Annotated in this window: 84 protein-coding genes and 2 pseudogenes (2 of these 86 cut by a window edge); 63 read left to right on the top strand and 23 right to left on the bottom strand. The window is 36.9% G+C overall.

The features are described from left to right. The 17 genes from JOE23_RS07435 to JOE23_RS07355 form a co-directional block, all read left to right on the top strand. Positions 1-300 carry the end of an ABC transporter permease gene (locus tag JOE23_RS07435; protein ID WP_017471502.1) on the top strand. 654 nt of this gene lie to the left of the window's left edge, so 300 of the gene's 954 nt are visible here — the last part of the coding sequence; the start codon falls outside the window, past its left edge; it ends in the stop codon at positions 298-300. Between the two features lie 13 nt (positions 301-313). After that, positions 314-1,222 carry a carbohydrate ABC transporter permease gene (locus JOE23_RS07430; RefSeq protein WP_338021905.1) on the top strand — a complete coding sequence of 303 codons (909 nt, stop codon included), beginning with the start codon at positions 314-316 and terminating at the stop codon, positions 1,220-1,222. Positions 1,223-1,326: 104 nt separating this feature from the next. Beyond that, complete coding sequence (locus JOE23_RS07425; protein WP_204437142.1) at positions 1,327-2,937, top strand: extracellular solute-binding protein; 1,611 nt, start codon at positions 1,327-1,329, stop codon at positions 2,935-2,937. Positions 2,938-3,012: 75 nt separating this feature from the next. Then, entirely contained in the window at positions 3,013-6,132 is a 3,120-nt protein-coding gene (locus JOE23_RS07420) for an alpha-mannosidase (RefSeq protein WP_204437137.1), read from the top strand. Between the two features lie 63 nt (positions 6,133-6,195). Next, positions 6,196-8,883, top strand: a complete 2,688-nt coding sequence (locus tag JOE23_RS07415) for an alpha-mannosidase (protein ID WP_204437136.1) — start codon at positions 6,196-6,198, stop codon at positions 8,881-8,883. A gap of 26 nt (positions 8,884-8,909) precedes the next feature. Continuing rightward, complete coding sequence (locus JOE23_RS07410) at positions 8,910-10,223, top strand: glycoside hydrolase family 125 protein (RefSeq protein ID WP_204437135.1); 1,314 nt, start codon at positions 8,910-8,912, stop codon at positions 10,221-10,223. Continuing rightward, positions 10,220-10,405, top strand: coding sequence for a hypothetical protein (locus JOE23_RS07405; RefSeq protein WP_204437128.1), 186 nt, complete (start codon positions 10,220-10,222; stop codon positions 10,403-10,405). Before JOE23_RS07410 ends, JOE23_RS07405 begins: the two co-directional genes overlap by 4 nt. Positions 10,406-10,455: 50 nt before the next feature. Beyond that, the gene (locus JOE23_RS07400) at positions 10,456-11,331 is read left to right on the top strand and encodes a TIM barrel protein (RefSeq protein WP_204437127.1); all 876 of its coding nucleotides are present in this window, start codon (positions 10,456-10,458) and stop codon (positions 11,329-11,331) included. A 10-nt stretch (positions 11,332-11,341) separates the two neighbouring features. Further along, positions 11,342-12,202, top strand: coding sequence for a hypothetical protein (locus tag JOE23_RS07395; RefSeq protein WP_204437126.1), 861 nt, complete (start codon positions 11,342-11,344; stop codon positions 12,200-12,202). Beyond that, complete coding sequence (locus JOE23_RS07390; protein ID WP_204437125.1) at positions 12,199-13,188, top strand: Gfo/Idh/MocA family protein; 990 nt, start codon at positions 12,199-12,201, stop codon at positions 13,186-13,188. Before JOE23_RS07395 ends, JOE23_RS07390 begins: the two co-directional genes overlap by 4 nt. A 1-nt stretch (position 13,189) precedes the next feature. Then, positions 13,190-14,050 (top strand): sugar phosphate isomerase/epimerase family protein, encoded by an 861-nt coding sequence (locus tag JOE23_RS07385; RefSeq protein WP_204437124.1) that lies wholly within the window; start codon positions 13,190-13,192, stop codon positions 14,048-14,050. An 11-nt stretch (positions 14,051-14,061) separates the two neighbouring features. Then, the gene (locus tag JOE23_RS07380; protein ID WP_204437123.1) at positions 14,062-15,123 is read left to right on the top strand and encodes a Gfo/Idh/MocA family protein; all 1,062 of its coding nucleotides are present in this window, start codon (positions 14,062-14,064) and stop codon (positions 15,121-15,123) included. 16 nt (positions 15,124-15,139) lie between these two features. Then, positions 15,140-16,453 carry an alpha-L-fucosidase gene (locus JOE23_RS07375; protein WP_204437121.1) on the top strand — a complete coding sequence of 438 codons (1,314 nt, stop codon included), beginning with the start codon at positions 15,140-15,142 and terminating at the stop codon, positions 16,451-16,453. A 100-nt stretch (positions 16,454-16,553) separates the two neighbouring features. Then, positions 16,554-17,171: a YesL family protein gene (locus tag JOE23_RS07370; protein ID WP_204437118.1), complete on the top strand. Its 618-nt coding sequence runs from the start codon at positions 16,554-16,556 to the stop codon at positions 17,169-17,171. A gap of 690 nt (positions 17,172-17,861) precedes the next feature. Continuing rightward, positions 17,862-20,060, top strand: coding sequence for a helix-turn-helix domain-containing protein (locus JOE23_RS07365; protein ID WP_204437116.1), 2,199 nt, complete (start codon positions 17,862-17,864; stop codon positions 20,058-20,060). Between the two features lie 12 nt (positions 20,061-20,072). Next, positions 20,073-21,107 (top strand): Gfo/Idh/MocA family protein, encoded by a 1,035-nt coding sequence (locus tag JOE23_RS07360; RefSeq protein WP_204437114.1) that lies wholly within the window; start codon positions 20,073-20,075, stop codon positions 21,105-21,107. A gap of 15 nt (positions 21,108-21,122) precedes the next feature. Next, positions 21,123-23,630: a beta-mannosidase gene (locus tag JOE23_RS07355; RefSeq protein WP_239585326.1), complete on the top strand. Its 2,508-nt coding sequence runs from the start codon at positions 21,123-21,125 to the stop codon at positions 23,628-23,630. Positions 23,631-24,087: 457 nt separating this feature from the next. On the opposite strand, the gene JOE23_RS07350 is transcribed toward JOE23_RS07355, so the two are convergent. The 3 genes from JOE23_RS07350 to JOE23_RS07340 form a co-directional block, all read right to left on the bottom strand. Further along, positions 24,088-25,965 (bottom strand): glycoside hydrolase family 15 protein, encoded by a 1,878-nt coding sequence (locus tag JOE23_RS07350; protein ID WP_204437109.1) that lies wholly within the window; start codon positions 25,963-25,965, stop codon positions 24,088-24,090. A gap of 869 nt (positions 25,966-26,834) precedes the next feature. Next, the gene (locus tag JOE23_RS07345; protein WP_204437108.1) at positions 26,835-29,888 is read right to left on the bottom strand and encodes a hybrid sensor histidine kinase/response regulator; all 3,054 of its coding nucleotides are present in this window, start codon (positions 29,886-29,888) and stop codon (positions 26,835-26,837) included. 23 nt (positions 29,889-29,911) lie between these two features. Next, positions 29,912-30,469: a GGDEF domain-containing protein gene (locus JOE23_RS07340; protein WP_204437107.1), complete on the bottom strand. Its 558-nt coding sequence runs from the start codon at positions 30,467-30,469 to the stop codon at positions 29,912-29,914. Positions 30,470-30,612: 143 nt separating this feature from the next. On the opposite strand from JOE23_RS07340, the gene JOE23_RS07335 reads away from it, so the two are divergent. Further along, a complete protein-coding gene (locus tag JOE23_RS07335; protein WP_204437106.1) occupies positions 30,613-31,743 on the top strand; it encodes a response regulator in 1,131 nt (376 codons plus the stop codon). 48 nt (positions 31,744-31,791) lie between these two features. On the opposite strand, the gene JOE23_RS07330 is transcribed toward JOE23_RS07335, so the two are convergent. Then, positions 31,792-39,849: a Cna B-type domain-containing protein gene (locus JOE23_RS07330; protein ID WP_204437105.1), complete on the bottom strand. Its 8,058-nt coding sequence runs from the start codon at positions 39,847-39,849 to the stop codon at positions 31,792-31,794. 720 nt (positions 39,850-40,569) lie between these two features. Between JOE23_RS07330 and JOE23_RS07325 the strand changes: the two genes are divergently transcribed. Further along, entirely contained in the window at positions 40,570-43,491 is a 2,922-nt protein-coding gene (locus JOE23_RS07325; RefSeq protein WP_239585319.1) for an AAA domain-containing protein, read from the top strand. A 417-nt stretch (positions 43,492-43,908) separates the two neighbouring features. Here JOE23_RS07325 and JOE23_RS07320 read toward each other — a convergent pair whose 3' ends face one another. Both JOE23_RS07320 and JOE23_RS07315 read right to left on the bottom strand, forming a co-directional pair. Then, entirely contained in the window at positions 43,909-44,526 is a 618-nt protein-coding gene (locus tag JOE23_RS07320) for a DUF421 domain-containing protein (protein WP_239585318.1), read from the bottom strand. A 267-nt stretch (positions 44,527-44,793) separates the two neighbouring features. Continuing rightward, complete coding sequence (locus JOE23_RS07315) at positions 44,794-46,095, bottom strand: chloride channel protein (protein WP_204437101.1); 1,302 nt, start codon at positions 46,093-46,095, stop codon at positions 44,794-44,796. 570 nt (positions 46,096-46,665) lie between these two features. On the opposite strand from JOE23_RS07315, the gene JOE23_RS07310 reads away from it, so the two are divergent. Beyond that, positions 46,666-48,684 (top strand): methyl-accepting chemotaxis protein, encoded by a 2,019-nt coding sequence (locus JOE23_RS07310; protein WP_204437097.1) that lies wholly within the window; start codon positions 46,666-46,668, stop codon positions 48,682-48,684. Between the two features lie 73 nt (positions 48,685-48,757). Here the strand turns inward: JOE23_RS07310 and JOE23_RS07305 are convergent, their stop codons facing one another. Beyond that, positions 48,758-49,270 carry a GNAT family N-acetyltransferase gene (locus JOE23_RS07305; protein ID WP_204437096.1) on the bottom strand — a complete coding sequence of 171 codons (513 nt, stop codon included), beginning with the start codon at positions 49,268-49,270 and terminating at the stop codon, positions 48,758-48,760. A 110-nt stretch (positions 49,271-49,380) separates the two neighbouring features. Then, the gene (locus JOE23_RS07300) at positions 49,381-49,779 is read right to left on the bottom strand and encodes a VOC family protein (RefSeq protein ID WP_204437419.1); all 399 of its coding nucleotides are present in this window, start codon (positions 49,777-49,779) and stop codon (positions 49,381-49,383) included. Between the two features lie 393 nt (positions 49,780-50,172). Here JOE23_RS07300 and JOE23_RS18070 point away from each other — a divergent pair, with 393 nt between their 5' ends. The 4 genes from JOE23_RS18070 to JOE23_RS07285 all read left to right on the top strand — a co-directional run bounded on the left by JOE23_RS18070 (position 50,173) and on the right by JOE23_RS07285 (position 53,080). Next, entirely contained in the window at positions 50,173-50,307 is a 135-nt protein-coding gene (locus tag JOE23_RS18070) for a hypothetical protein (RefSeq protein WP_275581460.1), read from the top strand. Positions 50,308-50,372: 65 nt separating this feature from the next. Then, entirely contained in the window at positions 50,373-51,095 is a 723-nt protein-coding gene (locus JOE23_RS07295; RefSeq protein WP_204437089.1) for a ThuA domain-containing protein, read from the top strand. A 25-nt stretch (positions 51,096-51,120) separates the two neighbouring features. Continuing rightward, a complete protein-coding gene (locus JOE23_RS07290; protein ID WP_204437087.1) occupies positions 51,121-51,261 on the top strand; it encodes a hypothetical protein in 141 nt (46 codons plus the stop codon). Between the two features lie 304 nt (positions 51,262-51,565). After that, positions 51,566-53,080 (top strand): response regulator transcription factor, encoded by a 1,515-nt coding sequence (locus JOE23_RS07285; RefSeq protein ID WP_204437085.1) that lies wholly within the window; start codon positions 51,566-51,568, stop codon positions 53,078-53,080. A 171-nt stretch (positions 53,081-53,251) separates the two neighbouring features. Here the strand turns inward: JOE23_RS07285 and JOE23_RS07280 are convergent, their stop codons facing one another. Next, positions 53,252-54,967 (bottom strand): sensor histidine kinase, encoded by a 1,716-nt coding sequence (locus JOE23_RS07280; protein ID WP_204437079.1) that lies wholly within the window; start codon positions 54,965-54,967, stop codon positions 53,252-53,254. Positions 54,968-55,196: 229 nt separating this feature from the next. Here JOE23_RS07280 and JOE23_RS07275 point away from each other — a divergent pair, with 229 nt between their 5' ends. From JOE23_RS07275 to JOE23_RS07245, 7 genes are all read left to right on the top strand, one after another. Beyond that, on the top strand, positions 55,197-56,843 hold the full coding sequence (locus JOE23_RS07275) for an extracellular solute-binding protein (protein ID WP_204437077.1): 1,647 nt from the start codon (positions 55,197-55,199) through the stop codon (positions 56,841-56,843). Positions 56,844-57,110: 267 nt separating this feature from the next. Beyond that, complete coding sequence (locus JOE23_RS07270; protein WP_204437076.1) at positions 57,111-58,028, top strand: ABC transporter permease; 918 nt, start codon at positions 57,111-57,113, stop codon at positions 58,026-58,028. A gap of 14 nt (positions 58,029-58,042) precedes the next feature. Continuing rightward, positions 58,043-58,939 (top strand): carbohydrate ABC transporter permease, encoded by an 897-nt coding sequence (locus tag JOE23_RS07265; RefSeq protein WP_204437075.1) that lies wholly within the window; start codon positions 58,043-58,045, stop codon positions 58,937-58,939. Positions 58,940-58,975: 36 nt separating this feature from the next. Further along, positions 58,976-59,608, top strand: a complete 633-nt coding sequence (locus JOE23_RS07260; RefSeq protein WP_204437074.1) for a DUF624 domain-containing protein — start codon at positions 58,976-58,978, stop codon at positions 59,606-59,608. A gap of 508 nt (positions 59,609-60,116) precedes the next feature. Continuing rightward, complete coding sequence (locus JOE23_RS07255) at positions 60,117-60,683, top strand: LemA family protein (protein WP_204437073.1); 567 nt, start codon at positions 60,117-60,119, stop codon at positions 60,681-60,683. 4 nt (positions 60,684-60,687) lie between these two features. After that, positions 60,688-62,391 (top strand): DUF2207 family protein, encoded by a 1,704-nt coding sequence (locus JOE23_RS07250; RefSeq protein WP_204437071.1) that lies wholly within the window; start codon positions 60,688-60,690, stop codon positions 62,389-62,391. 562 nt (positions 62,392-62,953) lie between these two features. Next, entirely contained in the window at positions 62,954-63,406 is a 453-nt protein-coding gene (locus JOE23_RS07245; RefSeq protein WP_204437070.1) for a hypothetical protein, read from the top strand. A 66-nt stretch (positions 63,407-63,472) separates the two neighbouring features. Here the strand turns inward: JOE23_RS07245 and JOE23_RS07240 are convergent, their stop codons facing one another. Beyond that, positions 63,473-64,315 (bottom strand): AraC family transcriptional regulator, encoded by an 843-nt coding sequence (locus tag JOE23_RS07240; RefSeq protein ID WP_204437068.1) that lies wholly within the window; start codon positions 64,313-64,315, stop codon positions 63,473-63,475. Positions 64,316-64,477: 162 nt separating this feature from the next. Here JOE23_RS07240 and JOE23_RS07235 point away from each other — a divergent pair, with 162 nt between their 5' ends. Together JOE23_RS07235 and JOE23_RS07230 are read left to right on the top strand one after the other, a co-directional pair. After that, the gene (locus tag JOE23_RS07235) at positions 64,478-65,335 is read left to right on the top strand and encodes a sugar phosphate isomerase/epimerase family protein (protein WP_204437066.1); all 858 of its coding nucleotides are present in this window, start codon (positions 64,478-64,480) and stop codon (positions 65,333-65,335) included. Positions 65,336-65,350: 15 nt separating this feature from the next. After that, positions 65,351-66,508, top strand: coding sequence for a Gfo/Idh/MocA family protein (locus tag JOE23_RS07230; RefSeq protein WP_204437064.1), 1,158 nt, complete (start codon positions 65,351-65,353; stop codon positions 66,506-66,508). A gap of 342 nt (positions 66,509-66,850) precedes the next feature. Here the strand turns inward: JOE23_RS07230 and JOE23_RS07225 are convergent, their stop codons facing one another. Then, complete coding sequence (locus JOE23_RS07225; protein ID WP_204437062.1) at positions 66,851-67,576, bottom strand: DUF421 domain-containing protein; 726 nt, start codon at positions 67,574-67,576, stop codon at positions 66,851-66,853. Between the two features lie 234 nt (positions 67,577-67,810). Here JOE23_RS07225 and JOE23_RS07220 point away from each other — a divergent pair, with 234 nt between their 5' ends. From JOE23_RS07220 to JOE23_RS07205, 4 genes are all read left to right on the top strand, one after another. After that, positions 67,811-68,290, top strand: a complete 480-nt coding sequence (locus JOE23_RS07220; protein WP_204437416.1) for a sigma-70 family RNA polymerase sigma factor — start codon at positions 67,811-67,813, stop codon at positions 68,288-68,290. Next, positions 68,277-68,936 carry a zf-HC2 domain-containing protein gene (locus JOE23_RS07215; RefSeq protein WP_204437060.1) on the top strand — a complete coding sequence of 220 codons (660 nt, stop codon included), beginning with the start codon at positions 68,277-68,279 and terminating at the stop codon, positions 68,934-68,936. The genes JOE23_RS07220 and JOE23_RS07215 overlap by 14 nt, the downstream gene beginning before the upstream one ends. A 423-nt stretch (positions 68,937-69,359) precedes the next feature. Further along, entirely contained in the window at positions 69,360-70,985 is a 1,626-nt protein-coding gene (locus JOE23_RS07210; protein WP_204437058.1) for a ribonuclease YeeF family protein, read from the top strand. A gap of 24 nt (positions 70,986-71,009) precedes the next feature. Beyond that, on the top strand, positions 71,010-71,342 hold the full coding sequence (locus JOE23_RS07205) for a hypothetical protein (protein WP_204437056.1): 333 nt from the start codon (positions 71,010-71,012) through the stop codon (positions 71,340-71,342). 133 nt (positions 71,343-71,475) lie between these two features. Here the strand turns inward: JOE23_RS07205 and JOE23_RS07200 are convergent, their stop codons facing one another. Continuing rightward, positions 71,476-71,619, bottom strand: a complete 144-nt coding sequence (locus tag JOE23_RS07200) for a hypothetical protein (protein ID WP_204437054.1) — start codon at positions 71,617-71,619, stop codon at positions 71,476-71,478. 603 nt (positions 71,620-72,222) lie between these two features. Between JOE23_RS07200 and bglS the strand changes: the two are divergent. The 3 genes and pseudogenes from bglS to JOE23_RS07190 all read left to right on the top strand — a co-directional run. Beyond that, positions 72,223-72,963, top strand: a pseudogene (gene bglS, locus JOE23_RS18170) (beta-glucanase); the annotation flags it as partial. 45 nt (positions 72,964-73,008) lie between these two features. Then, entirely contained in the window at positions 73,009-73,362 is a 354-nt protein-coding gene (locus JOE23_RS18165) for a carbohydrate-binding protein (protein ID WP_239585325.1), read from the top strand. A gap of 874 nt (positions 73,363-74,236) precedes the next feature. Beyond that, positions 74,237-75,646 (top strand): family 43 glycosylhydrolase, encoded by a 1,410-nt coding sequence (locus tag JOE23_RS07190; RefSeq protein ID WP_204437051.1) that lies wholly within the window; start codon positions 74,237-74,239, stop codon positions 75,644-75,646. A 479-nt stretch (positions 75,647-76,125) separates the two neighbouring features. On the opposite strand, the gene JOE23_RS07185 is transcribed toward JOE23_RS07190, so the two are convergent. Beyond that, positions 76,126-76,410, bottom strand: a complete 285-nt coding sequence (locus JOE23_RS07185; protein WP_204437050.1) for a hypothetical protein — start codon at positions 76,408-76,410, stop codon at positions 76,126-76,128. 70 nt (positions 76,411-76,480) lie between these two features. On the opposite strand from JOE23_RS07185, the gene JOE23_RS07180 reads away from it, so the two are divergent. The 7 genes from JOE23_RS07180 to JOE23_RS07150 all read left to right on the top strand — a co-directional run bounded on the left by JOE23_RS07180 (position 76,481) and on the right by JOE23_RS07150 (position 84,902). Continuing rightward, positions 76,481-76,837 (top strand): DUF3139 domain-containing protein, encoded by a 357-nt coding sequence (locus JOE23_RS07180; protein WP_204437048.1) that lies wholly within the window; start codon positions 76,481-76,483, stop codon positions 76,835-76,837. 527 nt (positions 76,838-77,364) lie between these two features. Further along, entirely contained in the window at positions 77,365-78,981 is a 1,617-nt protein-coding gene (locus tag JOE23_RS07175) for a FapA family protein (RefSeq protein ID WP_204437046.1), read from the top strand. A gap of 43 nt (positions 78,982-79,024) precedes the next feature. Next, positions 79,025-80,845: a GAF domain-containing protein gene (locus JOE23_RS07170; RefSeq protein ID WP_204437044.1), complete on the top strand. Its 1,821-nt coding sequence runs from the start codon at positions 79,025-79,027 to the stop codon at positions 80,843-80,845. A 489-nt stretch (positions 80,846-81,334) separates the two neighbouring features. After that, entirely contained in the window at positions 81,335-81,793 is a 459-nt protein-coding gene (locus JOE23_RS07165) for a PTS sugar transporter subunit IIA (RefSeq protein ID WP_204437042.1), read from the top strand. Position 81,794: 1 nt separating this feature from the next. Continuing rightward, positions 81,795-83,192, top strand: a complete 1,398-nt coding sequence (locus tag JOE23_RS07160; RefSeq protein WP_204437040.1) for a PTS fructose transporter subunit IIC — start codon at positions 81,795-81,797, stop codon at positions 83,190-83,192. A 16-nt stretch (positions 83,193-83,208) separates the two neighbouring features. After that, positions 83,209-84,072 (top strand): ketose-bisphosphate aldolase, encoded by an 864-nt coding sequence (locus JOE23_RS07155; protein ID WP_204437038.1) that lies wholly within the window; start codon positions 83,209-83,211, stop codon positions 84,070-84,072. 56 nt (positions 84,073-84,128) lie between these two features. Beyond that, the gene (locus JOE23_RS07150) at positions 84,129-84,902 is read left to right on the top strand and encodes a DeoR/GlpR family DNA-binding transcription regulator (RefSeq protein ID WP_204437036.1); all 774 of its coding nucleotides are present in this window, start codon (positions 84,129-84,131) and stop codon (positions 84,900-84,902) included. 723 nt (positions 84,903-85,625) lie between these two features. On the opposite strand, the gene JOE23_RS07145 is transcribed toward JOE23_RS07150, so the two are convergent. The 5 genes from JOE23_RS07145 to JOE23_RS07125 form a co-directional block, all read right to left on the bottom strand. Beyond that, positions 85,626-86,291, bottom strand: coding sequence for an ABC transporter ATP-binding protein (locus tag JOE23_RS07145; protein WP_204437035.1), 666 nt, complete (start codon positions 86,289-86,291; stop codon positions 85,626-85,628). Positions 86,292-86,307: 16 nt separating this feature from the next. Beyond that, entirely contained in the window at positions 86,308-87,099 is a 792-nt protein-coding gene (locus JOE23_RS07140; protein WP_204437032.1) for a hypothetical protein, read from the bottom strand. After that, on the bottom strand, positions 87,086-87,895 hold the full coding sequence (locus JOE23_RS07135) for a hypothetical protein (RefSeq protein WP_204437031.1): 810 nt from the start codon (positions 87,893-87,895) through the stop codon (positions 87,086-87,088). Before JOE23_RS07135 ends, JOE23_RS07140 begins: the two co-directional genes overlap by 14 nt. Continuing rightward, positions 87,879-88,655 (bottom strand): hypothetical protein, encoded by a 777-nt coding sequence (locus tag JOE23_RS07130; protein WP_204437030.1) that lies wholly within the window; start codon positions 88,653-88,655, stop codon positions 87,879-87,881. Before JOE23_RS07130 ends, JOE23_RS07135 begins: the two co-directional genes overlap by 17 nt. A gap of 749 nt (positions 88,656-89,404) precedes the next feature. Beyond that, entirely contained in the window at positions 89,405-90,850 is a 1,446-nt protein-coding gene (locus JOE23_RS07125) for a DEAD/DEAH box helicase (RefSeq protein WP_204437028.1), read from the bottom strand. A 573-nt stretch (positions 90,851-91,423) separates the two neighbouring features. Between JOE23_RS07125 and JOE23_RS07120 the strand changes: the two genes are divergently transcribed. From JOE23_RS07120 to JOE23_RS07085, 8 genes are all read left to right on the top strand, one after another. Then, the gene (locus tag JOE23_RS07120; protein WP_204437026.1) at positions 91,424-92,758 is read left to right on the top strand and encodes an ABC transporter substrate-binding protein; all 1,335 of its coding nucleotides are present in this window, start codon (positions 91,424-91,426) and stop codon (positions 92,756-92,758) included. A gap of 196 nt (positions 92,759-92,954) precedes the next feature. Next, complete coding sequence (locus tag JOE23_RS07115) at positions 92,955-93,842, top strand: carbohydrate ABC transporter permease (RefSeq protein ID WP_204437024.1); 888 nt, start codon at positions 92,955-92,957, stop codon at positions 93,840-93,842. Beyond that, a complete protein-coding gene (locus JOE23_RS07110) occupies positions 93,842-94,666 on the top strand; it encodes a carbohydrate ABC transporter permease (RefSeq protein ID WP_204437022.1) in 825 nt (274 codons plus the stop codon). Before JOE23_RS07115 ends, JOE23_RS07110 begins: the two co-directional genes overlap by 1 nt. Before the next feature lie 360 nt (positions 94,667-95,026). After that, positions 95,027-96,025, top strand: coding sequence for a LacI family DNA-binding transcriptional regulator (locus tag JOE23_RS07105; RefSeq protein ID WP_204437019.1), 999 nt, complete (start codon positions 95,027-95,029; stop codon positions 96,023-96,025). A gap of 371 nt (positions 96,026-96,396) precedes the next feature. Continuing rightward, complete coding sequence (locus JOE23_RS07100; RefSeq protein ID WP_204437017.1) at positions 96,397-97,353, top strand: carbohydrate kinase family protein; 957 nt, start codon at positions 96,397-96,399, stop codon at positions 97,351-97,353. Positions 97,354-97,368: 15 nt separating this feature from the next. Next, positions 97,369-98,838 (top strand): sucrose phosphorylase, encoded by a 1,470-nt coding sequence (gene gtfA / locus JOE23_RS07095; RefSeq protein WP_204437016.1) that lies wholly within the window; start codon positions 97,369-97,371, stop codon positions 98,836-98,838. Between the two features lie 52 nt (positions 98,839-98,890). Beyond that, the gene (locus JOE23_RS07090) at positions 98,891-99,682 is read left to right on the top strand and encodes an alpha/beta hydrolase (RefSeq protein ID WP_204437015.1); all 792 of its coding nucleotides are present in this window, start codon (positions 98,891-98,893) and stop codon (positions 99,680-99,682) included. Positions 99,683-100,193: 511 nt separating this feature from the next. Then, the gene (locus tag JOE23_RS07085) at positions 100,194-101,195 is read left to right on the top strand and encodes a GTPase (RefSeq protein ID WP_204437413.1); all 1,002 of its coding nucleotides are present in this window, start codon (positions 100,194-100,196) and stop codon (positions 101,193-101,195) included. A 56-nt stretch (positions 101,196-101,251) separates the two neighbouring features. Here the strand turns inward: JOE23_RS07085 and JOE23_RS07080 are convergent, their stop codons facing one another. Then, on the bottom strand, positions 101,252-101,482 hold the full coding sequence (locus tag JOE23_RS07080; RefSeq protein WP_204437014.1) for a hypothetical protein: 231 nt from the start codon (positions 101,480-101,482) through the stop codon (positions 101,252-101,254). 433 nt (positions 101,483-101,915) lie between these two features. Here JOE23_RS07080 and JOE23_RS07075 point away from each other — a divergent pair, with 433 nt between their 5' ends. The 4 genes from JOE23_RS07075 (at position 101,916) to JOE23_RS07060 (ending at position 106,503) form a co-directional block, all read left to right on the top strand. Further along, positions 101,916-102,971, top strand: a complete 1,056-nt coding sequence (locus tag JOE23_RS07075; protein WP_204437012.1) for an ABC transporter ATP-binding protein — start codon at positions 101,916-101,918, stop codon at positions 102,969-102,971. A gap of 214 nt (positions 102,972-103,185) precedes the next feature. After that, entirely contained in the window at positions 103,186-104,214 is a 1,029-nt protein-coding gene (locus tag JOE23_RS07070; protein WP_204437009.1) for an extracellular solute-binding protein, read from the top strand. Between the two features lie 37 nt (positions 104,215-104,251). Then, positions 104,252-105,937, top strand: coding sequence for an ABC transporter permease (locus JOE23_RS07065; RefSeq protein ID WP_204437007.1), 1,686 nt, complete (start codon positions 104,252-104,254; stop codon positions 105,935-105,937). Positions 105,938-106,038: 101 nt separating this feature from the next. Continuing rightward, complete coding sequence (locus JOE23_RS07060; protein ID WP_204437005.1) at positions 106,039-106,503, top strand: HAD family hydrolase; 465 nt, start codon at positions 106,039-106,041, stop codon at positions 106,501-106,503. Between the two features lie 195 nt (positions 106,504-106,698). On the opposite strand, the gene JOE23_RS07055 is transcribed toward JOE23_RS07060, so the two are convergent. From JOE23_RS07055 to JOE23_RS07040, 4 genes and pseudogenes are all read right to left on the bottom strand, one after another. Next, positions 106,699-107,409 carry an HAD family hydrolase gene (locus tag JOE23_RS07055; protein ID WP_204437004.1) on the bottom strand — a complete coding sequence of 237 codons (711 nt, stop codon included), beginning with the start codon at positions 107,407-107,409 and terminating at the stop codon, positions 106,699-106,701. 18 nt (positions 107,410-107,427) lie between these two features. Then, positions 107,428-107,730 (bottom strand): annotated as a pseudogene (locus tag JOE23_RS07050) (nucleotide pyrophosphohydrolase); the annotation flags it as partial. Positions 107,731-108,410: 680 nt separating this feature from the next. Next, entirely contained in the window at positions 108,411-108,752 is a 342-nt protein-coding gene (locus JOE23_RS07045) for a nucleotide pyrophosphohydrolase (RefSeq protein ID WP_204437003.1), read from the bottom strand. Continuing rightward, on the bottom strand, positions 108,745-110,394 hold the full coding sequence (locus JOE23_RS07040; protein WP_204437002.1) for a DUF2075 domain-containing protein: 1,650 nt from the start codon (positions 110,392-110,394) through the stop codon (positions 108,745-108,747). Before JOE23_RS07040 ends, JOE23_RS07045 begins: the two co-directional genes overlap by 8 nt. A gap of 459 nt (positions 110,395-110,853) precedes the next feature. On the opposite strand from JOE23_RS07040, the gene JOE23_RS07035 reads away from it, so the two are divergent. The 4 genes from JOE23_RS07035 to JOE23_RS07020 all read left to right on the top strand — a co-directional run. Further along, positions 110,854-111,246: a (deoxy)nucleoside triphosphate pyrophosphohydrolase gene (locus JOE23_RS07035; protein WP_204437001.1), complete on the top strand. Its 393-nt coding sequence runs from the start codon at positions 110,854-110,856 to the stop codon at positions 111,244-111,246. 25 nt (positions 111,247-111,271) lie between these two features. Next, positions 111,272-114,169: a DEAD/DEAH box helicase gene (locus JOE23_RS07030; protein ID WP_204437000.1), complete on the top strand. Its 2,898-nt coding sequence runs from the start codon at positions 111,272-111,274 to the stop codon at positions 114,167-114,169. A 235-nt stretch (positions 114,170-114,404) separates the two neighbouring features. Continuing rightward, a complete protein-coding gene (locus tag JOE23_RS07025) occupies positions 114,405-114,998 on the top strand; it encodes an ABC transporter ATP-binding protein (RefSeq protein WP_204436999.1) in 594 nt (197 codons plus the stop codon). Positions 114,999-115,051: 53 nt separating this feature from the next. Beyond that, positions 115,052-115,343, top strand: the 5' portion of a protein-coding gene (locus JOE23_RS07020) for an NUDIX hydrolase (protein ID WP_204436998.1). Its footprint extends 125 nt past the window's final position; only the first 292 of its 417 coding nucleotides appear in the window; its start codon is at positions 115,052-115,054; its stop codon lies beyond the right edge, outside the window.

Here is a 115,343-nt window from a genome sequence, read left to right as displayed (position 1 = left end):
CGTTTACAACGTATTTTCTACATTAATATACCGACTATTATTCCAACCATGACGATCCTTTTAATTATGAACCTAGGTAATATTATGGCAATGGGTTTTGAAAAGATTTTACTTCTACAGAATCCTTTAAATAAATCTGCATCTAATGTGATTGCAACATTCGTTTATGAAACGGGTTTATTAGACACTCAATACAGCTTTGCGGCAGCAGTTGGTCTATTTAATGCTGTAATTAATGCGGCACTTCTAATTACAGTTAACTATATTGCTAAGAAAACAAGCGAGACAAGCTTATGGTAAGGGGGGCGTTATAGTGGATATTAATAAAATTAACGAAACGAAAGCAGATAAAATGTTTATGGGTTTTGTTTACTTTGCTTTAACCTTTGCATTAATCGTTGTACTTTACCCGTTAATATACATCATAAGCGCATCAATTAGTGACCCTGCAGCTGTTAACTCAGGAGAGATGTGGTTGTGGCCGAAAAATGTTACTTTAGAAGGTTACCGAATTATATTGCAAAATGATGCTATTTGGCGGGGCTACATCATGACTATATTTTATACGGTGTTCGGTACAATGATTAACTTAGTCTTTACGATTCCTACAGCATATGCATTATCAAGGAAAGACTTTTATGGTCGTCGTATCTTTACGATCATGTTTGTTTTAACTATGTTTATTGACGGTGGTCTTATTCCGACATATTTAGTTGTTAGGAATTTAGGGTTAATTGATACAGTGTGGGCAATGGTGTTACCAAATGCTGTAGCATTATGGAACATTATTATTACACGTGTTTATTTCCAGTCAACCATTCCTAGAGGGCTCGAAGAGGCAGCGACAATTGATGGAGCCTCAAACTTTAAATTATTCATCAAAATTATTCTTCCACTATCAGCTCCAATAATTGCTGTTATGGCTTTGTTCTATGGTGTAGGCCATTGGAACAGCTACTTTAATGCTTTGATTTATTTATCCGATCGAAGCTTATATCCGCTTCAATTAGTTTTAAGAGAAATTTTAGTATTACAAGAGATGTCATCCAACAATCTGAACATGTCGGGTCAAGTGGCTGAGTTCCTTCACAGTCAGCAGCAACTAGCTGCCATTATTAAATATGGTGTCATGATTGTATCAACATTACCCATTATCGCTGTTTATCCATTCTTGCAAAAGTACTTTGTTAAAGGGGTAATGATTGGTTCGATTAAAGAATAAAACAAAAAATGTATGTGGTTAAGGAGGTGATTATTACATATTCAAGTAAGACCTTTTTACAAATAGTGAAATGCACTTTAAAGCAGATTGAGAGGGGTAAAAAGATGAAGAAATTAATGCTGTTTTTCGTACTCGTTTTTATAGGATTGACCATTGTTGCATGTGGTTCTGATGACGAATCAGGAAATGGAAATGATGCGTCAAGCAATGAAGAAACAGGTAGTGAAGGTGTAAATAAAGAAGGCTTTCCGATTGTTGATGAAGAAATTACGCTATCTTTAATGGCCCCAGGTACAGGTATTGAAGAGTGGGATAATATGGTTACTTTACAGCAATACTCAGAAATGACAAATATTAATTTTGACTATATTACACCACCAATGAGTGATTTTCAGACGCGTTTAAACTTAGCGTTTGCTAGTCAGGATCTTTCTGATATTATCTTTGCGGCAGGTACAGGTAATTTAACGCCTGGTATGGAAGTGGACTACGGACGCCAAGGTGTATTAATACCATTAAACGATCTCATTGATGAATATGCACCAAACTTACGTGCATTAATGGATGAAAACCCAGAGATTGAGCGTTCAATAACCACACCAGATGGTAACATCTACTCACTACCATTTATCAATAATCACCCAACTGCCGTCTGGCCACGTGGTCCATTATGGTATAAAGGAGATTGGCTACAAAATCTAGGTGTTGAAGAATTGCCGAAAACGGTTGATGAGTTCTATGATCTACTTGTTCGTTTCAGGGATGAAGATCCAAATAATACAGGACAAGATGACACCATTCCTCTAACGGATGTTCAAATGAATAGTAGTCGTGCTTGGTTGATGGCTGCTTTTGGTATGAAAGAGTGGGGTATTGAGGAACATGATGGTGAAGTAAGGTATGCACCATCATCCGAAAACTATAAAGCATATTTAGAATTTATGAATCGATTATATGAAGAAGAATTACTTGATCCAGAGACATTCTCTCAAGCAGATGAACAAAAGAAAGCAAAAGGGCAAGAAAACCGTATTGGTCTATTCCCCGACTGGTTCTCATTCTTTACAACAGGTCAAAGTGAAGAAGAAGCAATTGAAAATCCAATGTTCCAACCATTAACAAGCGATGTATCACCCGAACTTATTGTACCAGGTAACCCAGGGATTTCACGTGGTACTTTCTCAATTACAAGTTTAAATGAACATCCAGAAGCAACGATGCGTTGGATTGATTACTGGTATTCAACAGAAGGGCGCGACTTCTTTGATAAAGGGCCAGAAGGTTATATTTGGGAATTGGGAGAAGATGGCATGCGCGTTCCATTAGATCCGCCAGAAGGCTATGACTCTTCTGAAGACTACCGGGCGACATTGACACCAGCTTATGGTATTACAGCACCAATGTTAGGAGATTTAGTTGAAAATGAACCGCGCTCTGACTTTGAACTGTTTATATTTTCAGAAACTGAAGCAAAAATCACGCCATATGCTGAAACACCATTCCCACTGGTTTATTTAACTGATGACGAGCAAAGTACTGTCAATACAATTCAACAAGATTTAAACTCATATGTTGAACAAATGGAAGCACGCTTCATTACCGGTGTTGAGCCCTTATCAAATTGGGATGATTATGTACAAACAATTGAAAGTATGAATCTTGAAGAATACGTTCAAATTCATCAAGAGGCATATGATCGCTGGGCACAAAATTAATTAATAATAGTCAAGTTAATCAAGGCTCGGAAGTGTATATTCGAGCCTTGATCCTTAAGTAAAGGAGGATGTCTGTTGTTTTTTACAATTGATAAATTAAATAATCGGATTCAAGAGATAAATACATACCGTTATCGGAACATAAAACCTATTGAAAGCTGGCGATTTACTGAAGATAGGGAAGCAAATATTGGACAATATCCGATCGGTGAAACAGCTGAGACTGTTACGGTAAAGCTTGGTGATCACTGGAAAGGACGCGACTTATATGCTTGGTTATCCCAGACTGTAAGTGTTCCAAAGGCGTGGGAAAACCAGCGCATTGTTGGTTTATTTGATTTTGGACAAACCGGTGGAGGAAACAATTCTGGATTTGAATCTTTGTTATTTGTCAATGATCAGCTTTATCAAGGTGTTGATTCAAATCACAAAGAAATTTTCTTTAAAGACGTGGCTGGTGAAGTGTTAAAGCTTGATTTTCGTTTGTGGAGTGGTCTAGAGGGTGGCGGTGCACCACGCGAGCAAGAATATCAGTTCAAACAGGCAGCAATAGCATACCTAGACCATCAGGTTGACCAACTTTATTTTGATGCTTGGACAGCTATTGAAACGATAAAAACCTTAGATGACCATGTCCCTGTTAAACAACAATTAACCCAAGCATTAGATGATGCATTGAAACAAGTTAATTGGCTAAATAAAGGGTCAGATGCATTTTATGATTCGCTATACGATGCTCAAGGATTATTAGAAAAAAGGCTTCAAGACATCGGCAAACAGAGTGATGTTATTTACCGTAGTGTAGGTCATACACACATAGATGTGGCGTGGTTATGGCAACTAAAACATACGCGCGAGAAATCAGCCCGTTCTTTTTCAACTGTATTAAGGTTGATGGAAGCGTATCCCGAATATTTATTCTTACAAAGTCAACCGCAATTATATGAGTACATCAAAGAGGATTACCCCGAACTTTACCAAGAAATCAGAGAACGGATTGAAGAAGGACGCTGGGAAGCTGATGGTGGAATGTGGCTTGAGTCTGACTGTAATATTCCTTCTGGAGAATCACTCGTTCGTCAAATAATGCTTGGGAAACGCTTCTTAAAAAATGAGTTTGGTAAGGACAGTACGTTCCTATGGTTACCAGACGTGTTTGGTTATAGCTGGGCCCTGCCACAGATTCTGAAAAAATCAGGTATTGATTCCTTTATGACAACGAAAATTAGTTGGAGTCAGTATAACAGAATGCCTCACGATACCTTTAAGTGGCGAGGTATTGATGGAAGTGAAATTTTGACACACTTTATTACGACAATTGAGCCCTGGCCTGAATCTCGATACTACACGTACAATGGCTACTTGGAGCCAAAGGTATTACAAGAAACGTGGAAAGAATATAAAGATAAGCCACTGAATAACGAGTTGTTACTATCATATGGTTATGGCGATGGTGGCGGTGGTGTAAACCGTGCGATGTTGGAGATTCAGCGTAGTATGGGTAAAATGCCAGGGTTACCACATATTAAGCCTTCGCGTGCTAAGGACTTCTTTGACCAATTGCACAAGACTGTAGATGAAAGCGATGCGTATGTGCACACCTGGGATGGTGAGCTTTATTTAGAATTTCACCGAGGGACATATACCTCTCAAGCTTACATGAAAAAAATGAACCGTAAGCTTGAACTACTTTACCGTGATACAGAGTGGTTAAATGTTTGGCGAATGATTGAGCGTAATCAGTACGATCGGTATCCGAACGCACAGTTAACGAAAGGATGGAAAACCATTTTACGCAATCAATTCCATGATATTATTCCAGGCTCTTCAATTAAAGAAGTATATCAAGACGCAAAGGCCGAATATGAAGAAGCAGAAATAATTGCACTTACTTCATTAAAAGATGCACAAAACGATCTTCTTGAAAAAAATGCACAAGCCTATACTATCTATAATAGTTCATCATTTGTAAGAGATGCACTTGTTGATATTTATGATGAACATGAACCTTCTGGTTACTGGACAGATCAGAATAATGCCTTACTTGATGCACAGTATTCAGAAGGTAAATGGGTGGTACATGCGGAAGATATTCCGATTTTCGGTACAAAAACGATTGCTTTTCATAAAGGCAAATCACCAATAGATGAAGCTGCTACCTTTGATGTTGATAAACAGAGCTTATCAACGCCGTTTTATGATATTGCTTGGGATGAAACAGGTCAGTTAATAAAGATTTTTGATAAGATGGCTAATCGTTCCGTATTAAAGGAAAATGAAAAAGGTAATACATTACAAATATTTGAAGATAAGCCGTTGATGTTTGATGCTTGGGATATTGATATTTTTTATCAAGAAAAAGGTGAAGTCGTTACTGATCTTCGTTCAGTTGAGGTCGTTGAGTCTACCGACTTACGCATCATTATTTCTTTCACTTGGCATTATAACAAGTCTGTGATTACACAACGTATGGTTGCTTACAAGCATGATCGACGCCTTGATTTTGAAACAGACGTAGATTGGCAAGAGCGCCAACGCTTCCTAAAAGTAGCTTTTCCAGTTAATGTTCGTCACAGGGAGGCAACATATGACATCCAATTTGGAAATGTTACGCGACCAACACATTGGAATACAAGTTGGGACTGGGCCCGCTTTGAAACAGTAGGACATCAATGGGCTGATTTATCAGATGCCGGCTATGGTGTAAGCTTAATCAATGATTCGAAATACGGTTACGACATTAAAGATCATGTGATGCGTTTATCACTACTTAAAGGCGCCACATACCCAGATCCAGATAGTGATCTTGGCGAGCATACCTTTACTTACTCACTTTACCCACATGAAGGAGATTGGCGCCAAGGACAGACTGTATTTACAGCGTGGGAACTAAATAATCCATTGGTGGCTACTAAAGGATTAGCATCCGCAAAATGCAATCAATTATTTGAAGTCGCCAATGACCATATTATGGTTGATGCAGTTAAAAAAGCAGAAGATAGAGCTGCCATTATTATTCGTATCCATGAATTTGAAGGGAAATGTGGACCTATAGCAATAAAGTCACCTTATGTATTCAAATCTTATCAAGAAGTGAATTTAATGGAAGAACCGATTGGCGAATGGCATGAAGAAGAAAGTATTAAAGATGTGATAAACCCATATGAAATAAAAACATATCAAGTCTTTTTCTAGAAAATAACGATAGAGTACGTGCGTACTCTATCTCTTACATAACTGAAAAGCGAGGGAATCGATATGTCAAAAAAGAAAACGATCCATATCATCTCACATACTCACTGGGATCGCGAGTGGTATTTACCTTATGAAAAACATCATTATTTATTAGTTCAAACGATCGATCAATTGTTAGACACTTTAGCAACTGATCCTAACTTTAAAAGCTTTCATTTAGATGGTCAAACAATTATTCTGGAAGACTATTTACAAGTTCGTCCAGAGAAAAGAGAACAAATTAAAACGTTTATTGAGGAAGGACGGATTCAAGTTGGACCATGGTACATTCTTCAAGATGAATTTTTAACAAGTAGTGAAGCGAATGTTCGCAACCTACAATACGGCATGAGAGACGCTCGGAAATGGGGTGGGTTAAGCAAAATAGGATATTTTCCTGACTCTTTTGGAAATATCGGTCAAGCACCACAAATTTTGAAGCAAGCAGGTATTAGAACAGCCGCATTTGGACGTGGTGTGAAGCCGACCGGATTTAACAATGCGGTCATTGATGCAGATGAATATGAATCGCCTTATTCAGAAATGAAGTGGCAATCGCCAGATGGAACAGAAGTGACAGGTATATTGTTTGCAAATTGGTACTGCAATGGTAATGAAATTCCGGTAGATGAGGAGAAGGCTCGTAAATACTGGAAGCAACACATTAAAAATTTAGAGAAGTTTGCTTCGACTAGTCAGATGTTGATGCTCAACGGTTGTGATCATCAACCGATTCAGACAAACTTATCTGAAGCTATTGAAGTCGCCAATCAGCTTTATCCAGATTATCAATTTATCCATTCGTCATTTAACGAATATGTTGAATCGCTTGAAAAAGAATCAAGTAGTGAACTGAAAGTAGTCAAAGGCGAATTACGCTCACAAAAAACGGATGGTTGGGGAACCTTAGTTAACACGGCTTCATCGCGTGTTTATCTAAAACAGATGAATCAAAAGGTACAGACGCTACTAGAAAAAATAGCAGAACCACTAGCAACTTTTTGTTACTTACATGATGAGCATTATGACCACGATTTATTTAGCTATGCATGGAAAACATTGATGCAAAATCATCCGCATGACAGTATTTGCGGGTGTAGTGTGGATGAAGTACATGATGAAATGGTCACACGCTTTAAAAAGAGTGAGCATTTCACTGAGATGATGATTAATCAGAGCGTAGAGCATTTAGTTTCAGCAATTGACACAAGTGTATTTAAACATGATGAGCCTGTATATCCTTTTGTTGTTTTTAATACGACAGCAACAAACAAAACAGAAGTCACAGAGGTCATAATTGATCTCGCTAGACAGTACTATCGCGATGGTGTCAATAAGAAGGCGTTACAAGCAATCGATTGTGAGGGCTATATCGTTATTGATGAAGCAAATAATAAATATCCAGTTGCCATTAAAGATCATGGCTTAGTTTTTGATTATGACTTGCCCCTCAATCAGTTTAGACAACCTTATATGGCACGACGAGTAACGGTTCGTTTTGAGACGAGAGACTTACCTGAGTTAGGCTATAAGACTTTTGCTTTAATTAAAGGTGAAACGTCAAACAACACGTTAGTTATAGGGAAACAAAGGATGGAAAATAAACACCTTATTGTAGACATTTTAGATAATGGTTCCTTTAATTTAACGGACAAGCAAAGTGGTCATTGCCATGAAGGCTTAAATGTTTATGAAGATACAGGTGATATTGGAAATGAGTATATGTATAAAGCAACAAGTGACTGTATTGCATGTACTACAGAAAACGAAACAGCAACAATTGAACTAATTGATGATACACCTGTTTCAGCAACTTATAAAGTGACACATCATTGGTCATTACCAGAAGGTGCAGCAGATACGTTAGATCACGAACAACGAGAATGGGTTTGGTTTACAAATCGCGATTCAGACCGTGCCTTAAAAGAAGTTGCTTTTACGATAGAAACCATGATTACGTTAACATCAACAAGCAAGTATGTCGATGTTAAAACAAACTATAATAACACGGTAAAAGATCATCGTCTTCGTGTTCTTTTTCCGACAAAGGTCAAAGCTAATTATCATTACTCAGATAGTGTATTTGAAATAGCTAAACGCTCAAATAAACCGAGTGAGCAATGGGAAAATCCAGATCATTCACAACACCAGCAAGTATTTGTCGACTTAAGTGATGAAAACCAAGGACTTTGTATTGCCAACAAAGGGTTAAATGAGTATGAAATCTTGCAGGAAGAACAACAAAAAATTGCGATTACGTTACTTCGTGCTGTTGGTGAAATGGGCGATTGGGGCTATTTCCCAACACCGAAAGCGCAGTGTTTAGATGAGCAAATGGTTGAATATCGGATTATCCCACATGGCGGGGGAAAGGAGCGCTTTAAAGCCTATCAAACAGCATACCAATTCCAAGTACCATCCGTAGCAAAAGAAACGAAAATACAGACGGGTACATTGCCAACGTCACATTCATTTATTCAATTGAGACAGAATGAAGCACTCAGCTACTCATCATTAAAAGTTTCAGAAGAAACGGGTGATGTGATGTTGCGATTTGCAAATTTGGATGAAAAATCTAATAAACTAACACTTAATACGGCACTTGATTGTTATCGAAGTGATGTCATTGAACGTCAACATGATCTGCTAGTTACAAAACAAGTTGAGTTAGTTGGTTTTGAGATTCTTACTGTGGGTATAAGACCTAAATAACAAGACAAGAAATGAGGGGGAAAAACATGAATGAGGGCATACCGGAATCGATGCAATCGTTGATCGAAAAAGTGAAAGCGCATTATCAAGATAACCCGAAAATTGGACGGATGTTTGAGAAAGCTTTTAAGAATACGTATGAGACAACAATTCGAGAAGATGGAGATAAAACGTTTGTTATTACAGGAGATATCCCTGCGATGTGGCTAAGGGATTCTGCTGCGCAAGTACGTCCTTATTTAGTTTTGGCTGAAAAAGATCTTACGTTTGCAAGGCTTGTTGCGGGTGTAGTTCGACAACAATTTGAATTCATTAAGCATGATGTATATGCAAATGCATTTAACCAAGAGCCAAATGGAGAGCGATATCATGATGATGAAACGGAAATGACAGATTGGATGTGGGAGCGAAAATATGAAATTGATTCACTTTGCTACCCTATTCAATTAGCTTATCTCTATTGGAAATCAACAACAAAGACAGATGTATTTAATGATGTATTTGTAGAAGCAGTGAGAAAAATTATTAAGACGTGGAAAGTTGAACAACATCATGAAGAACAGTCAGCTTATTACTTTAGGCGAGATAATTGTCCAGAACAGGATACGCTATCTCATGAAGGTAAAGGGGCATCTGTGCAATATACAGGTATGACTTGGAGCGGTTTCCGACCAAGTGATGATGCTTGTCAATATGGCTATTTAATTCCGTCAAATATGTTTGCAGTTGTTGTGTTGGGTTATTTAGCCGAAATTGCAGAAGCGGTCTTAAGCGATTCTGAGTTAAAAGAGGAAGCCTTAAACCTAGCCCACGAAATAGATGAGGGTATAAAAAAATTTGGCGTTGTGCATCACCCTAAGCATGGTGTTATTTACGCTTATGAAACCGATGGTTATGGTCGGCATGTGTTGATGGATGATGCAAATGTGCCCAGTTTGCTATCAATACCTTACTTAGGCTATACAGATATAACTGATCCCATTTATCAAAATACGAGGCGCTTCTTATTAAGTAAGGACAATCCTTATTACTATGAAGGGACAATTGCTAAAGGTATTGGTAGTCCACATACACCATCTTCTTATATTTGGCATATGGCATTAGCGGTTCAAGGTATGACAGCAATTGATGAAATAGAACGCGAACGATTACTTGAGGTATTTAAAGAAACAGATGCAGGTACAGAGTTAATGCATGAAGGATTTCATGTAGATAACCCATCCCAATTTACGCGCCCTTGGTTTTCTTGGGCAAACATGATGTTTAGTGAATTTCTGTTAATGAAAATGGGCGTAATCGTAAAAGACAGCCCATTGGCAAAACAGAAATGGGCGATGTGAGGGATCAAATCTTAGTTGAAGATTATCGAAATAATGGGTTGGAAAATAAGGATCTTGGTCACATTTGTGCTATTGCAGATCAATTTTTAAGAGATATCTATTATGAAAACGAAGTGACACTTCAACGGTTGGATCGTAATAGCAAAGTATCATTATTGAATGATAATGATGAAGTAGTGTAGAAAAACGTGTATGCTTTCATTTACAACATATTAAATAAAGGAGTGAAAATGTGAAAATTGGATTAAGCACATACAGTTTGCTGGACGCAATGAATGCAGGTGAGATGGATATTCTTGATGTGGTTACATGGATTAAAGAAACTGGATTTGATCATATGGAAATCGTACCCTATGGCTTTAGCTTAGTAGATAATTTACAGCTTGCTGACCGAGTGCGTGACAAAGCCAAAGAGCTTGGCCTTGACTTATCTAATTATGCATTACCAGCTAACTTTGTTCACGACACGCGTGAAGCGTTCTTGGCAGAAGTAGACAGGTTAAAGCAACATGTTGATCTACTTCATCGCATGGGCATTAAACATATGCGTCATGATGTCACCTTATTCACCTTACCGAAAGAGAAGCGAACAATAAGCTATTTCGAAGCTAATTTAGATCAAATTATTGAAGGTAGTCAGTTGTTAGCTGATTATGCTAAACAATTTGGTATCACGACGACAATCGAAAATCATGGTATGGCTGTTCAACATAGTGATCGTGTTCTCCGTGTCCTTGAGAAAGTAAATCGAGAGAACTTTAAAGCGACATTAGATGTCGGTAACTTTCTTTGTGTTGATGAAGATCCACTTGTCGGTATTAAAAAATTATTACCTCATGCTTCGTTAATTCACTATAAAGATTTTTATCGCAAACCATACTATGAACCACCGGTAAATGGGAAGTGGTATGACACAGCAAGTGGAAATTATATTAGGGGAGCCATTGTTGGACAAGGTGACTTAAATTTAGTTGAGGCGACAAAGCTAATTAAACAATCAGAATATGATGGTTATATTACGTTAGAGTTTGAAGGCATGGAAGAATGTCGAATGGCGAGTCGACTAGGACTGGAGTACCTAAACCATCTATGCGAGATAATAGAATAGGAGGGAGTCAATGTATCATATTCATGTAATTGGAGAAAACAGCAATACAATCAAAGATGCTACAGCACGCTTAATAAAAGAAGTAAATCATTATCCGTCGTTAGCAATATGGAACAGTTCAGAACAAGAAGAGACAATACCTGTATATTATCTTGCTGATTATATGCCAAGTATGGATTTCATCAAGCAAACTTTAGATGAAGATATACAGCTAGTTTTACCACTTACCGCTTTACAGTCTCGCGCGCATTATCAAGAAATAAAAGACAGAGCTAATCAATTAAATGCAAGGCTTTTTTGGATTAACCCATATGCTATTAACCCGCATTTTCAAGCAATTAAGCAGCAGTTAAGTAAAGTGGATTTCGGTAAGGTTGCTACGAATCGAATTTTAGTTAAAGCACCTCATCAAGGGCACAGTTTATTTTATCAAGACGTGTTGGGTCTTTTCATCTGGCTTGAGGAAGTATTTACACCAATTTCAAGGGTTACAACGTTAACGAAAAAGTCAGCAGGAGTAGAAGCGCTTCTCATGTCTGTTTTACATGCACAAGGCACACTATCAAACCTTCAATTTGTAAGTACAAGTCAAGGGTCGAATATAGAGATTGAAGTTTGCGGACAACACGCTATGTTAGTCCAAAAAAGCAGTACGGCAAATGGTGCTATTCTTTATAAGAATGGAAAAGCGTCTATCGATTCTCTAGAAATAAGAACACAAACACGAAATGAGTTGGATTTTATTCTGTATATGTTAGAAGAGGGCACAGAAGCGGACATAATTGAGCGAGCTTTGTTAGTAACAGAAGCAGCTGAAAAATCAAGTATACAAAAGAAACCTCTTCAATTGAAAGGTGGCAGTTCCGTATGAAGTTAGCGATTTTGAGCTTTGCTCATATGCATGCACATAGTTATGCTCAGGCAATTACCCGACAACAAGGCGTCGAACTTCTTGGGATTTGGGATGATGATCATTCAAGGGGAAAGGAGGCTGCAAACACTTACAGAACCGTATTTTATGAAAACCTGGATTCACTATTAAAGACGAATATTGATGCCGTAATTATTTGTAGTGAAAATGTGAATCATAAACCATTAGTTGTTCAAGCAGCTGAACATAAAAAGCATATTCTTTGTGAAAAGCCTATCTCTACAGAAATTGATGATGCCAAGGTAATGATTGAAGCATGTAAAATCAATAATGTAATATTACAAATGGCATATCCTGTACGATTTATACCAGCAGTCGAAGCGGCTATTGAAAAAGTTCAAGCAGGTGAGATTGGCGATATTATTGCGATTAATGCTTCAAATCACGGACAAATGCCAGGTAGCTGGTTTGTTGAGAAAGAAAAGTCAGGCGGCGGGGCAGCAACCGATCACATCGTTCATATTATGGATGTTGTAAGAGTGATGTTACAAGCTGAAGCTGAAGCTGTTTATGCTTATTTAGATACACTATTCTATCCAATTGATGTTGAAGATGCTGGTCAAGTAATGATTGAAATGGGGAAAGGGACTATTTTAAATATTGATCCCAGCTGGTCTCGTCCTAGAACATTCCCAACGTGGGGTGATGTTTTAATGGAGATTGTTGGTACAAAAGGTACCATATCTGTCGATGGTTTTAAAGATGCAACGATTTACTACAATGATGCTGACTGTCAAGTGAGTCACTTACCATGGGGAATTGATATGGATGAAGCATTAATAAGAGACTTTATTGATTGTTTAAAAACTAAACGCGAACCGACAATTAGTGGTGAAGATGGATTACGCACATTAGAAGTCGTTAAAGCCGCTTACCAAGCAAATGATGAAAGCGCTTTCGTTAAAGTTTTAAAAGAGGAGGTTTAATATGAAGTTCGGCATTAGCTCATATAGTTTACACCAAGCCATGAATGAGGGTAAGATGACCATTTTAGATATGATTGCTTGGGCTAAGAAACAAGGGGCAGAGCACGTTGAAATTGTACCACTAGGATTTGACTTAATTAATCAACCGGACTTAATTAATCAAATTAAAGAAAAAGCAGAAATTGAAGCTATTTGTTTATCAAATTATGCTATCGGTGCAGATTTTCTGAAGTCAGGTCAAGCGTTAAAAGACGAAATTGAACGGGTCAAAACGCATGTTGATATTATGCATCAGTTGGGGATTAAACATATGCGTCATGATGTAGGTTTTCTTGAACCTGAAGAGGCAACTACTGAGCGCTTTCAGGCTGACTTAGAGCGCATTGTATTAGGGTGTCGAGAGGTTGCAGATTATGCTCAAGAATATCAAATTACAACGAGTCTTGAAAATCATGGATACTATATTCAGCATAGCGATCGTGTACGGACAATCATTGAGTCTGTAAACCGTCCAAACTTTAAGTTGACTTTAGATGTAGGTAATTTCCTCTGTGTTGATGAGGACCCTGTTGTTGCTGTTAAAAACAGTCTACCTTATATGTCTATGTTACACTTGAAAGATTTTTATTATCGCAAAACAGATCAATCACTAGGATTAGGCTTTTTCCCGACAAAGTTCGGTCATCAACTTCGGGGTGCGATTACCGGGCAAGGTGATGTTGATTTGTGTAAGATACTAAAACTAGTGAAACAGGTAGAGTATGACGGATTTGTGTCGATTGAGTTTGAAGGTATTGAAGACTGTCAAATGGGAACTAAGCAAGGATTAGATTTAATGAAATCACTATACAAAGTCATTTAGGGAGTGGAAATATGGAAAAGGTGAGAGTAGGTATTATTGGAGCAGGTTCTATTTCAGATATGCATTTTCAATCTTATATCCATCACGAAGCTGTAGAACTGGTAGCGGTGTGTGATTTAAATGAAGCTCGTGCAATGGCGAAAGCGGAGCAATATAAAATTGAAAAGATTTATACAGATTACCATGAATTATTGAAGAATGAAGATGTTGATGCGGTGAGTATTTGTACTTGGAACAACTCGCATGCTGAGATAGCAATCGCTGCACTGGAACATAATAAACATGTTTTAGTGGAAAAGCCATTAAGCAAGACAACAGAAGAAGCAGAAAAGATTCGAGAAGTAAGTCGAAAATCAGATAAAACATTGCAAGTAGGTTTTGTTCGCCGATTCGCTACAAACACAGAAGTGTTGAAAAAGTTTATTGATGCGGGTGATTTAGGTGAGATTTACTATGCAAAAGCATCATCTCTTCGCGTGTTAGGAAATCCAGGCGGATGGTTTAGTGATGTCGAACGTTCTGGTGGCGGTCCACTCATAGATATTGGCGTTCATGTGATTGATATCTGTTGGTACTTAATGGGGAAACCCAAAGTAAAATCTGTGAGTGGTACAGTATATCATAAGCTCGGTAATCGTTCGAATATTGAGCATAAGTCATTTTATCAAGCCGCTGACTATGATCCAAAGCAAAACAGTGTAGAAGATTTAGCAAATGCGCTTATTAAATTTGAAAATGGTGCGACGCTCATGTTAGATGCAAGCTTCGCATTACATGCTAAAGAAGATAAAACAGAAGTGCACCTGTTTGGCGATAAAGGTGGTGCTATGATTGAGCCGGAATTAAATATCTTTACAGAAAAACATAACATTTTATTAGACCTTACACCTAAAATTGATGCCCGTACCTTTGACTTTGAAAAAGGATTCCAGAATGAAATTGATCATTTTGTTGCTTGTTGTTTAGAAAAAGAGACAACGATTTCGCCAGTTGAAGATGGTATAGAGATCATGAAGATATTGGAGGCGATTTATGAATCAAGCAGAAGAGGAAGAGAAGTGCGTTTCAACTAGTTAATGGAGGGATAAGATGACAAAAAAACACTATGCGAATTGGCCTAAGGACTATCAAGATCCGAGTTGGTTCACACATGATCGTTTTGGTATGTTTATTCACTTCGGCTTATTTTCATTAGCTGCTCGTCATGAGTGGATAATGACAACGGAACAAATAACACCCGCTGATTATAAGCGGTACTTTGACCACTTTGATCCCGATCAATTAGACATTGCAGGTTGGCTTGATCAAGCTGTTGAGGCAGGAATGAAATATGTGGTGCTTACAACAAAGCATCATGAAGGCTTTGCTTTGTGGAATAGTCAATTAACGTCTTATAAAGTAACGGAAACACCATTTGAAAAAGACATTGTCCAGATTTTCGTTGATGAAGCCCGTAAACGCCAGCTGAAAATTGGTTTTTATTATTCGCTAATTGACTGGCATCATAAAGATTTTACGTTAGATGGCTTACACCCACTACGTGAGAATCAATTCGCACGTGACACAAAGGGTCAACGTCAGATGAGGAATTATCGCGAATATTTAAAGGGTCAAATCACCGAACTACTTACGAATTACGGACCCATTGATTATATGTGGTATGACTTCTCATATCCACACCGTGATTGGGGTTGGTCAAAAGGTAAAGGAAATCCTGACTGGGACGGAGAAGGCATTGAAAATCTTACGCGTTCTTTGCAACCACATATTTTAATTAACGATCGTTTAGATTTAAATAGAGGCGTAAAAACACCTGAACAATATCAACCGCATCATCCAATCGTCGAGGATGGTAAGCCTGTTTTATGGGAGGCTTGTCAGACAATGAATGAAAGTTGGGGCTATGATAAATACAATGCAAATTGGAAAAGTGTTGACCAAATCTTAAAAATGTTAGTGGATACCGTTAGTAAGAACGGAAATTTCTTGCTTAATATTGGGCCAACGGCAAGAGGTGCGATTGATGATTTAACCAAAGAGCGGTTAGATGGGATTAAAGTCTGGATGAAAAAACATGAACGGTCGATTGTTGGTTGTGAGCCAAGTGATTTTATTTCCCCCCTTGATTGCCGCTTGACACAAAAGGATGACCGGCTATATGTACACATCTTTTCTTGGCCATACCGTCATATTCACTTAAAAGATCTTCAAGGAAAAGTGTGTTATGCTCAATTCTTACATGATGGATCAGAAGTCTTCATTGAAGAATTTGATCGAAACCAAGTCATTACAAGTACAGAAACACATATTGAGGCAGGTGATATCGTACTTAAATTACCGGTCATCAAACCGGACGTCGCTATACCGGTCATTGAATTATTTATCACAGATAACCGTCCGTAAAGCGCCCGCCACGTCCTGTAGCCCTCCACCCACTAATTGAAGGTTCGTTTTATAGATTGAGCTATACTAGACGGATGAAATGAAAGGGGATGCACAAGCGATGAAAGGATTTATGAGCGTGTTTTATACGTGGGGGTTATGGTTAAGTAAAATGATGTTAATTCATTTTATCTGGTTGCTTTTAACTTTATTAGGTTTTGGTGTGTTTGGTGTATTCCCTGCAACATTTGCAGCAGCAAAAGCAATCTATCAAATAATCAAGCAAGAAGATGACCAAAACCTATATAAGGGGATCTGGAGAGACTACCGAACACATTTTATAAAGGCAAACAGTTCTGGTTTCATCTGGTTGTTTATTTCGGTATTTTTATATTTTGATTTCCGAGTTTCGGAGATCTTTATCCAATCAACAGTTATTCACTTTTTCCTTGTTATGGTTGGCTTTGTCGCAGTGAGTAGCTTTCTCATGTTTATAACTATCTTTGTTCGTTATGAATTGACTGTATTTCAATACTTTAAACAAGCATTATTTATAGCGATCGCCCAACCGCTTGAAGCCATTGCTTTAGTGATAAGTAGTATTCTCTTAATCTATTTATTTCTCTATTTGCCCGCATTAAGCGCAATGATGGGTATTTCAGTTATTTTATACCCTATCATCTGGTTTGGTCATCGTGCTTGTGTTAGCGTTGAAGAAAAAAATTTAGCTGCAAATTAACTAACTCAACTTTCTCATCTAACTTTCGTTTTAGACGCGCAGGTGAGCTATGTTCCGCTTTCCGTGGGCGTGGCTTGAGCTAACTTTGCCCAGTCAAAACCACTTGGCAAAGTGGATCTCAAGCTCACGCTACTCCCACAGGAGTCTACACATAGCTCACCTGCTAAATAGTAACATCTATCTTCATAATGGTTATCTTTCAAGATCTCATCAAACGCCATTTCAATCCGTGGACGTTAGATTTACACCATGTAGATCATGAAGACATCGGAATGGCGTCTCAAAATAAGAAACTTCTTAATTCTAGTCGTGTCACATCTTCTTCGCTTTATTTCGTGCGGTTGGGCTTATGCATTCAGTATGAACCACCCGTCTAAGTGGAGATAAGCAAGGGGTGAGACTTCTGCGGGAATAGGATGAGCTGAAGATCCACTTGAGGCGTGAGCTTTGCGACTCAAGTTAGCTGAAGCCATCCCCGCGAAAAGCGAATCCCTTGCTTTTCGGAACGAAATAACATGCTAAACGTATGAGAAGGTCGCATGCCGCACATCCATGCAGAAGTAAAGTCAACAAGCCTATTGAATACCGCGTCTATTGAAAACGATCAAGGTTGAATGACTATTTTCAGTATGCGAGAGTTGAGTAACTAATTAATTTAATATTGGAATAATGAATTTGGGGGGAAGTAACATGATTAATATATTTAAGCAAAAACTATTTTATCGTTATTTATTATCATACTTTGTTGCATTCATTATTCCTTTTATTATTCTAGGTGTGCTGATTTATGTAAACTTTATTGCCGATCTTCAAAAAGAATTAGAACAATCAAGCTTGAATAATCTAAACCAATTTAGTGAGCTAATGGATGAGCGTAAAAAAGAGTTTACGAATATAGCAACACGTATTTCCAATGATTCGCGGTTAAATGCTTATCATCTGAATCATCCCTATTATGGTTATGAAGCCGTTCAAGAACTAGCTAAATACCGTGCCAATAGTGTATTAGTTGATGAAATCGCTATCATTCATCATCAAAACCCAGATAAAATTTTTACCAGTGGTGGCTATCATATGCCAACAACCTTTATTGGTCGATATAATATTGAAAACCTATCAAGAGATGAATTGATCGATTTTATCAGCCAAGAACATCCACAAACAAAAGTGATTGAAACAGGAGATGATTTACAGTACTTAGCTTTTATACAACCTATCGTACCTAATAGCCTTTATCCCTATGGTGCTATTATGTATATGGTTAATAATCAGCAGTTTGACTCAATCATTCGAAATGCTTTGTCAGAATTAAGTGGTCATATATATGTTTTGAATGATCAACTGGATATATTAGTCTCACATGAGAACGATCCCAATTTATCAAAAGAACATTTAGATTTTGAAATGATTCTTGAAAGGGCTACTGCTGGAGAAGATATAGATATTGAAGGCAAGAAATATTCAGTATCATTAGTCCAAAGTGATGATGAATGGTCTTATTTAAGCATTGTTCAAGCAAAGCAATTCTTGGATTACTTTAAAGGAACGTTAACGACGTATCTTCTCGTGTTATTGGCTGTCTTCTTTATTGGTATTATTATGACTTATATTTTGAGCAAATACCAATATAAGCCCATTGATTTATTATTACGCAAAGTTAAACAGACACAAGCATCTGTTAAAACTGATCAAGTAAATGAGCTGAATCAAGTTTTAGTCGCATTTGATCAATTAAATCAAGATAAAGTCTCATTGTCTGAAACGGTCTTTAAACAACGTCCATTTGCAAAACAACAATTTTGGATGAATATGTTAAAAGGGGATTATCCTGATGAAAGTCTGATGAATGATATGGCTCGCTCGCTCCAATTACAAATTGACAAAGCCTTTTACTTTGTATTTATCATTCATTTTAAAGGCAAACAAGTGCAACCCTCTACTAATCAATTGATGAGTGAAATCACTTTTAATGAGATGATAGGCTATGGTATTGATCTATTAAACATAAATGATAAGGCGATGATCGTAGGAATGGATCAAAAGCATAAATCAGATCAATCGACATTTATAGATTATGTAAACGAAACATTAAAAACTGAATCGATAATCGTTGTAGGATCAATGGTTGAAGGCGTAAGAAACATACATGATTCTTATATTGAAGCGATGGTTGCTTATGATTATATTCACTATCATTCAGAAGGTAGTACGATTTTTTTTGACTCGATTACAACACCAACAGAACAGAGCTTGGGTTATTTAAAAGAAGAGCAACTTAAATTATTACAAGCATTAAAACAAGGGCAAACAATAATTGCTAAAGAAACCTTAGCTGAAATTTTTCAAAATTTACGTGTGCGCGATCGTTCATTAAATGCTTTAAAAGCGATTTGCTTTGATGTGATTAATTCCGTAGTGAGGTCGTTATCTGAAATGGGCGTGTGCTTAAGAGAAGAGACCTTCAGTAAGATGGTTGATTTTGTGACTTTAGATCAACTCGAGCAACAGTTAGATTTAATAATTGAGACGACATGTGCTTCCATTCAAGAAAAGATGCAGAATGAAAATAATCGTATTGTACAGGAAATCATTAATTATGTAAATAAGCACTTTACCGATTATGATTTATCACTGGAACAAATTGCTGAGAAACATCATTTATCTGCATCGTATGCTTCAAAATTAATCAAAGAGCATTATGGTGTTAGCTTTAAGCATTATGTACAAGAGCTAAGAATGACATATGTTAAAGAAAATTTAAGAATGACATCTAAGCCTATCAAAGCGATTGTCCATGAAGTAGGTTATATGGATGTGGCTAACTTCACACGTAAGTTTAAAAAAGAAGTAGGTGTAACACCTGGACAGTATCGTAATCTAAATAAATAAGGAAGTGAAGTCATGGATACGGTTAAAGTAGCTATCATTGGCTGCGGAAATATATTCCCAATGCACGCTCAATCGGTTAAAGAGAATCCGAATACAGAACTAGTTGCTGTTTGTGACAACAAACCAGAGCGTGCAAATGAACGAGCTATAGAAATGGATTGTGAAAGTTACACGGATTATGTAGACATGCTTGACAATGAAACCTTGGACGCCATTCACATTTGTTTACCGCATTATCTACATGCGCCTGTATCAATTGAAGTAACGAAAAGGGGCTTACATGTTTTAACGGAGAAGCCTATGGCGATTAAGTATCAGGATGCAGAAGCGATGTTATCAACAGCAAGAGCATATAACACACACTTTGGTGTTATTTTTCAAAACCGCTATAATGCTGGCGCTCAGTTAATTAAGGCGATGTTAACCGAGGGCACCTTGGGGTCGATTCAATCGGCTAAAGCCAGTGTTACTTGGGATCGATCGGATGAGTACTATTCAAAAAGTGATTGGAAGGGTACATGGGATAAAGAAGGTGGTGGCGTTTTAATTGATCAAGCCATCCATACGCTCGACTTGATGCGCTGGTTTATTGATGCAGAGCTTGAATATGTCGATGCAACAATTAGCAATCGAGGACATGAGGACATTGAAGTTGAAGATGCTGCTGAAGGCATTCTCAAATTTAAGTCGGGTGTGGTGGCGGCTTTTCATACGATTAATTATTACACCTATGATGCTCCGGTACAAATTGAAATCCACTGTGAAAAGGGTTTGATAAAAATGATTGGCGATAAAGGTATGGTAAGTTTATATGATGGTAGAGAATTTATCGCAGATCATAATCCTAACGAAACATTTTCTTATGGAGTAGGAGTAAAGAGCTATTGGGGCGTCAATCACATTAAACAGATTAACAACTTTTATCATGTGCTCCTTCATGGTGGCGAATTAGACATTAAACCAGAAGAAGCCTTAAAAACACAAGAAATGATCAATGCCATTTATCAATCAGGCAAAGAAAATCGACGCATTACATTCGAAGGCTAGGAGGTCAAATGATTGATGATAAAACAAGGAATAAATGATTGGCAGTTTAAACAGCAACGCGACTCTATTTGGCGAAAAGCACAAGTACCAGGTACGGTTCACACGGATTTACTTGAGCACAATTTAATAAACGATCCGTTTTTTGGAGAAGAAGAAAAAAATGTTCAGTGGGTTGATAAAGTAGATTGGGTTTATAAATCGACATTTAATGTAGATTCGGAGCTGGCTAGCCAAACTTGTATTGACCTAATATTTAATGGTCTGGATACGTATGCAACGGTCTACTTAAATAATCAGTTAATTTTGTCGTCTGATAATATGTTTCGCACATACAAGGTAAATGTAAAAGATTGGATTAATATCGGAGAAAATCAATTGATCATTCACTTTGAGTCTCCAATTAACCACGATGTTATGCGTGTCGTAAGTGGAGGAATTAATTATCCTGCCGATAATGATGATTCAGAAACAGGTGGGTTAGGTGACAAGAAACTAAGTATATTTGCGAGAAAAGCCCCTTATCATTATGGGTGGGATTGGGGGCCACGCTTGGTCACGAGCGGAATTTGGAAACCAGTTGAACTTGTTGGTTATTCAGATATCCATTTTGATGATATTTATATTAAACAAGAACAACTATCAAATGAAAAAGCGGATCTTGTCTTAGAAATAGAACTTGTTGCCATTAAAGAGATGACGGGTGAATGTGTTCTCCAGTACGGTGAACAGACAGAAATAAAGCAAGTTGAGTTGAAAGAAGGACATAACAAGGTGACATTGCCATTTACCGTTGTGAACCCTAAACTTTGGTGGTCTCGCGGGTTAGGTACCCCTCATCGTTATGATGTAAAGGTTGCGTTTAGAAAAGATAATGAGACACTGCTTTCTGATGCATTAAAACACGGGATTCGAACGGTTGAACTGGTTAGAGATGATGATCAGTATGGTAAATCTTTCTATCTAAAATTAAATGGTGAACCTGTCTTTTGTAAAGGTGCAAACCATATACCAAACGATAGTTTTGTTACACGAGTGACTAAGTCGCGTTATGAACATGAAATTAAGAGTGCTGTATCAGCAAATATGAATATGCTTCGTGTTTGGGGCGGTGGTATTTATGAAGATGATATTTTTTATGATCTCTGTGATGAACACGGCATTTTAGTGTGGCAAGACTTTATGTTTGCTTGTACCATGTATCCAGGAGACGAGCCATTTCTAAATAATGTAGAACAAGAAGCTGTAGATCAAGTCAAGCGTTTACGCCAGTATGCATCAGTTGTACTTTGGTGTGGGAATAATGAAATTGATGCTGCTTGGGCAGAATTTGTTGAAACAGGCGGGTGGGGCTGGAAACAAAAATATGATGCCTTAACTCGTGAAAAATTGTGGGCGGATTATCAAGCTCTCTTTCATGACATCCTTGATAGAGTAACAAAACAATATGTACCCAATGAGCCGTATTGGCCATCATCACCACTTGCTGATTTAACTAGAGATGCCAATCAACACGCATTAGGAGTGAAAGGAGCAGGTGACGTACACTATTGGGATGTCTGGCATGGTAAACAACCATTTGAAGCTTATAATGAAAATGTTGGCCGGTTTATGAGTGAGTACGGTTTTCAATCATTCCCTGCGATTGAGACCGTTGAAACATTTACCACGCCAGATGATTATGCGATTGGTTCTGATGTGATGTTGCATCATCAAAAAAATGGTGCAGGTAATCAATTGATTAAAACGTACATGGAAAAGTATTTACCAGAGTCTAAAGACTTCACTTCATTTTTATATATGAGCCAAGTACTTCAAGCGCAAGGAATTAAGAACGCCATTGAGTCTCATCGTCGTCATAAACCATATTGTATGGGTACTTTATACTGGCAGATGAATGATTGTTGGCCTGTCGCTTCATGGTCAAGTATGGATTATTTCGGTCGATGGAAAGCATTACATTATCAAGCTAAAGAATCCTTCAGAGATATTATGCTATCAATTGAAGAAAAAGATGGGCAAGTTAATGTTTATGCCATTTCGGATGTTCTAAATGATGTAGATGTGGACATAAGAGTGAGTGTTTATTCACTAGATGGCGAGCTTCTTTATGAAGAGGTGTCAGCTTTCATTATTAAAGCAAATGCAAGCCAAGGTGTAAAAAATTATATAATCGATCGCTTGATTGGTGAATATGATAAAAGTCAAGTGGTACTAGTAACAGAATTAATTAAAGAAAATCAATCCATTGATCAAAAGCGTCATTACTTTATACCAACCCAAGCATTATCTTTACCTCTAGCAAAAGTAAGTGTTGCTAGGGATAAAGAGACATTTATTATTACGACAGATCAGTTTGCGAAAGATATTTACTTGACAACAGATTGTTTAGGTTACTTCTCAGCTAACTATTTTGATTTATTACCTGGCGAAGAGAAGGTCGTTACCTTCACGAAACGGGACAAAAATAATGAACATTTAATTGATGTTCAAGCTGTTTCAATGGTAGATATGATAAAAATATAGATATTAAATAAAGCAGTGGCTTATCCTCAAGTGATAGACCACTGCTTTATATGTGACTCTATCATATATTTGTATATGGAGTTGCTGGACATTGAAGGTGCGGTATGATATTTATACTTTGCTCTAACGGTTAAACACGGTCTTAATTAATCATGCAATCTTTCGCTAAGATAATTCCCTAATCCATTATCGGTGCAATTGTAAGTGTATTTAATGATTTGATCAGCTAGTTTTTTGGCTAGGTGAATAGGTTAATTGCGCATCTTCTAAAACTATTGAATGAGTTGGGTATCCGGTATGCCTGAAAAATAAATGGAGTGGAAGATTCTAATGTGTAAATATTAGGTCAGTTGATTAAAAAACTAAGATCATCAAGGCAATCGTTTGAAAACAATAGATTAGCTTAAACGCAGGGTCATTCAAGCATTTTTAGATTCAGAAGCAATTAAAGTATATCTTAATGAGTTCTATAAGAAGTACCCGCGTTATATAACAATAATGATCTTATTACACCTGATTGGGAATAACTTGGCATTGCAATCCCTCTTGGTCGACCTCTGCTGTACAATAATTCCGGTAAAAGACCACAAAAGGCACTGTTATTGTAATTATGATTAAAGTATTTCCAGGCTTGGTTTACATCATTATCCATTAAAAATGCTTCACCTAACCAGAAGGTGGGTCCTGTCCACGGCTTTAAATCTCCTTCTTCTGTTGTTAAACTTTCATGTCTCCAAATGCCTCCCGTGAAAGGATCTTCAAGTCTTTGCTGAATGGCTTTAAGTGTCGGTTTTAACCACTCTTTTGGGAAAATGGGGAATTCAGAGAAAAATAGAGTGACAGATGCATCTAATAATTTTGTTTCCATCGATCGAGTAACAATTCCATTATGAACATTATGCCTATTAATAGCCTGAATTAATTCAGATGAAGCTTGTCTAAATCGGTTAGCTTTTTCATGTTCAAAGATAACGTCAGCCATCTCAGCTGCTTTTATTAATCCAAAAGCAGAAATCCCAGATGTCCATGTCATATGTTCGAATGTTTCCCCTAAATGTGGTCCAAATGTTTCCCAAATGCCTGCATCTGGGAAGATAAGTCCACTTGAATCGCGGTTTTCTAAAATCCATTCGGCGGAGTGGCTTATAATTGGCCATAAATCATATATAATCGTATTTTCTTTTATTAATGACCAAACTTGCCATATCCCATATAAAATAAGTCCAGTCGTATCATTTTCAAAAGCATGCTCGTTTGGTAAACGTGTAATAACATTATAGGCAAAAAAATAGTTACCGTCAGGACGTTCTATTAAATAATCGAGTGTTGCGTACAATGCTCTTACTGCATCTTCTAGGTGTCCTGCTAATGCTAATGTAGATGCAATCCATAAGCTATCACGAATCCAAACATTGCCTTGATATGGTTTAAATCCAATGATAATTGGCGTTCCATCTTTCTGTAAGCTCATTTTTGTTAACGTGTTACTTACTCTCCAAAAATACTCTAGTTCAGGCGTGAGTGTATCGATTTCAACTGTTTTTTCGTGCCAAGTTTGCCATACATTCAATGTTTGATGTTCACTTTGATTCATGTTGGCCAATGTCCTCTCTAATTCTTGAAGGGCCTCCTCTTTAGTAGTACCGGCTGCAAATAATTGATAGACAGGCTCGCTGTATTTGGGACCTAGGACCTTTTGAGTAGGAATCGTAAAGACCAATGGGACAGGGAGTAAGCTGTGTTCAAAGATAGTTACCTGACCTCCAGTTACTGCTTTAGAAATATTGCCTGTTATCCCTTCAGAAGTGGGAGAAACAGTGGTTGCGAGCCATTGGTTTTCGGAAATTCGAGAAATAAAGGTGTTATCAATTCTTTCAACAATATTTTTTAAGTGTACAACAGGAAAGATCGATACTTCTGAAGGGTTACTACGGAGAGTTTTAACTTCAATGGAGCGTATGAAGGAGTTTCTATTAGGAGGAGCCCATGTTTTTGTCCTGACAACGGTATTACCTTTATGGGTCACGACTTCATATATTCCATAGCCACGAATATACCTCGTAGTATTTAATGAAATAATTTCCCCGATTTGTCCCAATTCTTCTTGAACTATTCCATATGGATCATACCAAATTTTCTCATTATGATCTTTTACTAAAATATAAGAACCAGGTTGTTCTAAAAGTGAACTTGATAGGTCAAAGTTCCCGAAAAAAAGTTGACTTATTTTATCAATAGGACGACACCCAACATCATATTGCTGAAGCCAAGCTAATACATTACCATTTGAAATAGGAGCATGATTATCTTGATTTTTACCAATGAAATAATGCATTTATCTCACTCCTCAATAGGAAATTCTAGGCCTTCTACAATAATATTACACCTTTGAAATCTTTATGTTAGTTAGGAGAGAAATTTTAAATTTAAGAAAATAAGCACAAACTCATTTAGATATACTACGGAGAACCATACCACCAATAGTTGTAAAACAAAGGGTGAAAGTTGAATTAAGTAATACTGTATTAGAACGAATTAAATAATAAAAAGCAGCCGCTTAGAACTTTGAGAAAGTCTGGAGGGATTCTTTTTATGCAAAAATATAAATTCGCAGAATGGAAACAAACGTTTGTTTTCTATTCAGTCATCAAATTTAAAATGGTATTATAGTACATATTAGAAGGTTTAGAAAAAAGGATAAGTTAAATTCTATTCGAAAAGAGAGTGATGACAATACAAGATGAAACGAGCATACTAATCTATCAAACAGAGGATGGAAATTAAAAAATAGATGTTAGATTGGAGAATGAGACAGTTTGGATGACGCAAAAAGGCAGTTGCAGAGCTTTACCAATCGGCTATGCAGGATATTAGCTTACAAATAAAAAATATATTGGAAGAAAAAGAGTTAGAGGAAAAAGCAGTTGTCAAGTCATACTTAACAACTGCGAATAACGGTAAGAATTATAAAACAATACATTATAATCTCGAATGATTATTGCGATAGGACACGGAGTCCGCTCTCCCCATCATGCCATACAAACCATGATCGTGATCTTAGCGCAAGTAAAAATATCGAAGGTGAAGCGATAAAACTTCTAATGTCGGTGCGACAGGGATCGCCTAATCAATATTAAACACTAGGTTGATGTTCTTAGGAATCTCCCACTTCAAAATGTCATTAGAAATTAACTGGTGAGTCGTTCAATCATCATGTAATGGCAACTGAATAGTAATCGTTGTACCTTCACCTTCTGTGGATGTAATCATGAGTTGTTGATTGAATAATTTTTTCAAGCGTTTATTCGTATTAGCTAAACCGATGTGATGGTCATCAATGTTGTTGTGTAAAATGTCTTGCAGTTTCGAGTTGTTCATACCAACCCCATTATCGATAACTTGCAGCTCATAATAAGAAGTTAAACGTCTCCCGCGAATCAAAATGTGCCCACCATTTGCTTGTTTTAAAACACCATGTTTCAATGCGTTTTCTACTAATGTTTGAACGATTAGAGGTGGTATTTTGATGTCGTCAGGGTCTTCTACATCAACTTCATAATGAACGCGTTGATCGAAACGTACTTGATTAATATATAGATAGGCTTCCACTAGTTCTAACTCTTCAGATAGTGGCACTAGTGTCTTCGTATTACTCATACTAAAACTATTGGTCAAATACTGACCAAATGCATGTAATAGATCAATCATTTGATCAATATCTTTTGTGCTGAGTGATGCAATACTATTTAATGTATTAAAGATGAAATGTGGCTTGATTTGAGCTTGTAGCCAAGCTGCTTCTAGTTGTAATTGTTTATGAATCGCTTGTTTTAACTGTGTTAAGGCTTGGACACGTGCTTGTAATTCTAGTGAATCAACAGGTTTAACAATATAATCGTTTGCACCTGCTAAAAATCCTGTATAGATATCTTCAGGTTGACTTCTTGCAGTGAGTAATAGGATTGGCAGCTCTGAGATTGAAAAACGTTGCCTAATGCTTTCAGTTAATTGATAGCCTGATATTTTAGGCATCATAACATCTGATATGATCAAATCAAATACTTGTTTGTCAAGTAGTTCCACCACATTTTCAGGCTTTGATGTTGTTGTCACTTGATAATTTGGTTCTAATATTCGTTTTAAGACGTTTAGATTAATCAAGTCATCGTCCACGACCAAAATCTTCACATGACTTTTGCTTTGTTGAGAGGTGTGTGACAATGGTTCATCTTTGATCACAGGTGAAACGTTTGTGTCTTGAGTGATCTTTGCTCCATGTTTAGTGGTGGTTAAAGGCAAAGTGAAACTAAATTCAGATCCCTCACCTTTTTTAGACCTTACCCTAAGTGTACCACCATGTTTTTCGATCAGCTGTCTAGTAATACTCAAGCCTAATCCTATGCCACCACTATCACGGTGATGAGTGATTAATTTTTCGTATGGCAAGAAAATTTTATCCATATCACGCTCTGACATCCCAATGCCCGGATCCGTTACCGATACTTTGACGGTATTACCCGTTTGATGCGCATCAACAACAATGATGCCTTCGTCAGTATTTTTGAGTGCATTATGCAATAAATTAAACAGCACTCTGATCATGCGATGACGATCCGCGTATACTAATGGCAACTTTTCAGATATGTGATTGGCAATATGAACAGTCGATTTACTAGACATAAATGTAACAATTTCGATCACTTCATTTGTCAGTACGTTTAAGTCGACATCTGTTTTATCCAACCTGATTCCATGCTCTTTAATTTTTGTAATATCTAAAATATCATTAAGTGTAAAGGTTAATTGGTGCCCCGTTCTAATAATTAATGCTAAGTTATCTTTTGCTTTTTGATCTAACCCTTCATGGTTGTTTAATAACAATTGTGAGATATTAATCATTGCATGTAGCGGGTTTCTGATCTCGTGTGATGTGTTCGCTAAGAATTGATCTTTCTTTTGGTCTTCTTCAATTAATTTCTCGCGTTGTTGTTCAGAGACCACGAATAATTGATGGTGACGTCTAAACAAAAGGAGTGCAATCGAAAGAATGGCAAAAAAGAAATCAAATGGATAAAAAGGAAAGTCGATCACATCACTTAATATTAAAAAGCCCCAGATAATATTCGATGTATAACTGATGATAAAGAATAAAATGAAATAGCCGTCTATGCTACCATGCTTAATATGTTGAATAGTTGTATACATCATGTAACTAATGGCGATGAAATACAAGACATAATATAGTCCTAATAAAATCGATAGATGTTCAAAAGGTACAATGCCTAATGTTAAGATAGCCATTATACTGACAATGAACGTCACCATTTGAACGAACCGTTTGTTTGTTGGATATAATCGATGGATGAATTGGATCATTAAGGTGAGTAAACAGACATAAAAAAAGGTCATGATTCTAAAACTATACTCTCTAGGGATGGGTAATTGAATGAAGGTCTCATCGTCTAGAGCGCTACCTAGCGCCATAAAAATAAGCATCACCCCAAAGAGTAATAATTCCTTTTGATTAAGTTTTTTTCGTGTTATAAATAACAAAACTGCGTAAAGTGCGTGTAGAAGCAATACGATAATGACAGTTAATTGCAATGTTTCCTGCATATTTACTTCTTGTGTAATGGCTTGATCGGTCCCAAAGGATACGGATTTATTAATCCCCCCTATGTAAGGTGTATGGTAGTTGGACGTTTCGATGACTAAGTTAAGCTCGTCTGCTTCTTCTGGAATTGAAAATAGGGCGTGAAAGGGCCCGCGAAATGTTGGCGCCATCTTTGGTGAAGTAGTCGGTTGGTTCACAGTTTTGACAACTTCTCCATTTGCAATAATTCTTGCGCTACTATGTAAGCTTTTAATACGGACACCATATACGTTCGGTCGCTCTTCTGGTAAACGAATCGTTAGTTCGTAACTACCATAGCCATAAGATGCTGACTCAGAATGCTCGCCTTGTAAAACAGGGGTCCAATCACCAGGTACTTCTATATGTTGTTCTTCTTGGAGTGAAGCGGTATTTTCTGTTTCAGTAAAAATATGGGGATGAAAAGCCCATTCGCCATTTAATGATAATGGATCATCAGTAAAGGTCCAATTAGTTAGATTCAATTGACCATTGTCTACAATCGGTTGATCAACTGGTTCATACACGTTAAGCCAAATAAAACGGATACTTGTAATAAGTAGAATAAATAAAAAAGCGATCAGTGCGATGTAGCGTCTTTTTGTCAAAGTGTTCGATTGTATCATGCGTTCACCTCCATTCTTATCGATCACCCATTGTTTGAATAACAAAAGGTTGTTCCTTTTGCGTGTTTTTTTGCTAATAATAAAGCTTTATCTGCCTCTTTTATGATATCTTCTTTTAAAGCATGACCTTCGGAAATGCCAATTGTAGCTGTTACTTTTAGTGAATGGTTGTTTAAATAAATGGGTTGTTTAATGCTTTCTAGTAGTTTGAATGTCAACGTTTGACGTGTCTGTTTGTCTGGAAGGTTAGATATGATAATAAATTCATCACCACCAACGCGATAGATCTGTATACTTTGAATCAGTGCTAACCGAGCAGCAATAATTTTTAAAACATAATCACCATAATGATGGCCATATTGATCATTGATTGATTTGAAATGATCAAGATCAATAAAGTAGACAATCTCTGTCTTATCTGCGCTTGTTCTTAAATATTCTTTCAATGCATAGCGATTCGGAACCCCTGTTAGAGCATCTGTTAAGGCCATTTTTTTATATTTATTTCTGTTCAGATATATTTGTGATATGATGGCGATTAATATAACAATTATTATTAATAGACTGTGTATTACGTTCATAATAGGTCACTCCTAGTTTATCATAGTCATTTATGTCGAAAGTATTATAATATAACTATATACTTTGGACCTATACGATTTCTAAACAAGTTTTTGTAAAGTATAGGTATTACGTCTCAATTTTAAAAAGGGAGGCAACGCTCATGAACGTTTGTATATTTGACGATGAATCCATGGCGATAGACTTTCTTAGTCACCAACTCAATAAGCTTGAAGATATTAAGATACGTTTTACATCAACGAGGCCCTACTTAGATGATTACACGACAGCACTTCAAGATATAGATGTGGTCTTTTTAGATATCGAGATGCCTGAGATTAACGGTCTAGCCTTGGCTGAACAGTTGAATGAAAAGCATCCGCATTTACATATTGTCTTTGTTTCTGTGCATAAAGGGTACGCTGTTGAAGCATTTGAGCTTAGTGCTTTGGATTATCTTTTGAAACCAGTAAAACGCGATCGTTTAGAAAAAACAATTCATCGGATTAAACAGCAACGTTACCATCGAAAGGAACTCGTTAACCCTAAAAAGCGCCTCAATGTACATATGCTTGGTCAGCTAGAGTTTTGGCTAGATGAGCAAGATATTACAGATACGATTCAATGGCGAACGAACAAGTCAAAGGAAGTATTTCTATTCTTACTCCACCATTCTGGAAATGTTTTATCAAAGGATAAGATCGTTGATACAATTTGGCCGGATACGGCCCCGGAAAAAGGGTTTGCTAATTTGTATGTCAATATCTATAATATAAGAAAATCATTGAAGCACCTTGATGCATTTATATCCATAGCGAGTACAGAGGATGGTTATCTCCTTAAGCTAATGAAAACGAGTGTAGACAAACAAACATGGTATGACTATTTTAAGAATGCTGAAGCGTTAAATGCCGAAACCGTCTCTCGTTATACTGAACATTTAAACATATACAAAGGTGGTTACCTAGAGGGATATGACTATCTTTGGGCAGACAGTGCACGATTTGAAATGGAGGAAATGTGGTTACATCACGCTAAAGCTCTTGCTGACTTTTATTATCAAAATGAAGATGCAGAACAAGCTTCTCGTTGGTATACATCAATAATTAAACGCCGACCAGATGATGAACAAATAGCATTTCAACTGATGAAACTCTATGCGAGATTTAATTATCGCATGCTACTCGAATACCAATACAAGGAATTGAAAGCCCATCTCGATGAGTTAAATATTGAGATAGACCCTAATATCCAATCATGGTTTTTACAATGGAAAAAGAATCATAAAAGGTAGAAAAGTAAGCTATCATCCTAACTGATGATAGCTTATTTATTTATTTATTTATTGATCTTTTCTTTTTTTGTAATGATTATGCATCAAACCAACTGATCCCATCAAAATGAATGCAGCCCCCATTAATAAATAATGATAAAGGCTAGTCGCTGTATTTGGAAGGGTTTGGTCTGATGATGAAGAATCGTCTGATTCTTCCGGTGCAGTCCTTTCTTTTTTTGTGTTTGTAATCTGATAACCATCAATTGATGTTTGATAACCGTCTACTGGCTCTTCTTCAATTGTATAGTTAAATGGTGCACCGTGTTCATCATATTTAGCTAAATGATCAAAACTAAAGATCCAATCATCATTTGCGCTAACTTCTTTACTGCCTATCAACTCGCCGTTTTGTAGGAGGTTGACAGTAATTGATTCTGGACGATCTGAGCTATTGTCATCAACCCATACCTTTTCACCAGTCACTTCGGTTTCACCGATACGCCGATTAGTGATGTCATAGCCGTCAATGATCGTTTCATAGCCATCAACAGGGTCTTCATCGATTGTATACGCATAGGCTATACCTTCGTCATCAAATTGATCCAACGCTGTGAAGCTAAAGGTCCAATCATCATCTGTTGTGACTTGTTGACTATCGATTTGTACGCCGTTTTGTAAGAGATTGACGGTAATGTCATCCGGTCGATCGGACGCGTCATCATCGAGCCATGTTTTCTCTCCGCTCACTTCGATGTCACCAGCACGGACGTTTGTAATGTCATAGCCATCAATGATTGTTTCGTAACCTTCGACGGGTTCTTCTTCAATAGTATAGTCATAGGCTATACCTTCATCATCGTACTGATCCAACGCTGTGAAGCTAAAGATCCAATCATCATCTGTTGTGACTTGTTGACTATTGATTTGCACGCCGTTTTGTAGGAGATTGACGGTAATGTCATCCGGTCGATCAGACGGGTCACCATCGTGCCATGTTTTCTCTCCGCTCACTTCGATGTCACCAGCACGGACGTTTGTAATGTCAAAGCCATCAATGATGGTATCATAACCGTCTACTGGCTCTTCCTCAACAGTATATTCATACGGTTGACCTTCGTCATCAAAAGCTTCAAGATCTTCAAACGTATAGTTCCATTCCAGTTCGTCTGATAGTTCAATAGCATCGATAATGTCTCCGTTGCGTAATAAATGGATCGTTATATCATCAGGACGATCTGGCGTGTCATCATCAAGCCATGCTTTTGTCACGTGGACGTCTGTTGAACCCGTTCGTGTATTGATAATGTCATAGCCATCAATCGATGTTTCGTAGCCTGGAACCCCGTGTTCAGTTACCGTGTATTCATGGCGGACGCCTTCGTCATCAAATTCTGGAACATCACTAAATTGGTAGATCCAGTCATCATTTGATGAGACGTCTACTGTTTCAATGACGACACCGTCTTGCAATAAGTTGACGGTAATTTGATCGGGTCGATCGGACGCGTCATCATCTTGCCAAGTTTTCTCACCTTCAATCGTAAGCGTACCGACACGCAAGTTTTCTAAGTCATAGCCGTTAATTGTTGCTTCGTAACCGTCTATGGGTTCTTCTTCAATAGAGTAGTCATAGGCTACGCCTTCATCATCGTATTGATCCAACCCTGTAAAGCTAAAGGCCCAATCATTATTATGTGTGACTTGTTGACTATCAATTTGCACGCCATTTTGTAGGAGGTGGACGGTAATTTCATCTGGTCGATCCGAGTTATCGTCATCGATCCATGTTTTTTCTCCACTCACTTCGGTTTCACCGACACGACGATTAGTGATGTCATAGCCGTTAATTGTTGCTTCGTAACCGTCTATGGGTTCTTCTTCAATAGAATAGTCATAGGCTATACCTTCATCATCGTACTGATCCAACCCCGTGAAGCTAAAGGTCCAATCATCATCTGGAGTGACTTGTTGACTATCGATTTGCTCGCCGTTTTGTAGGAGGTGGACGGTAATGTCATCCGGTCGATCTGAATTGTTATCATCGAACCACGTTTTTTCACCACTCACTTCGGTTTCACCAACACGAAGGTTTATGATGTCAAACCCTTCAATAGTTGTTTCGTAACCTTCGACAGGTTCTTCTTCAATAGAGTAGTCATAGGCTATACCTTCATCATCGTACTGATCCAACGCTGTGAAGCTAAAGGTCCAATCATCATCTGTTGTGACTTGTTGACTATCGATTTGCACGCCGTTTTGCAAGAGGTGGACGGTAATGTCATCCGGCCGATCCGGATTATTGTCATCGATCCATGTTTTCTTTCCACTCACTTCGATTTCACCAGCACGGACGTTTGTAATGTCATAGCCATCAATGATGGTTTCATAGCCGTCAACAGGTTCTTCTTCAACAGTATAAACATAACCTTGCCCTTCGTTATCAAATGCATCGAGCTCATCAAAGCTGTATGACCAGTTATCACTTTCTGTTATATCTTGGCTTGCTATTTGTTCACCATTTTGCATAAGGTTCAGTGTAATGGACTCTGGTCGGTCAGTTGAGTCGCTGTCCAGCCACGTCTTATCCCCACTAATGTCAGTTGTTCCGACCCTAACGTTTTCAATAGTGAAACCAGCATCTGTTTCAGTGATGTCTACTAATTCATAATTGTCTACACTTTCTTCTTCTACACGATAGTCATAGACATTGCCCTCTGCGTCATAAACAGGCAGATCAGTAAATGTACCTTCCCATTGATCATTTGCGTTAAGGGTTAATGAATCAAACTCAGTGTCATTTTGGTAAAGTGTGATCGCAATCTCATTTGGACGATGATCTGCTGATTCATCTAACCATTCTTTGTCTACAGTTAAAGATTGTGTGATCACGTTTTGGATTTCAAAGCCAGTTTCTTGATCGCCAAGAATGCCTTGCAGTTGATAGCCTGCGCCTGGTTCTTGTTCATCGACTGAATACGTATAAAAATTACTATCCGCATCAATAGCTTCTAAGTCTTCAAAGCTACCTTTCCAGTCATTGTCACGCGTTAACTCAAGTGTTTCATCTATACTTTCCCCGTTACGCAGTAACTGTACGGTGATGACCTCTGGTCGATCATCTTCATGATTATTATCATTCCACGTTTTTTCTACTGGTATAGACACCAGTTGATAGTTTTCAATCTCAAGCTCGATTTGTTCTTGATCATGAGGGAATTCAAGTTCGAAGGTTATGTCCCCGACATGTTCTTGATAACCTTCTACTGGCGATGTCTCGATGAATTCATATTCGCCAGGGCGAAGTCCATTAACAACAATCTCTCCATTTTCATCTGTGGTGTGAGTTGTGTCCGTATAAGTCCCATCATTAACAAGATTGATCGCTCTTAGTTCAAATGCCACACCTTCTAATGGCTCACTTGTTTCACCATCTGTTTTTACAAGGCTGACAGAACCTTTAATGATAGCATTATTGACATCATTAAGTACGATCTGTTCTGTCTCATCAACAGTATCGTCAACTGTAAAGATTTCTGATGTGTAACCACCATCTTGAATCGTGTAACCATCAGGTGCTTTGGTTTCACGTAAACGATACTCACCTTCTGGCAAACCTGTCAGTTGAATCTGTCCATTACTATCTGTTGTTAATGATGGATAGCCGTCGATTGGCTCATCATCTGAATCGATGAGTTCAAATTCAGCCCCAGCTAAAGGGACGGTGGTTTCACCATCAACCTTTTGTAATAGGACTTCAGCAAATGGGTCATTCTCGACTTCAATTGTTTGAACGTCACTTTCAACGTCATTAAGTGTTATCGTTATTTCAATAGGTGTACCATCGGAAATATAACCTTCTGGTGTGGTTGTTTCAACGAGTTGATATTCACCCGGCTTTAGTTCTTCAAACCTCAAGGTCCCATCTTCATCTGTCACTTCTGTTAAAGAGAGGTCTGTCTCATAATCACCTGATGTGTAGGTTAATTCAAATGCTGCGTCGGATAATAGTTGATTACTAATACTATCCCGTTTAGTTAATTCAATAGATGTGGTCTTGACATTATTCTCAAAAGGTTCAGATCGAATTTCAATTGCATCTTCATCTGATGTCTCTTGTCTTGGAATTGTGAATTCTACTGGCCCTTCATTTGAAAGCGTAAATCCAGTTGGTGCTGAGACTTCTTCAATCGTATAATCACCTGGACGTAAATCACCTGTTTCAATACGACCGTCTTCGTCTGAATCGACCATTCGATCAAAGTCAATTGCTGGATCTGCGGATTGGATCTCGAATGTCGCATGACCTAAGCCATTTGAGTCTGTATCTAATGTATCGGCATCAATTTTCATCATATAACCGCTGCCTGGAATTAACTCATTTTCAACAGTGATCGCATCCTCCTCAATATCGAGAATCGTGTGAGCTTCATTAATGGTAAAATGGTATGCATTAGTATGGTCTTGGTAATACTCTGGTGGCGTTGTTTCAACAAAATAATAATCACCAGGTTCTAAATCTTCTACATAAATGACGCCATCCTGATCCGTGATCTGTTCATTAATGACTTCATTATCATTTGAATCGTATAGCTTAAATCCTGCATCAGCTAATGGTTGATCTGTTGTTCCATCTACTTTTGTTAATTTAATATCACGCTTAATCTCATAGTTTTCGATCTCTATTTCTGTGTCATGATCTCCATCATTTCCACTTCCGACTGTGACCTCTCGTGGATTATCACTCGTGGGATCGATCACATAGTCAGAAGGAGGTGTGACTTCTTCTAATTGATAATCACCAAATAGTAAGTTAACGAATCTCAATTCGCCGTCACTATCTGTCTCACCTGTTCTTATTAGAACATCGTCTTGATCATAGAGATAGAATGCTGCGCCTTCGAGTGTGAGGTCGTTATCTTCAGCATCTAATTTTTTAATCGTGAGTGACCCAACTTCACCACTAATGGATCCGGAAATGTTGCTGAAGTTAATGGTCTGATCAACGCTCGAATCGCCATCATCCCCTTCAACCTGTTGGCCTTCAATTGATAGATCGTTTGAGATGGAACCTGTTTCCCCGCTGTAAAGAATATAGGTGTCATATTCGAGTACGTATGCGCGGTCGATCGTCTCTTTATCACCTATAAATTCAATAACAAAAGATTCTTGCCCTTCGTCGTCTTGAGTAAAATCAATCGTATAATCGGTTCCTTTTTCCAGTGTTTGGTCTGGATTTTTCTCAATGGTATCCTCAGTTGCTGTTGTCTCATAGATTGTTAGTGTTTCTTGTAAAATCGTTTGGTTGATACTTGGTGTGTCCGTAACCACGACATTATCCAATGTTGATTGACTACGGTTAATATTGACTTCCCAATTAACAATGCGTCCATTTTCTGTACTTTGCTCAGCACTTTTGGTCGTATATTCACCACCGTATCTAGGGCTGAGTGACGCGTCTAAGGTCGCATCTTCGTGGTTAGAGCTTTGGAGTGTCGCTGTATTATCATATGTGCTATCAACGACTGTATCGTCAAGGTCTGTGGTGAATTCGATGATATATCCGGTTTGTAGATCACCAAAATCTACAGAAAAACCAGGATCATTTGGTAACGGATCGATTGTATATTGATCAGTGACTTCATTACCATATTCAAATCCATCTTCATCGCCTGTTAAGACCATGTCATAGATTCTCACATGATCAATGTTAAAGTTTTGATCACCTAAAATCGGATCTAGTACGTTGACATCATTCAATGTCTCATTGTTATAGTTGACGCCGATTGTCCAAGTTATTTCTTTTTCTTGGATGTTATAACTTCCAAATTTAAAACCATTGTTTTTAGTAGAATCATCTGGATTGAAAGTCGCTGTGCCTGATTTAGAGACTGATTGTTCCTCGCCTTCAGGAATCCAGTCAATACGCGCACTATTTGTATAACTGTCTGCTCTATCAGCAAGATCAAAATCAATGGACGTTGAATAGGAAATAGTGACTTCGTTCGTTACATCATTTAAAAATTCAATGGTCACCTCATCATTATCTGTATTATAAGTCACATCATAATCGCCACTGTAACCGTTAATCGCTAATGAATCTTGATCAAATGTAAAACCATTGGGCAATGTATCGTTAAACATAACATTTTCCATCACTAATAAATCTCGGTTGATCGTTACAGCCCAATCCGTTGTTTTCTCTTGATAATCCGCTCCGGTGTTCCTTTTAATTAAAATGCCCTGGCTAATATCTTGAGAACCTTCAGACACATTGCCAAAATCGTCTTCAATCGTATTGGTCACGATATCGTCTTCAGACACACGATCAACTGTTTCGGTCTGATATTGAATTTTAAACGGATCGTGAATCGCTTCATTAAATTGAATGTGATAACCGTTTGTGCCTGTTGTAGTTAAGGTGTAATTTTCATAAAGCTCTTCGCCCGTCTCTTCGCCTGTTTCAGGGTCGATGGACACGCGATAGACTTCCAGCGAATTTTCGACTAGACGTTGATTTTGATCTTCGAATGTATCGTTTAAAATCGCACGCTCTTGTTCAATTTCTTTTTCATCATAGTTATATTGAATTTCCCAATCAATCATTTGTGTGACATCGTCATAATCAACGGCTTCTTTTGTTAGTGGTTTTCCTCTTGTAACTGAAACGGTCGATTCTGTCGTTAAATCATCGCTATCATCATATGTCAATGTGGCATCATTTTTGTACTCTGTACCGACGCGGTCATTAACGCTTGTTTGGTACTGAATTTGGTAGGCTTCTTGATCGAGAACACCCATGTTTAGCTCAAACGATTCACCGAATTCATCGACATTAAGTGTAAAACGATCTCCTAAGACACTATCGGTTACGTCATTCATCGGTTCATCATATGATCCATCAGCATTCATAGAAAGTTCATATACTTTAAATGAATCGTCAATTATTTGGTGATCCCCTTGTGAAGTGTGATCATTTAAGATAGCATTATCCATTAATTGCAAATTTTTATTAACATCGATTGTCCAAGTGATCACTTCGGTATTATAACCTCTATTTCCAATCCCTTGCTTGTCTAAGCCGTTTTCATCCGGTTGAAATGAGATCGGGAACGTAATGGTGTCACTTTCTCCATAAGGAAAAACAATCGAATCACCTATTGCCGGTCCATCGTAGTTATCATCAAATACCGCTTCCAAATTAATATTTCCTGCAATATTTGACTCTTGTGTGATCGTTTCATTAAAGGTAATCACAATGTCGTTCCCGCTTGTATAGAAGGAGCCAAATTTCATACCATCCGCTCGTACTAATGGTTGTGGATCAGATTCTGAAATGTTCGGTATGGTAAACATGGAGGGAACTTCAATGGTATAGGTCGATCCATCACCATAACTGTGTCCGTTTGCTAATTCAAAATCAAAGATTAATCCTAATGATGTATCACTAAATGGTGCTTCAACCATGATTTCTGTCCCATCTTCTAATACGTTCCCATCTTTTTTGACAGTCGTTTCAATAAAAAAATCATCCGTAATCTCAGCGTTGTCCTCATAGTTAGTGATATTCAGTTGTGACTCTATTTCGGATGTATCAGCGTCATCAACTTCTTCACTTGTTTCGCTGTCTTCTTTTGCTTCAGTTGTTGTATCTGAAACCTCTTCTTCTGGTGAAGAGGTTTCATCATCAGATGGGTTAGCATCTGCTGCTTCTTGATCGGCTAGAACAGAAAAACTCAGTTGCCCATTTGCATCAGTTGCGATATCTTGATCAAATGATAGTGTTAATGTTCTGTTCTCTAATTCAAAGTATCCGACGCTTGTTTGATTGTCTTCGTTTATTAATTCATCTGATTGATCATCGGCTTGTATATGATCTGGTAAATCAATGGTTTCACTGAACGCTTCTGTCGTATCAATGGTGTCAGTCAACCAGGAAACAATAATCTCCCCTTCTCCCTGTGCTTCCTCTAACGAGACCGTTTCTTCATTACTTCTAAAGACAATGGTGTCGATTACTGAGGTCTCAAGTGATGACTCAGCTGTAACAGGTGGTACAATAAGACTGCTTGTAAGTGTATTGATAAGCAGTACAAACAACAGCACCATACTTATATTTCGTCTCATTTAAATCCCTCCAACATCAAATTTTTTTCGTTAGTCATCTAGGTTTATCAATGAATAAAGTTAACATTTATATATCTATGTAATGTGGATTCATGTCATCACACCCTTTAATTAGTGTTTAATCTAAATAAGCGCACCTTGTTTAGCTTAGTAAATAGTCCTGAACATTTTCTAAAAAACAATGACATTTGCAACCGACCTTTATAGGTATAAAGATTTATTTTATACCTAATTTTTTAGATGAATGGTTGTGAAAGCTATCAAAATAGAGTGTGTTAACAACAATCAAAAACAGTTTGAGGCAAGCATTAGTGTAAAGCTTGTTGTTTTTTTTATAGCTATTTAGCAAGTTTACAAATTCTGATTATGATATCATTAAACTTAAGAGTAATAGTGTGGGAGTGAAGAGATGGACAAACCGAAAATAGAGTGTTGAAAGCTTGGCACTTAGTTGAAGCTTTAGCACCAAGTGAAGTTACAGGTAAGGGAGAAGTTTTGGAAAAGCATTACTTTAAAGATAATAAAAATCGAAGCCGAACGCGGTTGGTAAAACTAAATGAAAATCCTTGGAAGAGCGATAAAGTGAAACTTCATTCAGTGGGGGTTTTTTGGTATTCTCCCACTGATTGTTAGTTGAACCATTCGGGGTGCTAGCGTCCGTTTCTCCCACTTAAACAACTCGATATTCTCCTTGTTTTGAAGTGGGAGTCTTACGGACGGTTGCTCCGCGATAAAGTAAAAGATAGTAAAAAACATCAAGTTCAATTCCGCTATTACTTAGCGTGTTTCGAGCATCATAAACTTGTCAGCTTTATGCGTGATATTTTTAAAAATGACGATGAGATTATTAATAAGGATTATAAAACATTATTTAGTCTTTCTTTTTTGGTGGATAGCAATGGGAATTATATAAAAGATTCAATGTTTGTGCCTTTTTTAATGTATGTTATGAAAATCATGGAAGAAACCTCTAATGTACCTTATGGGGAATTAAAGACCCCTTTTTGGAATCAAATGCAATTATTTGAAGAACAAGCACAAACCGTTTTTAATGATGGCGTAACAGAGGAATCATTACTGTTGATTCAACAGGTTTACAAGACGTATTTTCATCAATTAGATAAAAGTTCATTAAATTATCTAGAGATTGAAGTTATGAAGGCAGATCAACAATCATTATCAAAGAATTTTAATAGCTTTTATATGAATGACTTGGAACTTATTTTATCAAAAGGGGGAAATGAAACACTCCGTCGGTTTATTGAAGGAACACCAACAGATGAATGTTTGGATATAAATGAGAACCGAGAATATATTGAAGAGACTTTACAGCCCATAAATCTACCAGATGGCCGGTGGCCGTCACCTGTAGAACACAGATTGTCTTTAATGCAGCAAGTAGCAGTAAATCAAATTTTGAATAAGAATAAAAAAGTTAGTTCTGTGAATGGCCCCCCAGGAACAGGGAAAACGACGTTATTAAAAGATATCTTTGCAGACATTGTCGTTCAAAGAGCAACAGAAATGATACAACTAGATAACCCTTCCAAAGCATTTACAAGAGCAAAGACTATCAATTTAGAAGGTTTCCATTATCCGATCTATTTATTGGATTTTAAATTAAGTCAGTACTCAATAGTTGTTGCTTCAAGTAATAATGGTGCAGTAGAAAATATTTCAAAGGATCTTCCTAAACGAGATGAAGTTATTCGGGAACCTGTTAAAGGTAAGTTTAAAGAATATGAAGAGTTGTATGCTAAAGAGGCAAAGGAATTATCAATGTATCCATCTTCCGCAAAAGATCTTCTTGAGAGCAATGATAATACATGGGGACTTTTTTCAGGAGCTCTTGGAAAATCTGATAATATAGCTACCTTTGGTTGGGGATTATATGGAAGTAACAACGATGAACATGCGTTTCTTAAACAATTGGAACATGACAGTAAACAAGTAAATATAAAGGATTGGGAAGATGCAAAAAAGGATTTTTTAGATATCTTTAAAAAGGTACAACAAAAGAAGGAAGATCTTCAAAAATTACATGATGAATTTAAGAGTATACAAGCCTATACTGATCAATTAAAATCATTAGAGGATCAGTTAATTATTCTTGAGCAAGAACAAATAAATTTAGAGAATGAGAAGAAACATTTAGAACGCCAAAAGCAACTGACAGAACAACAGATTAAATCCCAACCTAAACCACCCTTTTTCAAGAGAATTTTCGGAAAGAATGACAAAAAAAACAATCTGAAAAATGAACTTAATGATATTATCACGCGTTTAAAAGAAGAAGAAAATAAACTACATTTAAAATGTAAAAAAATTAACGAGGATAAAAAAACTGTAGAGGATTTAAAAGAGAAAATATCTATTTTTACGAAACAGTTAAACTATTATAGTAAGCAAGGGCTCATCTTACCGAAGGAAAACTATTGGTCTAATACGAAACAGGCATACGAGTTTCGTCAATTAAATACTCTTTGGCTTACAGATGAATTAAACTTCAATAGAGGATTATTATTTTTAAAGGCCATGAAAATCCATAAGTTAATTTTGGCCTTTAATTTTGAAGCAATAAAGTCTACTTTGCGCTTATTAAATAACCGTAAAAATTTAGATCTTAATGATAAGGATCATAGAGAATATCTGAGGAACATGTGGCAATCTATCCATTTAATTACCCCTTTGATAAGCACAACCTTTGCCAGCTTTAGTTCTATGTATAAGGGTATAGAGGAAGACTTTATTAATTATTTGTTTATAGATGAGGCAGGACAAGCTAATCCTCAACAATCAGCAGGAGCCATTTGGAGATCTAAAAAAGTGATAGCAGTAGGTGACCCAATTCAAATTGAGCCTGTTGTAACTATTGATAAAACAATTTTAGGGGATATTAAGAAGTACTTCAATCTAGATGACAAATATATTGGAATAGGTACTTCCGTTCAAACTTTGGCAGATGCTGCCAATCCATATGGAATGTATAACAGCTATGGTCAAAGAGTTGGAACACCATTATGGGTTCATAGAAGGTGCTTGAACCCAATGTTTTCTATTTCTAACAGAATAGCCTATGATAATAAAATGGTATTAGGCAAAAAGGGACAAGGAAAGGGCGCATGGTTGGACTGTAAAGGTTCGGCTGTAAACCGCCAATTTGTTAAAGAGCAAGGAGATTTGGTGGCAGATCATATTGTTGAATTGTGGAAAAAAACTTCAGGTCCACCTAATGCGTATATAATCTCTCCTTTTACTGCAGTAAAAGACGGAATTAAAAAAATTCTAAAAGAGAGATTAACAAACATGAATATATCTAAAGAAATTTTAAATGATTGGCTGAAAAATTCAGTAGGTACTGTTCATACATTTCAAGGAAAAGAAGCTGATATTGTTTATTTAGTTACTGGTACAGATGACAATAGTGATGGTGCAGCTAACTGGTCTTGTTCAAAGCCCAACTTGATAAATGTAGCTGTTACACGGGCTAAAGAAGAGTTATATGTAATTGGTGATTATAACCGCTTTTCTAAGAAACCTAACTACTCTACTCTTATAGAGAATATAGCAGAAGTTATAGATGAAAATGACCGCAAACTTAGTTGTAAAATGAGAGATGAGAATAATAACTCCCTTCTATAATAATAACAATAAGCGTATTGCGAAAGGTTTCCCATTACTTGAGTTACAAATTTAAACCATCGTCAAGAATATAATGCTGAACCGTACTATAAGTGATGATAAAACAAAAAATGAAGTAGTATTGGAAAAAGCAGTGTTATCAAAATTATTATAGATTGAGTTTGATTAACATTTTTTAAACAAATCGTTTCTGGAAATACGCCGTAAATTTCAATGAATTACTTTTATTAAGAGACACACTTAGAGCAGAGTCGTTTCATGAAAAATAGACTTTTAAGTGGCCGGCATCCACAGGAAAACAAGAAATTTTGTTTTCCTGTGTTTCTAGAGGAAAGATGTAGTCCTAACTCATAATTCTTCTACAGAATGTTCTGATTAGAACGTAAAACATCATGCTTAGTTGAAATCTCGTTACTGTTAATCCAAATTCTCTTTAGGTTTTTCTTTATGCTTTCTATTTTTAACCTCAGTAAATATGTTATCTGACACACTTGTTTTCGTTTTTGATGTTTCATTTGGAGGATTATATTGATTTGATTCAATCAGCGATTTCAGCATCTGAATATCCTCTTTAGTAGCGTATTGTTTATTAGCCTTTAACATATATCCTAACTGACCATTCGCCTCTATTGTAGCCCATTGTAAATCAGTAAAATTCTGAATGTTTTGTTGTCTCATTCGTACTTCAAGCATATCAACCGTTAACCGCAACTTCTTTAGATTTCTTTCATTAATTTGGCCGTTTTCAACTACTATAAGTCCTTTCCCATAAATTAAAGTTTCAAGTGTATTCGATTTTAAAACGATATACTCAATAAAAAGAAGTGTAACGACCATTAAAAATGTAATCAACAGTGTAATCCAAATGTTTCTATCGCCAACAGGTTGAATAATTAATGATCCAATAGCTATCATCATGACAGTCTGGGCAACTGTGAGCTGTGAAATTGATTTTCTTCCAGCTAATCGTAAGATCAGGATTCCGCCGATTACGATGACACTCGCTTTCCATATGAAGTGTAAATCCAAAAGCATCCCCTCTTTTCAAATGTTGCAGATATATTTATGGAGAAGTCTGTCTGTTTAATTAACATTCTTATAAATTATTGTGGATGATCCCCTTTACTTTATTCTTCAAAAGGAATATAATCCAGCCAAAATAAAGGGAGATCGAGCGAATACAAGTAGTGGAAAAAAACAATCAATCATGCTGTAAGTAATTATTCTTTCGTAATGTGTCTTTATCACAGATAACCATCCATAAAACCGCTTTAAAGGTTTGCTATTTTTACGTCTAATTTCCTAATGCCGTTTCTTTTTTTCAGCGTTTTCAATAGTTTCCGCACGCGCCATATGGTATAACCTGCTCTTAGGCTCATCTATTTTTTGAGAAGGCCATAGTCCATGATGCCCGGAGAATAGATAGCTAACTAAACACGCAACAAAAAAGTACTCTAACCCTTTTCCACCAAACTTTTCCATTGCCAGTAGAAAAGCTGCTATAGGGGTATTAGTCGCTCCGCAAAAAACAGCGATTAGTCCTAATGCAGCGAGAAATGACATAGGTAAATCGATGAATGTGTGTAAGGTATTTCCTAATGTTGCTCCAATGAAAAATAAAGGTAGGGCTTCACCTCCAACAAAACCGGAACCAAGAGTTACTGCCGTAAATATGATCTTGGCAAGGAAAGCAAAGGATGGAACGTCTTCTATAAAAGATTGTTCTAACATCTGTAATCCTCGGCCATTGTAATCTTGTGAACTAACGATTAACGTTAATACGATAATGACAATACCTCCAAAAAAGGCTCTTTTCATATGGTTTTTTTTGAAAAGTTTCTCAGAGAACTTTTCTATCCCATGTCTCAACTGACAGTATAAAACACTTATTAGGCTAAAAAGGACTGATAGAAGAATAACGATTATAAATGTATTAGTAGATATTTCCGGTACGGCTTGTATTATAAATTCTTTGTGTTTATGTCCCCAAGCCGCTGTAGTTACGTAGTGGCCAACAAAGCTGGACGTAAGACAAGGAACAAGTGCTTCAAATTTTAGCTTTCCTGAAGAAGCCATCTCCATCCCAAAAACAGCACCTGTTATAGGTGTCCCAAAGGCAGCGCCAAAACCAGCACTTATACCACTCATCATTAAAATTTTCTTGTCGAATCTTCTCACCTTAAAAAATTTGCTAACCGTGGCAGCTACACTTCCTCCCATTTGGATAGCTGCACTTTCTCTTCCGGTTGAGCCTCCAAAAAGGACGGTGACAAAAGTCGCGAAATAGATGATAGGCCCCATTCTCCGCGGGACCTCTTTTTTTCCATGAACTGAATCTATGACCAGATTATTTAGTTCAGCAGTGTCATTCAAAGTATTATTCAAAATGACCTTTCCATAGTTCATATATATGTACCCTATAATAATTCCTCCAAAGGGAAGAAGGAAGATGAGCCAATCTCTTTTTAGCCGTATATCCTCTCCTAGAAAATCGTTTGTCTCTAAAAGGAAATGGGTTGTTGAGCCGACAGCAATACCAATTAGGGTTCCAAAAATAATCCATAAAGCTAGAACCGAAAAAAAGTTTTTATACTTCAATAACATTTACTAATTCTCCTCTTTACTTTCATTTGGGAAATTCAATTCTATTGTTACCTTGTGGTGTTAAAATTATTAAAAATGAAATAACCATTATGAAAGAAGAAAAAAGGATTAATCTATTAATTATGTTTAAAGGTTGCGTGAAGAAACTTTTAAGGTTGGCAGACTTATTTAAATGGTACGAAGAGGGGGTTAACGACATAGTCAACACTACAAACAACGCTCTCTTTTTGTCGATAATCCTATTGTTTACTAAAAACATCTATTGATGATCCTATCGATAGATGGAGATACGATCACTTCATTAGGATAATACGCTATTTCAGAAGATTGTTGTTTAACAGAGAGCTATTTTTATGAACAAAGATGTTAAATGTTCCTTTACTTTTCTACTAAGCACAGCATATAATAAACAAGAATCGACAAAAATATACACATATCGACACATTTCGACAAAAGAGAAAAGTCTTATATGTACGATGCCTTGAAAGCGTTTTTACCAATTCTTTTGGGTATCTGGGGTTGATCTTCCATGTATATTTCAGGTCAGATATCAAAAAAAGGAGTGAAGGAATGAAAAGGAATCGAACGATTGTGAAGTTTTTTGGGACGCTAAAGTTTAAACTTATGGTAACCATGCTGTGCATTGCGCTTATCCCACTCTTAGGTTTATCAATCATGCAATCAAGCCAGCTAAGTAACACTTTACAAAACAATATTAAAGAGCAGTCAATGTCACTGGCTGAACTAAATAGAAACTCTCTAAATGATTGGCTTGATACTAAGGCAGAACAGCTTTCGAACATGTTGGATGCTCACCCTGAGTTTCAAGAGATGGATATGGAATATATAAGATCTGTTCTAAATTATATAGAAGTAAGTAATTCGGATGTTGAACTTGCCAGTGTTGTCGACAAGGATGGGAATATCGATACCCCTGGTATTAATTTGAAAGAAAGAGATTACTTCGTGGCAGCAGAGGAAACAAAAGAATATGCAGTCAGTGATATCATTATAAATAACGAAACAGGGAATGAACAAATTGTTGTGGCCGTACCGTTACTTGACCAAAACAATAACTTTAATGGCTTGATTGCCAGTTATGTAGGATTGAATGTGTTTTCTGATACGGTAGGTAAAATAAGTTTTGCAGAAACGGGATTTGGCTTTTTGATGTCGGACCAGGGTAATATCATTTATCATCCCGACGATAACATTTCTGGTGAGAATTATGAGAATCTGGATTTAAATGAGGAAACGTTGCAAGCTTTTGAGGAAGACATTTTGGGTGAAGAATCGGGATTTGTGACTTATACAGATAATCTTGGCGATGAAAAGATTGCTGCATTTTCCACTGTTGATAAAACGGGATGGAGGATTGTCGTATCGGCTCCGACTAGTGAAGTGTATGCAGAAGCCCAAGCTGTAGCTCAGTCGTCAGCATTTATCATCGTGATCGTAGTATTGCTTGTTATAGTTATAGCAGTCTTTTCAGCTAATATGCTTGCCAAGCCGATTGTGCAGGTATCTAAACACTTAAATGTACTTGCAAATGCTGATTTCACACAAGCTGTACCTGAAAAATTAATGAAAAGAAAAGATGAGATTGGTGGGCTCGTTCATTCGATGAACCAAATGCAAGGTTCTTTACTAGATTTAATCAAGAGTGTTTCTGGTGCAACCAATCAATTGTCAACGCATAGTGAAGAATTAAATCAATCAGCAAGTGAAGTGACAGAAGGAAGTAAACAAATCGCCTCAACTATGCAAGAACTCTCTTCAGGAGCAGAATCACAAGCGAATAGCTCTGGAACCATATCGGAGCTAATGGAAGCTTTTGTTGATAAGGTGAAAGAAGCAAATAATGGTACGATGCATACGAGTAAAGAGTCACAAAGTATCATAAAACAAACGGATGAAGGAAAAGAATTGATGGAGCAATCTGTAGCTCAAATGCAGGTCATCCACCAAATCGTTCAAGATGCAGTACAAAAAGTGCAAGGCCTTGATCAGCAATCAAAAGAAATTTCAAAACTGGTAGAAGTGATTCAAGGGATTGCAGAGCAAACGAACCTACTTGCACTAAATGCAGCCATTGAGGCTGCACGAGCTGGAGAACATGGCAAAGGATTTGCAGTAGTTGCAGATGAAGTTCGTAAGTTAGCTGAAGAGGTTACCTCATCAATTGGTGATATTACAAACATTGTCAATGGTATCCAGAAAGAATCAAATGAAGTAACAAATTCGCTACAAAATGGTTATGAAGTGGTTGAAGAAGGATCGAAACAAATCGCGGTCACAGGTGAAAAATTCGTAGAAATAAATCAATCTGTGAGCAGCATGGCAACGCTGATCCAAAGGATATCCGTTCAGTTGAGTGAAATTGCAGAGGATAGTGGAAAAATGAATGAATCAATCGAAGAGATTGCCTCTGTTTCCCAAGAGTCAGCTGCCGGTATTGAACAAACATCTGCTTCTACGGAACAATTACTTGGTTCCATGGAAGAAGCCACAAGCAGTGCTGACCATTTAGCTAAACTTGCTGAAGATCTATCAGTGAAGGTTAGTCATTTTAAGATTTCTAAAAAATAAATGTCCTACAAACGCCCCGCACTTAGAACGATAAGCCAGTGCGGGGTTATTTGTTTTATAATTTCTATAAGAACTAATCATTTATTACTCTTATATCCTCCCAGCCATAAACAAGTTCATTTAACTTTTTCCCCGAAATGTCCACCTCTAAAGTATCAATCTTTTTTGCCCCTAGAGCCTCATAAAATAATCGAGAACGGTTTTCTTCTAAGACTAAAACAGTCATAGAAAATAGGCCTTTTTGTTTTACAGATTCAATGATAGGTTTGAGCAATGATTTTCCTAAGCCTTTTCTTTGGTGTGCTTCTAATATATAAATTGCATACAATTCGCCATGGTAATTTGGATATTTACCTGTTCTTTCTTCTCCTCCGCTAGCAAAGCCAATAATTTCTCCTTCATCCGTTTCAGCCACATATACTGCTCGGCTAGAGATTATCTCTTTCCATTTTCGTTCCCTACTCTCATAAGACATTTTATTTAAAAACGCATCTGGAACAATATTTTTATATGTGGTCTTCCAGCTGTCAACATGCACTTTAGCAACGCCTTTAGCATCATCTGGAAGGGCTTTTCTTATATTCATTTTACATCACCTCAATCTTTTAAAACTCTAATTTCATAAAACGCTCCATTACTTAAATTAAGAACAGCAATAGCGGCCTCTTGTACTACTGCTTTTCGTTAGCTAAATAATTATTCAGGAGAAACAAGTTCTACTTTTATTCTATCTGGGTCTTCAAAATAAACAGCATAATGGCTATCTCCCCCAGCAAAAGGATGTTTATTTGGATAAAGAATCTTTATCCCTTTCTTTTTTAACTTGCTTGTCATTTCATCTACGTGTTTTCTTGAGCTTGCGTAAAACGCTAGATGATTAAGACCAACTCGACACCGATGATATGGAAAATCTAAAAACCTATCTTCTGCTTGTACAAAAACAATGTAGGTGTCGCCTATTTTCCAACTTCGTCCATTGTTCCAATCTTGAAAGAGGGTATATCCTAAATCTTCAAGAAACCAACTCCAAAAGTCTATTGTTCTATTTAAATCTGATACATATATTTCAACATGATGGAGTAATCCTTTCGATATTTAATTCGCCCCTTTTCTTATGTAAGTATCCTTCCTGTTACTTTAAGTACACGCTTTTAGCAGCACTGTGTATTTCTCATAAATATTTTAACATATCATTACAATATCTTAGTTAATTCACATAAAAAATAGCAGATCAAATAGCATGATAGTTGGAGCCCTTTTTAGCAGTGTGTAACATATTCACTCCTTGATAGGCTGATAATTGCATTAATATCAAATCCATTTTTTTCTCTAAGCATTTAATCATAATCAATTTCTTTTAGCAAAATAGTGTACGTTTTTGTTATATCGTCTATATAAAAAACAACAATATAACATTAGGATGATGGTATAGACTGTTTCAACAGATCAAATCGTTGATTTGTAAGCGCTTTATATGGTGCGGTAAAAATGAAGTTGTGGATGATTGATGTAGTCATGTTTTTAAATGTTCTTGTTGCATCTGTGTTAGAGCACGAGGATAAAACGTTAGTGGCTGTTTGTAACACATTAGCGCCGGAGAGGATGATTAATGTCATTTATTAGTAGGGAAAAATGACGTATTCAATTTTAATGATCATCGTTAACAAAATAGAAAAGGAGAATGGGATATGAAAGTTGTCGTGTGGAATGAGAACCGTCATGAGAAACAAAACTCAATGGTTGCCGACATTTATCCAGAAGGCATTCATGGAGCGATTGCTAAATTTTTAATAGAGGATGGACACGATGTGTCAACTGCGACATTAGATGAGCCAGAGCATGGTTTAGCTGAAAATAAGCTGGCTAATACCGATGTTTTAATTTGGTGGGGGCATCTTGCACACCATGAGGTTGAAGATCAGCTTGTTGAGAAAATTCATCAACGTGTCTTAGAGGGCATGGGCTTAATCGTGTTGCATTCAGGGCACTTTTCAAAATTATTTAAGAAATTAATGGGAACAGGTTGTGATTTAAAGTGGCGTGAGGCTGATGAACGTGAGCGACTATGGGTGGTAGACCCAAGTCATCCGATTACTGTAGGATTGGATCAATATTTTGAACTTGAAAAAGAAGAAATGTATGGTGAGCACTTTGATATCCCAGTTCCTGACCAACTCATTTTTATTAGCTGGTTTGAAGGTGGCGAAGTATGCCGAAGCGGTGTGACTTATCAACGTGGCAAGGGTAAAGTGTTTTATTTCCGCCCAGGACATGAAACGTACCCAACCTATTACGATCAAAATGTTCAAACGGTAATAAAAAATGCTGTTAACTGGGCTGCTCCAATAGATACACCCATCCATAAGTATGGGAATGTACAGTCACTTGAGAGGATATCAGAAAAAACATAAACACAGGTCGCAGGATTAGTTGCTGGTGAAATGGGCACAAGGAGGCTATCCAGGCGATGCGTATGCTAAGCTTGATGAGTTACTGGGAAGTGATGTTAAATGTGGGGCATGCTTGCAAAGGTTAAAGATAGTGCTTTTAATGGTCGGATCATCTTTTTTCACCTGATCAAGCCTTTGTTATAAAGTCAGATAAAGAATTTTAAAAAACTGCGGGTCTTATAGGTCTACCAGTCGTTAAAACATGTTCTAGTATACTTGGACTTGGCGACCAAGATGGTGAAAAATACCCGAACTGCTTTTTCATATTATGGCCTTAGCGACTTATAGCCATGGCAGAGGGGAGAAAAACTGATTTTCAGGTAAGGTATAAGTGTAACCAACGTTGATTATACCCTTTCATAACAATCCCCCAGTCCGAGAATTGAAGTGGGGGATTATACTCTAGTCAATTTCATTGGATGGAGGGCAGCATGTATAATATTTTGGTTTTAGACGATGAGAAACAAGAACGTGATATGATTAAATTTCTCTTAAATCAATGGCCTGATTTGTTTAACATTCTTGAAGCAAGAAATGGAAAAGAGGGATTAAATTTTTTAGATCAGCATGCAGTCGATATTTTGATTACAGATGTAAAAATGCCTTTTATGATGGGAACTGAATTAGCGGAATATGCTAAAGTAAATAATCCAGAATTGAAAATTATCTTCTTCAGTGGACATGATGATTATAACCACTTGAAAACAGCACTGTTAGTCAATGCAACAACATATATTCTTAAGCCTGTTCAACCACATGAATTTTTTAATTCGATCAATCAAATTGTCGATGAATTGGATCAAAAGGAAAATGCTAAATTAACAGATAAAAAAAGAGAGCGTGCATTACAAAAACATATTATTAGAGAGCTGATTAATGAAGTTCCTCTATTTAGCCTTAAAAAGCAATATCCATTTATTAGTTTTGATTTCATAAATACGATTTATTATTATGTTTTCTGCCAAATCAAGGGAGGTGTAAGCTCGGCACATACACCCCAAATTGACCAATATGTAAGGCGATTAGAGGGTGCCGATTATTTTAAACATAGTGCAAATCAATTCATTATTTACTTTCATAGGCATGATCATTTTGAAACGATTCAGCAATCGATGGCAAGCTTGAATACAGCTCTTGGCCATAAGTTGATATATCAAATAACAGCACGGATTGATTCAGTAGAGAATCTGCATCAACATTTTTATAAGGCTGAAAAAAAACTAGAAGAAAAAGCTTTCTATCACCATGGAAGAACAATCACTGACCAATTTAACCCATGTCAAGATGTTGATCAAGAGAATTTGTTAATGTCTGAGGTGATAAAGGCCATTAAACTTGGAGATAAAAGTGTTTTTAAGCAAAGAATTCAAGCGTTTTTAGACTATTACACCTATCATCCTACTGTATCCATACCATTTATTCGCTTCTTTTATGCTAATTTTATTGAACGACTTAGTACCGAAACGCTGATCAGTTTACCGGAGAATAAAGAAACCATGATAAAGAAAATTATTGAGGCTAATCATCTCGAAGAAATTATCGCGATTGTCGAATCAATTATAGAGGTTATTAACAGCTATTTAAATGAAGTCTACGTTTCCACTAACTTGTCAATTCAAAATGTTAAGAAGTACATTATTACGCACTATCACCAAGAGTTATATCTTGAGTTGTTAGCAGATCAAGTTTCTTTATCACCGCGATATTTAAGTGATCTTTTTAAAAAAGAAGAGGGGATTGGTATTACTCGATATATTAAGCAGATCCGAATAGCGGAAGCTAAGACGTTGTTGGTAAATACAAGTTTAAAGGTAGCAGACATCGCAGTGAAAGTGGGTTACACAAATTATCCGTACTTTGTTAAGACGTTTAGAGAAGAGGCAGGTTTTCCTCCTGAGAAATATCGGCAAAAGCATCTTCATTTGCCTATGTCAAAAGAGCAATAAATCCCCAATAGACTGGTTACCTCTGTTTACTACAATTAACGCTAAATGCTCTCGTTTGATTGGGGGCGCTTTTATCGAAGATGTAACGAGATACAGATGTAAAAAGTTGATTTAATCTGTACACAACATCGGAATAATGATCAATCATACCAGAAATGAGTCGTTAACACGTTACGACTCATTTTTTATTAGAGGTAATCTAACGGTCACATGTGTGCCTTTATTTAGGTAGCTGACATAATCCAGTCCAAAAGCATTACCATAGTTTAATTGGATTCGATTATGGACATTTCGAACACCATAGCCTTTCGTTTTAATAGTTAAAATTTGATTAACTTGTTCTTGAGTCATCCCTTTGCCATTATCACTCACAATAAAGACAATTTGATCATGATCCAGCTTTCCGTCTATTGAAACAATACCTTTCAGACCGATTTCTTTATGATCTAGCCCGTGATGGATTGCGTTTTCGACTAAAGGCTGTAAAGTCAAGTTAGGCATTTGATACGCCAATAACTGGTCATCAATATTCAAATAATAATCAAACGATTGATTATGCATCATATGTTGAATCTTTAAGTACGACCGGACATTTTCTAGTTCTTCTTTGATTGTAATATAATCCTTGCCACGATTTAATGTTGTACGATAAAACGTTGATAAATGTTGAGTCATCAAACTAATGTCTACTTGGTCAGCTAAAATGGCCTTGCTATTGATTAGGGATAGAGCATTATAAAAGAAATGCGGGTTAATTTGAGCTTGTAAAGCTTTTAACTCATATTCCTGCTTTTCAATCTTTGAGATGTAGACTTCATTAATAAGATGCTCAACTCTTTGAACCATTTTTTTAAAGATATGAATAAGTGTACTAATTTCATCGTTTGAGTTGGTTGTAACGGTAACGTTAAAGTTACCAGAGTCAATAGCTTTCATATTTAAGGCTAAGCTTTCTAATGGACGAACAATAATTCTTGAGAATAGATATACAAGTAAGACTAACAAAAATAAGCTGGTTAGTGTCACAATAAAGAAAGTAACGGCAATGCTCACCATCGATTGGTTAATGGTATGCTTTGGTCTCATGAGCATAATCGACCAATCTGTACTTGGAATACGATCCTGTTTAAAAATGTAATTTTGATTAAATAAAGCATCTGTAAGGAAATCAGGAATAGAAGCAGGATCAATATAAGCTTTGTCCGATTGCGTGTTTTTTTGGAAATCAAAGATTAACTGTTGATTCGTATCAAAGATGAAAACGGCATACTGATCCTCATAAAGGCTGTAAAGCGAATCGAAGAGTGCATGATAATAAATGGATAGATTAATAATATTTGTTGTGTCCTTTGCATGGGTATAGAGTTCTGCTGCAAGATTTAGGGAATCTGGGTTTTCAGATACATAATAAACCGGGCGTGTTGTCCCCTGGATTTGTTCATACCAATCGTTAACCTCAATATCTGATAAAGGACGGAGGAATCGGTCATATCGATTGATTTTTTGATCGGTATAAACTGTGATCCCGGCAAAGTCTCGATTTAAAGAAAGTGTATTAAAAAATAAAGGTTCTAACGTATCACGGAAAAATAAATACATCTCGTAATTATTGGTAAACGAGTTAGTCAGCTCCGTATTCAAATTATGATCGAGTAAGACATAGTTCAAACTATTATGGTAAGCATTCATTTTATAATCCAAATGAAGTATGGCATGATTCATTGTCTCTTCTAATACTTCTTGTTCCCGACGATGTAAGAGTTCGTTTATTTGTGAATATCCGAAAATACCTAATAACAAAAGCGGAAAAAAACCAGATATTAAACTAATAATAAGTACTTTGTTTTTTATTTTTAATTGTAAATAAAAGTGTTTAATTTTTTTCATCTTAAAGCTTCCTTTCCGCGTTGGTCACTAGCCTTGAATGGTTCAACGACTATAACATACCATGCTAAATCTACAATCACAATATGGAAAAGAAGGAGCAGGAAAAAGTGATATGAAAGCGGTTTATTTAATATAGGTGTGGCGATGCAATTGCGTTAAACTAAAGTTAGGATACTTGATATGATCATATTCATTTGGCAATGATTTTATTTTATGGAGGTTAGTAAAAATGAACATCAAGAAAGACGTTATCTATTTTGTTTTGTTAATTAGTTTGTTTAGCTTACTAGGCTGTGTTGGAGAGAGTGAGCCAGAGCATAATGAAGACGGTCAGTTAATTGTCAAATTAGGCAAGCAAACAGCAACCAATCCGAAGTTACCTGAAGGCGACACGTTTGAAGATAATGCTTATACGCGCCTTGCTGAAGAAGTGTTAGACATTGAACTTGTTAATGAATTTGAAGCAAATGGTGAAGATTATGATCGCCAGGTTGCTTTAGCGATCTCGTCAGGAGAGTTGCCTGATATGATGCAGGTTAGCCAAGAGGAATTTGAAGAACTTTATGAAAACGATTTAATTGCAGATTTAACAGATGTTTTTGAAGAACATGCCAGTGATTATATTCAAGGGCTCTATGACTCTTATGACATTAATCCATTAGAGGATACAACATTTGAGGGGCACATTTATGGACTTCCGGCGGCGGTTAATGTGACGCCTCCACACATGATCTGGATTCGACAAGACTGGATTGATCAGCTTCAATTAGATTTTGATGTTGATGGTGATAAATTAATTACAATAGAAGAATTAGAATCCCTTGCATTAACATTTATTGAAGAGGATCCTGGTAATACAGGCAATCCAGTCGGCATACCGTTAGCACATTGGTTAAATGAACCCGGGTACGGTGGCGCCTTTACTATGACAACGATTGGCTCGATATTCGGTTCTTATCCTAGAAATTGGATTGAGAGTACGGATGGAAACATTACCAATGGTTCGTTAATGCCAGAAACCAAAGAAGCTTTGGCTCAGGTTAAAGACTGGTTTGATCGTGGAATTTTGGATCCCCAGTTTGGTACACGCTCATGGGATGACATTATGGCATTAGCTGTTAACGGCCAAACTGGAATTGTTACTGGAGCATGGCATATGCCAGATTGGGGTTTAAGCAATGTTAAAGAAATGCATCCAGATGTTGTGTTTGAAGCCTATACGTTAGTTGATGATCAACATAAAGTTAATATTGCCAGTCAAAGCCCTAGTGGCTCAATTGCAGTAGTGCGAAAAGACTTTAGTAACCCAGAGATTTTAATTAAGCTAATTAATCTGTTCTACGATACGTTAAAGAATGAGCCGAATCTCGAAGAGGTATACCCAGACATTTATCAGTATCAAGTGTTAGATGTTGATGGTGCTGTACGTCCGCTGAACATGGAGATTCTTGGATCAACCTCAGAACTTGAACATTATGCAGAAATTAGTGATGCACTTAATGGAGACATTGAAGTCTCTGACATACCAGATGCTAGAAATCAGTCAATTGCGCTATCAATTATGGAATACAGCGATAATCCAGAGGATGCCTCCACAGCGGCTTGGGCTCTTTATCACTCGCGTATGAAAGGTCTTAAGTTAGGTCAGTATCTAATTGACCATGATCACTTTGAATGGGTGCATCCAGTATTCTTTGGTACAACACCGGCTATTGAACAATATTATGGTAACTTACTTTCAATGGAAGAAGAAGAATTCATCAAGATTGTAACAGGCGTAGAATCGATCGATCACTTCGATACATTTGTAGAGATGTGGCATAGTCAGGGTGGTGACGAGATTCTAGCTGAAATTGAAGCCGAAATAGCTGAGTGAGCATACATTCCTACTAAGGAGCTGTCCTGTTCGAGGGCAGCCCTTAATCAAATGTACCTCGGCGTATTTATTCCCAGATTTTATCGCACTTTCGCTCAATAAATTTCAGTTAAAAATCTGTGGCTTCGGTGGGCAGCATTACCTTTATTCAGTCGGGGTGTAGTCTCCGCCTGAATGGAATACAAATTGCCATCCATCTTACTACTTGTAGAAGTGGGAGATTTCTGCCGAATGAAGTTAGACTATATTTTCAAAGGGGCTAGAATCATGCAACAAAGAAAAAGGACTGCTTCAAAACGTTTAACTAATTCTAATCTAACCTATCATTTGATGATACTTCCTGGGATTGTTTTTCTACTTATCTTTAATTATGCACCGATGTTTGGCTTAGTTATGGCTTTTCAAGACTATGTGCCAGCAAAAGGGATATTTCATTCGGATTTTGTTGGCTTCCAGCATTTTGCTTATATGTTTTCACTACCAAGCATCGGACGTGTATTTACAAATACAATTGTGATCGCAGGGGGTAAAATTATTTTTAATACGCTATTGGCGATTGTCTTTGCCATCCTTCTGAATGAGGTTAGGGTTCGCTGGCTGAAGAAGTCGGTTCAGACCATTGTTTATTTACCCAACTTTTTATCGTGGGTGGTTCTTGCTTCAGTTGTGGTCAATATGTTCAATCTAGACGGAAGTGTCAATCATATTTTAGAGAACTTTGGCGTCGGGCCTTTGAATTTTCTAGGGAGTAATCAGCTCTTTAGACCATTAATAATTGGGACCGATGTATGGAAAAGCTTTGGCTTTAATTCGATTGTCTACCTAGCTGCTATTACTTCCATTGATCCAGGCTTACATGAAGCGGCTAGCATTGATGGAGCAAACTGGTGGCGTCGTATTTGGCATGTCACCTTACCGGGAATGCTCCCGATCATCTTATTACTAGCGATTCTAAGTCTGCCGAATATTTTAAATGGTGGCTTTGATCAAATTTATAACCTCTATTCGCCAGTGGTTTATCAGTCGGGGGATATTATCGATACGTATGTGTATAGGGTAGGACTCATGGGGCGTGACTATAGCTTTGGTACAGCGGTAGGCTTATTTAAGTCAATTATAGGTCTAGTTTTAATTCTATCGGCTAATCAAACAGCAAAGAAATTTACAGAACGGCAACTATTCTAGAGAGAAGGGATATTATGAATCTTCAAAATAAAAGTTTATCGGCGAAGATCGGTAAAGCATTAATATATTTGATTATTATTTTTCTTGGATTAGTAACACTGCTTCCTTTATTAAATATTGTTGCAATCTCTTTGAGTAGCAGTGGAGCTGTAACGGCAAATGCGGTGGGGATTATACCTGTAAATTTCACGTTAGAACCATATAAAATGCTCGTTGACGATCCACAGTTCTGGCGCTCTTTCGGTATTTCAGTACAACGCGTGTTTCTATCATTAGGATTGAATATGATTTTGATTATTTTAATGGCCTATCCACTGTCAAAAAGAAAGTCTGAATTTAAAGGGCGTAGCATTTATATGAACCTATTAATCTTTGCAATGCTCTTTAATGGTGGGATGATTCCAACTTATTTGGTTGTCCGCAATCTAGGTTTGCTCAATACAATATGGTCGCTTGTATTGCCTAGTGCAGTACCAGTCTTTAGTGTGATTCTAATAATGAACTTTTTTAGAGGGGTTCCAAAGGCTTTAGAGGAGGCAGCTATTATAGATGGCGCCACACCAATGCAGGTTTTATTAAGGGTCTATTTACCAATTTCGATCCCTTCATTAGCAACAGTAGCCTTATTTAGTATTGTGGGGAGCTGGAATGACTTTTTCTCTGGTCTCATCTATATGACAAGAACGAGTAACTATCCATTGATGACCTATATTCAGTCATTAACGGTTGATATTCAACAGATGATTCAGCAAGGAATTAATTCAACCAATTTGTCTGAACTTATGGGTGTTTCGGATCGAAACTTGAATGCAGCAAAAATTGTCGTATCAAGTATCCCATTAATTCTTATTTACCCATTGTTACAAAAATACTTCATAACAGGGATTGTAGTTGGCTCAGTTAAAGAGTAAACAAACATTGATAGTCTACTTAATGAGGTGTGAATGATGTTTAATTTATTTGAAATGGATGGACCGTTTTACCGTACGATGGCAGTGATAGCTGACTTCATGATCGTTAATTTTTTATTTATTATTACTGCGCTGCCGATTTTTACTTTAGGTGCTGCCTTAAGTGCACTTTATGGTGTTCTATTAAATTATGATGTAAATCGAGAAGAAAATATTTTTGTTTGCTACACACGGACCTTTAAACAGAATTGGAAGCAGAGCACAGTTATGAATCTATTGATCTTACTCATTTCAAGTGTATTGATTACAAATATCGTGCTGTATCCTAGCTACCAAGGTGTCTTTAAACCTATGGTAAATAGTTCACTCATCATTATGTCCATCATTATATTTATATTTTCGACCTTGATTTACCCCTACTTTGCAAAATTTCATGATTCGATTCGAAATGCCAGTAAAAACGTTTTGAAGATGATAGCAGATAATATATTTCGAACATTAAGCATTGCATGCATTAGCGTAGTGCCGATTGGCATTATGCTATTGTCTGCTGAGCTCTTATTACTTGGGCTTTATTTCTTTCTTTTTATTGGTTTTTCACTTGTTGGTTATATGCATTCACGTCTCTTAAATCAGATCTTTAATAAATATCTTAAGCATAGTCAGTAATTATTAGATAGGTATCTATCATGATACGAGTTGTGCTAGAATAGGGTCTGAGACGGTACTTTAGCATAGCTCATTAGAAGCTCGATTAAGTATGTTCCAGGGAAAGACTATAAAGCTTTTACTTCTGTATTAAAAAAGGTTTACGCAGCACACACTTTTCTTGTTAATTCTTTCATTGTAAGTGAATATCTTTCGATAGGAGGATCTCTTTCTATAGTTGTTGTTGCGCCTTATACAATGCTTAATTTAAACTTAAAACTATATTTCACCATATAAAGAACCTCCAAAAGTTAGATTTTAGTCTAACTTTTGAGGGTTCTTTGCTGAGTGAAATGAATCAGCTCATCACATGAAGCTCTAAAGAAAAACTGCGCATAATCGCCCAACAAGCGCTAACTTAGGTTATAATCAGGTTAGCAAAGCATATAAAAAGGGTATAGAGGTAATAAGGGCGGATTGTGGATAAGATTTAAAGCTTATTCTCGATGGCAATTAAGGGGGCGTTATCATGGGATTTTTAGCAAACAACATTGGGTTTATTTTATTAATGTTATTAGTTGTGGTAGTAGTACTTTGGGCGATTTCTACATACAATCAGCTGATTCGTGCGAGAGAATTTGTCCGTAATTCGATGGGGCAAATATCAGCCCAGATTGAGTCGCGCTGGGATGCGTTACAAAATATGATTGAAGGCACGAAGCAATATGCTGAATATGAAGCGAAAACGCTAGAATCGATTACAGAACAACGTGCTTCACTCGGACAGAATGCTTCTGTATCTGAAGTCAATAAGGATGATCAGCTTTTTAATCAAACAATGGGTCGCTTACTTGCGATTGGAGAAAGCTATCCTGACTTAAAAGCAAGCACAGTTTATCAGGAGACATTAAAAAATGTTGATCGATACGAGCAGCAGGTTCGTCAATCACGGATGATCTTTAACGATACGGTAACAAAATATAATAGAATCATTCAATCTGTACCTTCAAATATTATTGCTTCGCTGTTTAGCTTCACGAAAGAAGCTTATTTCGAAAACACAGAGACAAAAACTGACATGCCAAGCTGGAGTTGATTTAATGAGGAAAAATGTTCAGAAAGTTCTTATCGCATTAGCCGTCACACTTGCGCTTAGTGTGACATTTTCAACACGCATTTTTGCCAATTCAATGTCTTCACTCGACTACTCTATTGAATTGCAGGAGGATGGTTCTGGTATTATTACTGAAACCCGACAGATGTATTTAACAGAGGATACGGAAATTTATATTGTAATGGAAAACTTGGGTGGATCAGAGGTGACTGACTTTCATGTCAGTGATTTTGGCGAGCCTTTAACCTATGAACCAAACTGGGATATTGACGCGAGTCGTGAGGAAAAAGCCGGTAAATACGGTGTTGTTGAGACGAGCAATGGTCAAGAGTTAAGCTGGGGAATTGGTGAATATGGGGAGCATGAGTACACGGTTACCTATACGATTACGGATATGGTCCGTCAGCTTGAGGATGGACAAGGGATGAATTGGCAGCTTTTTGATGGGCAAAACAATATTAATCCTGAAGAAGTGACGATCACAATTACTGGACCAGAGCCGTTTACAACGGATGATACACGGATTTGGGGGTTTGGTTTTGACGGTGAAATTTACCTGGAAGATGGTGAACTAGTGGGTTGGTCAAACGCTGCCCTATCTGATTCACATCATATTACCATTCTTATGCAATTTTTGGACAGCCCGTTTCAACCGAATTTATCGCTAGACCAAACGTTAAGTAAGCAGCAAAAGCTAGCAACAGATGAGAGTACTTATAATACTGATAGCTCTGATGATCAAACAGGCATGATTTTAGTTATTGCACTTGGTGGTGGTGTTCTGTTCGTGGCGCTTATCGCACTTGTTTTTGGTGGCTCTTATTCGCGCGCAGTCAAACGCGCCAAACCACTTATAACGGGCAAGCAGCGTAAGCAAATGAATGAGGATCAGTATCATCGTGATGTGCCGTATAGAGACGGTCCTGTTACCGATATTGCTTATCTACTGAAAGAAGTTGGTAAAGGTGGCATGGAGGGTTACTTTAATGCTTTTATGCTGAAATGGTTAAAAGAAGGATATGTGACGATTTCACATCAAGAAACGGGCCGAGTTTTTAAGAATGAAAAAACGTCAATTAAGCTTGATCCAAGGGAATCCTTTACTCATAAATTTGAGCGGCGCTTTTGGAAGATCCTTGCTTCTGCCGCTAATGATGATGGGGTTGTCAGTGATAGTAAGCTGAAAAAGTGGGCACAAAAGAATTATAAAAAAATTCAAGCTATTGATACTGATTTGCCTAAAAAATCAAAGCAAATGTTGATTGATCAGTTTTACCTTAATGAAATAGAGGTAACGTATTTAGGAAATATGAAGACAAAGGTGACGAAGGGAACCGAGAAGGGCGAGCAGCTGTTTAATCATATCGTCCAATTTGAAAATTATTTGAGGGACTTTTCATTGTTGGACGAAAGGGAAGCAAAAGAGGTTGCGTTGTGGGATGAGCTGCTGATTTGGGCGAGTCTATATGGCATTGCCGAGCAGGTTGCCGAACAATTAAAGGACTTTCATCCGACCTATTTTGAGGAAGGACATATCTCCTATGCTGATATATACATGATGCATATTTTCTCGAGAAATATGTCAAGCGGCTATAGCAGCGCGGTTAATTCAGCCAGTGGAGGTGGCGGTGCGACCAGCTTCGGTGGAGGCGGCGGCTCCTTCGGCGGCGGTGGTGGTGGTTCACGCTAACTGAAGCCTATTCAAACAGGGTATGTAAGTTATGCCCTGTTTTTTTACGCCCTTAAAGCTTAATTGCCCTTTAGTTAGGGCAATGTCTTACCGACGATTATTTTATCCCGGAGCAAGCGTCCGTAAGACTTCCACTTCAAAACAAGGAGAATACCAAGATGTTTAAGTGGGAGTAACGGACGCTAGCACCCCGAATGGTTCAAGGGCCTTTAGGTCATCCTTTAGGGCTAACAATCAGTGGGGGAATACCTAAAAACTCCCACTGATTGAAGTTTCACTTTATCACAGATAACTGTCCGTAAAACATCCCCCTTAAAATAGCGAGCAGGTTAGGCACGAGCTAACGGTCGCAAATGTTCTAATTCGTTCAGCGAGCAATCAGTGGGAAAAGAACGAATAAGTCCACTGGTTGAAGGTTCGTTTTATAGACATGCCAGTATGTCAATTAAAACTATTCCATTCATGTCAAACTCCATCCTGTGTCAAGTTTGTGAACGTCTGCGAAAAAAGGCTAACGACGGGGTGTTGCTTGTTATAATAAGGATAAAAAGAGGTGAAAAAGATGCGGAAAAAGTGGCGATTGGTGTTGCTGCACTTTTTTGTTGGCATAGGGGCTTTAGCAGGTGGAACTCCGGCAATTTTAGATCCGTTCAATCCGATGGGGATGCCTGCTGATGCTTTAGTTAATGGTCCGTTTAATAGCTTCCTGATTCCGGGATTATTCCTGTTCTTAGTTATTGGTGGTGGTAATATTGTGACCAGTATCCTGATAGTCAGAAAATGGCTCTTTTACAGCTATACAAGTGTACTTATGGGGGTGATCCTTTGCTTATGGATCATCATTCAATGCTATGTACTTTCTGATGTTGTTTTTCTCCATCTGTTATTCTTTGTTATTGGAGCGGTACAGGTTGGGCTAGGATTTCGCTATTGGCAAGCAGAAGGACGCGTACTGATCAGCCAAGACATCGTAAAATTGACCCATATTTTTAAAAATAAAAAGAATGTCAGCTAAAGTGTCCCCATCTGATGTCCTGACAAGTGATCTCCAAATTGGGTGGTCTCACCCACTACTGATCTATTAGGTTCGACTATTGATAACCAGCTTAGGTGATAAGCCGGTTATTTTTTTGAACGCTTTATAGAAAGTGGAGTAATCACCAAAGCCGACTGCATGGGCAACATCGAGTGCAGTCATACCTGACATAAGCAGTTCAGACGCCTTCATAACCCGCTTATAGGTAATGTACTCAATAACCGTGAACCCTGTTGTCTGCTTAAAAATATGACATAGATAATATTTACTGACATAAAAACGTTGCTCCAATACATTTAAGGTAATCTTTTCATCAAGGTTTTGATTAATGAACTCAAGGATAGCGACTATTTTTTGATCGTATTTATGGTGATCGGCTAGCGGATTTCGATATGATGCGAGTACCTTGTTAATGGTAACGAGCATTTGAATAAAATACGTTTTCATTAAAATCTGCCCTTCTGGTGTTGGGTCCATTGATGCGCGTTCAATCCTTCCCCATAGCTGCTTAATGCCATGCTTCAGTACCTTCTCGGCAGGAATCAAATTTAAATGTCCTAGCTTGCGCTTTTCAATATAGGAAAGCAGGTTGTAATGCTCGGTTTGATATGGGGACACGTAGTCGGGCTTAAAATGGATATACTTCCGTTCATACGTTGCCTTTGAATTGAACACCACGCGATGCAGTTCCTTTGGATTCGTCATGATTAAATCATGTTTCTGAAGTTGATAGGCTTGTCCCTCAATGTAATAAGTTAAATCCCCCGAATTAAAGTAGAATAGCTCATAGCAATCGTGAATATGTGTCGCAATATCGCTTGGCGATTCCGTTACCATATGCCTAAATGAAAAGGGGCGACTACTATAATGCAAAATTTGCTTGTCCATTCCGCACCTCCACCTTAATTTTACTCTATGTAAAGGCTTACTTCAATGTAAAAAAAGCAAGATTTGCAACTTATAAAGCAACAAAGGCAATGCTATTTCGCTCGGACATGCAATAAAATACAGGTAGAGAGAGGAAATCAAAATTTGAAAGGATGCTAATACATGGGTAAATTCACTTTATCAGCTTTTGCAGATGAAATTGATCAGGATTTAAAGACGCAGATGGATGTCCTAGAACAGCACGGCATTAAGCATATTGAAATGCGGGGCATCAATGGAAAATCTCTAGTTGATTACGATTTGGATGGTGTGCGCGAGATCAAACGTCAGCTAGATGAGCGAGACTTTCAGCTGTCAGCAGTTGGCTCACCAATTGGGAAAATTAAAATCACCGATGCATTTGAACCACATTTAGAAAAATTCAAGCATACGTTAGAAATTGCCAAGCTAATGAATGCCCCTTATATTAGAATGTTTAGCTTTTTCATTCCACATGAGGATGATCACACCGACCATCGCGATGAGGTGATCAGAAGATGGCAAGCATTTGTAGAAGCAGCGAAAGGCTATAATATTGTCCTGCTTCACGAGAATGAAAAAGGCATCTATGGTGATACGCCAGAGCATTGTCATGACCTGCTGTCTACGTTAAATTGCGATTATGTAAAAGGCATTTTTGACTTTGCAAATTTTGTTCAGTGTGATGTGAACAACTACCCGGATGCATTTGAATTACTTAAGGATTACACGATCTATATTCATATAAAGGATGCCGTTTATAGCGACCACCACGTTGTCCCAGCCGGAGAAGGGGACGGGCATGTGAAAGAAATTTTAACAAAGCTATACGAAGCTGGCTTTGAAGGCTTTCTATCGCTTGAACCGCATCTATGGAACTTCAAAGGCTTTGATGCGTTAGAAGAAGATTCGCCAGGCTTTCACTTACCAGAAGGCGGAGCGAAGAGCTTTGCGGTAGCCGTACAAGCGTTGAAGAAGCTCTTGAAGCAGATTGAAAAATAGTGAGGAGGAAGGGCATTGAAAAACGTACGTATCGCCGTTATTGGCATTGGTAACATGGGTAGCTTTCACGCAAGACAGTTTTTCGACCATCACGTTCCGAACGCTGAACTGACCGCCGTCTGTGATATCAACTCAGAACGATTAGATTGGGCTAAGCAAACGTTTGGCGATTGCATCCAACGGTTTGAAACACCAGAGCAGCTGTTTGCAGCCAAAGCATGTGATGCCGTCTTTATCGCAACGCCGCACTATGATCATCCGAGCTTAGCCATTCAAGCCTTACAATCTGGCTACCATACCTTAATTGAAAAACCAGCTGGCGTTTATACAAAGGCAGTAAGAGAAATGAACCAAGTTGCAGAACAGAGCGATAAAGTTTTTGGTATTATGTACAACCAAAGAACGAACCCGCTCTATCAAAAGGTCAAGGATCTGATTGAATTCAACGAGCTCGGTGACATCAAGCGAACAAATTGGATCATTACCAATTGGTACCGTCCACAAAGTTATTATGATGCCGGCAACTGGAGGGCAACCTGGCGTGGAGAGGGTGGCGGTGTTTTACTCAACCAAGATCCACACCAGCTCGATCTCTGGCAATGGATTTGTGGTATGCCTAAACGCGTCCGTTCGTTCATGTCATTTGGCAAGTACCGCGACATCGAGGTAGAGGACGACGTGACCGCATATGTTGAATATGAAAATGGTGCGACTGGTCTGTTCGTAACTAGTATTGGGGAAGCACCGGGAACAAACCGATTTGAAATCAGTGGTGACAAAGGTAAAATCGTGATTGAGAATGGCAAACTCACCTTTTGGCGTCTTCGTATACCAGAAAGCCAATTCAACCAAGAGTTCAAAGGCGGCTTTGGCAGTCCAGAATGCTGGAAGTGCGACGTCCCAATTCACGGCGAAAATGAACAGCATGTTGGCATCCTGAAAAACTGGGTAAACGCGATCCTGAACGGCACCCCACTGTTAGCACCAGGCGTAGAAGGCATCAACGGCTTAACAATCTCCAACGCCATGCACTTGTCGGCGTGGACAGACGATTGGGTAGAGCTCCCACTAGACGAAGCCCTGTTTTATGAAAAATTAAAGGAGCGTATCGTTAACTCGACATTCACGAAAAAAAGCGAAAATGTCACGCTAGATGTCGAGGGCACGTATTAAAACACGCAAAAATAAATAGCAAACAATGACAAGCAAAGGGATGGTCAGACATTTAGTCGCTATCGCTTTGCTCTTTTTGTTGATTAAAAATTTAGAACATCGTATTCCCTGGAAAATATTTCGCTTTAAGTGGAGCAATAAGAGATCACTAATCCATAAGGCAAATAGCTGAGCTCAGAACAGATTACCTAAGAACTAGATCAACTCGCCACTCACGGAAAAAATAAAATCGCTCTTGTGATTGGTGGTTCATTAAGGTTAAGTGAAGCAGTCAAGTAATCAACATCCTAGCATTCTGTTTTTTGTTTGTTAGTCAAATTTTTACATAAAGTCAGTGACAAGTTAGTGTTTTATAGGTGGAATGTTTAGAGTATGCTCATCTTTTAAAGAAACGTGTAATTCATGCTTGCGATTTATAGAGGCAAAAAAAACATGACTTATCTCGTTAACGCCTTGATAGGCTAATTGCTGTTCTAACCATGTCTCATTTAAGTTAAAATCTCTTAGGACATTTGAGTATATGGTCCCTTCTAAGATAACGGGAAAGGAAATCGAAGGTGTTGTTTTTACAATCTTCATATCTTCCAACGTTACTGTATTTTTTTGTGGTTTTTTTAACACACTTAAAGCCCCATTTGCTTCAATAATTGCTGTTTCCACTTCATTAATATCAAATACATTTTTTTCTCTAAGCATTTGAAGGATATTATCAATAGAGTAACGGATCTTCTTAAGGTTATTTTTGATAAGTTTCCCATTTTGGATAACGACAGTTGGTTCGAATGTAATTAATCGACCTATTTTTCGATTGGAGATTTTCCATTTCGCCACAACCTTTTGAATAATGCCAATTGCGATAATTGCTATAGCAGTAGGAAAATGATTGATATCAGGGTCTGCGATATCAGCACCGACAACTGCTCCTAGTATGACGATGATCAAAAGGTCAAAGATAGGTAATTCCCCGATTGCCCGCTTTCCCATAAATATCGTTATGATCAATAATAATGGTAAAATAGTTGTTATTCTCCCTAAGGTTATTAGTATTTCTTTTATAAATTCAAACATTGTTACACCACTTTTCTACAGTTCTTTATCCTACAAAATATAAAACTATAGTGTCATTTTTTCCAATATTTAATAGAATAAAACGTATTTTGTACAATAAATCCTCTCTTTACAGAAATTTGAGTCTTATTGCAATTATTTCACCTTTAACTTCAGTGCTTGAATTTTCTTTGCGCGACTAGCAGAACGCTGAAGATTTTATGTTTTCTCATTTTTTATTCGTAACTTGAGGAAATCTACCAAAAATACTTTAAAGAAGTTTATTTGTTTATCAAATCATTAAGTCATGATGAGAGTATAGCCGAAGAAATGACGCAAGATACGTTTTTTAAGGCGTTAAAAGCAATCGAAAAATTCGATGGTTCTAGAGATATTCGAGCGTGGCTTTTTACAATCGCAAGAAATACATATTTCTCTCACTACAAAAGAAATAAACGACAAATAGATATAGATAGTCTAGGAGAATCATGTATGGGCGTGCAAATTGTGAATCATTTGATGAATGAGGAAGACGCCTTCATCGTTCATCAGTTTCTTCACTCGATGACTGATCCATATAAGGAGGTCTTTTCACTGCGTACTTTTGGCGAATTATCCTTTGAGAAAATCGGGCGTCTCTTTGGAAAAAGTGCAGGATGGGCAAGGGTGACCTATTACAGAGCGAGAAAACAAATTATCGAGTATATGGAGGAGAAGAATGATGAAAGAGATTAAATGTACAATTATACAAGATATTTTACCGCTTTATATTGATGAGATCGTTAGTCAAGATACAAAAGAAATGGTAGACCAGCATTTACAGCATTGTGAAAAATGCCAGAAGGAATATGAAACAATGAAGCGTAAATTGTATATTCCAGCAGAAAATAAAGCACCTATTATTCAAAAGCTTAATAAGACATGGCGTAAGAAAAAAGTCATCATCTCAATTGCTTCCATTTTTGTTACGGTGCTCATATTATTCGGGGCATTTGCCTATGCTTTTTATTATGAAACAGTTATTCCTTATTCGGAAGATTTATTTAAAGTTGAAAAACAAGATGATAATCAATTGGCTTTCCATTATTTTGGTGAAAGCTATGCAAGTGTTAATGAAACGCACCCTATGACATTTGAAATTGATGGAGAGAAGAGGAATGTGAGTTTTATTTTTTATACAAAAACAATGACCGAATCGCCTTCAAGGAATCTTTTTAATAATGAAAAAAGGTCTAATGAGCAGAAATATACTTTTATTCTTGTGGAAAGTGACAAAATTGATGCTGTTTATTATGTAGATTTTGATGTAGAAAAAGTCACTGCTGGAAAAGATTCTTGGGCTTCGATTTTAGAACGTGCAGAATTAATTTGGGAGAAGTAACACAAATTAATATTTAAATCACGCACGACTGGAGTGAAATACAATGAAAACAGAAATGTTAAGTAGTTAACTTTAAACTTAGAAGTAATTAAAAAAACCAGTAAATTACAAATGTGAATAATTGAGCATAATAAATTTAGTTAGTTAACCTCCTGAAAAACTAGTTCCTAAGGCCTGAGAAAAAAACCTCACTTTAGAATAAGTGGTTAAAAAACAAAGCATTTTTCCTATTTACGGTAAAAAACAGTTCGATTAGTATAAGTTTATAAGCAGTTATTACAATCTAATCAGATTGATTAGCTCAGCTGATCAATAACGACGTGTAATAGCCTAAATGAAGAAGGTAGGAAAAAAAGATCGCCACTGATAAAAAATATCCAAACAAAAGATGATTCTTATCTTTTCTAAGTGAGGCTACGTCCGATGAAACAGTTAAATGCAGAGCGATTACGTGATACAATGGAGGCGAGAGTCAAGCACTACCAAGATTATCGAGAACAATTTGAACAGCTTCGCCACTCCTTTGAAGAAATCGTTGGTTTAGAGGGCTTTGAAGGTCGCGGGGCTGAAGCGATTAAAGGTTTCTATCAAGGACAAATGGATGTGATCGATGCATGGTATCGTTTTATCGATCATCAAATTGCCTTTTTTGAAGGGGTATCAGGTACCTTATCTGACTTTGAATTAGGTGGTCAAACCAAGGTAGATAGCCCGTTTTTAAGTGAAGATCTTGCCCGACGTGAAGTCCAGGCTGATGAAATGATCAGTGATCAACAACAAACATTAGAACAGATTTTTAGTGGGATCGAAGACATTATGACCCTCCGTCCGTTTTCGAGAGATGCATTTGACCAACAGATGAGCAGTTTGCATCAGAAGCGGGTGGAAACGATTGAAGCAGTTGAGGATATCGATGAATTATTAAGTGAAGAATATCATGCCTCTTTACCGGAACAAAGTTTCTTAATGGAATTATTTGACGAGCTCTTTAGAGCAACGTTGCAAGGTGGCGACGTGTCAACGATTCACTTTGATGCCAACGCTTATCACAATAGCGACGTCTACAAAAATATTGAGGATGCCGAAGCCTACACTGCCGAATATCTCAACCACAAACAAGAACAAGCCCATGCGAGAGAACTGCAAGACCGTGCCTGGTATGAAGTCCTTTGGGACGGAACGAAAACCTTTGTTGGTGAAGCGACTGGTTATTACGACTCGATCCGCGCCTCCACAGGGGTCGATCCGGTCACCGGCGTTGAATATACCGCGGGTCAACGCATCGCGTATGCCGGTCTAGCCGCTGCTGGCTTTATCCCATTTGTCGGTTGGGCAGGCAAAGCGATCAAAGGTGGCAAAGGCATATATGCAACCACTAAAGGGGTCAAAGCCGTTAACACAAGCCTTGATATTTATAAAACGGCGAATACCTTTTCGACGATTCAAAAGGCAGAGATGGGACTTTACGGCTTAGCTGCCGCCAATGGTTTCTCAGAATATATTACCGGTAAAGATGTTCTTGGCAATGAATTAACAGCCGAACAGCGCAGTGCGAGTCTTAGTCAAGGTATTTTAGGATCAACCTTATTTGCTGCTCCATTTGCACCAGATATGTTGAGAGGAATAAATAATGCGTTTAAACCCAAAAAACTAACTGGACTACCCAGTCAAGCAAAGAAAATTGATTTTAAAGCGTACACTGAAGTATACGAAACCAGTGTTAAAAATGCGAATGCAAATAAAGTGATGTTGGGTAAATATGATGGTGGTGGACAAACAAGTTATATAACACGTGCTGGAAAAGACCATACTTATTTCGATTTAGGTGCACAATGGGGAGAAGTTAAAAAGTCCCAAGGTTTAACAGATAATGATATGTTTAAGTTGTATAATGAGGCATTTTTAGATGATGTGATCAATGCGCGTAAAACAGTTCATTTTTCTCATAATCCTGTGGGCGATAAAGGTTTTTTAGGTTTAGAGTATAAGTATCTTAAACGAAATAATTATATCTATGACTCAAGCACAATGAGAATGCTCCCTAAATAAATCATAAGCAAATGAGGTGAAGTAATGGAAATTCATAAACTGTATGAAATAGTGGAAACTTTCTTTAGCTATAAAGCAGATATGTTGTATATAAATACTAATGAAAACGAAGTGGCATGTATGTTATACAATTCCTTTCTATTTAAATGTAACTTAGATGAACGCTATGGTACTTTTGGTGCGGGCATAGTATGTGGAAACCAAGAGGCGAATATAACTGAATTTCTAGGCGAAACTTGCTCATTAAACAGCGATGAGCAATCTGTAAAGGAGAGCCTGAAAATAGTCGATAATTACTGTAAATTAAGGCTGCCAGATAAGTTTTTGGAAGCATTTGAAGAAGCCTATAAAGAATAAAAATGACGAGAATACGGTAGCAATCATAAAGTGATAGCTACCGTATTTTTAATAGTAAAACGTCTTACAATTGGAAACGTAGGTAAGAGCGTTTAGTAAGGGGAAAAGTTAAGTAACCTCCTCCCCTTGTTGTTTACTTCTTGTGTTTTAATCCCCCAGCTTCGCGTGCGGTTATGTCACCTTGTCCTGCATTGACATCTTTTTGAATTTCTTGCTTTACTTTTGTAGCGTTTGTTTTGGAAGCTGTATTTTTTGAATTTTTCTTAGGTGGTTGCACCAAAACCCTCCATTCCTAATTTTTATACCATCATATTATTAGCAAAAGTGCTTTAAATATAAGCTGTCATGCTAGCATCACGTGCACCACTTTAATTTTCGGAAAATTTTACAAAAAAAGATTGAAAAGTTTTGTGTAATAGTTTAATATCATTAATGAAAGCGCTTTCTGATTGTTGGCGATTGCTTAACGACACCCTTGCAGTTACAAGTCTATTCTTAATTTTTCTTACCCACTAACTAACGCGCGTTAGTTAGCGAACTTCAGTCTACACGTATATGCAAGGTGACCGAACGTCATTGTTAGTTTCCATAGTGATTTTAAGCCAAATATATGTTAAGGAGGGATGCTAAAATTACATTTCATCAGTCTAAAGATGATTTAGAAGGTTATCGGTGATTTGAGTTCGTCTTTACTTTATCAGAGCTAACTGTCCATAAAACGACCACTACTTACTTTCCAACTCAAACTTATTGTTTTCAAAGCTAACAGTTTAAAAGCGCGGTCAAGGAAATTAAATTTAGTTTGGTCTGACACATTAATTAGAATTAACTGCAGTTTGCTATTTCTGAAAAATAAAATTAAATAGGAGTGTGATTCGTTATGATTAAAGGTAAAAAAAGTGTTATTGTATTTATTTTTACGCTATTTATGTTATCTTTGCCTACAGTAATCCACGCTAACAATCCAGTCACAAGAGATAGCTTATTTGCCCCTTTTAATAACCATGATTCTCACAATTGGCAAATGTCTGATGGTTGGAGAAATAATGACGTTTTCTTCGGCTCGCATTGGAGTGCTAATCGAGTGAATTTTAGCGGTGGTGTGCTAGAATTATCATTGCGTAGAAATGACGCGTATGCACGTCCATATAATTATGAAAGTGGCGAGTATACAACGCATAATTTTTATGGGTATGGACTGTATGAAGTGTCAATGAGGCCGGCAAAAGTATCTGGCGTGATTTCCTCATTTTTCACATATACTGGACCATCCTATAACGGCGCGCCTTGGGATGAAATAGATATAGAATTTTTAGGGAACGATACGACAAAAGTCCAGTTTAATTACTACACAAACGGTGTTGGTGGAAATGAAATTCTTTATGATTTAGGTTTTGATGCTTCTCAAAGTTTTAACACATATGCATTTGATTGGCAGCCAAACTATATTCGTTGGTATGTTAATGGTCGATTAGTTGCTACAGCTACAGAAAATATACCTAGCAGTCCAAGTAAAATAATGATGAACATTTGGAATACCTATGGTATCGATGAATGGGCGGGACGTTACACGGGGCAAAATGCAAATGCCTATTATGAGTGGGTTCGATATACACCAACTACAGGTGGTGGTCAACAACCCCCGGGAGTAGCTCAAGATTTTCAATTGCGAGCATGTGACTTTAATGATGCAAGAGGTGTTACGTCATGGAATTGTGGAGTAGGATCCTTCAGCCCGGGCAATTGGATCAAGTTTAATAATGTGAATTTTTCTACTGGTTATAATGCGTTTGCGGTCAGTTACGCATCATCTGTTCAAGGAAGCTTTGATATAAGAATTGGTAGTCCGAGCGGTAGAAGAATTGGGACAGTCAACTACGGACCGACGGGAGGTTGGTCAAGTTACGAATGGAATGGCACTCCGAATTTAGATAGTAGCGTGCGTGGTGTTCATGATGTTTATATTGTTTCTACTAGTGGTGGAGCCAACTTAAGTGAGTTTTGGTTTAAGAATGAATAGCTCTTCAAATCAAAACCAATTTAATATAAGTATTATTTAAAGTCACATTCATATCAATCGATTAATTTCTTATAATGAAATAGAGAAGTAGCAAATAGCAAAGTATATGCCAGGTAGGCATCTGGCACGTCAAATGAAAGTGATTTCTCAAAATATAAATGGAATTATAGCGTTAAGGACAGGGCTTGGTTGTCTGTAATGATTTTATAAATGTAACTTGTGGAGACCCAAGCTCAATATTTTGCCATAGCCCTTATTTCAAAAGGACTATGGCTGTTTTGCATTTTGTAGAAAACGGAAAATCTGCTTCATTATATATATTTAGGGAGCATGATCGTTTAGATTGAGTGGTTAGCAAAGGGTAGACATGCTTAGGTTTGTATAAAAAAGTGGTTTTATATGATAGGTTTAATGCTCGTAAAGTTATTGTTTTTTTATAATCCTGTAAGTGAAACATATTTTTTTAGCTTTTGGTCTAGTGCAATGAGAATGATCTGGAAGGGTATGAAATAGTTAGAATAGGCCTTCTTGGCTTGTAAATCAGACAAGCAAATAGAAAAGCATCCATTACAATCTTGAAATAATTTCCGCTATACGGTAACTTAAGAGTATTAGATAAATTTTTAATCGATTTGAAGAAGCATGTAAAGAATAGTGAACCGTTTGAAAAAGAAGCCACAAGGCATATAAGGAGGTCGTAGTTTATTAATATTTGTTGCGCCGTTATTTGATAGCGCTTTCTTTGTTGTGGAAATAGGGGAAAGTAATTAATAAAGTGTATCATCAAAAAATATCGAAATAAAATACTGGACATTCAAAGCTGTTTAATGATGGTCTAAGAAGTTAAAAATTAAATTTAGGTGGTGCTTTTTTTATGAAAAAACAAGGATTTAACCCTTATCTCCCCTCATGGGAGTATATTCCTGATGGTGAACCTTATGTCTTTAATGACCGTGTTTATGTTTATGGATCTCATGATCGTTTTAACGGCCATGCGTATTGTCTTAATGATTACGTCTGCTGGTCTGCGCCTACCGATAATTTAGCGGATTGGAGCTATGAAGGTGTGATTTATAAAAAAATCGATGATCCATTGAATGCAGCAGCTAACATGTGTCTTTATGCGCCGGATGTCACTGTTGGGCCAGACGGTCGATATTACTTGTACTATGTGTTAGACAAGGTTCCAATCGTCTCCGTGGCGGTATCAGATACACCTGCTGGGCAATACAAATTTTATGGTTATGTTCATTATGCTGATGGTACATGCTTAGGAGAACGAATAGGTGATGAACCTCAATTTGATCCAGGTGTATTAACCGAAGGCGATAAAACCTATCTTTATACGGGTTTTTGTGGACCGGGCGATCGATCAAGAAGTGGGGCGATGGCAACAGTGCTTGGGGCAGATATGCTAACGATTTTAGAGGAACCGGTATTTGTCGTGCCGAGTCAACCTTATAGCGCGGGTAGTGGCTTTGAGGGGCACGAATTTTTCGAAGCACCCTCGATTAGGAAAAAAGGTGATACTTACTATCTTATTTATTCCTCCATTGTCATGCATGAATTGTGCTATGCGACAAGCAAGCACCCGACAAAGGATTTTGTTTATCGCGGGGTGATTGTAAGCAACAATGATCTTCATATTGATACGTATAAGCCCGCTGAAAAACCGATGTACTATGGTGGTAATAATCATGGGAGTATCGTTGATATAAAAGGGAAATGGTATATTTTTTATCATCGCCATACGAACGGATCAAATTTCAGTCGACAAGGATGTGTGGAGCCGATTGAGATACTAAGCGATGGGACGATTCCTCAAGTAGAAATGACTTCCTGTGGTTCTAATGGTAGTCCGCTTGCTGGTAGGGGTGAGTACCCAGCCTATATTGCATGTCATCTGTTCTGTAAGGATGAGGCGATGTATACAGGTGATTTATGGATGGATTCTCAATTTCCTAAAATTACGCAAGATGGTAAGGACGGCGACCAAGAGGTAGGTTATATTGCTAATATGACAGAATCGGCTACAGCAGGTTTTAAATATTTTGATTGCCAAGGCATTAAAGCGATCACTATTAAGGTGAGGGGCTATTGCAGTGGAGCGTTTGAAGTGAAAACATCGTGGGATGGAGAAGCACTAACGACCATTCCAGTTGCCTTTACCAATGTATGGACAGAATATCGATCAGAAGTGGCCATTCCAGATGGCGTTCAGTCCATTTACTTAACTTATACGGGTAATGGTCGGGCAAGCTTAGCTTCTTTTACTCTTGAATGAGTTTTGATATAGATGGTGATCACGTTTATCATAGATCACCGTCCCTAATCGGGCATTTGAAGGAAAACGACTTGTTTATTTCGGATTGTTCAAAGAAGCCATAGCCAAATTCAAAAATGACGATTTAGAAGCGTATAATGAAAAAGGATGATCTCAAGAGAATATCAGGTGGACTTTTTAGATTTCAACAGTTGTGAGGGGATTAGGAATTATTTTGCAAAACATTATGTAAAGACGTACAATTTTGGTGAGAGTGAATGTGAACGGTCAATGCATTCAGATAGGAGACGAAGGAAGAGTTTATGTGATCTGTTAAACTAAAAACAATTAGTTGTGAGTTTTTATTGTTTACAATGTTTCAACTTACAGTTAAAAACAGATATTTCTTCCTAACATCCAAAGAAACAGACTGTTACAAAAAGATAGAGTGTAATAGATTAATTCATATTACTCTCTATCTCTAATAATTTAATTTACAATTACATTATACGAAGAGCTTTTGCTCCAGTGATTTTATTGGGTAATTGATATGAACCAATTATTCCTGTGAAGCTTTTACCTTGAGCGTTATAAGCTTGCCATACAATTTTAGAACAAATAGGTAGGATCCTTTGAAGTTTTCGATTCGGTAAATCCGTATTTGTAATTTTCTTTAGAAAAATTAACACTTTCATCAATCGCATTTTTTGCCAAAGATGTGTTAGAGTAAACGAATAAATATCCAAATAATACAAAAGATGTAAATAATATAATTGTTTTAACAAGACATACCCCCCCGCGGCTATGTTTTTTATTTTTTGGTATTGATTACAATATAAAGGAGATTGATGCTGTATGCCAATAATTAAAAGAAAGAAAACCAGGTATATTTTTATAATAATTATTGCTTTATTTCTAATTACAGGCGGTACAATATTTATGAGTTTTTTTAATAAGAAAAAAGAAAATACTGAAATAATAGATTCGTATATTGTTGAAAACAATTATGAATCTATCATTCAAGAAAAAGAAATTTTATATGATTGGAAACAAGGAACATATTACGCAAAAGTTATTTTTGAAGATGAGCCTCAAAACTACTATGAAATATATGTACAAACTAATTCAGACAATGTATATGTAATAGGGTTTGATAAAGATCAAAACAAGGAAATAACAGATAAAAATAAAGCGAAATATATTAATGGTTAATAAGAGGCTCATTAGTTAGACAGTTAGTAGAGAGCATGCGTATTGATTTAGCGAGCCTTTTTATAAAAAAATATGGTGAGTAGGGTGGGAGTGAGAAAGATGAACTTCCGCTCTTTTAAAGTTGACCAATCTATTCCTTATTTCGCAAGCTTCCCACTTCACGAGCTGTTATGTCCCCTTTTCCTGCTTTCATGTCCTTGCTTCACTTTTCCGGATTAGAAATCTCCTCATTTTTCAAGATAATCTCATTGTTAACAATAAGCCTTTAAATATAATAGTAAATGTTAAAATATTTAATTAATCTTAAAATGTGTCATTTTTAAGTAAATAATGCCCTTTATTGTGTCAAATCTGCATATATCCCCATATAGAAAGCGATTTTGTCCAGCTTTTTTTTGCAATAATTTATATCAATTTATTAATGATCATATTATACTAGGTATAGAAAATGATGGAACTATTGTCACAAACCAAAAGACTCATTTATTCTTATGTTTCGAAAGTATTCTAGTGAAGGGGTAGGGTATATGGATACAGATAAAACACAAAGAAAACTAGTCGATCATGAATATTTCAGCTTGTTTGCAGAGGGAAATTCACTCTTGATAACGGTTAGTAAACAAGGGTTTAATTTACTAGATCTTAATCCGATCTTAGTAGAACTTCCGATGATCAAGATTACTAACTTTATGCTACTGAAACAAGCGATAGAGAATGCTGCAAATGAACCGGTAGTCATTGGCGAAGCCAAACCCATTATTGAAGTGATTCTTTCAAAAGACTTGCTTGAAGCATCAATAAAATTGAACTTGATAGATAAAGAAATTGAAGTATACGATCATAAACATATGGTATCTGAAATATTAAAAGCGCTGGAAACAGCAGGAGTGACGGAAGGTATATTACCCGAAGTCCTTAAAAAAGAACTTCCTTTTAACGAAAAGGTCGTTATTGCGCGTGGTGTTGAGCCGGTTGATGGAAAAGGTGCACAAGTCAGATATATTGAGCTCTCAGAAAAAAGACCACAAATTAATGAAGATAGTTCGGCTAATTTTTACGAGATGAATCTTATTGATGAAGTAGTGAAAGGCGATTGGTTAGGTGAAAAAATTATAGCAACAGAAGGTACCCCTGGCCGGACAGTTACTGGTGAGATACTCCCAGCCAAAAAAGGAAACGAATCTCTATTCAAGTTCGATCCTAAATCTGTTAGGGAAGTAAAAGAAAATGGCGTCATTACGCTATACGCAAAGAAAAATGGAGCAGTTGTCATTGAAAATGGAAAAATTAAAGTAGATGATATGTTAGTGATTACGGGGGATGTTGGCGTAGACACTGGAAATATTGAATTTGATGGGAGCATCAAGATAACCGGGACGGTTACTGATAGTTTTTCAGTTACCGCAACTAAGGATATTTCGATATTAAACCCGTTGGGTATTGGTGGAATAGATAAGATCATATCTCGAGAAGGAGATGTATATATACAAGGGGGCATATTTGGTAAGGGAAAAGCTTACATCGAAGCTGCGCAAAACGTGTATATAAAGCATGCCAATGAATGTACAATTGTCGCTGGTAATGAAATAAATATTGGATATTACTCTATCGGAAGTGATTTGATGGCCAAAAAAGTTGTCTTAGATCAGCATAAAGGAAAGATAATTGGCGGAAGTGTCAAAGCAAAGGTCCAGGTTATATCAGCTTTTATTGGCAATAAATATGAACGTGAAACCGAGATTAAAATTGAAGGTTTTAATCGATTAGAATTGAAACAACAATTAGAAGATTTGTTGAAAGACTATAAAAAACGATTGATTGAATTAGAGAAAGTAAGTAGAGAATTAGAAGTATATGAAACCTATTTCAATCTTCAGGGAGAGTCTGATGATAAAGTTAATGCTTTAAAAGAGTATGAAAACAATTTGGATGTGCAAGAGAAGCTTGCTCAAGAAGTGTTCATGTTGGAAAAGCAAAGACAAGTGATTGTTTCTTTCCTGGAGACGAAGGGAGAGGGCGAGATACAAGCCATTTATAAGGCGTATCCTGAAACAACGATGCAGATTAAGAATATTCAAAAGAAACTTAAGAAATCGATGACAGGGATGTATTATGTTAAAAAAGGAGAGTTATTTTTTGAATAATTAGAAAATTAGGTTAATTACATATGTAAAGGGGGGGGCTTTTATGGATCGAGTAAAGCGCTTATATAGGTATGAAGGTCTGCTAAAGGCTGTTGAATTTTTCACGCAGCGTTTTAATACAGAACAAATTACAGAATTTGCGTTTGAATTTTCGAATGAAATTTTAACATTAAATGCATCTGCATTATTTATAAAAAGAGATGAGGGCTTTGTTTTAAAGTACAACAGGTTATACCCGTTTAATGAATGTAAGATTCCCGATTCTACGGAGCTACGTCATTTTCCAGCTCACTTTGGTAATATTGTTGTCGATAACTTTGAGGCTTTTTTTTCTAAGCAAATCATAGAGCAGTTTAATATCAAATTGGTTATTCCACTTATGGTTGACAATTACATGGTTGGTTTTATTTTAACAAATGGAAAAGTTGTTGATGATTTTAAGAAGGATGATTACATCGTTGCAGATGCTTTGATGCGGTTAATTAATAATTCATTAGAAAACTGTAAATATTTTGCTGAATTGAAAGAATCAAATGCTAAATTAGATCAGAAGAATTTCGACTTGTTTGCAATTAATCAAAATACGAAAGTGATGTTATCTGAAGTGACTTTGGAAAAACTCTATACGATAGCCACGGAAGTATTTAGTGAAGTGTCAGGTAGTAGGGTGACTTCTTTCGGTATATATGATGCTGTTACTGAGGTCATAAAAATCAAGGGTTACCGTGACGTTACTAATTATCAAAAATACTATACAGAAATAGAGTTAGTTGACACACGTTATAGAGGTGAACCGATTGTCTTGCATATTGAGCGAGATGCCAATATCATTCAAAAACTTTTCGTTAACTATGATGTGTTTCAGCAATTAAGTGCAAAGTATATTGTACTTATTGTAAAAGAGGAAATTTTAGGTTTGGTAACATTAGGCCAACCATTAAATAAAGATGATTACGATCCATCGCTGTTTGAATTAATTGAATCATTAGCAGGTTCTACCTATATAGCAATTAATAATGCAATGATGTTTGATGAGCTTGCCATTCAAAAACAAAAGATTGATAGGAAGTTTAAGGTTTTATCTAGTCTAAACAAATTGGTAAGAAATATTAACCATTGCCGAACGATGGAGGAATTAACTCACCTAACAGCTAAGACATTACAACTTTACTTTGGGGTTAAAAAAATGTTTTTCGCTTTTCAACAAGAAGGGCAGTATAAAATAACAAGTAGTATAGGGTTAGAAGCTGATGAGCAGCTATTCCTGATCAATGATCAATGGGAAGATGCTTTGAGTGGAGAGACTTTATATGGTTTTTCAGAAGGGGCGATCAAGAAGTATTTCAATGAGGAAATGCAAAAGCTAGTTAATGAAACAAATTGCGTCGTCATATCACCTATATTAACATCTAAAGGCCTTGACGATTCAATGGTAATGGAAGATAATCCACTGCCTTTTGGTTTTTTAATTGTGTTAGAAGCCAAAGATAGTTTAAAGGAAGAGGAAGTTTTACTTATTGATACGATAACGAAAAATATTTCTCCAATCATCTATCAAATTGACCAAAACAGTAAAATTAAACAGTATTACACGCTTAATGAAAGAGAAAAATTTTTAGAAGACGTTGAGAATAAACTACATGCTTTAAAGGAATATCAAGTGCCCTTTTTCGTTTATTATAAAAGAACAAATAGTGGTCCATTTAATCATGAGCATCAGCAGCAACAAGCGTTGGTGGGCTGTCAAAACTATCAATTTAATGGGTATGAATTTATGTTATCCGATCATGAAATAAACAGTAAGGAATGGCATAGCATCGCTAATGTTGAACAGAAAGAGGATATATTAAACTTTAACTTTTAATGTCATTACTTGTTAAATATCAAACTAAACGAGCTTGTAGCACAAGCTCGTTTTTTACTGCTAGTCTTTGAAAACCTCTGGCTATACGGATACCATAGAGCTACTACCTACCTCAATAGATTTTCTATTTTGAGGTTTAAGAATCAAATTGCCACAAACGATTCGAATCATTGTAGTACTAACAATAATCTTATGCTGTTATCAGTTTATTTTTGTCTTAATAACATGTCTTCGTCATTTCTTCTGCTAACAAAGTATTTCCATTCTATAAATGCAATAATACTAATCTCATTTTCTCCCCCTGTCTGCCATATAACGCTCACCCAAGTTAAAAAACTAAATGATCGTTTTCGTTCATTAAAATGCATGTTTAAGTGTTATTAAATCCAAAATGTAAACTTTCGTTCATTTCATTGAACTAAATAGATCATGGTGCTACAATGACATTGTCGTGGTAAGCGCTTACCAAATTGAGATAGGAGGGGTGATATGCAACTATCATCGGTGTTAGATAAACAAAATATTGTCTTTGATTTAACGATTAAGACAAAGGAAGAATTGTTTAATAATCTAGCTCTAAACCTTGAAAATAATGGATTTATCACAAGTGCAAGACGTTTTATAAAGGACTTAAAAAAGCGGGAAAAGGAAGCTTCTACAGGTATTGAGGATGGCTTTGGTATTCCCCATGCGAAATCAAAGGCTGTAGTAAAACCGACGATCGCTTTCGCTCATGTAGATGAGCTATCGGACTATTTGGCTTTAGATGAGTCACGTGTTGAGTGTGTTTTTATGATTGCTGTTCCCGATCAGGATAATGTTACGCATCTCGAGCTGCTTAGTTTCTTAGCAAGAAAGTTAATGGATGATCAGTTTAAGGCGAGCATCAAGATGGCCAAAGATGCAGAAGAAATACGCTCTATTTTAACAAGCTTAGGAGGCGAATAAGATGAAAATCATTGGTGTTACGGCATGTCCGACCGGTATCGCCCATACTTATATGGCGGCAGAAAAGTTGCAAAAAGCGGCAGAAGCGGAGGGATATCAAGTCAAAATTGAAACTCAAGGCGCTAAAACGGAGAATGTATTGACAGAGCAAGAAATTAAAGAAGCAGATGTCGTTATCCTCGCGGTTGATAAAGGGATTGATCTAAGTCGCTTTGCGGGGAAAACGATTAAGAAGGTGTCAACATCTAAAGCGATCAAAGATCCCATTACTATTCTGGAAGAGGCGATCAGAGGGGAAGGCACGTTTCAATCCAGTAAAGATACGGAAGAGAATAGCTCAGTATCTAGTCATAAAAAGGGGCTGTATAGTCATTTTATGAATGGTGTCAATTACATGCTTCCATTTGTAATTGCTGGTGGTATTCTTATTGCAATTAGTTTTGCTTTTGGAATTGAAGCATCTGATCCCGACAGCGGGAAATATAATGTCATTGCCGGTGCACTATCGCAAATTGGTGGTGGTACAGCATTTGCCCTAATGGTGCCTGCTCTAGCGGCGGGGATAGCTTCGTCAATTGCTGGGCGAGCAGGCTTTGCTCCAGGTTTAATAGCGGGAACGTTAGCGGCGGCTGGCGGGTCAGGATTTCTGGGTGGAATGATCGGTGGCATTCTAGCAGGCTATGTAACTGATTTTACGGCAACTAAAATACATGTTAAGCAATCAATCTCAGCTATTTTCCAATTAATTGTTGTGCCGTTGATCTCGATTACTATTGTTGGAATGGCGATGGTTTTCCTCATTGACACACCAATTTCATGGGTATTAAATGGGCTGACTGAATTTTTAAATGGTTTAGGCGAGACTTCTGGATTGATGTTTGGCTTACTGATTGGGGTTATGATGGCAGCGGATATGGGGGGGCCGATAAATAAGGCTATTTCGACTTTTTCAATTGGACTCATGTCAGCTGGTGTTAATGCACCTATTGCAGCGTGTATGATGGCGGGTATGACACCGCCACTAGGGCTTGCTTTAGCAACAGTAATATTTAAAAACAAGTTTACATTGGAAGAAAAAACATCTGGTAAGTCTTGTTGGGTATTAGGTGCCTCATATATTACAGAAGGTGCGATCCCATTTGCAGTAGCTGATCCAATTCGGGTAATTCCTAGCTTAATGGTAGGCTCAGCAGTAGCAGCCTCTATTTCTATGGCTGCTGGTGTGACGTCTATGGCTCCACATGGTGGTGTGTGGGTGATGTTCATACCTAATGTTATTAATAACTTGCCTATGTATCTGTTAGCTTTAGTTGTAGGTACATTAGTGACAGCAGTTATGATTGGTTTGCTAAAAAAACCAATCAAGCAAGAAGCATTGACAAATACAATTATAGAATAAGAAGGGATTGTTTAAATTGCTATATACAATGAAAGCACTACTACAGGTAGCCAAAGCTCATAAATTTGCAGTGCCAGCCTTTAATATTTGTAGCTATGATATGCTAAAAGCAATAATGGAGGAGGTAGAGGCGCAAAATGCACCAGTGATTCTTGAAATCCATCCAGATGAAATAGAGTATTTAGGTGATGCTTTTGTTGCCACTGTAAAAGCATATGCATACCAAAGTAACGTTCCGGTTGTTATTCATATGGATCATGGTGGTACCCTTGGTGACGTAATGCGTGCCATTCGTAATGGCTATACCTCTGTGATGATTGATGCCTCACTTGCTGACTATGAAGATAACGTAGCTTTGACAAGTCAGGTTGTCGAGCTTGCCCATAAGGTAGGTGTTTCAGTCGAAGCTGAATTGGGTACTATTGGTAATAATGGAGACTCCTATGAAGGCGGATCTGATACAATTATTTATACTGATCCCGACCAGGCTGTTGATTTTGTCAATCGGACTGGCATCGATACGCTTGCGGTGGCTATTGGCACGGCTCATGGTCTTTACCCGAAGGAGGTCAAGCCAGAACTGAACCTTCCGTTGTTAAAAGAGTTAAGTAAACGTATAGATATTCCATTTGTTTTGCACGGTGGGTCTGGAAATCCTGATGCTGAGGTTAGTGAGGCTGTAAAATATGGAGTAGGTAAAGTAAATCTGTCGTCTGATTTAAAAAGTGTATTTTTTGCTGAAGTACGACGTTTGTTGGTTGAAAAACCTAATATGTATGAGCCTAATCAAGTCTATCCATCGGCAAACAATAAGGTGAAAGAGGTTGTTAAGCACAAGCTGACAATTCTTAATACGGTTGGTAAAGCAGATTTGTATTAAATAACAACAGGTGTGGACTTAATTGTCCATGCCTTAAATCAATTGGAGGGGCTAGAATGGTTACAGCAATTCAAAGGGAAAGGCAAGACAAAATTGTTAATCACTTAAAAGCAGAGAATTTTATGAAGACAACTGATTTAGTTGATTTACTTAATTATAGTGAAGCAACGATTAAACGGGACTTAATAGAGTTAGAGAATAAAGGACTTATTCGGCGGACTAGAGGCGGAGCAGTAATTATTGATCGTCAGAAGATCGATATCCCTTACCTGATGAAGGTAGACAAGTTTAATGATGAGAAGAATAAAGAGCGGATGGCAAAAATCGCTGAGACATTAATAGAAGATGACATGAGCTTATTTATTGATTCTAGTAGTACAGCCTTGCACCTTGTTAACCAATTAAATCGATTTAACGGGCTAAAGGTCATTACAAATGGTGTAATTACGGCTAGTTTATTATCAGAGTACACATCTGCAGATGTCAACATACTTGGCGGTTCCATCGTACCTAAGCGCTTCACTGTGAATGGCTCAAAAGCGTTCAACGATGCTTTAAGCTATCATGCCGATCTTGCATTTGTCTCATGTCGGGGATTTGATTTTAATGTGGGTGCAACTGAAATTACGGAAGGAGAAGCACTGATTAAGCAAGCCTTTCATAAACGCTCGAAGGAACTCGTTTTAATGGTAACAACTGATAAGTTTAACCAGAAATATTTAAATCAGAGCCTTAATTGTGCGGATGTAGATTACATGATCATTGATCGTTCATTATCGGAGTCAGAGCTAGAGCAGCTTCAGCACCATAAAATTGAGGTGCTTTATTAAGCTTTTGATGAGTAATGTGGTCAATATAACGATGATTTCAGGCAACCGAGAAAATTTTGTGGAAAACTCGTAATTTCTAGCACATTTATCCTCAAATAATGAGGAGGAGAGACGGATGCATTGGCTTAGGAGTTAGAAAAAACAATTTTTCTGTGGTCTTGCCCTGCCCCTGTTAGTAATTGTCGCGCTCATTGGCAGTATGATAACAGTAGAGCTAGTGATTACCAATATTTTTCTCATTATTGTTGGTGTCATGATAAGGGCAAGCATACCCACCTATAAATATAAAAGATGAAAAAGTGAAGGGCTAAAATCACAAGCTGACTAGGTCGAATAATTGAAGATGGCTAGTCTAATCGAGACGGGCATTAAATGAGGTTAAGTTTCCTTTCGGTTAATAGTTAATATTAGCTTTTATTATAAAAATTAACTATAAGCGCAAATGCTTGAGTGCTTTTTATCACAGATGACCGTCCATAACCCCCCCACCTCAATATAGAGAACAGAGTTAAATCTATTAAGGTGGTTGACAACGGACGCTAATGTCCTGATTCATTCAGCTACCAACCAGTGGGCGAAGAACGAAAACCCCCTACTGATTGAACGTTCGTTTTACAGTAATGAATTCCGTTTAAAGTAGTTAAGGCGAACGAAACCCTACCCTTTATCAGTATAATTAAACGCTGGTTTTCACTATTAACCTACTTTACTTTTTTCGTGAGTCTAGTGAGAGGCAATGGGTGACTTGTTATCTTCTTGCTTAGTGAGCACCCCATTATCAATTCGATATACAGACGCGCATAACATGGAAATGTCCTCAGAATTATGACTAGAGAGCAGTACAGTCATACCTTCTTCCTTAAACTCAAGAATCATTTCACGCATATCTTCCACACCTGACTCATCTAGGCCATTCATCGGTTCGTCTAAGATAAGTAGCTTAGGTTTCTCCATGATTGCTTGCGCTATTCCTAACCGTTGACGCATGCCTAACGAATATTTCCGTACCGGTCGTTGGTCATTTGGATCTAACCCTACCAAAGCAATAACTTCTCTCAGGCGTTCATCACTGACTTGATTTTTAATAGAACTTAGCAGTTTCAAGTTTTTAAAGCTTGAATATTGCGGTAAAAACCCCGGGGTATCCAGTAAAGCGCCGAATTGCTGTGGGAATGCCCCTTTACCAATATTTTCTCCGAAGATCGATATTTCTCCTTTTGTTGGCGTGAGCAGTCCGGCAATGGTTTTGAACAACACACTTTTTCCTGAGCCATTACGACCGATTACGCCATAAACATTCGGTTGACTAATCTCAAGGTTAATGTCTTTCAAAAGGTCGTGGCCTTTAACCGTCTTCGTTAAGTTTTTTATTGCAATTATTTTTTCCATAGCTCTTCTCCTTACACTAAGTTAATCCAAATAATACTTCTTTTCGCTTTTTAAATGTGATCCAACTAAAAAAATAAAGAACAAACATAGTCAACAGCAAGATCGCCATCGACCTAAAGAAAGGCTGATTATACTCGAAGGCAAGGAATCCATAGCTGAGGGGGAGGAAATGCCCCACTGCTGGTCCCATTGACGATAAGGTTATCGAGAGGACTAAACTAATTGTTACCCCCGTAAACGATAACCCTGAATGATTGAACAGAAAACGGATCAAGATCATGATAAAGACTAAGACAAGCGTTGATAGAACAAGTAAGCTAAATTGTCGTAACAGAAAGCCACCTGCTCCACTAGAAGTTGAAAAAGTCATAAGATATTCATCGACTAACCGACTTTTCAGATTTAGTGATAGGGACTTGACGAGTAACATCGTGACCATGTATCCAGACGCAAAGAATGTAATCGTCGAGATAATCGTCGCAAGTGCGAAACTTTGCCACCACATCCGATAACTTCTCATCTGTAAAAGCAAATAAGTGCTTTGCTCCTTTAGTTGAAAGTCAGTAAACGAACCTACCACCAAAAGTAAGGGGAGTAAGACGAGTAACCAACGTAACATATCAAACGTCGGATTGAGCGGCAAATAAAACATAAAAGCTGTTGCGCTCAAAAAACTACCAGGTATCAGATCTGCGTACAAAACATAAACGAGCCATACGTTTGCAGCATAGACAATTACATTAATAAGTAGTTTACTTACTGTTAGCATAGAAGCCAATTGATAACGCATCAGTTTAATAAACGTCATTGTTCTCACCCCGATAAGTATCTAGGTCTGTTTTATGAACGATTAAATAGCCAAGGCCATAAAAGAAGCCGATTAGCAAAAGCCAGTAAAGAAAAATTTGAAATGGAAACATGTGTTGGTTAGCTTCTGTCATATAAATATATTCAAAAATACTCACTCTTTTTGTCCAAAAAAATCGACTTAGCCAATCCATGCGACTTGCTGTGGCGCTAATGTTTATAATATTTAATAACAGAATGACAATCACCGCAATAAACGGGCGCCTGAAAGTAAGGTAAACCAAATAGAAAACTAGACCTAAACAAAATAAAAGTAGCCATAGAAGACTGAACGTGCCAATCAAATAGAATACTGGAGAAACATGCTGTAAGAAAATACTATGGTATGAGTAAAAATTTAGCGCAAAATCACTCCAATGATTAGCAAAATCAAAGACGAATGTTGCTAATAATAATGGAATAGCAAGAATTACAAAAGTGAATACTGTCGTTACGATTGCAACTGCTTTTAAATTTATCTTGTACCAAGCATACCTATTGCTGCACCGAAATGCGAAATAATTTTGAATGTTTCCTACTGAAAAGTGAGTGGTCAATATAATTAAATACGTTGGTATAACAATATATGATAAAGATAAAAATTCAGTAGTTTCAATAGCGAAATCATAGAAATTTTGTTTTGCTGTATCTTGACTTAGTATGAAAAGAAAATAGGCTGTTAGAAAAGCAGTCGTCCAAAACCACGCTTTATGTCGACTGAATAATAGCAAAACTTTAAAATTAGCGATACTTTTCATTAAACATATAACCCCCGATGAAGTATAGCAATATACTAATGGCTAATACGGTTCCACCTAACGTCACCTGTTGTAAAGAACCACTAGTATAGCTAATGTCATAGAGTCCGATTAAATGGAGATCGGGATTTATACTAAATAATACAGTTCCAGAAAAGATAAGCACAACAAATGGAGCGAGTAATGAGAGATAGACATTATGAATGAGTGTCGATAACCCAAGTGACATCGTTGCGAAAATAAATCCACAAATAAATAACATGATTAAAATCAAGATCATCATTAGCCAAGGAGAATTTATACCATTTGCTTGGAGTGATTGAACGGTCTCAATTTGTTCTTTCAGCATGGGCAACCCAAAGATTGGTTTAGCAATTGCAACGGTAATAAAGGCGATCAGCGGGCCAGCGATCAATGCAACGCCACCTGTAAGTCCATTCACAAATAAGCGAATGAGCGCATGTTGCTTTGGCTTAATGCGTAAGTGAAGATAGTTCGCTAAGCCTGATTTAACATCTTCTAAATAAGAGCCAGCGAATGGCAGGCTGGCGACAATAGGAAAAAGAAATGCTAGGATGTTTAACGTTCCCATATTGTATCCAGATAGAAAAATGTATAAAACAGAAATATCGCCATAAGGTAACCAAAGCAAGTACTCAAACATGCCAACTATCGTCGATCCGATTGAAAGAATAACTGCTACCCCCATCATTTTTGATAAAAATGCACGTTTAAATTCTTCTTTTATATAAGCAATCATGTTTGATCCTCTATTCAATTTAAATTATTAACCTAATATATTTCTTAACAATTGATGAAGTATCGATGGTTGTATAATTAGATCACTATCTTTTTAAGTTATTTAATTACATGTTGCAGAGAACAGCACTCAAATTATTAATTTGCCTCCCAATCTCCACTAGCCGGAACATTTGAAGTAGCGGCCTAGAGTAGTAGAGGTAATTAGATAAACCATTTACCCTTATATTCACGTGCGTAAATGCTTGTATCATTTATAAATTAAACAATTAATAACACATTACTAAACCATACTGTTCTATCGTCTTTCATCGACATTGATATTAACCAGTAATTGTTATTATTTTATATTAAACTCTTTTTTAGAGGAAGTAAATAGAAAAATATAGTTTGTAATTGTAAAATTTAAAATCTTAAATTTTGAAATGAGATGAGTCTGTGGAAAGAAGGAGTACGAAAAAAATTGTTTTAACATTATTAACTGTATTTTTTTACTTTTAATATTTTCCTTAATTTTGGGGGGCTTATTTATACGTTGATCCCTCATTCAATAAAAAAATTGATCAACTCATTCCCAACAGTCGAACATTTTGAAAACGTTCCTCTTTAAAAGGTTATTGAAGTAAAGTTGGCATTAGTTGAATAAGCCGATATCCTTTAATACTAAACATCAACAGTAACTTTTAACTACGCTTAAAAAAAAGGCCAAGTCACCCTAAACAGGGGACTTGGACGGCCTTATCGATATTATTATTTTCTCGCCTTACTCACTCTCAACTTCTTACCTTTAATCGTTGTGTTCTCCATTGCTTGCATAACAATCGATCCTTTTCCATTAAGGATATCAACATAGGTCATTTGCTCATGGATGGTTATAATTCCAATATCCTCTGCGGTGATGCCGGGGATTTTAGCGATGGTGCCGACAAAATCAACGGCACGAAGTTTTTTCTTTTTCCCTCCGTTAAAATGAAGTTTCAAAATATCTTGATTCATTCGGGCTGTTTTATTATTTTTTACAATCCGCTTGCTCCGCTGTTTTTCTTCAAAAGCAGTTTTGCCGCTCGCCACCTCTGAATGATCTGGGGTTTCCATTGTGGGAAGCGCAAAGCCGATATAGCGCTCAATCTCTTTAACAAACTTTCCTTCGTAAGGGGTCGCAAACGTAATCGCCTTCCCTTTATTGCCTGCTCGTCCGGTTCTGCCTGTTCGGTGTACATAGGCATCGGCCTCCAATGGAACATCATAGTTAATCACAAGGGAGACATGATCAACATCAATCCCTCTCGCAGCAACATCTGTTGCAATAAGATAGCGAAAACTTCCTAACTTGAAGCCATTCATAACAGCGAAACGTTTTTCTTGATCGAGTCCACCATGGAGTCTCTGACAGGGGTAGCCAGCTTGATCCAATTCACTATAAACGCTATCAACGTTTTCTTTCGTCCGGCAGAAAATTAAACAACTATCTGGATTTTCAACAATTGTCAAGTCTTTAAGAAGTGGAATCTTGTCTTTTTCTTTCACTTCAATCAAGGCATGTTCAATCGTATCGGCGGTAATCCCTGTTGATGCAACCTCAATATGGGTAGGCTCATGCATATAGTTATGGCATAGTTTTTCAATATCTTCAGGGAAGGTCGCCGAAAACACCATTGTTACGCGATGAGAAGGGAGCTCATTAATAATGGCTTCAACTTGATCGATAAACCCACGATTAAGCATCTCATCTGCTTCATCAATGATAAGATACTTTACTTGTTCCAGTGGCAACGTGTCGCGTTCGATATGATCGAGCACGCGGCCAGGTGTTCCAACAACAACGTGCGTCTTTTGTTTTAATGCATCCTGTTGTGGTTTAAAAGGTTCTCTTCCATAAAGGGCCAATGCTTTAATTCGCTTCAATCTGCCGATATTCGTCACATCTTCTCGGACTTGGACTGCAAGCTCTCGCGTTGGGGTCAGAATCAAGGCCTGCGGTTTATTCTCAAGCCATTCAATCTTATCGGCAAGAGGAATACCGAAGGCTGCGGTTTTTCCGCTCCCGGTTTGGGCTTTGACAACGAGATCCTTATCTTTTAAAGCTATAGGAATCACGCGACTTTGCACTTCTGTTGGCGTGTCATATTTTAACACCGCTAGAGCCTTTTTTATTTCGTCACTTATCTGATAATCGGTAAAACTTTTTTCGTCCATTATTTAACCTCTTTTTTGTTTTAGTTATATGTATAGGATGATATCCACAAACGATTCTATACATGACCTGAATATAGCTTATTATACTAGAAAGCAAGGGAAAAATCGGCTTATTCTTTATATTTTAAATAAATAAGAACTCAGCTAAAAAACATTCTTGAAAGACTGATTATCATAGGAATTAAAGTCACTAGACACTATCTAACAGCTCGCACTATAACCAAGTTGACTAAAGATCTGAATAATAGATGTAGTTAATTTTCCACTCCCGATAAGCAGTTTTTAAGAGAATTGTTCTCGCTTTAACACAGTCATACCTAGATATAATGTGGTATCGTTACCATCTCGTTTTCGTAATTAACTATAGGTTTCAAGAAAACGTGAAATTACAAGTTATAACTGTCACTATAGTAACATATAGAAATGAAAGCAAGCGCACAATCATAATAAAAATGACCTTCATTTTTTGAAAAAAATAATGACATAATATATTTATGAAAACGATTGACATAAAAAAATAAGTAGGTTACTATACATAATGTAAGCACTTACAAAAAGGAGGGTTTAATTAATATGAAGAATAAAATGATTTTAATTGTAGGGTTGTTGTTCGTTCTTTTATTAGCGGCTTGTGGTGATTCAAATGATGAAAACGTTACCAATAGCGATGGGGATGGCGGTACCGATGACACAGAGCAAGCAGCAAGCAGTGACGTTGAAATTTCTATTTTACTAACGAAGCCTGAGATTACTGAGCAGTTTGATCAAGTTGTCGCTGATTTTACTGAAGAAACAGGTGTCAAGGTTACAGTAATTCCCTTAGGCGGCCAGGTTGTGCTAGAGAGAATGACAACATTATATGCCTCCGGTAATGCTCCGACCATTACATTAGCTAATATGGAAATTGATGAATTCAAAGATAGCCTGCTCGATTTATCAGAGGAGCCGTGGATTGATACAGTAGATGAAGATTATTATGCACTTGTAAATTATGATGGTAAAGTATTAGGTCAGCCATTAGGCGTTGAAGGTTTTGGTTTTATTTATAATAAAGAAGTTCTTGATGAAGCAACGGGTGGCTTTGATCCGCAAACTGTTAAAACGACGAATGATCTTAAAGATTTATTTGAACAAATAGATGCATTAGAGGGTGTGGATGCGTTAACCGTATCACCAATGGATTGGTCATTAGGCGCGCATCTTACCAATACGATGTTTGCTAGTCAGTCCTCTGACAGAGATGAGCGACATCAATTTTTACAAGATACTATAAATGGAGAAGTAAATTTTATAGAAAATGATATCTTTAATGGTTGGGTAGACACAATCGATATAATGAAAGAATTTAATAAACATAAGCGTGCACCATTGGCTCCGTCTTATGATGATGCACCGTTAGAATTAGCAAGTGGAGACGTAGGCTTATGGTTTATGGGTAACTGGGCTTATCCACAAATACAAGCAGTGAATCCTGATGGAGAATTCGGATTTTTGCCTGTGCCAATTAGTAATGATGAAGCTGATTTTGGAAACAGTCATATTTCAGTAGGTGCACCTTCATTTTGGGCAGTTGATGCTGAACAAGCGAGTGAAGAAGAACAAGAAGCTGCCAAAGAATTTTTGAATTGGTTAGTTTCATCAGAGACCGGAAAAGATCATTATGTGAACACCTTAAATTTAATTCCTGTATCAGATCATTTTGATATAGCACCAGAAGACCCGCTTTCACAAGATATAGTCAATTATATGGACAATGACGACACACTAGAGTTTATTGTTAGCTATTATCCTTCTGATGCAATGAATGTCATGGGTGCTAGTCTAGAAAAATATTTGGCCGATGGAATAGATAGAGCTGGTTTAGCAGAAGAATTTGAGGCGTATTGGTCTTCAGTAGATTCAGAATAAAATATAACATTGGGGTGAGCGTCATCTTGCTTGTCCCAATGTTACTTTTTAAAATGATCGTTTAGACAATTATTCAATGACGTGTAGAGCAATAGTAGGAGTAGTAAAGGCGCTAAAAGCGTAGCATGAATTAATCTTTTGGAGGTATCATTTCAAGTTGAACAAATAAATATTTAAAATCATTGGAGGAAGCGTTATGTATTATGAGAAGAGAATTTCCGAAAGGTTAAAAGTTTTTGGGCTTTTTGGTTTTATCCCATTATTAGTATTCTTTCTTGTTATGATTGTTCCTTTTGTTATAGGCATTTTAATGACAGTAACAACGTGGACGGGGTTGACAGGTTCGTTATTTGAATTTATTGGGTTTGAAAATTTTATTAGTGCTTTTTCTGACCCTAATTTTGGAAGTAGTTTGATCGCTACATTTAAATATGTTGTTTTTACGTTAGTGCTAACAAATGTATTAGGGTTCGGACTGGCTTTACTTGTAACACAAGGCAGGAAAGGGCAAGAATTTTTCAAATTAAGCTTTTTCACTCCAAATTTAATTGGTGGAATTATTTTAGGTTTTATTTGGCAGTTTATATTTTCTAGAGCTTTTGTAAGTGTCGGAGTCGAATTGGGTTGGGGGATTTTTTCTGTATCATGGCTGGCCAATCCGGAAACGGCTTTATGGACATTAATTATTGTCAGTGTGTGGCAAAGCTCTGGTTACATGATGTTGATTTATATAGCTGGTTTAATGGGAATAGACAAGTCATTGATGGAAGCCTCGTTATTAGATGGAGCTAGTGCTTTTAAGCAGTTGATCAAAGTTAAAATCCCATTAATGATCCCTTCTTTTACCATAAGTCTCTTCTTGACGCTGCAAAGAAGTTTCCTTGTTTATGACACCAATTTATCGCTCACAGACGGAGGGCCCTTCAGATCTACTGAATTAATTGCTATGCATATATATCAGGAGGCATTTACCTACCAAAGGTTTGGTGAAGGTCAAGCAAAGGCTTTGGTATTATTTGTTATTGTAGCGTTAATAGCAATTACACAGGTAGGGATTATGAAGAAAATGGAGGTTGAAGCCTGATGAAATCAAAAAAAATTAAATCTCTACTCTATTATTTGTTATCTCTCTTTTTATTTTTAGCATTTGTTTTTCCATTTATCATCATTATTATAAATTCTTTTAAGGATAATTTATCTGTTGTTAGGAATCCATTAGCATTACCGGAAGTGCTCAGCTTTAGTAACTACACTCAAGCCTTTAGCGCGATGAACTTCATTTCTGCATTAAAAAATTCGTTAATTGTAACGATTGGATCATCCCTATTAATTATTGTATTTTCGTCGATGCTAGCTTATTTCCTTGTTCGATGGAAGTGGAAGATAAATAGGTTTATTTTCTTATTATTGGTAATGTCGATGATTATCCCGTTTCAATCTTTAATGATTCCTTTTGTTTCAATTTATGGAAGGCTAGGGTTGTTGGATAGTAAGTATGTGCTTATGTTTTATTACTTGGGTTTTGGTTTAAGTCTAGCAACATTTATCTATCATGGGTTTATTAAAAATATTCCATTTGAACTTGAGGAAGCCGCAATTATTGATGGCGCTTCGAGACTACAAGTATTTTGGAAAGTCATTTTTCCTATTTTAAAACCGATTACATCTACTGTTTTAATCCTAGATGTTTTATGGATTTGGAATGACTTTTTATTGCCATCACTAGTATTAGTTTCAGCAGATGAACGAACGATTCCATTGTCGACATTTTCATTCTTTGGAACCTATACAAACAACTATGGATTAGCGATGGCAGGTCTTGTTCTTGCGATTATTCCGATCATTATATTCTTTCTTATTTTGCAAAAACATATTGTACGTGGTGTTGTTGAAGGAGCAATTAAATAAATGCAGATTTGAAAATGAACGGGTGTCATTGGGTTAATAGGGAAATGGTTTTCGAGATTACACAATGCAATGATCACCCATATAGCCAACTTAAAGTAGAACGTGTTTATTGTCCATATATTTCTAATGTCAAATTAGAAATGTTATAATAAATCATTGAAGTTAACAACAATACGTGAGTCAATTTAGTTAAATAATAATGTCTTGTTGTCATTATTGAACTATGTTGGCATTATATATAATAATTAAAACCTTTCATGCTAGCTTAAGTGAGGGCTAGTAAAACAAAAGATTATACACCTAGTATGGGCATGTCTTGGTGAAGAATGGTGTTAATCAATAAACACGAGGAGAATGGCAATGACGAGTATTAAGGATGTAGCTAAAAAGGCAGGCGTATCTGTTACAACTGTTTCGAGGGTTATCAATAATCGAGGCTATATTGGAAAAGAAACGCGTAAAAAAGTAGAAACTGCTATGAAAAATCTTAACTATCAACCGAATCAAATAGCGAGATCGCTACAGAACAGTAAAACGACATTTATCGGTGTCATTGTACCGGATTCAAGCCATCCCTTTTTCTCCGAAGTCATAAAATATATTGAGATTAATGCAAATGAAAATGGGTTTAAGACAATTATTTGTAATTCTCTAGATGACTATGAAAAAGAAATAAGCTATATTGATATGCTTAAAGCGAATCGGATTGCGGGAATAATTATGTGTGGTCAAACGCTAGAGGTGTCACATTATGAGCGTTTAAATTTTCCAATTGTTACCTTTGATAGAATTATATCGAATATCCCTTATGTAGGTTCCGACAATTATCTCGGTGGTGTATTGGCAACGCGACATTTAATAGACAAAGGATGCAAGAGGCTGTTGCATATTTCTGGTCCGTCTAAAAGGGATATGTTATCGAATCGTCGTGGAAGCGCATTCAGCATAACGTGTAAAGAAAATGACATTCCCTATAAAATTATTGAAAATAAAAATAATTTCTTTGGAATATATAAATATGATGATTTGTATGCATTTATAAAAACAGAAGTAGGACCTTATATAAATGAATTTGATGGTGTTTTTTGTAGTGATGATTTGCTTGCCTATGTCTTGTATGCGTGGGCTACAAACAATGGTGTGGCTATTCCTGATCAGCTAAAAATTGTCGGCTATGACTATCATGGCTTTACGCGTTTATTACAAACACCAAAACTTACTACCATTAGTCAACCAACTGATCAAATTGGGCATGTTCTTTCTTCGACTTTGATTGATTTAATTTTGGAGAATGAGGATGTCAGCTCGATTCAAAATAAGGTGGTAAATGTTGAATTGATCAAAGGAAGTACCACATAGAGTTGCTTTACTAGATCAAATCATGAAGATAATGGTTACGCTTCATGTAAAGATATGCAAGGTGTATGTGCTCAAAGCGTTCATTTATTGAAAATAGTAACTTGTGCTATTGGATACTTTTTTAAATCATGTCTATCATAAGATAAATGTAGCGAAAACTAACCACATGAACATGTGGTAACGATTGACATGCTTAGTTGGTTCCGATTCTCGTCTTTTTTTCATGAGGCATAAAAAAACTGTTAAAGGCTGTACGTGTAGTTGATATAGATTAAATTAAATAAATAGACTTCTAGATTGTTATTAAATAAGGTACATTAAGCATCTTTTGCAAAATTAAATATAACTCGAGTGCATGATAAGGAGAAAAAATGTTGAATTTTGAAGATAAAATTAACTTTACTAATAAAAAAAATGATGTATTAGCGATTGGTGAATTGTTAGTTGATATGATTTCTACAGACTATGGTGATAATTTTGAGAGTAATCAATACAGTCGGTTTTTTGGTGGGTCACCATCTAATATCGCGATTAATACGAGACGATTAGGCATTCATTCAATGGCAGTAGCGGCTGTTGGTAAAGATGGGCTTGGCGATTTTTTAATTAATTATTTAACCGAAGCACAATTAGATCCTTCATTTATCCAACAGGTAGATCACGCAACAAGTATGGTGCTCATAACCAAAAGCAAAGCTACCCCTGTACCGATCTTTTATAGAGGAGCAGATTACTATTTAGATTATAGTGAACAATTGGCTAAGTTAATCCAGGATTCAAAAATATTGCACTTCTCCAGTTGGCCGATTTCAAGAAGCCCAGCACGTCATACCATCGACAAATGTATAGAAGTAGCAAAGCAAAACGGTCTCTTGATTTGTTTTGATCCGAATTATCACCCTAAGCTGTTCTCTAGGGAAGAAGATGGTCCGGCATATGTAAAATCGATTATCAAACATGTTGATATTATTAAACCGTCGGAGGATGATGCGGAGCGACTGTTTGGCGAGGATAAACATGAAAATCAAGTTAGAAAATTTCTAGATTTAGGGGCGAAATTGGTGATTATGACTTTAGGGAAAGATGGTGCACTTGTCTCAAACGGAAGAGAGACGATTAAGTTTAGTAGTTATGCTTCAAATGTTGTGGATGCAACAGGTGCAGGAGATGCTTTTTGGTCAGGTTTCTATGCTGCCTTAGTGAAAGGTTATATGTTAAAGGAAGCGCTAGAATTAGGGCAGGCGGTTAGTGCATATAAATTAAAGGCTGTCGGTGGGGTAGTTGACTTGCCTAAATTAGAAGCCATCAAAGCAATGTACAAATTATAGAAGGAGGTAAATGAAATGGCATTAAAAAATCAAGTACAATTAATCACTTACCCAGATTCATTTGGAGGAGACTTACCTGCATTAAATCATTTATTAACCACCTATTTCTCGGACATTTTTAAAGGAGGCGTGCATATTTTACCACCATACCCGTCTTCGGGAGATAGGGGCTTTGCACCACTAACGTATTTAAAAATTGATGAAGCATTTGGTGGTTGGGAAGACGTAAAGGAAATCGGAAAAAACTTCGATGTCTTGCTTGATTTAATGGTTAACCATATGTCACAACAATCAGCATTCTTTCAGGACTTTTTGGAGAAAGGTGATCAATCGGACTACGCCGATTTATTTATTACTTTAGACAAGCTCTGGAAAGATGGCCAGCCGAGAAAAGAAGATATTGATAAAATGTTTCTTAGAAGGAAAGTGCCTTATTCCACATTTCAAATTAAATCGACGGGTGAGGATGTTAAGGTATGGACCACATTTGGTCGTGAAACACCTTCCGAACAAATTGATTTAGATGTGCATTCGGAGGTATTTAAAAACTTAATAAAAACATTTTTCGAAAATTTTAGTAATAATAATGTCAAGATAGTAAGATTAGATGCTATCGGCTATATTATTAAAAAAATAGGGACAAGTGGCTTTTTTGTTGAACCAGAGATCTATACATTTTTAGATTGGATAAAGCAATTAGCAGATTCGTTTAATATTGCTTTATTGCCTGAAGTTCATGCGCATTATTCAATCCAATATAAACTGGCTGAACATGGCTTTTGGATTTATGATTTTATATTACCTTACATGGTTCTTGATACGTTAATAAACCGTAACAGTCAAGGATTATACTATTATTTGAAAGATCGTCCAGCTAATCAATTTACAATGTTAGATTGTCATGATGGTGTCCCTGTTAAGCCAGACCTGGATGACTTGATTGATACTAAGGAGGCAAAGGCATTAGTTGATCACTGCTTAGCTAAAGGCGCAAATTTAAGTTATATTTTATCAGATGAGCATAAAGATGATGATGGTTTTGATGTCCATCAAATTAGGGGATCATACTACTCGTTATTGAAAAGCGATGATGACGCGTATTTAGCTGCAAGAGCCATTCAATTTTTTGTGCCAGGGATTCCGCAAGTTTATTATGTAACATTATTGGCGGAAGAAAATGACATGGAGAAAGTAGAACTAACTGGTGAAGGTCGAGAGATTAATAGACACAATTTTACCACGAGAGACGTAGAACAGGCGTTAGAGAAAGAAGTGGTTCAACGGTTGTTGAAACTAATAAGATTTAGAAATGAATACCCGGCATTCAATGGCGCGTTCAGCATGGTCGCTTCTAATAAAGATTTGGTTCAACTTTCTTGGGAAAAGGGGGATAGCCGTTGTACGTTACTTATTGATCTTAAGACATATAAAACAGAAATAAATTACATTGATGAAAACAATCAGAACGCGACATTGATTGTGTGATCGTTGGTGCTATTGATGTTAATGACTTAAATGAATAAGGAGTGTTTTAATCATGGCTTTACTACAAGTAAGTTATTTTTCCGATGCTATGCAAAGAGAAGTGACCTTTAATGCACTTATTCCAAAAGATATGAGAAAAGAAGCTGGCCAGAAAGTGAACGATCATCATGCAATGAAGTCTCTATATCTCTTACATGGTTATTCAGGTAGCTTCACAGATTGGCTAACTTTTGCAAATGTTAGAGAACTGTCGGAGAGGTACCAGATTGCTATATTTATGCCTTCGGGTGAAAATCACTTCTATGTCGACGATACCGATAAGAACAATTTATATGGCGAATATATCGGAGCGGAATTAGTTGAATACACGAGAAGTATGTTTCCAATCTCTGACCAAAAGGAAGATACCTTTATTGGTGGTTTATCAATGGGGGGTTATGGTGCGATTCGAAATGGCTTGAAATATCCAGAAAATTTCGGGAAAATTATTGCGCTTTCCTCAGCCCTGATCACATATAATATACAAAATGCCAGCCCTGATTATGCTGATGGTGTCGCTGATTACCAATACTTTACGAGAGTCTTTGGTGATCTTACGAAACTTAAAGGTAGCGATAAAGACCCTGAGGCGTTACTCGCTCAATTAAAGAAAGAAAATAAAACGATCCCACACATTTATATGGCATGTGGAAGTGAAGACTTTCTGTTAGATGTCAATCATAGATTGCGTGATTTTCTAAATAGTGAAGATATTGATTTTACCTATGTTGAAACACCTGGTGAACATGATTGGACATTTTGGAATACCTATATTGAAAAGTCACTGGCATGGGCGCTTCAATAGGTGAAGGCGACGACTTGGATCATCCTGTATCAGTGAAATATCACACAGGGAGTATTCAGCTAATGGAAGCCGATTAAAGGGGTATATTAAGTAACAGTAAGCAGATCCCCTATGGAATAAAGAAAGTAATCTTGTAATAAGCCAACCGCGCCAAGAAGACCACTTGTATTGTTTTAGTGGTCTTCTTTCACATCGATCTACTTACTCTCTCTATTTTCTTGCCAATATGACCGGATTTACCTACCCCTTTGACGATAACTTTACTTTAAAAGTATACTCGGATTACTTAATAAGCTAACAATAAAATCAAATAAAATCCTCTCCTTGAAATTCAGCTGAATGATCGAGTGAGGCTATATGGGTAGGGATCTGTCTGGTTGTGAGTGGGATGATAGTAGAGTAGATCGTGGTTATCGATATTTTGCTAGAGCTTAAACTTAAACCTTTGAAAATTAAAAGAACAGTTGTAAACTATAGTTATGTGGTATTTACGGAGAGGGGTGTGGTAACAATGGCGAGCTTTAGTGATAGTGAATTTGAGGAAATATATGAGAAAGAGCTAAATGCTATAAATGAACAGCTCGAAAAAGAGATTATCTTCGCTATGATTGGTGATGTTAATGCTGGCAAGTCTTCGACAATTAACCGCTTAATGGGTGACGATTTAGCCAGTGTCGGTGCACAACCAGGAGAAACAACAGGCATTGAAAAGTATAACTACAAGGATAAAATTATCTTTGCAGATACGCCGGGCTTAGATGACGTTAATAAAGAAAATTCACAAGAAACATTGCATTTCTATAAAGAAGCAGACATTGTGCTCTTTTTTCTTAATGCAGCAGGAACTGTTTTTTCTGAAGGAGAGAAGAAAGCCTTAGAGAAAATTGAAGCAGTAAATAAGAATATTATTATGGTATTAAATAAAATAGATGCGGCAGAAGATATTTCTAACCTCGTTAAGTATATCCAAGACCATACGAAACACAAATATAAGGTAACCCCCATCTCTTCTAAAACCGGAGAGAACATTGATATGCTAGCAAGTCATATTTTAGATATTTTAAAAAGCAAAAAAAAAGACGTTCTCTTCGCAAAATATTTAAAAGAAAAAGCCGCGATTTCTAATAAATGGATAAATGCAGCTGCAACCTCAGCAGCAGCTGTCGGGGCTGCGCCTCTTCCTGGTGCTGATATCATTCCACTAACTGGCATACAAGTCGGGTTATTGGTAAAGCTAGCCACATTATATGAAAAGCCAATAACAAAGGATCGCGCGAAAGAATTAACGATTGCGACTTTAACCGGTAACATTGGCAGAGGTGTATTTCGTCAAGTAACTAAACTTATTCCAGGTGCAGGCACCATTGCGGGCGCTAGTATTGCTGGCAGTATGACGTTGGGATTAGGCCACTCCATTAAATATGCCTATGAAAATAATATTGACCTAGATACCACAGGGTTAAAATCAATTTATGCTGCGTTTATGCGTGATAAGCAGAAAATAGTGAAATGATAATTCAATACATGATTTTTTAAAACTATTTATTTAAACACGCGTTAAATGCATTGCTACTTATCTCTTTTATACTTAGTTACTTTAATAATTAATGAGGTTATAAATGTCAAAGCAATAATAGTTAAGATAACATTCGTGTACATTAATGTACGATTTAATTCACTTAAGTAACTATTTACATCCACTAATTGTCGTTGGGTTTTATCAGCTAAATCTGTAACACTGTTAACTAAGCCATTCCAATTTTCCGTTGAAATTTCAAACATTAGATGTATACCTTCCATTATAATTTCCATTATTACACCATAAATTTAATACCCATATAATACATTTATCATTATCAACGATCATAATGTCTTTCTGTAATTCTAAAGGGATGGAGAAGTTTAGAGATAGAAAAATAACATTTTTTGAAATGGACTATTTTCGATAACAGAAGCCAAGTCTCGTATACGTCGAATAATGGTATAATCAGGTTGTCTATTTTCCCCTCCCATATAAATATGGAAATCTTTTAAAATAAATACTGAACGCTCTTCTTCCCATCGTTTAGTTTAGAAGAGTGAATAATTGCCGATGTGGACTTAAATGAGTTTGTTACATCACTAAAAACCTTCTAATGTCCGTTATTGCACTTAAGTTGTGCCTATGCTAAAATTTGATAGTGAATCTCATTCTCATTCGAAGGATGATAAAACATAGGGGGGTTGCTTAATTATGAGTTATATTCAATTGGATAACGTAACGAAGTATTATAATCGAGCAGCTACACCTGCAGTCGATCAATTAACTCTTGAAATATCAGAGGGTGAAATTATAACTTTATTAGGACCGAGTGGTTGTGGTAAAACAACAACACTCAGAATGTTAGCAGGATTTGAGAAACCTACAAGTGGCAGTATTCGAATTGGTGACGAGATCGTTTGTGACGATCATCGCTCTTTACCATCTGAAAAAAGAGGGATAGGCATGGTGTTTCAAGATTATGCCTTATTTCCATTTTTAACGATTGAAAAAAATATAATGTTTGGCTTAAATAAATGGAAAGCTCGAGATAAGAAAAAACGTGTTTATGAAGTGCTTGAGTTAGTTGGTTTAGCGGGCTTTGGCGACCGTTTGCCCAATGAACTATCTGGAGGTCAGCAACAACGTGTTGCTTTAGCACGTGCATTAGCACCCAATCCCAAAGTTATCTTAATGGACGAGCCGTTTAGCAATTTAGATGCTGGACTAAGAGAAAAAATGCGTTTGGATGTTACGACAATCTTGAGAAAAGCTAACGCAACTGCAATTATTGTGACTCATGATCAGAAAGATGCGTTTACAGTATCTGATCGTGTTGTCGTCATGAATGAAGGAATTATTCAACAAATTGCATCACCTAAAGAGATTTATCGTTGTCCGGTTAATTGCTTTGTTGCGCAATTTGTTGGTAAAACCAATTTGGTATCCGGAAGGTTATGTCCAGACTTGAAACACGTTGAGACGCCTTTTGGTCGTGTTTGTGTACCTCAACAAACAAATAAAGAATTTGAAAATGTTCTCGTGTCCATTCGTCCTGAAGGTTGTCGCCTTGCGGAATATGGACGTTATTCTGGTATAGTCGAACGCACCACATACAGTGGTGAGTATCAAGAACTGCATGTTCGATTACAATCAAGTGACCATTCTAATCAACCAATGGTTATTTATGCACCAGTTGAACAAGAGATTGAAATCGGTAATACTGTTACATTTAATATAACGCCTGAATTAGTGGCTTTAGTTAATTAAAATTAAATAATCATTTATAAGTGCCTGGTTTTCTTAATGGAAATTAATATGGAGAAGTGTAATTTTCTTAAATCTAAGCATTTATTGTGGTAGAAATTAAGCATTCAAAACCTTATTGACAATGATTATCATTTAGGGTAAACTAAACACCGCTAGTGAGAATGAATGTCATTATCGGGAGATAAAATTTATTTTACAAGGGGGAAACATCATCATGAAGAAATCAATTAAATCTTTGATGTTTATAGCATCGTTAATGTTGTTAGTAATCTTAGTAGCTGCATGTGGTCAAGGAGATGAAGACGAGCTTGTCGTTTACTCAAGCCGTAACGAAAGATTTGTACAACCGTTACTTGATAAATTTTCTGAAGAAACAGGTATAACAGTTAGAACTTTACATGAAGCGGATGCCCTTCAATTAAAAGAAGAAACCGGTAATGTGCAAGCTGATATTTTTATTTCAAATGACATTGGTGCATTAGAATATTTGCGTATGGAAGCCTTATTAGCAAGCTTTGATGGAGAAGGTGTTGAAACCATCGAAGCACCATATCGTGCAGATGACAATTCTTGGATTGCAATATCAGCAAGATCTCGTGGTTTCATTTATAATAAAGATATGATCACGGAAGAGGAAATGCCAAAAACAATGGAAGCATTAATGGATGAAGAATTTGAGGGACAATTTGCTATTACTCGCGGTGGCAATGGAGGTATGATTGGTAACGTCTCTGCATTGCGTAATGAGTGGGGAGATGAAATGACAGCTGAGTGGATAGAGGCGATTAAAGATAATGCAGCAGGCATTTATAGTGGTCATGGCGATATTCGTCAGGCAGTTGGTGCAGGTGAGCATCCATTTGGTTTAGTAAACAACTACTACTATCACCAACAGTTAGAAGAACCGACCAATAATAACGTTGGTTTCATTTATCCTGATCAAGGAGAAGGAGAAATGGGCGTTATTGCCAACGCTGCAGGTGTAGGGCTTGTAAATGGTGCGCCAAATGAAGAAGACGCCAAAGCGTTTATTGAGTGGTTACTTTTACCTGAAAATCAGTTGGAATTCGTTGGAGAGTCTTTAGAAATCCCTATCAATACTGATTTAGAGCCTCCATATGAACATGCTGTTAAATTTGCAGATTTAAAAGTTCAACAAATGCCGTTAAAAGATCTCGGGAAATATTTTGAAGATACGAAAGAACTTATCGAGCAGTCAGGTTTAGACCTTGAACTAAGATAATTTCGATTTTGGTTTTTCGGCTTAGGAGAGAGCATACATGAGTGAAGATCATCAAAATCATCATCAATCAAATAATGATAAAAATGTCAAGGCTGGAGAAGATACTTCTCTAGCCGTTCTCCGTTTCTTAAGGAGAAAGTGGATGGACAGTTGGCATGGAAATCCACCAGGTAAAGTATTGTTTTTATTTGGTTTGTTGACTGGACTCATAATGTCTATACCGATCATTTATGTTATCTGGCAATCACTATTCGCAGGTATTGATCGGTGGAGGCGTCTGCTCGATGATCGGATCCCACAGCTTTTATTGGATACGTTCTCGCTAACCGCTGCGGTTACTTTATGTGCTGTTTTGATTGGCGTCACATTATCTTGGATTGTTGTGCGTACGGATATACCTGGTCGGAAAATATGGCAGTGGCTATTAGCACTCCCATTAGTTATTCCGCCCTATGTAGGGGCGATGACATATATTATTGTCTTTGGTCCAAGTGGTTGGGTGAAAAACGCTTGGCGAGAGGTCCCGTGGTTAGTGAATATGTTCGATGAATATCCGATAAATATCTATTCATTTTGGGGTGTGTTCTTTGTACTAACCATGTTTACATATCCTTATGTATTCTTAATAGCAAGTGCTTCGCTGCGCAAGATGAATCGTAACTTTGAAGAAATTGCCCGCTCACAGGGGATGAATACGAGACAAATCTTTTGGAAGGTGAACTTACCTTTTTTACGGCCGGCAATTGGTGCGGGAGCCATCCTCATCGCTTTATATGTCTTATCTGACTTTGGTGTCATTGCAATGATGCGCTATGTTACATTTACGGCTGCTATTTATTTTCAACGAGCCAGTTTTGACACGGCTTCGGCCTCTATCTTAAGTTTAGTCCTTATGTTGCTAACGATTATTATTCTATGGATCGAAGTGAAAACAAGGAAGAAAAGTAAGTATTACCAAACGTCTAATACTTTTAAAGAACCGAATGTCTTATCACTTGGTAAATGGAAAATACCAACACTTATTTATGTTTGTATTATTTTCTTTGTTTCGGTGGTATTACCAATCATTGTGCTTGTTTATTGGTCCGTTATTGGAATAGGTAGAGGTGCCCTGGATGCACGGTTTTTTGGGTTTGCTTGGAACAGTTTACGTATATCTTTATTCGCTTCTTTACTGTGTATGGTACTATCTATGCCAATTATTTATTTAAAGTCAAGATACCCTTCTGTAATCTCAAGTTCAATAGATCGGTTGAGTTATGCAGGCTATGCTTTACCGGGTGTTATTGTTGCTTTAGGGATGATCTTTGTCTTTAATAACCACTTACCCGCTTTGTATAATACGTTTTATATGGTTGCTATTGCCCTGGTTATCCGTTTTTTACCACAGGCGATGCAAGCGGGAGAAGCATCATTAAGTCTTGTATCACCTCGTATTGATGAAGCGGCCCGAAGCTTAGGGCATCCCCCTTGGAAAGTTATGTTTAAAGTGATTCTACCTTCGATTTTGCCAGGGGTATTAGCAGGCGGTGCGCTTGTCTTTGTGAGTTCGATCAAAGAGCTACCCGCAACACTTATGTTGCGCCCGCCAGGGTTTGATACGTTAGCCGTGAGAGTGTATGTAGAAGCGAATGAGTCCTTTTACTATTTAGCGGCACCGGCGGCTTTAATTATTATACTGATATCCATTATTCCACTAAGGTATTTGTTAAAAAAATATTAGATAGATGTTTAATTATTAAAGGTCCGTTTTATCGAGAATGCCCCAGTTTTGAATATAATGTTGGGAGAAAGAGGAAGACAAATTTTAAGGGAGCGTCTGTTATGAAAGCAATTATTTTTGATTTTGATGGAACCTTAGCGAATACTTTACCGATTTGTTTTTATGCTTTTCAAAATGTTTTTCAAAAATTTGATAATAAAGACCTTTCTCCTGAAGCCATTAAGGCAATGTTTGGTCCGTTTGAAACAGGCATTATAAAAGAAAATCTATTAAATGCTAATAAAGAGCAGGCAATTGAATGGTATTATGAAAAATATGCAGAACATCATCATGCGTTAGTCGAGCCTAATAATGACATTGTTAATTTAATAAAATTTTTAAAAGAAAAAGGATTAAAATTAGGAATAGTGACTGGAAAAGCAAAAAGGAGTTTGGATATTTCTTTAGAAGCACTTCAAATGGAAAATATCTTTGATGTTATTATAACAGGTGATGATGTCATTGAACCGAAACCAAATCCTGAAGGGATAAATAAGGCGCTATCTATATTACAATATTTTCGATAGAGCCACATATCTCATTTAATCGTGTTTCTGAGTTTATTGATTATTTTAATAGAGGTGTTCCTGATACGTTATAAAACGATGGGAAGGCCAGTGAGATGTTTTTATCTTTTGTCCTTGAACGTTACTAATCGGGTAAATTGAGCCTTCTCTTTTTAAAATGGTATAATTATAGTCCTATAACAACCATAAAACATGCTAGTTAATACGAGCTCTAAAAAACTTAAATAATTCAGCAGCACTATACACAACTTTATCAGGACTAATAGTGCTATTAGGCGCTTGTTCATGCTTTCTATGATTGATCCACACGGCTTTCCACCCAACTTGCTTTGCACCAACAATGTCCTTCTCAAACGAGTCACCGACGTATACGGTTTGTTTGGGATCACAATTTAGTTTTTTTTCAACTATTTTAAAAATACCTGATTTGGGCTTTGCAATGCCATATGTTCCTGAGACAAAGATATTTTCTTCTGGAATCCAATTGGTTAATTCAAGTTGTTTTATTTTCATTAGTTGATGTGATTCTTCGCCATTTGTTAGGATAGCGAGTTGTACGTCTAGTTGGGCAAGATGATTAAGCAGCTCCTCTACTTCAGGAAACAAGCGAATATTAGCTTGAGCCTGCTTGTAGCTTTCATGAAAGGCAAGTGCTTGTTCATCATTAATCTGAATGCCATAATCGGCTAACGCTTTGGCAATGCGCCCTATCTGCCACTCTAAAACTGAAATTTCTCCAGCTTCACTCTGATCAAAAAGGATTTCACTGTATTTTCGACTCGTTCGGTAGATAGTATCTATCTCGTTATAGCTCCAAGACGACTTAATTAGACTTTTAAACGTCTCGTGAAATGATAGTGCTTGATCGTACAAGGTATCGTCAACATCAAAGATAATGGTTTTCATGGCTGTGTCCTTTCCAAATCAAGATAGATCACTATATTTTTCTTTTCTCCCTTTAGCTCTATCAATCGGATACTTCTGATTATTTTTCTCCAGTTTTGCTTTAATAATGGCTTCTAAGTCGAGTTCTAGATCTGAACAAAGCATAAGTGCATAAATAAGAACATCTGCAAGCTCATCCTTCATTCCAGATAAATTACTCGCTACGGCCTCCTCGCTCGTTCTCCATTGAAAGTTCTCCAGTAATTCTGCTGCTTCTAGTGATAAGGAAAGAGCAAGATCCTTTGGGTTATGAAATTGCCGCCAATCACGCTTCTTTCTAAATAATCAATATGGTAGAGAATTCAGTGAGTGCAAATGTGACAAAATCCATCATTTCACTACCCTAACTTGCGTTGAACAAGTTTTGAATTTACTCTTTTATTGTACTATGTGCATAGCGCCATTATTACCGTCAAGTATTTGTCGATCGCCGACTACTAAGTTTAAGAACCATGCATGTCGCTAACTTATTTAGCGGGTCTTAGTTTTAAAAATAACAGCACGACGATCTTACTAAATGTAAGTGCTATACTTACTAAAACTATAATTGGTACACAGTATATAATGAGAATAATGTAATTATAATCATCAGTTATTTTTATATTAATATAAACGTAAAATATATTTAGAGTGATTAAAGAAAACGGATTCAAAGAGTCAACGCCCCAATGAATGAGGAACTTTGGGTATTTCAAACACAAAAAATTGAAACCTAGATAAGTAATAATAGTAATAGAAATCGCTATTGCGATAACAACGCCCATATAAACAACCTTTCTGAAAAAAATAATTCATCAACATTAATAGGTGTACGATTTATATTAAATTAAAAGTGTAGGTCGATAAAAAGCCGACATGTATATATTGTGATAAAAAGCATTTTATCGGTATTGAAATTATTGATCGTATAGGGTATCGTCAACATCAAAGACAATCGATTTCATAGCTGTATCCCTTCCGAATTAAGATAGATCACTATATTTTTCTTTACTCCCCTTCGCTTTATCAATCGGATATTTCTGATTATTCTTCTCCAGCTTTGCTTTAATAATGGTTTCTAAGTCGAGTTCTAGATCTGAACAAAGCATAAGTGCATAAATAAGAACATCTGCAAGCTCATCCTTCATTCCAGATAAATTACTCGCCACGGCCTCCTCGCTCGTTTTCCATTGAAAGTTCTCCAGTAATTCTGCTGCTTCTAGTGATAAGGATAGGGCAAGGTCTTTAGGGTTATGAAATTGGCGCCAATCCCTTGCCTCTCTAAAACGATTAATTTCCTCGATTAGTGCATTGATATCAGACATGTTTCCCCTCCTCTTGAAGTGCTAGTAATTTTTTTCTCAGTTTATCATCCGTTGCATAAATGTATAGACCATGAATACCGCGCTTCATTAAAACATTTAACGAATTCAGGATAATCTCAATTTTCAAGTGCTCATTCTCGGACTCTGATAGGTCCTGTCTTTTTCGATAAGCTTCGGTATCTTTATATTTTTTAGGGTTAATGACAAGTTGATCTGTGTGTGGGTCATAGCTTATCGATGGACCTATAATCACACCAACATAATTCAAATCAAAACCCTGTACCGTGTATATGGAACCAACCTCTCTAACCGTAGACGCTTCCTCTGCCCAGGTCGTTTTGGTGCTGGTTGTATTCCAAGGCAATTGAATACCACCTTCATCAACAAGATAGGTATTACCGTCTTTTTTGTGCAAGTAATCAAAGGTAGAAACAAGTCTTGATAAGCCATGTGCTTCATTTTGCTTAAAAATAGCTTCTTTAATAGCTTGGCTGCTTTCAAACACTTTTAGCTCAAACCCCTCTAACTTGTTAGGAATAGGTACCAGCCGGTTCTCCACAAATGCATCAATCCAAGTGGGGACAGCCTCACTCGCCTGAATTCTGAATTGGTCGGTTAAGTGATAAACGGTTGTTTTATGCTGCTTCGTCATTTCCCTAATGCTCGCTTCATTCCAATAGCTTTTAATTTTAAGAAACTGCTTCGGATCGAAAATAATGACAGTAACTTTACTGCGTTTAATAATCTCTTCTAGATGATTTTGATAATTAAAATTGTTATATGTGTCTTCCTTGCTCAACAACAGGTGTGCTTCATCAACTAGGACAACATCGGCAGCTTTAATTGACCCTTTATCCACTTTGTTAATAAATGATGTTGGCTTTAGAAAATGACTTTTCTTCAGATTAGGCAAGCTACTCGCGATACTCTGATAGGTTTTAATCATTTCTCCATGATTAACTAATAGATAGTTATTTGTTTTATATAATGGCGAACTTGTGTCTTTCGAATAATCTTGTAATGTATTAAATAACGAGCTAAGTACAACACTCTTTCCTGTACCTGCCTCACCTTTTATTAAAAAGACATGCTGCCCGTCTTTATGAATCTGCTTATTGCAATAGTCGAGAATATCCTCTTTTACCTTTAGTTGGCTGGCTGAGAGTGACTTGTAGGGTGATAGTTTAAAAACATCCTTGTTTTCAAGAACGTCTATTTCCTCTTTTACAATGTTTCTGCTCTTGAGTCCAGACCAAATCTCTCTAAATACTTCTCGATGGTAATAGTGTTTATCGAAATAATTATGTACTTGGCTATTGGTTGTTTGACTCATGTTTTGCAGCTGATACTTACTGTCAGCAATAAAATAGTTAATCAGATTTGTTTCAATATTATAGGTAGCGGATTGGTTGAATTTTTGATAGCCAATAATTAACGTAGCATTCAGTTTTTTTCGTTGTTGATCCTTCAGGTGCTGCTGAATCCGTTGCTTCGCATGCACGGTTTGGCCAATATAAGCCATTGGTTTTTGATCATTGTTATAAATAATGTAGACAACGGGATAATCATCAATAAATGTGCCCTTAATCGTATCCATCGCTTCTTTCGTAAATGGCTGTTCTTTAAAAATGATGTCTGACATGATTGAAAGCTCCTAACCAAGTATTATCAAGACTATCATAGCATAATTGAGTAGGGAACTGTAGGCTCGTATTGACGAAACATGAGCTATGCCTGCAACCTACACTGAACTTTATCTGAACATGAATAGGCGCTAACTGTTGTATTCAAGAAAATACTTCTTTCTCCAGCAGAGACTATATCCAAAAATTCACCCTATCAATTTGTGTTCTATTATTGGATCCTTTTTGCTACTCAATTAATTAGCTGTCAATTAACGTTAAACTATCTTTTTCTAAATTATTTTTACTAAGAAAGTTGATAAACACCCCAGTTGTTGGGGGAATAACTCATCAACGAATATTAAAAAAATTCTCAATATTAAACTGCAATGCTCAGAACGTCAGAATAAATAGCTCTATCAAAAATATCCCAATCTTTGCTATAATAAAGTAAGTGAAAACATTCAGGAGTGAGCGAGATGACAAAAAAAGATATCCATGTCGTAGGAGCGGTTATCATTAAAGAAAATAAGATCTTATGTGCACAGCGTGGTGCATCTAAGCTCTTACCTTATAAATGGGAGTTTCCAGGTGGGAAGATTGAGCGGAATGAAACACCGCAGGAAGCTTTAAAACGAGAGGTTATTGAGGAACTGAACTGTGAAGTTAGCGTAAATGATCAGGTAGAGCATACGGCTTATGAGTATGATTTTGGGATCGTCCATCTTTCCACTTATCGCTGCCAATTACAAAAAGGCGAGCCAGTCTTAATCGAGCACGAAGCATTTAAGTGGCTTGAAAAAGATGAGCTGGCAACGTTAGATTGGGCAGCGGCGAATAGACCGACAGTCAAGAAGCTACAAAGCACATAAGGTGCAATTGCAAGGGGGGATGGGTATGGAAAATTTCTTAAGGCATTTAGAAGATTCACTACATAAGGGATTTATTAACCGGGAGTATGGCAAGGTGGATACATATAAACCAAAACTACTAGTGAATAATACACGCACTGATGAAAATGTTCTTTCCTCCTTGCTTGAGGAATTAAATGACTGTCAATCATTTTTTTTCTCGGTTGCTTTTATTACAGAAAGTGGGCTCGCCACACTCAAAACGCGGTTGCTAGCTTTAAAAGAAAAGGGAATAACAGGAAGAATTCTAACATCAACTTATTTGAGCTTTAATCAACCTAAAGCATTTAAAGAGCTGCTTAAAGTTACAAATGTTGAAATTCGACTAACTGATCTTCATGGTTTTCATTCAAAAGGTTATATTTTTGACCGTGGTCATTATTTTACATTAATAGTTGGTAGTTCTAATCTTACTGCTGCTGCATTGAAACAGAACTATGAGTGGAATGTGCATTTGACGTCACATGAGAACGGCGATGTTATTCATCATTTTAAACATCAATATGAAGAGGTATGGGGGCAGTCAGTTCCATTGACACAATACTGGATTAACGAATATGAGAAATCGTATCAGTCCTCAAAGTATCAAGCGCCGACGAAAGTGGCGGAACTGCCATCGAATTATCATGTTAATTCGATTGAAGCGTCAGTAGTTGTTGAACCAAATCAAATGCAAGAAGCAGCGTTAGAACAGATTGAAGCACTTCGAAATCATGGAAGTCAAAAAGGATTAGTCATTTCAGCAACTGGAACGGGTAAAACATATTTGGCAGCTTTCGATGTGCGCAGATTTGCACCGAAGCGGATGTTATTTGTCGTCCATAGAGAGCAAATTTTGCGCAAAGCGAAAGCAGATTTTCAGCGGGTACTAGGTGGAATAGATCGTGATTTTGGTATTTTAGCTGGGAAAAATAAAGATCTGGATGCAAGATACTTGTTTACATCGATTCAAACGTTAGCAAAGCAAGAAATGTTAATGAGTCTTGACCCGAAAGCATTTAATTATATTTTAGTAGATGAAGTACATAAAGCAGGGGCAGAGTCATATCTAAAAGTACTAAATTATTTTAATCCGGAATTTTTGTTAGGTATGACAGCAACGCCAGAACGAACAGATGATTTTAATATCTATCAGCTTTTCGATTATCAGGTGGCTTATGAAATTCGACTTCAGGAAGCGCTCAATGAAGACATGCTGTGCCCCTTTCATTACTTTGGTGTCACGGAGCTTGAATACAATGGTCAATTGATAGATGATCGTGCAACCCTGACTACTTTAGTTACAAACGAGCGGGTTGATTATATCATTGAAAAAATCAATTACTATGGTTTTTCAGGTGAATATGTTAAAGGGCTCATTTTCTGCAGTCGTACAAAAGAAGCTAAGAAGCTATCGGAAGCCTTTAATGTTAAAGGATTTCGGACGGCAGTACTTACTGGTGCGGACAATCAGAAACAACGTTTTCAAGCAGTAAATGCTTTGGAACAAGGACAGTTAGATTACATTATGACAGTTGATATCTTCAATGAGGGGATTGATATCCCAAGTGTAAATCAAGTCGTGATGTTGAGACAAACTCAATCAAGTATTGTCTTTATTCAGCAACTAGGTCGTGGTTTGCGCAAGCATGAATCAAAGGAATTTGTCACGATTATTGATTTTATTGGTAATTACAAAAACAATTATATGATCCCACTTGCACTCTCAGGCGACCAGTCACTAAACAAAGATAATATTCGTCGTCATACGCATGAAACAAGCTTTATTAAAGGTGTTTCTACGATTAATTTCGAAAGTAAAGCTAGAAAGCAAATTTTCAAATCTATTAATAGAAGTCACCTTACCGAATTAAAGCGTTTAAAAGAAACTTATTTCCAATTAAAAAATCGGTTAGGAAGAATCCCTTTTTTAGTCGATTTTATTTCTAATCATTCTATTGATCCAACAGTGCTTGTTGATAAGTATGGGAGCTATTATGTTTTTTTATTAAAGTTAAATGAAATAGGTCCACTGTTAAACACTTACGAGCAAGGGGTTATCATGATGATTTCAATGGAGTTACTGAATGGAAAAAGAAAGCATGAATTGCTATTGTTAAGAGAACTGCTGGAGAAGGATAATTTGAGCAAAGATGCTTATAAAAAACTGCTAGCAGTTGAACAGTGTTCAAATGATGATCAAACGTTGCATTCTGTTGAGCGAATTTTGGACTTATCCTTCTTCACTCAGACATATCGAAAAAAGTATGGCGTCCAAGCTATTATTAAGCTGTTAGAGAACGGGTTTTATACATTTAATGAAACCATTCGCGATCGGATAATAGCCAATCCTTACTTTAAACAGACATTAGCAGATGTATTATCAGCTGGTTTAGCTCGAAGCAATCGATATCACACCCAGAACCCATTAACACGCTATGAGAAATATACTAGGAAGGATGCTTGTAGATTACTGAATTGGGACAATGATGAAAGTGGAACTATCTTCGGCTACAAAACCAAGCATCAGACATGCCCAATTTTTGTGACTTACGATAAGGATACCGGAGTGGAGTCAAGTGTGAACTATGACGATCAATTTTTAAGTCAAGAAGTTTTGAAATGGTTTACTCGAAGTAGGCGCACGCTACAATCTACGGAAGTCCAAAAGATCGTTCAGGCACAAGAGCAAAAGATAGCCATTCATCTGTTTGTAAAGAAGAGTGATGATGAAGGAAAAAGTTTTTATTATTTAGGTCAAGCACTTCCTGATCAGCACTCTATTGCACAGGCCAACATGCTTAACGAGAATGGAGAAGCACTCCCGGTTGTGCATATGAACATGATTTTAGCCAAACCTGTTGATACGAAAATTTATCATTACTTAGTTTCTAGTGATGGATAGAAACAATATTGTCAAATTAAACGTGTCTAAATTAAAATTTTATTTTTTTTAATTCACTCGCAGGCCTTTTCTTGATTATTTACTTACACTATAGCGTAGGGAATGACATGTCATGCTCAAAAAATCCTCAAGCAATACTGGAAAGAAAACACGTTGGCGTTGTTTTTAACAAGCATAGAATCAGGTGGGATTATTCTCTCAACTGTCTATTTAGCCATGATCATGAATAGCTTGATTGATCGAAGTCAATGAAAAGCGCATTACTATACCAAATATGACGTTTAAGAAAAGGAGAAAGTATGCCATTATTGGAAAAAGTGGAACAGGGAAATCTACCTTTCTAAATATTTTGGTTCGAAATTTATCTGGATACGAGGGAAATATCACGATCGATAACATAGAAATTTCTCAGATTGATTTGGAAGATTATCGTAGCAATATGGTATACGTTCCACAAAGGAACTATGTATTTGATATGACGCTAAAGGAGAATTTAACTTTAGAAGACAATTTTTCTAATGCGAATGTGAAGGAAATCATTGAAAAAATGGATCTGATGGAGCAATATATAGAATCTGATAAAACATTAGGCACCTTAGGAAATAACCTTTCCGGTGGACAAGTGCAAAGAGTGGGGCTTGGTAGGGGATTTCTTCATGCGAAGGACATTCTCATTATTGACGAAGGAACCAGTAGCTTAGATCCAAAGACGTCCTATTTGGTTGAACAAAACATTTTATCACATGCAAATTTGACAGTAATTTTTATAACCCATCATTTAAATCCAGAACTGCGCCATTATTTTAATGATATTTATTCTTTTTCTTGAAAGGCAAGAGCGAAAAGAAAACGTTTACTTCATATAAGAAAGTAGGGCAAAAAATGACATGTGCATACACGATCACGTCGGGAGCTGTTGTTGTTAATCAACATGACAAAATACTACTAAAGTTGGATCCAAAGCGTGGATGGGAGCTCCCGGGAGGTCATGTGGAACCAGAAGAAACGTTTAAGGAAACCGTTATAAGAGAGGTGAAAGAGGAAACTGGGATTGACATTGACCTGATAAAATTTTGTGGCGTTTCACAAGAAGTAAGGAAAGGCATTTGTAACATGTGGTGGTTAGCCGTATCAATTAGTGGTAAACCTCAAACAAGTTCAGAAAGTCTAGAAG

This window comes from Amphibacillus cookii, assembly GCF_016908375.1.
Taxonomy (GTDB): Bacteria; Bacillota; Bacilli; order Bacillales; family Amphibacillaceae; genus Amphibacillus_C; species Amphibacillus_C cookii.
This window is presented reverse-complemented; position numbering and strand designations above follow the sequence as displayed.

Coding starts and splice junctions, on each gene's coding strand:
- gtfA (WP_204437016.1), top strand. CDS start 97,369: ATGGCATTAAAAAATCAAGTACAATTAATCACTTACCCAGATTCATTT.
- JOE23_RS07320 (WP_239585318.1), bottom strand. CDS start 44,526: ATGCTTTTGGATTTACACTTCATATGGAAAGCGAGTGTCATCGTAATC.
- JOE23_RS07235 (WP_204437066.1), top strand. CDS start 64,478: ATGGGTAAATTCACTTTATCAGCTTTTGCAGATGAAATTGATCAGGAT.
- JOE23_RS07205 (WP_204437056.1), top strand. CDS start 71,010: ATGGAAATTCATAAACTGTATGAAATAGTGGAAACTTTCTTTAGCTAT.
- JOE23_RS07410 (WP_204437135.1), top strand. CDS start 8,910: ATGAATGAGGGCATACCGGAATCGATGCAATCGTTGATCGAAAAAGTG.
- JOE23_RS07345 (WP_204437108.1), bottom strand. CDS start 29,888: ATGATACAATCGAACACTTTGACAAAAAGACGCTACATCGCACTGATC.
- JOE23_RS07175 (WP_204437046.1), top strand. CDS start 77,365: ATGGATACAGATAAAACACAAAGAAAACTAGTCGATCATGAATATTTC.
- JOE23_RS07160 (WP_204437040.1), top strand. CDS start 81,795: ATGAAAATCATTGGTGTTACGGCATGTCCGACCGGTATCGCCCATACT.
- JOE23_RS07060 (WP_204437005.1), top strand. CDS start 106,039: ATGAAAGCAATTATTTTTGATTTTGATGGAACCTTAGCGAATACTTTA.
- JOE23_RS07340 (WP_204437107.1), bottom strand. CDS start 30,469: ATGAACGTAATACACAGTCTATTAATAATAATTGTTATATTAATCGCC.
- JOE23_RS07375 (WP_204437121.1), top strand. CDS start 15,140: ATGACAAAAAAACACTATGCGAATTGGCCTAAGGACTATCAAGATCCG.
- JOE23_RS07210 (WP_204437058.1), top strand. CDS start 69,360: ATGAAACAGTTAAATGCAGAGCGATTACGTGATACAATGGAGGCGAGA.
- JOE23_RS07275 (WP_204437077.1), top strand. CDS start 55,197: ATGAACATCAAGAAAGACGTTATCTATTTTGTTTTGTTAATTAGTTTG.
- JOE23_RS07135 (WP_204437031.1), bottom strand. CDS start 87,895: ATGAAAAGTATCGCTAATTTTAAAGTTTTGCTATTATTCAGTCGACAT.
- JOE23_RS07065 (WP_204437007.1), top strand. CDS start 104,252: ATGAGTGAAGATCATCAAAATCATCATCAATCAAATAATGATAAAAAT.
- JOE23_RS07240 (WP_204437068.1), bottom strand. CDS start 64,315: ATGGACAAGCAAATTTTGCATTATAGTAGTCGCCCCTTTTCATTTAGG.
- JOE23_RS07330 (WP_204437105.1), bottom strand. CDS start 39,849: ATGAGACGAAATATAAGTATGGTGCTGTTGTTTGTACTGCTTATCAAT.
- JOE23_RS07355 (WP_239585326.1), top strand. CDS start 21,123: ATGATAAAACAAGGAATAAATGATTGGCAGTTTAAACAGCAACGCGAC.
- JOE23_RS07190 (WP_204437051.1), top strand. CDS start 74,237: ATGAAAAAACAAGGATTTAACCCTTATCTCCCCTCATGGGAGTATATT.
- JOE23_RS07260 (WP_204437074.1), top strand. CDS start 58,976: ATGTTTAATTTATTTGAAATGGATGGACCGTTTTACCGTACGATGGCA.
- JOE23_RS07350 (WP_204437109.1), bottom strand. CDS start 25,965: ATGCATTATTTCATTGGTAAAAATCAAGATAATCATGCTCCTATTTCA.
- JOE23_RS07120 (WP_204437026.1), top strand. CDS start 91,424: ATGAAGAATAAAATGATTTTAATTGTAGGGTTGTTGTTCGTTCTTTTA.
- JOE23_RS07145 (WP_204437035.1), bottom strand. CDS start 86,291: ATGGAAAAAATAATTGCAATAAAAAACTTAACGAAGACGGTTAAAGGC.
- JOE23_RS07370 (WP_204437118.1), top strand. CDS start 16,554: ATGAAAGGATTTATGAGCGTGTTTTATACGTGGGGGTTATGGTTAAGT.
- JOE23_RS07270 (WP_204437076.1), top strand. CDS start 57,111: ATGCAACAAAGAAAAAGGACTGCTTCAAAACGTTTAACTAATTCTAAT.
- JOE23_RS07030 (WP_204437000.1), top strand. CDS start 111,272: ATGGAAAATTTCTTAAGGCATTTAGAAGATTCACTACATAAGGGATTT.
- JOE23_RS07040 (WP_204437002.1), bottom strand. CDS start 110,394: ATGTCAGACATCATTTTTAAAGAACAGCCATTTACGAAAGAAGCGATG.
- JOE23_RS07380 (WP_204437123.1), top strand. CDS start 14,062: ATGGAAAAGGTGAGAGTAGGTATTATTGGAGCAGGTTCTATTTCAGAT.
- JOE23_RS07365 (WP_204437116.1), top strand. CDS start 17,862: ATGATTAATATATTTAAGCAAAAACTATTTTATCGTTATTTATTATCA.
- JOE23_RS07150 (WP_204437036.1), top strand. CDS start 84,129: ATGGTTACAGCAATTCAAAGGGAAAGGCAAGACAAAATTGTTAATCAC.
- JOE23_RS07305 (WP_204437096.1), bottom strand. CDS start 49,270: ATGAATATAAGAAAAGCCCTTCCAGATGATGCTAAAGGCGTTGCTAAA.
- JOE23_RS07335 (WP_204437106.1), top strand. CDS start 30,613: ATGAACGTTTGTATATTTGACGATGAATCCATGGCGATAGACTTTCTT.
- JOE23_RS07170 (WP_204437044.1), top strand. CDS start 79,025: ATGGATCGAGTAAAGCGCTTATATAGGTATGAAGGTCTGCTAAAGGCT.
- JOE23_RS07415 (WP_204437136.1), top strand. CDS start 6,196: ATGTCAAAAAAGAAAACGATCCATATCATCTCACATACTCACTGGGAT.
- JOE23_RS07310 (WP_204437097.1), top strand. CDS start 46,666: ATGAAAAGGAATCGAACGATTGTGAAGTTTTTTGGGACGCTAAAGTTT.
- JOE23_RS07265 (WP_204437075.1), top strand. CDS start 58,043: ATGAATCTTCAAAATAAAAGTTTATCGGCGAAGATCGGTAAAGCATTA.
- JOE23_RS07100 (WP_204437017.1), top strand. CDS start 96,397: ATGTTGAATTTTGAAGATAAAATTAACTTTACTAATAAAAAAAATGAT.
- JOE23_RS07180 (WP_204437048.1), top strand. CDS start 76,481: ATGCCAATAATTAAAAGAAAGAAAACCAGGTATATTTTTATAATAATT.
- JOE23_RS07245 (WP_204437070.1), top strand. CDS start 62,954: ATGCGGAAAAAGTGGCGATTGGTGTTGCTGCACTTTTTTGTTGGCATA.
- JOE23_RS07110 (WP_204437022.1), top strand. CDS start 93,842: ATGAAATCAAAAAAAATTAAATCTCTACTCTATTATTTGTTATCTCTC.
- JOE23_RS07130 (WP_204437030.1), bottom strand. CDS start 88,655: ATGATTGCTTATATAAAAGAAGAATTTAAACGTGCATTTTTATCAAAA.
- JOE23_RS07165 (WP_204437042.1), top strand. CDS start 81,335: ATGCAACTATCATCGGTGTTAGATAAACAAAATATTGTCTTTGATTTA.
- JOE23_RS07075 (WP_204437012.1), top strand. CDS start 101,916: ATGAGTTATATTCAATTGGATAACGTAACGAAGTATTATAATCGAGCA.
- JOE23_RS07090 (WP_204437015.1), top strand. CDS start 98,891: ATGGCTTTACTACAAGTAAGTTATTTTTCCGATGCTATGCAAAGAGAA.
- JOE23_RS07395 (WP_204437126.1), top strand. CDS start 11,342: ATGTATCATATTCATGTAATTGGAGAAAACAGCAATACAATCAAAGAT.
- JOE23_RS07085 (WP_204437413.1), top strand. CDS start 100,194: ATGGCGAGCTTTAGTGATAGTGAATTTGAGGAAATATATGAGAAAGAG.
- JOE23_RS07080 (WP_204437014.1), bottom strand. CDS start 101,482: ATGGAAGGTATACATCTAATGTTTGAAATTTCAACGGAAAATTGGAAT.
- JOE23_RS07115 (WP_204437024.1), top strand. CDS start 92,955: ATGTATTATGAGAAGAGAATTTCCGAAAGGTTAAAAGTTTTTGGGCTT.
- JOE23_RS07070 (WP_204437009.1), top strand. CDS start 103,186: ATGAAGAAATCAATTAAATCTTTGATGTTTATAGCATCGTTAATGTTG.
- JOE23_RS07315 (WP_204437101.1), bottom strand. CDS start 46,095: ATGTTATTGAAGTATAAAAACTTTTTTTCGGTTCTAGCTTTATGGATT.
- JOE23_RS07250 (WP_204437071.1), top strand. CDS start 60,688: ATGAGGAAAAATGTTCAGAAAGTTCTTATCGCATTAGCCGTCACACTT.
- JOE23_RS07285 (WP_204437085.1), top strand. CDS start 51,566: ATGTATAATATTTTGGTTTTAGACGATGAGAAACAAGAACGTGATATG.
- JOE23_RS18070 (WP_275581460.1), top strand. CDS start 50,173: ATGAAGTTGTGGATGATTGATGTAGTCATGTTTTTAAATGTTCTTGTT.
- JOE23_RS07105 (WP_204437019.1), top strand. CDS start 95,027: ATGACGAGTATTAAGGATGTAGCTAAAAAGGCAGGCGTATCTGTTACA.
- JOE23_RS07055 (WP_204437004.1), bottom strand. CDS start 107,409: ATGAAAACCATTATCTTTGATGTTGACGATACCTTGTACGATCAAGCA.
- JOE23_RS07225 (WP_204437062.1), bottom strand. CDS start 67,576: ATGTTTGAATTTATAAAAGAAATACTAATAACCTTAGGGAGAATAACA.
- JOE23_RS07280 (WP_204437079.1), bottom strand. CDS start 54,967: ATGAAAAAAATTAAACACTTTTATTTACAATTAAAAATAAAAAACAAA.
- JOE23_RS07255 (WP_204437073.1), top strand. CDS start 60,117: ATGGGATTTTTAGCAAACAACATTGGGTTTATTTTATTAATGTTATTA.
- JOE23_RS07215 (WP_204437060.1), top strand. CDS start 68,277: ATGAAAGAGATTAAATGTACAATTATACAAGATATTTTACCGCTTTAT.
- JOE23_RS07045 (WP_204437003.1), bottom strand. CDS start 108,752: ATGTCTGATATCAATGCACTAATCGAGGAAATTAATCGTTTTAGAGAG.
- JOE23_RS07425 (WP_204437142.1), top strand. CDS start 1,327: ATGAAGAAATTAATGCTGTTTTTCGTACTCGTTTTTATAGGATTGACC.
- JOE23_RS07385 (WP_204437124.1), top strand. CDS start 13,190: ATGAAGTTCGGCATTAGCTCATATAGTTTACACCAAGCCATGAATGAG.
- JOE23_RS07035 (WP_204437001.1), top strand. CDS start 110,854: ATGACAAAAAAAGATATCCATGTCGTAGGAGCGGTTATCATTAAAGAA.
- JOE23_RS07295 (WP_204437089.1), top strand. CDS start 50,373: ATGAAAGTTGTCGTGTGGAATGAGAACCGTCATGAGAAACAAAACTCA.
- JOE23_RS07390 (WP_204437125.1), top strand. CDS start 12,199: ATGAAGTTAGCGATTTTGAGCTTTGCTCATATGCATGCACATAGTTAT.
- JOE23_RS07360 (WP_204437114.1), top strand. CDS start 20,073: ATGGATACGGTTAAAGTAGCTATCATTGGCTGCGGAAATATATTCCCA.
- JOE23_RS07140 (WP_204437032.1), bottom strand. CDS start 87,099: ATGACGTTTATTAAACTGATGCGTTATCAATTGGCTTCTATGCTAACA.
- JOE23_RS07125 (WP_204437028.1), bottom strand. CDS start 90,850: ATGGACGAAAAAAGTTTTACCGATTATCAGATAAGTGACGAAATAAAA.